General features: G+C 66.3%; 88 protein-coding genes, 1 tRNA gene and 3 pseudogenes (1 of these 92 running past the window's edge). 42 read left to right on the plus strand and 50 right to left on the minus strand.

Features of this window, described 5'->3' with window-relative positions; genetic code table 11:
* Positions 1 to 477, minus strand: the 5' portion of a protein-coding gene (locus tag FHR21_RS11895; protein WP_184098532.1) for a maleate cis-trans isomerase family protein. 291 nt of this gene lie to the left of the window's left edge; the window shows 477 of its 768 coding nt (coding positions 1–477); its start codon is at positions 475 to 477; its stop codon lies off the left edge, out of view.
* The gene (locus tag FHR21_RS11900; protein ID WP_184098534.1) at positions 474 to 1,673 is read right to left on the minus strand and encodes an FAD-dependent oxidoreductase; all 1,200 of its coding nucleotides are present in this window, start codon (positions 1,671 to 1,673) and stop codon (positions 474 to 476) included. Before FHR21_RS11900 ends, FHR21_RS11895 begins: the two co-directional genes overlap by 4 nt.
* A gap of 202 nt (positions 1,674 to 1,875) precedes the next feature.
* Between FHR21_RS11900 and FHR21_RS11905 the strand changes: the two genes are divergently transcribed.
* Entirely contained in the window at positions 1,876 to 2,652 is a 777-nt protein-coding gene (locus FHR21_RS11905; RefSeq protein WP_184098536.1) for a GntR family transcriptional regulator, read from the plus strand.
* Between the two features lie 31 nt (positions 2,653 to 2,683).
* On the opposite strand, the gene FHR21_RS11910 is transcribed toward FHR21_RS11905, so the two are convergent.
* The 9 genes from FHR21_RS11910 to FHR21_RS11950 form a co-directional block, all read right to left on the minus strand.
* The gene (locus FHR21_RS11910; protein WP_184098538.1) at positions 2,684 to 4,177 is read right to left on the minus strand and encodes an ABC transporter permease subunit; all 1,494 of its coding nucleotides are present in this window, start codon (positions 4,175 to 4,177) and stop codon (positions 2,684 to 2,686) included.
* 12 nt (positions 4,178 to 4,189) lie between these two features.
* Positions 4,190 to 5,623 carry an ABC transporter permease subunit gene (locus FHR21_RS11915; RefSeq protein ID WP_184098540.1) on the minus strand — a complete coding sequence of 478 codons (1,434 nt, stop codon included), beginning with the start codon at positions 5,621 to 5,623 and terminating at the stop codon, positions 4,190 to 4,192.
* Positions 5,624 to 5,633: 10 nt separating this feature from the next.
* Positions 5,634 to 6,335: an ABC transporter ATP-binding protein gene (locus tag FHR21_RS11920; protein ID WP_184098542.1), complete on the minus strand. Its 702-nt coding sequence runs from the start codon at positions 6,333 to 6,335 to the stop codon at positions 5,634 to 5,636.
* Positions 6,336 to 6,653: 318 nt separating this feature from the next.
* Entirely contained in the window at positions 6,654 to 9,860 is a 3,207-nt protein-coding gene (locus FHR21_RS11925) for an efflux RND transporter permease subunit (protein WP_184098710.1), read from the minus strand.
* A 2-nt stretch (positions 9,861 to 9,862) separates the two neighbouring features.
* Positions 9,863 to 10,993: an efflux RND transporter periplasmic adaptor subunit gene (locus tag FHR21_RS11930; RefSeq protein ID WP_184098544.1), complete on the minus strand. Its 1,131-nt coding sequence runs from the start codon at positions 10,991 to 10,993 to the stop codon at positions 9,863 to 9,865.
* Positions 10,994 to 10,995: 2 nt separating this feature from the next.
* Positions 10,996 to 12,258, minus strand: a complete 1,263-nt coding sequence (locus FHR21_RS11935) for a TolC family protein (RefSeq protein WP_184098546.1) — start codon at positions 12,256 to 12,258, stop codon at positions 10,996 to 10,998.
* A 60-nt stretch (positions 12,259 to 12,318) separates the two neighbouring features.
* Positions 12,319 to 12,657 carry a hypothetical protein gene (locus FHR21_RS11940; protein WP_184098548.1) on the minus strand — a complete coding sequence of 113 codons (339 nt, stop codon included), beginning with the start codon at positions 12,655 to 12,657 and terminating at the stop codon, positions 12,319 to 12,321.
* 140 nt (positions 12,658 to 12,797) lie between these two features.
* Positions 12,798 to 15,143 (minus strand): TonB-dependent receptor, encoded by a 2,346-nt coding sequence (locus tag FHR21_RS11945; RefSeq protein WP_184098550.1) that lies wholly within the window; start codon positions 15,141 to 15,143, stop codon positions 12,798 to 12,800.
* 341 nt (positions 15,144 to 15,484) lie between these two features.
* Positions 15,485 to 16,555: a nitrilase-related carbon-nitrogen hydrolase gene (locus FHR21_RS11950; RefSeq protein WP_184098552.1), complete on the minus strand. Its 1,071-nt coding sequence runs from the start codon at positions 16,553 to 16,555 to the stop codon at positions 15,485 to 15,487.
* A 109-nt stretch (positions 16,556 to 16,664) separates the two neighbouring features.
* Here FHR21_RS11950 and FHR21_RS11955 point away from each other — a divergent pair, with 109 nt between their 5' ends.
* The 3 genes from FHR21_RS11955 to FHR21_RS11965 are packed head-to-tail and all read left to right on the plus strand — an operon-like array spanning position 16,665 to position 20,384.
* On the plus strand, positions 16,665 to 17,849 hold the full coding sequence (locus FHR21_RS11955) for an aromatic ring-hydroxylating dioxygenase subunit alpha (protein WP_184098554.1): 1,185 nt from the start codon (positions 16,665 to 16,667) through the stop codon (positions 17,847 to 17,849).
* A complete protein-coding gene (locus tag FHR21_RS11960; RefSeq protein ID WP_184098556.1) occupies positions 17,846 to 18,751 on the plus strand; it encodes an SMP-30/gluconolactonase/LRE family protein in 906 nt (301 codons plus the stop codon). The genes FHR21_RS11955 and FHR21_RS11960 overlap by 4 nt, the downstream gene beginning before the upstream one ends.
* Before the next feature lie 16 nt (positions 18,752 to 18,767).
* Entirely contained in the window at positions 18,768 to 20,384 is a 1,617-nt protein-coding gene (locus FHR21_RS11965) for a peptide ABC transporter substrate-binding protein (protein ID WP_184098558.1), read from the plus strand.
* 46 nt (positions 20,385 to 20,430) lie between these two features.
* Here FHR21_RS11965 and FHR21_RS11970 read toward each other — a convergent pair whose 3' ends face one another.
* Positions 20,431 to 21,201 (minus strand): GntR family transcriptional regulator, encoded by a 771-nt coding sequence (locus tag FHR21_RS11970; RefSeq protein WP_184098560.1) that lies wholly within the window; start codon positions 21,199 to 21,201, stop codon positions 20,431 to 20,433.
* A 139-nt stretch (positions 21,202 to 21,340) separates the two neighbouring features.
* Here FHR21_RS11970 and FHR21_RS11975 point away from each other — a divergent pair, with 139 nt between their 5' ends.
* The 4 genes from FHR21_RS11975 (at position 21,341) to FHR21_RS11990 (ending at position 24,645) form a co-directional block, all read left to right on the plus strand.
* Entirely contained in the window at positions 21,341 to 21,691 is a 351-nt protein-coding gene (locus tag FHR21_RS11975) for a hypothetical protein (protein ID WP_184098562.1), read from the plus strand.
* Positions 21,692 to 21,758: 67 nt separating this feature from the next.
* Positions 21,759 to 23,201, plus strand: a complete 1,443-nt coding sequence (locus tag FHR21_RS11980) for an aldehyde dehydrogenase family protein (RefSeq protein ID WP_184098564.1) — start codon at positions 21,759 to 21,761, stop codon at positions 23,199 to 23,201.
* A gap of 14 nt (positions 23,202 to 23,215) precedes the next feature.
* Positions 23,216 to 23,929: an iron-containing redox enzyme family protein gene (locus FHR21_RS11985; protein ID WP_184098566.1), complete on the plus strand. Its 714-nt coding sequence runs from the start codon at positions 23,216 to 23,218 to the stop codon at positions 23,927 to 23,929.
* A complete protein-coding gene (locus FHR21_RS11990; protein ID WP_184098569.1) occupies positions 23,929 to 24,645 on the plus strand; it encodes an SDR family NAD(P)-dependent oxidoreductase in 717 nt (238 codons plus the stop codon). The genes FHR21_RS11985 and FHR21_RS11990 overlap by 1 nt, the downstream gene beginning before the upstream one ends.
* Positions 24,646 to 24,685: 40 nt before the next feature.
* Here the strand turns inward: FHR21_RS11990 and FHR21_RS11995 are convergent, their stop codons facing one another.
* Genes FHR21_RS11995 through FHR21_RS12010 form a run of 4 tightly spaced genes read right to left on the minus strand, consistent with a single transcriptional unit; the run spans position 24,686 to position 28,416 of the window.
* Complete coding sequence (locus FHR21_RS11995) at positions 24,686 to 25,681, minus strand: ABC transporter ATP-binding protein (protein ID WP_184098571.1); 996 nt, start codon at positions 25,679 to 25,681, stop codon at positions 24,686 to 24,688.
* On the minus strand, positions 25,678 to 26,637 hold the full coding sequence (locus FHR21_RS12000; protein ID WP_184098573.1) for an ABC transporter ATP-binding protein: 960 nt from the start codon (positions 26,635 to 26,637) through the stop codon (positions 25,678 to 25,680). The genes FHR21_RS11995 and FHR21_RS12000 overlap by 4 nt, the downstream gene beginning before the upstream one ends.
* A 4-nt stretch (positions 26,638 to 26,641) precedes the next feature.
* The gene (locus FHR21_RS12005) at positions 26,642 to 27,496 is read right to left on the minus strand and encodes an ABC transporter permease (RefSeq protein WP_184098575.1); all 855 of its coding nucleotides are present in this window, start codon (positions 27,494 to 27,496) and stop codon (positions 26,642 to 26,644) included.
* Positions 27,493 to 28,416 carry an ABC transporter permease subunit gene (locus tag FHR21_RS12010; protein ID WP_184098577.1) on the minus strand — a complete coding sequence of 308 codons (924 nt, stop codon included), beginning with the start codon at positions 28,414 to 28,416 and terminating at the stop codon, positions 27,493 to 27,495. The genes FHR21_RS12005 and FHR21_RS12010 overlap by 4 nt, the downstream gene beginning before the upstream one ends.
* A 340-nt stretch (positions 28,417 to 28,756) precedes the next feature.
* Here FHR21_RS12010 and FHR21_RS12015 point away from each other — a divergent pair, with 340 nt between their 5' ends.
* The 3 genes from FHR21_RS12015 (at position 28,757) to FHR21_RS12025 (ending at position 32,231) form a co-directional block, all read left to right on the plus strand.
* Positions 28,757 to 29,878: a class I SAM-dependent methyltransferase gene (locus FHR21_RS12015; protein ID WP_184098579.1), complete on the plus strand. Its 1,122-nt coding sequence runs from the start codon at positions 28,757 to 28,759 to the stop codon at positions 29,876 to 29,878.
* Positions 29,879 to 30,000: 122 nt separating this feature from the next.
* Positions 30,001 to 31,191, plus strand: a complete 1,191-nt coding sequence (locus FHR21_RS12020) for an acyl-CoA dehydrogenase family protein (protein WP_184098581.1) — start codon at positions 30,001 to 30,003, stop codon at positions 31,189 to 31,191.
* 11 nt (positions 31,192 to 31,202) lie between these two features.
* Positions 31,203 to 32,231 carry an acyl-CoA dehydrogenase family protein gene (locus FHR21_RS12025; RefSeq protein ID WP_184098583.1) on the plus strand — a complete coding sequence of 343 codons (1,029 nt, stop codon included), beginning with the start codon at positions 31,203 to 31,205 and terminating at the stop codon, positions 32,229 to 32,231.
* A 135-nt stretch (positions 32,232 to 32,366) separates the two neighbouring features.
* On the opposite strand, the gene FHR21_RS12030 is transcribed toward FHR21_RS12025, so the two are convergent.
* Complete coding sequence (locus tag FHR21_RS12030; RefSeq protein ID WP_184098585.1) at positions 32,367 to 33,785, minus strand: FAD-dependent oxidoreductase; 1,419 nt, start codon at positions 33,783 to 33,785, stop codon at positions 32,367 to 32,369.
* A gap of 294 nt (positions 33,786 to 34,079) precedes the next feature.
* Here FHR21_RS12030 and FHR21_RS21060 point away from each other — a divergent pair, with 294 nt between their 5' ends.
* The 5 genes from FHR21_RS21060 (at position 34,080) to FHR21_RS12055 (ending at position 37,297) form a co-directional block, all read left to right on the plus strand.
* On the plus strand, positions 34,080 to 34,859 hold the full coding sequence (locus tag FHR21_RS21060; protein WP_184098587.1) for a GntR family transcriptional regulator: 780 nt from the start codon (positions 34,080 to 34,082) through the stop codon (positions 34,857 to 34,859).
* A 115-nt stretch (positions 34,860 to 34,974) separates the two neighbouring features.
* Positions 34,975 to 36,108 (plus strand): class I SAM-dependent methyltransferase, encoded by a 1,134-nt coding sequence (locus tag FHR21_RS12040; RefSeq protein WP_221235146.1) that lies wholly within the window; start codon positions 34,975 to 34,977, stop codon positions 36,106 to 36,108.
* Entirely contained in the window at positions 36,105 to 36,464 is a 360-nt protein-coding gene (locus FHR21_RS12045) for a hypothetical protein (RefSeq protein WP_184098591.1), read from the plus strand. The genes FHR21_RS12040 and FHR21_RS12045 overlap by 4 nt, the downstream gene beginning before the upstream one ends.
* 109 nt (positions 36,465 to 36,573) lie before the next feature.
* Positions 36,574 to 37,113: a flavin reductase family protein gene (locus FHR21_RS12050; RefSeq protein WP_184098593.1), complete on the plus strand. Its 540-nt coding sequence runs from the start codon at positions 36,574 to 36,576 to the stop codon at positions 37,111 to 37,113.
* Between the two features lie 7 nt (positions 37,114 to 37,120).
* Positions 37,121 to 37,297: a hypothetical protein gene (locus FHR21_RS12055; protein WP_184098595.1), complete on the plus strand. Its 177-nt coding sequence runs from the start codon at positions 37,121 to 37,123 to the stop codon at positions 37,295 to 37,297.
* A 34-nt stretch (positions 37,298 to 37,331) separates the two neighbouring features.
* Here the strand turns inward: FHR21_RS12055 and FHR21_RS12060 are convergent, their stop codons facing one another.
* The 6 genes from FHR21_RS12060 to lgt all read right to left on the minus strand — a co-directional run bounded on the left by FHR21_RS12060 (position 37,332) and on the right by lgt (position 43,516).
* Positions 37,332 to 38,654, minus strand: a complete 1,323-nt coding sequence (locus FHR21_RS12060) for a cystathionine gamma-synthase family protein (protein WP_184098597.1) — start codon at positions 38,652 to 38,654, stop codon at positions 37,332 to 37,334.
* Positions 38,655 to 38,723: 69 nt separating this feature from the next.
* Positions 38,724 to 40,007 (minus strand): MFS transporter, encoded by a 1,284-nt coding sequence (locus FHR21_RS12065; protein WP_184098599.1) that lies wholly within the window; start codon positions 40,005 to 40,007, stop codon positions 38,724 to 38,726.
* Between the two features lie 300 nt (positions 40,008 to 40,307).
* Positions 40,308 to 41,069: a peptidoglycan editing factor PgeF gene (gene pgeF / locus FHR21_RS12070; protein WP_184098601.1), complete on the minus strand. Its 762-nt coding sequence runs from the start codon at positions 41,067 to 41,069 to the stop codon at positions 40,308 to 40,310.
* Positions 41,066 to 41,584 carry a GNAT family N-acetyltransferase gene (locus FHR21_RS12075; RefSeq protein WP_184098603.1) on the minus strand — a complete coding sequence of 173 codons (519 nt, stop codon included), beginning with the start codon at positions 41,582 to 41,584 and terminating at the stop codon, positions 41,066 to 41,068. The genes pgeF and FHR21_RS12075 overlap by 4 nt, the downstream gene beginning before the upstream one ends.
* Positions 41,581 to 42,618 (minus strand): class I SAM-dependent methyltransferase, encoded by a 1,038-nt coding sequence (locus tag FHR21_RS12080; RefSeq protein WP_184098712.1) that lies wholly within the window; start codon positions 42,616 to 42,618, stop codon positions 41,581 to 41,583. The genes FHR21_RS12075 and FHR21_RS12080 overlap by 4 nt, the downstream gene beginning before the upstream one ends.
* 25 nt (positions 42,619 to 42,643) lie before the next feature.
* On the minus strand, positions 42,644 to 43,516 hold the full coding sequence (gene lgt / locus FHR21_RS12085) for a prolipoprotein diacylglyceryl transferase (RefSeq protein WP_184098605.1): 873 nt from the start codon (positions 43,514 to 43,516) through the stop codon (positions 42,644 to 42,646).
* 74 nt (positions 43,517 to 43,590) lie between these two features.
* Between lgt and FHR21_RS12090 the strand changes: the two genes are divergently transcribed.
* The 12 genes from FHR21_RS12090 (at position 43,591) to FHR21_RS12145 (ending at position 54,922) form a co-directional block, all read left to right on the plus strand.
* Positions 43,591 to 45,297 (plus strand): class I adenylate-forming enzyme family protein, encoded by a 1,707-nt coding sequence (locus tag FHR21_RS12090; protein ID WP_184098607.1) that lies wholly within the window; start codon positions 43,591 to 43,593, stop codon positions 45,295 to 45,297.
* 146 nt (positions 45,298 to 45,443) lie between these two features.
* Positions 45,444 to 46,298, plus strand: coding sequence for a cytochrome b/b6 domain-containing protein (locus FHR21_RS12095; RefSeq protein WP_184098609.1), 855 nt, complete (start codon positions 45,444 to 45,446; stop codon positions 46,296 to 46,298).
* On the plus strand, positions 46,295 to 47,065 hold the full coding sequence (locus FHR21_RS12100) for a molybdopterin-dependent oxidoreductase (protein WP_184098611.1): 771 nt from the start codon (positions 46,295 to 46,297) through the stop codon (positions 47,063 to 47,065). The genes FHR21_RS12095 and FHR21_RS12100 overlap by 4 nt, the downstream gene beginning before the upstream one ends.
* Before the next feature lie 20 nt (positions 47,066 to 47,085).
* Positions 47,086 to 48,327, plus strand: a complete 1,242-nt coding sequence (locus FHR21_RS12105; protein WP_184098612.1) for an SAM-dependent methyltransferase — start codon at positions 47,086 to 47,088, stop codon at positions 48,325 to 48,327.
* A gap of 62 nt (positions 48,328 to 48,389) precedes the next feature.
* Complete coding sequence (locus FHR21_RS12110) at positions 48,390 to 48,683, plus strand: type II toxin-antitoxin system RelE/ParE family toxin (RefSeq protein WP_184098614.1); 294 nt, start codon at positions 48,390 to 48,392, stop codon at positions 48,681 to 48,683.
* Positions 48,683 to 48,964, plus strand: a complete 282-nt coding sequence (locus FHR21_RS12115) for an addiction module antidote protein (protein ID WP_221235147.1) — start codon at positions 48,683 to 48,685, stop codon at positions 48,962 to 48,964. Before FHR21_RS12110 ends, FHR21_RS12115 begins: the two co-directional genes overlap by 1 nt.
* A 134-nt stretch (positions 48,965 to 49,098) precedes the next feature.
* Positions 49,099 to 50,256: a pyridoxal phosphate-dependent aminotransferase gene (locus FHR21_RS12120; protein ID WP_420825285.1), complete on the plus strand. Its 1,158-nt coding sequence runs from the start codon at positions 49,099 to 49,101 to the stop codon at positions 50,254 to 50,256.
* A gap of 178 nt (positions 50,257 to 50,434) precedes the next feature.
* On the plus strand, positions 50,435 to 51,652 hold the full coding sequence (locus FHR21_RS12125) for an argininosuccinate synthase (protein ID WP_184098618.1): 1,218 nt from the start codon (positions 50,435 to 50,437) through the stop codon (positions 51,650 to 51,652).
* Positions 51,653 to 51,915: 263 nt separating this feature from the next.
* Positions 51,916 to 52,137 (plus strand): hypothetical protein, encoded by a 222-nt coding sequence (locus tag FHR21_RS12130; protein ID WP_184098621.1) that lies wholly within the window; start codon positions 51,916 to 51,918, stop codon positions 52,135 to 52,137.
* 58 nt (positions 52,138 to 52,195) lie between these two features.
* Positions 52,196 to 52,912 (plus strand): hypothetical protein, encoded by a 717-nt coding sequence (locus FHR21_RS12135; protein WP_184098622.1) that lies wholly within the window; start codon positions 52,196 to 52,198, stop codon positions 52,910 to 52,912.
* A gap of 49 nt (positions 52,913 to 52,961) precedes the next feature.
* Entirely contained in the window at positions 52,962 to 53,972 is a 1,011-nt protein-coding gene (locus tag FHR21_RS12140) for a threonine aldolase family protein (protein ID WP_184098624.1), read from the plus strand.
* Positions 53,969 to 54,922 carry a DMT family transporter gene (locus FHR21_RS12145; protein WP_184098626.1) on the plus strand — a complete coding sequence of 318 codons (954 nt, stop codon included), beginning with the start codon at positions 53,969 to 53,971 and terminating at the stop codon, positions 54,920 to 54,922. The genes FHR21_RS12140 and FHR21_RS12145 overlap by 4 nt, the downstream gene beginning before the upstream one ends.
* 19 nt (positions 54,923 to 54,941) lie before the next feature.
* Here the strand turns inward: FHR21_RS12145 and murA are convergent, their stop codons facing one another.
* Positions 54,942 to 56,225 carry a UDP-N-acetylglucosamine 1-carboxyvinyltransferase gene (gene murA / locus FHR21_RS12150; protein ID WP_184098629.1) on the minus strand — a complete coding sequence of 428 codons (1,284 nt, stop codon included), beginning with the start codon at positions 56,223 to 56,225 and terminating at the stop codon, positions 54,942 to 54,944.
* Positions 56,226 to 56,284: 59 nt separating this feature from the next.
* Here murA and FHR21_RS12155 point away from each other — a divergent pair, with 59 nt between their 5' ends.
* Entirely contained in the window at positions 56,285 to 57,262 is a 978-nt protein-coding gene (locus tag FHR21_RS12155) for a DMT family transporter (protein WP_184098631.1), read from the plus strand.
* 58 nt (positions 57,263 to 57,320) lie between these two features.
* On the opposite strand, the gene FHR21_RS12160 is transcribed toward FHR21_RS12155, so the two are convergent.
* Together FHR21_RS12160 and FHR21_RS12165 are read right to left on the minus strand one after the other, a co-directional pair.
* Complete coding sequence (locus FHR21_RS12160; protein WP_184098633.1) at positions 57,321 to 57,950, minus strand: 2-hydroxychromene-2-carboxylate isomerase; 630 nt, start codon at positions 57,948 to 57,950, stop codon at positions 57,321 to 57,323.
* The gene (locus tag FHR21_RS12165) at positions 57,944 to 58,675 is read right to left on the minus strand and encodes an SDR family oxidoreductase (RefSeq protein ID WP_184098635.1); all 732 of its coding nucleotides are present in this window, start codon (positions 58,673 to 58,675) and stop codon (positions 57,944 to 57,946) included. The genes FHR21_RS12160 and FHR21_RS12165 overlap by 7 nt, the downstream gene beginning before the upstream one ends.
* A 197-nt stretch (positions 58,676 to 58,872) precedes the next feature.
* On the opposite strand from FHR21_RS12165, the gene FHR21_RS12170 reads away from it, so the two are divergent.
* Positions 58,873 to 59,364, plus strand: a complete 492-nt coding sequence (locus FHR21_RS12170) for a winged helix-turn-helix transcriptional regulator (RefSeq protein ID WP_184098637.1) — start codon at positions 58,873 to 58,875, stop codon at positions 59,362 to 59,364.
* On the opposite strand, the gene clpS is transcribed toward FHR21_RS12170, so the two are convergent.
* From clpS to FHR21_RS12200, 6 genes are all read right to left on the minus strand, one after another.
* Positions 59,365 to 59,691: an ATP-dependent Clp protease adapter ClpS gene (gene clpS / locus FHR21_RS12175; RefSeq protein WP_184098717.1), complete on the minus strand. Its 327-nt coding sequence runs from the start codon at positions 59,689 to 59,691 to the stop codon at positions 59,365 to 59,367. It abuts the gene before it with no gap.
* A gap of 118 nt (positions 59,692 to 59,809) precedes the next feature.
* Complete coding sequence (locus FHR21_RS12180) at positions 59,810 to 60,763, minus strand: alpha/beta fold hydrolase (protein WP_184098639.1); 954 nt, start codon at positions 60,761 to 60,763, stop codon at positions 59,810 to 59,812.
* Between the two features lie 4 nt (positions 60,764 to 60,767).
* Positions 60,768 to 60,959 carry a helix-turn-helix transcriptional regulator gene (locus FHR21_RS12185; protein ID WP_184098641.1) on the minus strand — a complete coding sequence of 64 codons (192 nt, stop codon included), beginning with the start codon at positions 60,957 to 60,959 and terminating at the stop codon, positions 60,768 to 60,770.
* A complete protein-coding gene (locus FHR21_RS12190) occupies positions 60,956 to 61,549 on the minus strand; it encodes a hypothetical protein (protein ID WP_184098643.1) in 594 nt (197 codons plus the stop codon). The genes FHR21_RS12185 and FHR21_RS12190 overlap by 4 nt, the downstream gene beginning before the upstream one ends.
* Before the next feature lie 175 nt (positions 61,550 to 61,724).
* Positions 61,725 to 62,102 carry a VOC family protein gene (locus FHR21_RS12195; RefSeq protein ID WP_184098645.1) on the minus strand — a complete coding sequence of 126 codons (378 nt, stop codon included), beginning with the start codon at positions 62,100 to 62,102 and terminating at the stop codon, positions 61,725 to 61,727.
* Positions 62,103 to 62,111: 9 nt separating this feature from the next.
* Positions 62,112 to 62,546, minus strand: coding sequence for a MerC family mercury resistance protein (locus FHR21_RS12200; RefSeq protein WP_184098647.1), 435 nt, complete (start codon positions 62,544 to 62,546; stop codon positions 62,112 to 62,114).
* Positions 62,547 to 62,851: 305 nt separating this feature from the next.
* On the opposite strand from FHR21_RS12200, the gene thrS reads away from it, so the two are divergent.
* Together thrS and FHR21_RS12210 are read left to right on the plus strand one after the other, a co-directional pair.
* On the plus strand, positions 62,852 to 64,855 hold the full coding sequence (gene thrS, locus FHR21_RS12205; protein ID WP_184098649.1) for a threonine--tRNA ligase: 2,004 nt from the start codon (positions 62,852 to 62,854) through the stop codon (positions 64,853 to 64,855).
* On the plus strand, positions 64,852 to 65,613 hold the full coding sequence (locus tag FHR21_RS12210; protein WP_184098651.1) for a sulfite exporter TauE/SafE family protein: 762 nt from the start codon (positions 64,852 to 64,854) through the stop codon (positions 65,611 to 65,613). Before thrS ends, FHR21_RS12210 begins: the two co-directional genes overlap by 4 nt.
* A gap of 3 nt (positions 65,614 to 65,616) precedes the next feature.
* Here the strand turns inward: FHR21_RS12210 and FHR21_RS12215 are convergent, their stop codons facing one another.
* The 3 genes from FHR21_RS12215 to ispG form a co-directional block, all read right to left on the minus strand.
* A complete protein-coding gene (locus FHR21_RS12215) occupies positions 65,617 to 66,096 on the minus strand; it encodes a GNAT family N-acetyltransferase (protein ID WP_184098653.1) in 480 nt (159 codons plus the stop codon).
* Between the two features lie 31 nt (positions 66,097 to 66,127).
* Positions 66,128 to 66,544, minus strand: coding sequence for a DUF4345 family protein (locus FHR21_RS12220; protein WP_221235148.1), 417 nt, complete (start codon positions 66,542 to 66,544; stop codon positions 66,128 to 66,130).
* Between the two features lie 66 nt (positions 66,545 to 66,610).
* Positions 66,611 to 67,762 (minus strand): flavodoxin-dependent (E)-4-hydroxy-3-methylbut-2-enyl-diphosphate synthase, encoded by a 1,152-nt coding sequence (gene ispG, locus FHR21_RS12225; RefSeq protein WP_184098655.1) that lies wholly within the window; start codon positions 67,760 to 67,762, stop codon positions 66,611 to 66,613.
* 112 nt (positions 67,763 to 67,874) lie between these two features.
* On the opposite strand from ispG, the gene FHR21_RS12230 reads away from it, so the two are divergent.
* Together FHR21_RS12230 and FHR21_RS12235 are read left to right on the plus strand one after the other, a co-directional pair.
* The gene (locus tag FHR21_RS12230) at positions 67,875 to 68,621 is read left to right on the plus strand and encodes a TorF family putative porin (RefSeq protein WP_184098657.1); all 747 of its coding nucleotides are present in this window, start codon (positions 67,875 to 67,877) and stop codon (positions 68,619 to 68,621) included.
* A gap of 220 nt (positions 68,622 to 68,841) precedes the next feature.
* Positions 68,842 to 69,570, plus strand: coding sequence for a TorF family putative porin (locus tag FHR21_RS12235; protein WP_184098659.1), 729 nt, complete (start codon positions 68,842 to 68,844; stop codon positions 69,568 to 69,570).
* A 203-nt stretch (positions 69,571 to 69,773) separates the two neighbouring features.
* Here the strand turns inward: FHR21_RS12235 and FHR21_RS12240 are convergent, their stop codons facing one another.
* From FHR21_RS12240 to FHR21_RS12255, 4 genes are all read right to left on the minus strand, one after another.
* On the minus strand, positions 69,774 to 70,922 hold the full coding sequence (locus FHR21_RS12240; protein ID WP_184098661.1) for an alpha-hydroxy acid oxidase: 1,149 nt from the start codon (positions 70,920 to 70,922) through the stop codon (positions 69,774 to 69,776).
* A 115-nt stretch (positions 70,923 to 71,037) separates the two neighbouring features.
* Positions 71,038 to 72,267 (minus strand): NAD(P)/FAD-dependent oxidoreductase, encoded by a 1,230-nt coding sequence (locus tag FHR21_RS12245; protein ID WP_184098663.1) that lies wholly within the window; start codon positions 72,265 to 72,267, stop codon positions 71,038 to 71,040.
* Complete coding sequence (locus FHR21_RS12250) at positions 72,267 to 73,907, minus strand: amidohydrolase (protein ID WP_184098665.1); 1,641 nt, start codon at positions 73,905 to 73,907, stop codon at positions 72,267 to 72,269. Before FHR21_RS12250 ends, FHR21_RS12245 begins: the two co-directional genes overlap by 1 nt.
* A 35-nt stretch (positions 73,908 to 73,942) precedes the next feature.
* A complete protein-coding gene (locus tag FHR21_RS12255) occupies positions 73,943 to 74,821 on the minus strand; it encodes an NAD(P)-dependent oxidoreductase (RefSeq protein WP_184098667.1) in 879 nt (292 codons plus the stop codon).
* Positions 74,822 to 74,945: 124 nt separating this feature from the next.
* On the opposite strand from FHR21_RS12255, the gene FHR21_RS12260 reads away from it, so the two are divergent.
* The 3 genes from FHR21_RS12260 to FHR21_RS12270 all read left to right on the plus strand — a co-directional run bounded on the left by FHR21_RS12260 (position 74,946) and on the right by FHR21_RS12270 (position 77,258).
* Positions 74,946 to 76,193, plus strand: coding sequence for a threonine ammonia-lyase (locus FHR21_RS12260; RefSeq protein ID WP_184098669.1), 1,248 nt, complete (start codon positions 74,946 to 74,948; stop codon positions 76,191 to 76,193).
* 166 nt (positions 76,194 to 76,359) lie between these two features.
* Positions 76,360 to 76,758: an acyl-CoA thioesterase gene (locus tag FHR21_RS12265; RefSeq protein ID WP_184098671.1), complete on the plus strand. Its 399-nt coding sequence runs from the start codon at positions 76,360 to 76,362 to the stop codon at positions 76,756 to 76,758.
* A gap of 17 nt (positions 76,759 to 76,775) precedes the next feature.
* Positions 76,776 to 77,258, plus strand: coding sequence for a GNAT family N-acetyltransferase (locus FHR21_RS12270; RefSeq protein WP_246427197.1), 483 nt, complete (start codon positions 76,776 to 76,778; stop codon positions 77,256 to 77,258).
* Here the strand turns inward: FHR21_RS12270 and FHR21_RS12275 are convergent.
* The 4 genes and pseudogenes from FHR21_RS12275 to FHR21_RS12285 form a co-directional block, all read right to left on the minus strand.
* Positions 77,224 to 77,549, minus strand: a pseudogene (locus tag FHR21_RS12275) (SMR family transporter). The gene FHR21_RS12270 and the pseudogene FHR21_RS12275 sit on opposite strands and share 35 nt — an antisense overlap.
* A gap of 63 nt (positions 77,550 to 77,612) precedes the next feature.
* On the minus strand, positions 77,613 to 78,314 hold the full coding sequence (locus tag FHR21_RS20715; protein WP_476712844.1) for a class I SAM-dependent methyltransferase: 702 nt from the start codon (positions 78,312 to 78,314) through the stop codon (positions 77,613 to 77,615).
* A pseudogene (locus FHR21_RS20720) lies at positions 78,301 to 78,758 on the minus strand (RrF2 family transcriptional regulator). The gene FHR21_RS20715 and the pseudogene FHR21_RS20720 overlap by 14 nt, the downstream one beginning before the upstream one ends.
* Positions 78,759 to 78,789: 31 nt before the next feature.
* Entirely contained in the window at positions 78,790 to 79,419 is a 630-nt protein-coding gene (locus FHR21_RS12285; RefSeq protein ID WP_184098677.1) for a class I SAM-dependent methyltransferase, read from the minus strand.
* Positions 79,420 to 79,758: 339 nt separating this feature from the next.
* On the opposite strand from FHR21_RS12285, the gene FHR21_RS12290 reads away from it, so the two are divergent.
* Complete coding sequence (locus FHR21_RS12290) at positions 79,759 to 80,277, plus strand: GNAT family N-acetyltransferase (RefSeq protein WP_184098680.1); 519 nt, start codon at positions 79,759 to 79,761, stop codon at positions 80,275 to 80,277.
* A 4-nt stretch (positions 80,278 to 80,281) separates the two neighbouring features.
* Here FHR21_RS12290 and FHR21_RS12295 read toward each other — a convergent pair whose 3' ends face one another.
* The 4 genes from FHR21_RS12295 to FHR21_RS12310 all read right to left on the minus strand — a co-directional run bounded on the left by FHR21_RS12295 (position 80,282) and on the right by FHR21_RS12310 (position 82,780).
* Positions 80,282 to 81,031 (minus strand): esterase/lipase family protein, encoded by a 750-nt coding sequence (locus FHR21_RS12295; RefSeq protein ID WP_184098682.1) that lies wholly within the window; start codon positions 81,029 to 81,031, stop codon positions 80,282 to 80,284.
* Between the two features lie 110 nt (positions 81,032 to 81,141).
* Positions 81,142 to 81,561, minus strand: a complete 420-nt coding sequence (locus tag FHR21_RS12300) for an addiction module antidote protein (RefSeq protein WP_184098684.1) — start codon at positions 81,559 to 81,561, stop codon at positions 81,142 to 81,144.
* Between the two features lie 461 nt (positions 81,562 to 82,022).
* The gene (gene bfr / locus FHR21_RS12305) at positions 82,023 to 82,505 is read right to left on the minus strand and encodes a bacterioferritin (protein ID WP_184098686.1); all 483 of its coding nucleotides are present in this window, start codon (positions 82,503 to 82,505) and stop codon (positions 82,023 to 82,025) included.
* Positions 82,506 to 82,606: 101 nt separating this feature from the next.
* Positions 82,607 to 82,780, minus strand: coding sequence for a (2Fe-2S)-binding protein (locus tag FHR21_RS12310; RefSeq protein ID WP_184098688.1), 174 nt, complete (start codon positions 82,778 to 82,780; stop codon positions 82,607 to 82,609).
* 182 nt (positions 82,781 to 82,962) lie between these two features.
* Between FHR21_RS12310 and purS the strand changes: the two genes are divergently transcribed.
* Positions 82,963 to 83,193, plus strand: a complete 231-nt coding sequence (gene purS, locus FHR21_RS12315; protein WP_184098690.1) for a phosphoribosylformylglycinamidine synthase subunit PurS — start codon at positions 82,963 to 82,965, stop codon at positions 83,191 to 83,193.
* A gap of 25 nt (positions 83,194 to 83,218) precedes the next feature.
* Positions 83,219 to 83,884 carry a phosphoribosylformylglycinamidine synthase subunit PurQ gene (gene purQ / locus FHR21_RS12320; protein WP_184098692.1) on the plus strand — a complete coding sequence of 222 codons (666 nt, stop codon included), beginning with the start codon at positions 83,219 to 83,221 and terminating at the stop codon, positions 83,882 to 83,884.
* Here the strand turns inward: purQ and FHR21_RS12325 are convergent.
* A complete protein-coding gene (locus tag FHR21_RS12325) occupies positions 83,846 to 84,244 on the minus strand; it encodes a hypothetical protein (protein ID WP_184098694.1) in 399 nt (132 codons plus the stop codon). The genes purQ and FHR21_RS12325 overlap by 39 nt on opposite strands.
* 6 nt (positions 84,245 to 84,250) lie before the next feature.
* On the minus strand, positions 84,251 to 85,009 hold the full coding sequence (locus tag FHR21_RS12330) for a queuosine precursor transporter (RefSeq protein ID WP_221235149.1): 759 nt from the start codon (positions 85,007 to 85,009) through the stop codon (positions 84,251 to 84,253).
* 71 nt (positions 85,010 to 85,080) lie between these two features.
* Between FHR21_RS12330 and FHR21_RS12335 the strand changes: the two genes are divergently transcribed.
* Positions 85,081 to 85,157: transfer RNA gene (locus FHR21_RS12335), tRNA-Arg, on the plus strand.
* Here the strand turns inward: FHR21_RS12335 and FHR21_RS12340 are convergent.
* The gene (locus tag FHR21_RS12340; protein WP_338113143.1) at positions 85,116 to 86,186 is read right to left on the minus strand and encodes a recombinase family protein; all 1,071 of its coding nucleotides are present in this window, start codon (positions 86,184 to 86,186) and stop codon (positions 85,116 to 85,118) included. The two genes, FHR21_RS12335 and FHR21_RS12340, sit on opposite strands and share 42 nt — an antisense overlap.
* 109 nt (positions 86,187 to 86,295) lie before the next feature.
* Here FHR21_RS12340 and FHR21_RS20870 point away from each other — a divergent pair.
* Positions 86,296 to 86,391, plus strand: a pseudogene (locus FHR21_RS20870) (ATPase); the annotation flags it as partial.

The raw sequence follows: 86,391 nt of genomic DNA on the forward strand, positions 1-86,391 counted from the left end.
CGTCTCGATCTCGCGTACCTCGGCGACCTCGAACCCTTCGGCCTGCCAGAAGGCCAGCGCCGCCTCTGCCAGCGCGCCCCGATAGGGAGAGGCCAGCGCGATGCGCCGTGCGCCCAGGGCCCGCAAATGCCAGGCGATGGCATCCGTCGCCGTCACGATCGGATAGCCGAAGCGGGCTTCCAGCGACGTGAGCATCGCAGCCTGAAAGCCCGGAGGCATCAGGTAGGACGACCCGGTGCAGCCGAAGCCGAAAACCGTCGGACGCAGCGTGTCGTATCGCGCCAGCGCGTCGGGCAGGCTCCACAGATATTCGCGCAGCCGGTCCAGCGATTCGGGCGCGGAGCTGGCCAGCCGCGTGGTCTGGAGGAGGGCGTTCTGCGGCAGCAATATCCGCATTTCCGCTTCGACGGTGGGATTAGCCTGCGGCGTTCCGATACCGATGATTCCGGCGCGGCCATAGTCGTAGCAGGCGCTCATGCGATCGCCGCCGCCTGGCGCAGGCCGGTGATCATCGACGTACGCAGCAAATGCTCGCGCGCCTTGTCGCGGTCGCCCGCGATCCGTTGCAACTCGCGCAGCATCTCGAGCCGGCGCGCGGGTGCGCGTTCCTGCATCCGGGCACGGTTCCGGTCGGCCTGGACGAGAATCTCCTGCTCCGCGATCGGTCGCCGCCGCCGTACATATCGGTCGAGCAGGTCGAGTGAGCCGCCGTTCGCGATATCGGCCAGCGTGGCCACCAATTCGTGCGCGTCGTGAATTCCGCCGTTCATTCCCATGCCGCCGGAGGGTGAATTCAGATGAGCGGCGTCTCCCGCCAGCACGATCCGGCCGTTGCGATAGCGATCGACGATCCGCATGTGGATGCGATAGGGCCGGATTTCCTCCACCACATAGGGTTGGCCGGTCGGCACGATCTGTTGCAGCTTGCGCTCCACATTTTCCGGTTGCGTCGCTTCCTCTATGCTTTCGCCCGCGTCGGGATAAAGGCTGCAGCGCCACAGATCGGGCAGGCGCATGAGGCTGAAGGTGCCGCCTTCCTTCCAGACATAATTGACGTTCGACAGGCCTTCCAGATGCTGGTCGAACGGAAAGCGCGTGGTCGCCAATATGGTGGTCTCCGGATAGGTCTTTCCTTCAAAGGCGGTGGCGACCATCCCACGAACCGTGCTGCGACCGCCGTCCGCGCCGATCAGGAAGCTGCCTTCGACTGTCCGCGACTCCCCCGCCGCATCCTCCGCGGTGACGCGGACGCCGTCCGCGTCCTGCTCGGCGGCGATCACCTTCATCCCCATGGCCACGCGGCCGCCGCGTTCGACGATCTGCGCCATCAGGATTCGGCACAGCGTCGATTGCTTGCACTGAAGGCGATAGGGATGGCCGGTGTCGTCGGCGATGGTGCCGAGATCGAACACCACCCGTTCTCCGCCGGGATGGATGCGGATTTGCCAGGTCGGCGTGATCAGCCCCTGGGCAATCAGCGGCTGCGCCGCGCCCAGCCTGTCGAGCATGTCGAGCGAGGGCGGATGAAAGGTCGAGGCCCTGAGGTCGTCGGCGAGCCGGGTGTCGGCTTCGAGGACGAGGAAGGGGATTCCCTGCTCCTGCAGCAGGCGGGCCGCCGTCAGTCCGACCGGCCCCGCGCCCGCGATGATGACTGGTTTGATCCGCTCTGCCATTTGGTTCTCGCTGATGTGATTTGTATTAGATATATGATGATTCATCGGGCGTAAATGGCTTGCTGCCGCCCAGCCCAAATCGCTGGTTCGTTTCGCCGGAATATGCTGTAGAAGATGGCGCGCCGCGATCGGGGCGGGCCACGGGGCCGATGACGCGGTCCTCCCGCCCTTCCTCGGCAGACGCAGAATTCGGGAGTCCTGATTGTCCACCGGAAATCACGAAGGCATCGCCGTCGATCGCCAGCAGGCCATTCCGCTCTATCATCAGATATTCCTGCAACTGCGCGAAGAGATCACCAGCGGCGAGCGCGCCTTCGGGTCCCGCCTGCCGACCGAGCAGGAATTGTCCGCGCAGTTCGGCGTGTCGCGCATAACCGCGCGGCGCGCCCTCGACGAACTGGCTGCGCAAGACTTTGTGGAACGCAAGCGCCGGGTGGGAACGACCGTGGCCTTTCGCTCGCCAGCCAAGCCCTTTCAGGGGGACATCGACCAGGCGGTCGAATCGCTGCTGAATTTCGGCCGGTCGACGAAGGTGAAGCTGCTGGAAATGGAGCGGGTGCCCGCACGCGCGCCGATCGACGAGGCGTTGCGCGTCGAGGCGGGAACACCGCTGCTCCGCGTCGTCCGCGTCCGCACTTTCGATCGGCATCCGGTGGGTCATTTCGTCAGCTATATTCCGGTCGATGTCGCCGGCCACATGACGCGCGCGAACCTGAAGACCACGCCGATGCTGGCGCTGATCGAACGCGCCGGCGTCCGGATCGGCGCGGCGCACCAGACGATCTCCGCAACCCTGGCCGACGCCGCGCTGTCGGCGGTGCTTCAGGTCGACATCGGCTCTCCGATCCTGCGCGTCAGCCGCACGGTGGAGGATAGGCAGGGTCAGCCGGTGCAGCATATTCTGGCCCAGTTCCGCCCGGACAAATATCAGATTCGGCTGGATCTTCATTCGCCGGCCATCGACGCGCAACTGCTGTGACGCACCGCGCAACGACGGCCGGGAATCGACGTCAGCTATTTTCCCTCACGCCAAAGCGGCGGAGACGGAGGAAGGCATAGGCGTTCATGCCGATGCTGATGAGCAGCACGGCGAAGGCCGACAGCAGGATGCGGCCGAGGACCACATAGGGCGCTTCCTTGCCATATTCGAACTTGGGGAAGTCGTCATACATCGAGGAGTCCATGATCTCCCGCTGCAGATAGCGCGGCGTGAAAAACTGCTTCCATTCCTTCTGAAAGGCGAAAACCTTGTCCATATAGGCATTGTACCGGTCGGTGCTGTTGCCCGAAATCTCGTTCAGGGCGTTCTGCATCGCGACCGCGGGAGACAGAAGCTGGAACCAGCCGACGATCGCCTCCTGCCGTTCGAGCTGGCCGCGGAATTGCGCGAAGACCGGTTCGACGGCTTTCTCCAGGGCGTCCTGCCGGGCCAGAAAGACGGTCAGATAGGTTTCGGTTTCCTTTTCGGGCAGCATTTCGACATGGTCGGTGTAATAGGCCTTCGTCGTGTCGTCCTCCGCCTTTTCGGCGGCGATCGAGGCGTCCCGCATCGCGACCTTCAATTCCATCCGCGACGGTGCCGGATAGGCGGTGGTCGCCGTCAGGCTGATCAGCGCCGGCAGGACTACCACGATCAACAGCCATGCGCCCGACAGGATGGTCACATTGGTTTCCGACGACTTGTTCAGCGAATTGACGAAAACGCCGAGGCCGAACCAGAACAGCGAATAGATGAAGGTTGCGAGCAGGAACAGGCCGAAGCGGACCCAGGCGTCGGGATCGTCGAGCACGCCCAGCGCGGAGCCGGAGAACAGCATGGCGTACAGGCCGATGATCACGATGACCAGCATCAGCAGGGCGATGCGCGACAGCAGCTTGCCCGCCATGAAGGTTCGCAGCGACACCGGCTGAGTCATCGCCAGCGCCAGCGTTCCGCTTTCCTTTTCCCCCGACAGCATGTCGTAGGTGAGTGCGATGATGAACACGGGCAGCAGGAAAATGACGACGAAAGATATGTCGAAGGTGCCCGTCATCAGGTTGAGCGGATTTTCGATCTCGAAATTGTCGGACATGTTGAATTTGTTCTTCATGTCCACCAGCGTGTAGTTGCGCTGAAGATCCATTTGCCCGACCGCGAAGGCGGCCAGACCGGTGGGCGGCAGGATCGCCACCTCCTTCACCAGCTCGCCGCCGACCGCGCCGGCATTGGTGCCCTGCGGCGACTGACCCGGGCGCGGCGGCGCGTGGTTCACGGGAGCGAATACGCGCGGGATGCCCCGCTCGGCGGTGAAACGTTCATAGGCGACCAACTGGTCTAGGACGCGCTGCTTGGCGGCCGCCTCGTCAGCCACCGCGACCACGGCGCTCTTGTTCTGGCGCTCGACGGCCCGCGTCCCGTTGTAGATGCCGAACACCATCGCCGCGGCCAGCAGGCCCAGCATGAACAATGTGGCCGGCGATTTCAGCAACTGCCGGACTTCATGCGAAAAGATTATCTTCAACATGATCTTTTTCCCTTATTGGGCGCGGAGCCGGCGGACGGCGGCGAAGGCAAAGGCCGCCATGAGCGCGCACCAGGCGGCGAGCAGGACGAGGTTCATCCGCTGGCCTTCGAAGGATTCCGAAAGCGTCGGGGGATTGTATCGATAGGGCTTCACCTTGCCGAACACCTCCTCGCCGGCGATGTACAGGGGGTCCTTCATCGTCGTGTTTTCGATTAGTTCGTTGTTCATCTGGCGGATCATGCCGATGCGAAAATCCTGCACCGTCTGATTGAAGCGCTCCTGGTCGACGAGCCCGGTGCCCGACGTGGCCATCGAGAGCGACCGTAGCGGGATCAGCGGCGACAGCAGGCCGAACCGGTCCTGGACCGCCTGCTGACGAAAGAAGGTCTCGCGCAATTGTCCCAGGAACTTCTGGTAGATCGCATAGTCGCGATCCTCGATGATCTGCATGGAATAGGCGACCCAGTAGATGGGCAGGTCCCGGACGCTGGCGACCTTATATTGCTTCAGCAATTGGCGCCGGGCGGTTTCGATATGCCGCCCCTGCGGCAGCGCCAGCAGGCCCTTTGCGCCCTTCATGCCCTCCAGGCTGGTTTGCCGCGCCAGATGATAGAATTCGGAATAGGTGGGGGTCGGCGTCACCATCTTCGATATGTCCGCCGCCGCCTTGGGCAGGATGAACGTCGCCATCGCCCAGAAGCCGATCAGCGCGATCAGCGCCCCCTTTGCCGTGCGCGCGACGGCGGATACCCCCAGCGTGAGGAACAGGAAGGCGAGCGCATAGAGCAGATAGAAAAGGAGCAGCAGCAGGCCGCGTTGCCCGACCTGGGCATTGTCGCCGGGCAAGCCGAAGGTCAGAACGCCGACGCCGATCAGGATGGCCGGCAGCGCGACAAGGCCGACCGCCGCCGACGTGCCGAGCAATTTGCCGAGCAAGAGAGTCCGGCTGCTCACGCCGAGGCTCATGACCTGCCGCAACGTGCCGCTTTCCCTTTCGCCGGCAAAGGCCGAAAAGCCCATCAGGACGATGAGGAGCGGCAGCAGGACCTGCAGCGTCATCGCAGGCGTCAGGTCGCCGAACCGCGACACGGCGCCATTGTCCTGCGCCGGGCGGTTCTGGGCGAAATTGGTCTTGTGCGCTTCCAGCCAGACGACCGATCCCGCATAATTGCCGATGCCATTGTCGAAAAAGGCCAGCGTCCCCTGCGGCTTATAGGCATAATTGCCGAAATGGGCGGCGGTGTGCGGGTTCTTCTTGTCCTGGCTCAGCCATTGTTCATTGTCCCGCGCCTGCGAGGCTTCCTGGATCGAATGGAGCGACTGATAGCGCTGATACCCCGTGAGGAACGAGGTCATGAGCAGCAGCAGCATGATGACGATGGCCCATTTGAAGCGGCCGTCGCGGATCAGGCAGATGAATTCCTTGCGGGCGATGTCCCTTATCATGGCGCGCCCCTCAATATTTCATTTCTTCGAGGTAGATTTGCTCGACCTCGGCGTGGCTGACCTGATCGGAGTTCATCTCCCGCACCAGTTCGCCCCGCCGCATGATGCCGAGGCGGGTTCCGGTCTGCTTGGCGCGGAACAGGTCGTGCGTCACCATCAGGATGGCGACCCCGGTCGATTTCAGGTCCAGCAACAGCTCGGAAAACTCGTTGCTGCTCTTGGGATCGAGGCCCGAGGTCGGTTCGTCGAGAAGGATCGCCCGGGCCTGCTTCGCCAGCGCGATGGCGATGCCCACCTTCTGGCGCATGCCCTTCGAATAGCCGTCGATATTCTGCTCGACCGCCTCGCGTTGCAGGCCGCACTCGTCGAGCAGGCTGCGATATTTCGCCTCGTCATAGTCGTGCCCGCCGAGCTTCGAGAAATAACGCAGATTCTCGAGGCCCGTCATGTTCCGGTACAGCATGACGTTTTCGGGGATATAGGCTATGCATTTCTTGGTTTCGAGCGGCTGCTGCTGGACATCGATGCCATTGATCAGCGCCTGGCCGCCAGTCGGCTGGATGAAGCCGAGAAAGCAGTTGACCGTCGTCGTCTTGCCGGCGCCGTTTGCCCCGAGCATGCAATAGATCTCGCCGGCCCCGACCTTGAGGTCCAAGCCCTTCAAGGCGACGTTGGAGCCATATTCTTTGCGTAACTGGATAGCCTCGAGCATCATGGTTCCTTGCTATTCATATCGGATTGGACCGGCCAGAAAGGCCGCGACGTCTTCGGGAGCCGGCTCGCCGGCGCGGCCTCGATAAGGGGGGTAAGGGGGCGCAGCCATCGATCGTCCGCTGGCGGCGCCGCGGCGGCATAGCCGGAACCGTGCCGGATCATCACAATCGCCTCTCCCTGGCCGGTTCGCCGGCGCACCGCACCTGCCAACACATCATGTTATCACATTGACATAATGACATGTGTAATGGAGTTGTCAACTCCCTCTCCGCTCGCCTCGGGGTCGTCGGTGCGCGTGGCTGGGTAAGAGCTGCGATCATCGGCTTTTACCCTCTGCCTCGAGTGCCGGAGCCGTCGTTCGGCGGCCATGACGAGCATAGAGGGTAGGCAACAGGAACAACGTCAGCAGCGTCGCCGAAACGAGCCCGCCGATGACCACCGTCGCCAGCGGCCGCTGCACCTCGGCGCCCGGACCGGTGGCGATCGCCATGGGCAGGAAGCCCAGCGAGGCGACAAGCGCGGTCACAACGACCGGCCGGAGCCGCATCATCGCCCCGTCGCGTGCGGCCTGTGCGCGGTCGGCGCCCTGCGCCACGAGCCGCTGGATCGACGTCGTCATGACGAGGCCGTTCAGCACCGCAATGCCCGACAGGGCGATAAAGCCGACGGCGGCCGAGATCGAGAATGGCAGCCCCCGGACGAACAGCGACAGGACGCCTCCGACCAGGGCGAAAGGGACACCGGTGAATACGATCGCGGCATCGCGGACGCTCCCCAATGCGCCATAGAGCAACAGGAGGATCAACACGAAGCAGCCGGGCACGACCAGCATCAGCCGCTCACTCGCGGAGCGCAGATTTTCGAACTGCCCGCCCCAATCGAGATATTCGCCCGAATGCAGGCGGACCTGTGCGTCGATCGCCGTCCTGGCATCGGCGACGACGCCGGCGACGTCGCGCCCGCGTACATTGGCCTCCACGACGATGCGGCGCTTTCCGTTCTCTCGGCCGATCTGGTTGGGACCGTCGGTCACGCCGATGTCCGCGACGCTTTGCAGCGGCACGAATCCGCTGCCTGGCAGCGGCACCGGCAACTGGCCGAGGGACTGGAAATCGGCGCGGCTGTCGTCGGCGAGGCGAATGGTGACGGCGAAGCGCCGATCGCCCTCGAAGATCACGCCCGCCTCGCGCCCGCCGATCGCCGCCGACACGGTGTCCTGCACCGCCTGCGCCGTGATGCCGAACCGGGACAAGGCGTCGCGGCCCGGCCGGATGTCGAGCATCGGCAGGCCCTCGGTCTGCTCCACCCGAACGTCGACTGCGCCTGGGGTCTTGCGGAGGATGGCGGCGATCCGGTTGGCGGTATCGCTCATCGCGCCGAAATCGTCGCCGAAGACCTTGACCGCGATGTCGCCGCGAACACCGGCAATCAGTTCGTTGAAGCGCATCTGGATGGGCTGGCTGATCTCGAAGGCGCCGCCGGGCATGGCTTCCAGGACTCCTTCGACTTTCGCGACCAGCGCGGCCTTCGACAGGCGCTTGTCCGGCCATTCCGCTCTGGGCTTCATGATGATGAAGGTGTCGGAGATGTTGGGCGGCATCGGATCGGACGCCAGGTCCGCCGTTCCCGTCTTGGAAAAGACGAAGCGCACTTCCGGCAGCTTTGCGATCTCGCGCTCGATCCGCGATTGCATCGCCTGGCTCTGATCGACCGAGGTTCCCGGAACGCGCAGGATCTGCGCGGTCAGGTCGCCTTCGTCGAGTTGGGGAAGAAATTCCTGCCCCAAAGCCGTGAAGGCCAGGATCGCGGCCAGAACCGCACCAACGCCGATCCCGATCGTCAGCGAGGTGCGCGCCATCGCCCGTTCGAGGCCGGGTTCATAGCGGCGCTTGAGCCAGGACAGGAAGCGACCCTCCTTCTCCTCGACGGGCTTCGACAGCCATATCGCGGTCATGGCCGGAACGAAGGTCAGCGAGAGAATGAAGGCGCACAGCAGGGCGAGGATGACAGTCAGCGCCATGGGCGTGAAGCTCTTGCCCTCTATTCCGGTCAGGGTGAGCAGCGGCACATAGACGAGGATGATGATCGCCTGCCCGAAGACCGATGGCCGGATCATCTCGCGCGCCGCCTCGGACACCACGGTCAGGCGGTCTTCGAGCGCGAGCGGCCGGCCGAGATGCGTCTGGCGTTCGGCGAGGCGTCGCAGTGCGTTCTCGACGATGATGACGGCGCCGTCGACGATCAGGCCGAAGTCGAGCGCTCCCAGGCTCATCAGATTGGCCGAGACGCCGCCTTGCAACATGCCGAAGCTGGTCATCAGCATGGAGAGGGGGATGACCAGTGCCGCGATCAGCGCCGCCCGGAAATTACCGAGCAGCAGGAAGATCACGACGACGACGAGCAGCGCGCCCTCGGTCAGATTCTTCGCCACCGTCCGGATGGTGGAATGGACGAGCGCAGTGCGATCGAGCACGGGCTGAATCGCGACGTCGGTTGGCAGCGAGGCGTTGATTTCCTCCAGTCGCTCGGCAACGGCCGATGCGACGGTGCGGCTGTTCTCGCCGATCCGCATGATCGCGGTACCGACCACGACCTCCCGCCCGTTTTCGGAAGCGGAGCCCTGGCGCATGGCCTGGCCGAGGCGGACCTGGGCCACGGAATCGAGCCGGATCGGCGTGCCGGCGCGCGTGGTGACGACAATGGCGGCGAGCTCGTCGATGCTGCGGATGCGCGCATCGGACCGTACCGCCAGGCCTTCGCCGCCCCGATCGACGACGCCCGCGCCGATCCCGGCGTTATTCTCCTCCAGCGCGCGCGCGAGGTCGGTCAGGGTCATACCGAGCGCGGCGAGGCGCTGCATGTCGGGAACCACCTGATATTGCTTGACGTGCCCGCCGATGGCATCGACGCCCGCCAGTCCCGGGGTGTTGCGAAGCAGCGGTGCGACGATCCAGTCCTGCGCCGTCCGCAACCAGGTCGCCTTGTCGGCGGCGGTGACCAGCCGTTCGCCGTCCGGCGTGATATAGCTGCCGTCGGGCTGGATGCCGGGTTCGCCCGGCTTGTGCGTGTCCTCTTCGCGGTGCCGGAACTGGACGGTCCACATATAGACCTCGCCCAGTCCGGTCGCGATCGGTCCCATGGTGGGGACCGTGCCTTCGGGCAGGCTTTCCTCCGCGACGCGCAGTCGTTCCGCGACCTGCTGGCGCGCGAAATAGATGTCGGTCGATTCGGTGAAGACCGCCGTGACCTGCGCAAACCCGTTACGGCTCAGCGAGCGGGTATATTCGAGGCCGGGAACGCCGGCGAGCGCGGTCTCGATCGGAAAGGCGACCTGCGTTTCGACCAGCTCGGGCGACAGGGCCGGCGCGGCAATGTTGATCTGCACCTGGTTGTTGGTGATGTCGGGCACCGCGTCGATCGGCAGGCGGCCGATCGCCCAGCCTCCGATGACGGCGGCGATCATCGTCATCAGCAGGACAAGCCAGCGATGCGCGACCGACAGGGCGACGATGCGGTCGATCAGGCTCAATGTCCGTGCTCCGCTTCGCCTTTTCCGAGTTCGGCCTTGAGCGTGAAGCTGTTGGCCGCGGCGATCCGTTCATCGCCTCTCAGGCCCGAGATCACGACGACATGGTCGCCGCTTTGGGGCCCCAGAACGATGGGTGTTGCCTTGAAGCCGTGATCGGTGCGGACGAACACGGTCGGCCGCCCCTTGATCGTCTGGATCGCCCCATGCGGGACCAGAATCGAGCCCGCGTTCGCGCCCCGAAGCCGGATTGACGCCGTGACGGGCTCCCCGACGCGCCACTGCCCCGCGCGGTTGTCGATGATGGCGATGGCCGTCACCAGGCCCGTCGCCTCGTCGAGCACCGGCGATATGAAATCGACCTGCGCCGCCGATTTTCGGTCGCCGGACAGAATCTCGATCGTCGATCCCGGTGCGACCTTGCCGGCATCGGCCGGCGACAGCGAAAGCGAGACCGCGACGCTGGAGAGGTCGGCAACGCGGAACAGTTCGGCATCGGCCGCGACCGTCTGTCCCAGCGTGACGCTGCGCGCCACGACCTGGCCCGACAGCGGCGAAACGATCGCGATCCGGTTGAGCGCGCCGCCGCCGCCACCCGCCGCCGCGACCTGTTGGCGGGCCAGGCGCAAGGCGATGCGCGCTTCGGCCGCGGCCGTGCGGGCCGCGACCAGATCCTGCTCGGGCGAGACCCGTTCGTCGAACAGCCGCTGTTCGCGGCGCAGGGTCGATTCCGCGAGCGCCAGTCGCGCCTGCGCCGCTTCTACCTCGCCGTTGAGCAGCGCGGCCTCGCGGCTTTCGATGATCGCCAGCGCCTGGCCGCGCCCGATCGGCTGGCCGAGATTGCGGGTCAGCGAAACCACCCGGCCCCCGATCGCCGCGGATACGACCTGCATGCCCTGCGGATTGCCCTCGATGGTCGCCGGCACGGTCAGCGCTCCGGCGCCGCCGCGGACGACGGTGACCAGCTCGATTCCCGCGCGGTGAATCTGCTCGGCGCTGAGGTCGATCTCGCCGTCTTCGTCATCGTGCCCGGCTTCTTCCCCGGCGGGCGGAGTGGGTGCTTTTTCCTGACAGCCAGCCACCAGCAGCGCGGTGCAGAGCGGCAGCATGATAATCCTGTGGAATGACATGATCATTCTCCCAAAGCGGACGGTGCGCGCATCGTCAGCCGTTCGAGCTGCGCCTGGGCGAGGTGGTAGGAAAGCAGGGCGTCGATCGCGGCCAGCCGCGTCTCGGCCAGCGTCCGTTCGGCATCGAGCAGGTCGAGCTGGCCGAATTTGCCTTCGCGATAGCCGATGCGGGCGATGCGGGCGGTCTCCGCCGCCGCCGCGAGGGCAGGGCCCGTGGCGGTCGCCGCGGTCGTCGCCGCGTTCGCCAGGTTTGCCTGTGCGCGCGCGATGCTCCGGTCGGCTTCCATGGCCGCCAGGCGCCGCTGTGCATCCGCCCGCCGGCGTTCCGACGACGCCTGCGCGAGGGCGGCCTTGCCGCTGTTGAACAAGGGCAGGGGGATCGACAGGCCGATCAGCGCGGCGGTGTCGCCGGTCTCTTCGAGGCGGCGCGCGCCGGCGCTGACCGTCAGGTCGGGAATGCGCTGCGAACGGGCAAGGCGAACGCCCGCCTCCGCCACCGCGACATTGGCTTCCGCCTCGGCAAGCGCCAGGGTGTCCGCGCTGTCGATCGGTTCCAGCGGGCCGTAATGGCTCGCGACGCTGGCGAACCAGTCCTCATCCAGCGGCCCGGCAACGGGCGCACCGATCCGCCGAGAGAGGGAAAAACGCGAGGTCTCCACCAGCCGGCCGGTGCGCTCGACCTCCGCCTCCGCATTGATCCGCGCGAGCTCCGCCCGCTGCATTTCGATGGGCGAGGCGCGGCCGGCGCGAACCCGCACCTCGGCGGCGCGCAGCGCATCCGCGGCGATCCGCGCTTGCTCGCGAGCCGTGACCAGCCTGCGCTCGGCCGCTACCGCCTCTGCATAGCTTTGGATGACGTCGGAACGCAGGTCGGCCTGTGCAGCCGCTGCCTGGATCGCGGCGCGACGCGCCTGCGCATCGGCTACGTCGATTCGGGCCGATCGCTTGCCGCCCAGTTCGACCGGCAATTCTATCGTGGCGGTGACCTCGGCTCCGCCCAAGGCGCGATAGGGACCGCTGCCCGCGACATTCTCTGCATCGATGGCAAGGGAGGGGTTGGGGCGCAGGCCCGCTATCTGCCGGCCGGCCTCGGCGGCGCGCAGTTCTGCCGCGGCGGCGTCGAGCGACGGAGAAGCAGCGCCCGCCAGCTCCAGCGCACGGTGCAGCGTCAGCGAAGGTGCTGTCCCGGCGGACGGCGCGATATGGGCCTGTGCCGCGCAGGCGCAGCACAGGGCGGCCAGCAGGGCCGCGATCGATCGGTGCATGATGGAATACTCCTGACAAGTCGGACCAGCCCGCTTCCGGCGCGGGCGAAGGAACGCATGTCAGGCGATGGGTGGCCTCAGGTCGGAACCGGCGGCGCCGTGCATGGGCCCCGCGATCTCTCGGGGCATAATGGGGCCGTCGATCGCAAGATGGGCGCCGTGGACCGCGGCACCGGTCAATATCATCGTATGATGGCCATGGCATCCGCCATGCTGATGGGGCGCCGCCTTGCCGCTGTCGTCGGGATCCGAACTGGCGTCCGCGTCGTCATGGCCGGCGACCGATGACGCCGACACGCCGTCTTCGCAGGCCACGGTTTCTGCGCCATGCGCAACAATCCCCAGTCCCAGCGAGAGGATGAGCAGCGAAGCCGCCAGCAGGATGAAGATACGAGGCATCGTGTCTATACCGTTACCGCGCGGTCCTGCTTGCCATCATCGGCGCGTGGATTCAAATCTAATGCGATTTCTTCGTCGGGACAAGGAAGGGCGGGGCAGGCCGTCGAGAGCCATCCAGCCCTTCCTCGTTCCGGGCGGCGTCATCTGAAGGAGAAATTGGCCCGCACACCGCAGCGGCGCCCTTCGCGCGGCTGGATCTGATAGACGACCTCGCCATTGATGTTGCGCGAGTTGAAGCCGACGCTGGCGTCGCGGTCGTTCAGCATGTTGTTGCAGAAGGCGCCGAGCCTTACCCCTTCCTTCTCCAGCGAGAAATTCAGGTTGACGGTGCTGTAGGAGGGCACCCAGGCAAGGTTGACCGGCGTGTCATATTGCTTGCTGCGATAGATATAATCCATGCGCAGGGTCGCATCGAAGCCCGCGAAGGCCGGAGCGGTGAATTGCGCGCCGCCGTTGAACGAGTGCTTCGACGTGTTCTGGATACGCTTGCCGCTGGCATCGCCGCCGGGGAAGCCATAGATGTCGGCATTTTCGACATTGTAAGCCGAGAATACCGCATCGCGATATTTGGCGTCGTTCAGCGAATATCCGACATTGAGGATAAAGCCATCGGTCAGGACGGCCGAGCCTTCGAACTCGATGCCTTTCACCCTCGATTTCGCGGCATTGGCGATTGCGGTCACGGTGCGGCTGACGCTCGCCACGAACAGCGTGTTGGAAACCTGCTGGTTGGTCCAGTCCACATAATAGGCCGCGATCGAGCCCGTCAGGCGCCGGTCGAGCAGGTTGAACTTCAACCCCGCCTCATAGCTCCAGGCCTTTTCGGGCTTGTAGGTCGCCCATTCGGGCAGGATGTTCGGATTGGCCGGCGTGGCCAGCACGGACACGCCTGCATTGATGCCGCCCGACTTGGTGCCCTTTGCCGCGGACAGATACAGCGACAGATCATCACTCGGCCGATACTGAAGGATGACGCGCGGCGTGAAATATTTGAAGTTCGCCTTTTCGAGGCCGGATCCCACTCCGCCGGGCGCGGCGCTCAGGAAGCTGTTGTCGATCTGCTTGTCTTCCCAGGTGTAGCGCCCTTCGGCGGAGACGATGAACTGGTCCGTCAGATTGAGGTCGACGGACGCGAAGGCCGACAGGAATTCGGCCCGCGCAGACGTGATTTCGGCAATCGGGATGACGCCGTCCTCGATCACTGCGATCGTGTTGGCGACCGGATTCGGTCCCAGCGGCGTGTTGGTGATGATCTCGCCGCCCTGGCGGCGGGTCGAATCGACGTTGAGCCGGCTGTAATAGCCGCCGATGGCCCAGTTCAGGAACGAATTGCCGGTGGATTGCAGGCGCAGTTCCTGACTGATGGCGTCGCGCTTTTCCTTCGTGCCCGACAGCGTCTGCATCAGCAGCCGGCGCGGCGACGAGCCGGGCGCCCGCGGCGTCAGCAGAAAGATCGTGCCGTCCGGGCTGCGATCCTGGTCGGCCAGCGTGTCGAAGGTCCGATGATCGTAACCGGAGATCGACGTCAGCATCAGATTGTCCCACTCGGCCGTCACGGTCAGATTGCCGTGGACGGCTTCGCTGTCACCCGCGAAGGCGCGGGGGTCGTAGGTGAAGTCTTCGTTGGGATCAGTGTGTAGTTCGCCGCGATAGAGCGTGCCGTATCCCGACGGCGCACCGCGGGACACCGTCCGGCAGCACAGGTTGGGATCGTCGGTCGCGACGGCGTTGCGCGCGAAGGTGTTGACGTGGCTGTCCTCGTAGGAGAGCTGAAGCACCGCCTTCACCCTGTCCGACATCTGGGCGAGCAGGCCTGCCCGGGCGAACCAGGTTTCGCGCGCGGAAAGCCGCTGGCCGCTGACAGCGTCCTTGTAATAGCCGCCGCTGTTGTCATAGCCCGCGTCGACGCGCATGGCGACCTGTCCGGGAAGCAGCGCGCCGTTGACGAAGCCCGTGATCCCGCGGCGCTCGCCGTCGCCGAGCACCGCCGAACCGCCGGTCTCGAAATCCATCGTCGGCTTCTTGGTGATATAGTTGATCGCGCCGGCGAAGCTGTTGCGGCCATATTGCGCGCTCTGCGGCCCGCGCAGGATCTCGACGCGCTGTATGCCCTCCATGAAGATGGTGGAACTGCTGAAACCGTCGATATAGACGCCGTCGATGAAGGTCGCGACGTTCGTTTCCTCACCGGCGCGGCTCGACTGCGACATGCCGCGAATGACCGGACGCGCGGTACTGACGCCGCCGGGCGACGAGAAGTCGAACCCGGGGGTCTGCAGTGACAGGTCGTCCTGATTGTTGATGTTCCGCTCTGTCAGCGTCTCTCCGCTGAAGCTGGACACGGCGAGCGGCGCCTGGAGAATCGACTCCTCCTTGTTGCGCGCCGTCACGACGATATCTTCCTGCGCCCGCGACGACGAGGCGGAGGACTGGTTCGAGGGATCCTGGGCGTGGGCCGGTGCGGCCAGAAGCAGCGGCACGGACATGGCGGTCGCGATACCCGAACCCAATTTGAACCTGATCCCATTCATTTGCATAGTCCCCTCTGTCCAGTCCTGATCGGATGCGTCCGGATTCCCGTCGAATTTGCCATGGTCCGGATAGTCGGCCCAGGGCGGCCTCGGTCGAGCCGGTCCGCTATATGTTATATAGACATAATGATATAATAAAATGCCCTGTCAACCCGCATTCGACAGGGGATGTTGTCAAGGCCGGCCTTGTCCCGGCTACGGGTCGCGTTTCGCGGAAAACCGAGGCTTTGCGGTCCGCCGGACCGGCGCAACAGGCCGGTCCGGCGCTGGCAGAGGCAGGGCGATTCGGGCGCGGCCTATCCCTGCCAGAAGCTGGTCCAGCGGAATTTGTCTTTCAGATAATCATAGGCGTCCCGCTTGGTTTCGGGCACCCGGGCAAGCCACATATTGGGATCGTAGCGTTCCCGATAATCGTCATAGACGTGCCGGTAGAGCGAGAAATGGACATCGGGGATGCGGTGGGCCTTTCGATAGGATTCCATGTCGAACACCGCGCGCCGCTTGGTCTCGAACTTGTCTGCCTCCGCCAGGACGACGCCCTTGGGGCCGAAGATGGCCGACCGGCCGACCCAGTCGTTCCGCGGCGCCTGTTCGACGAAATAATTGTCCGATGGCCGGAACGTGTCGATCGAATTGTTCACGATCGTGACGAAGACATCGTTGTGATAGGCGGTCAGGCGCATGTCGTGCCATTCGCAGCCGCCGGTGGCCGTGCGCAGGATGATCTCCGCGCCCTTGAGCGTCATGCAGCGGAACAACTCCGGTTCGAACTGGACCGACGACAGGGAGATGTTGCCGATGTCGGTCCGCTCGACGGGGATGACCGCGTCCAGTCCGTACATTTCGACATAGCGGTCATAGACATCGTAGATCGTCGTGGTGAACTGCTCCACGCCGGGCCACATGCCGCGCATGTTGCGCTGCTTCCAGTGACGCGCGATCAACTCGCCCGTGGGCGCGATCAGCAACTGGGTGTTCATCGTGTGCCCGGCCCAGTCGTCGTCGAGCATCTGGCAGCCGAAGGCGATGTAGCAATTATACTGCCGGGCCTTCTTTCCCAACTCCTGAATCTCCGGACCGTCGGGGTGACGCGAGACGCGCAGATATTGCGCCAGGTCCCAGGGCGCGAAGCCGTGCAGCGGAAATTCGTGAAAGCACAGAAGATCGCAGCGACCGCCGGTCTGTTGGGCCTTGTCGATCGCGTTCAGCATATAGGCGAGATTGTCGCGGATACCCGCTTCGGGATTGTCGCCGTCGACGGCACGGACGGGCGTCTGGACGATCCCGACCGCCACCTTGGCCGAGCGCAGGGGCGCGGTTTCATAGGTGCCGTCGTGTCGAACGAACCCATCGCGACGTTGTGACATTGCTTTCTCCTCCGCTGAACATATTCTTGGCGGAGCCTATTGCATGAAGAGGAGTATTGCAATATCATTATGATGACATGATGTTTTAATTTCGAGGGCAACGCATCCTATGCTGATCAACAATTGGTATGTGGCTTCCGAGGCGTCCGAAGTCGTCATGGGCAGCCCCAGGAAGGTTCGGATGCTGGGATTCGACTTCGTCCTGTTTCGCGACGGAACCGGACGGGTGGCCTGCTTGTCGGACGTCTGCATCCACCGCGGCGCGTCGCTGAGCAAGGGGCGGTGCGAGGGTGACAGGGTGGCCTGCCCCTTTCACGGATGGGAGTTCGACGGCGAGGGGCGGTGCCAGAAGATTCCCGCCCTTGGCGACACCAAGGTACCGAAGCGGGGGCGCATCGACAGTTATCCGACGAAGGAGATTTACGGCTGGATCTGGGTTTTCCTGGGCGACCTGCCCGAGGACGAACGCCCCGAGCCGCCCACCCTGCTGCCCGAATATCACCAGACCGATGCGTGGCGCACCACGCGCATGGTGATCGAGGCGCCGGTGAACTGGACCAAGTTCGAGGAAAATTCGCTCGATACCGCGCATCTGTCCTTCGTCCACAAGGCGTTCGGCAACCGGATGGACCCGAAGGCGTCGCTGGTGCCGATCGAGCGCACAGCCTATGGCGCGCGCGTCGCCCGCGAGCGCACGCCGCCCAAGCCCGAGGCGAAAAGCGGCATATTAGGCGAACTGCTCGCCCAGCCGCGCGGCAAGACACGCGTCGAGCTGGAATTTTCGATATTGGGCCTGTGCCATCGCATCAATCCGACCTTCCGGCCGGGCATGGCGCAGGTGGTATTTTCGGCCTCGACGCCGATCGACCCGCACCACACCCGCCAGTTCGGCCTCCAGTCCCGCAACTATGCGATCGAACCCGACTATGACGCCGAGCGCCTGGAGGGTCGGCGCGTCGCGATCGGCGAGGATATCGCCGTGGTGTCCACCGTCCGCCCCGCGGTCGGGCCGACGCCCTTCTCGGAAGAATTCCTGACGCGCGCAGACGAAATGGAAACGCGGTTCCGGACGATGCTATTCCGCATGATCGAGGCCGGTTGGGAAATCGACTATGCGAAGGTCGAGGCGGAGTGGGACCGGAAAGTCTATGTCATCCCCAGCCCGGAACGCCGCAAGGACCCCAAGAACTGGGTGCATGAAGCGGTCCCCATGACGCGGCCCCGCGATCCGGATTTCGGGTGGCATGCCCTGGCGGCCGAAGTTTGCCAGCCGGTGGCGGAGTCTTCTGAATGAGCGGCGCCGCGCGCACGCCGGTCGCCGGTGCAGGGAGCATCGTGACGTTTCAGCCCGGCGACCTGCTTCTTGCGGCCAGCGATGTCGACGACCGCAACATCGACCTGCGCAACCATCGCGGGCCGGGGCGCATCCTGCACGTCGGTGCCGCGTTCGATGCGAAATCGACCCTGTGGACCGGCGTGGAAGGGCTGTTGGTCGGCCTGGCCATCGATCCGGCCGACGGCAGCGTCTGGGGTGCCGATCCGACCGCGAGAAAGCTGATCCACCTGTCCCCGGGCGGCGAGGCCCTGTCGGTTCCGGCGTTGCCCGAGCGGCCCTGGGGAACGGTCGTCTTCGATGCCGACGGGCGGATGATGCTGGGCGTGCACACGCGCCGGGGGCCGGCGCCCGACGACATCTTGGGAGCGGCGAATCTCGTCCGCCTCGAAGGCGAGGGCTGGCGCGGCTTCACGCTGCGGTCGGACGGCGGCCACGCGGGTTTCCACCAGGTGTCGTCGATCGCGCTCAAGGGCGCGGTGGCGGCGCATCTGGCCGAAGGCGGGCGCCGGATATTCCGCCACGACCTCGATGCCGACCGGCCGCTCGATCCCTTGCTCGACATGGAATCCGGGGGCGGCGAAGGCCGCGTCTTCGGGGTTTGCGCGCTGGCGGAGGGCTGGCTGGCGGCCACCGGCGACAGCGTCCTGCATCTCGAAGAGCAGGGGCGGATCGTCGCCCGCTGGTCCATGCCGTCCGAACGGGGGTGGACGCGCGTGACCCCGGCGAAGAACGGCGAGGAATTCTTCGTCAATAATTTTCTCGAAGGCGTGATCGAACGGCGGCGCGTCGCCGACGGACAAGTCGTGGCGCGCCATGACATAGGCCGGAAATGCGCGCTGTGCGGCGTCGCTGAGGTCTGAGATGAAGGGAATGCAAATGAATGGATATATTCGTCGCGGCGTGACGGCCCTGCTCGCGGCCGCGATGGTGTCGGTCGCGGCATGCGGCGGGGGCGGTACGGGGCCGTCGGGCGACGCGAATATCCTGAAGCGCGGCACGGCCAGCGAACCGCCGTCCATCGATCCCCATCTGGCGCAAGGGAACAGTTCCTCTGCGCTGATCGACGATCTGTTCATCGGCCTGACGACGACCGATGCCGAAGGGCGGATGATCGGCGGCCTCGCCGAGCGTTGGGACGTGTCCGACGACGGGCTGGTCTGGACCTTTCACCTGCGTCCGAACCTGTCCTGGTCGGATGGCAAGCCTTTGACCGCCGACGATGTCGTCTGGTCGTTCCGCAGGCTGATGGACCCCAAGACGGGCGCGCGTTACGCCGCCAATCTCTATGTGCTGAAGGGCGGACGGGCGGTCAATCAGGGCGCGCCGATGGCGCAGCTTGGCGTCAGCGCGCCCGATCCGCAGACCGTCCGGTTCGAGCTCGAGCGTCCGACCCCCTATTTTCCCCGGATTCTGACTTCCAACGCCACGGTTCCGGTGCCGCGCCACGCCATCGAGGCGAACGGGCGCAACTGGACGAAGGCGGGAACCATGGTGTCCAACGGTGCCTTCACCCTGACCGAATGGGTGCCCAACACGCGGATCGCGATCCGCAAGAATCCCCGCTTTTTCGATGCCGCCAATGTGAAGCTGGACGGCGTTACCTATTTCCCGACGGACAATACCGGCACGCTGGTCAACCGCTATCGCGCCGGCGAAGTCGACGTGATCCTGAATTTCCCGCCCGACCAGACCGATTTCCTTCGCAAGAATTTCGGCGACGAGGTTCAGGTCAGCCCGAACCAGGGGCTTTATTATTTCCTCTTCAACACCAAAAGGCCGCCGTTCGACAATGTGAAGGTGAGGGAGGCGCTGTCGATCGCGGTCGACCGCGAGGCGATAACCCGGCAGGTCCTGAAGGGCGAGGGCGAACCGGCCTGGTCGCTCGTGCCCAGCGACATCAGCGATTACAAGCGCATTCCGTCCCCCGATGCGGCGACGCCCTATGCCGACCGACTGGCCCGCGCCAGGACGCTGCTGACCGAGGCGGGCTATGGCGCCGGCAAGCCGCTGACGCTGGAGTTGCGCTATGACAGCAAGGAGGACAGCCGCCAGATCGCCGTCGCGATGAGCGAGATGTGGAAGAAGATCGGGGTGAGCGCGTCGCTGAAGGCGTCGGATTTCCGCGGTATCGTCGGCGATACGCGGGCGGGGCGGTTCGACGTGATCCGCTATCAGTGGTTCGCGCCCTATGACGACCCGTCGACCTTCCTGGCACTGGTCCGTGGCCGGTCGTCGACCAATCTGACTGGCTATGCGAATGGTCGATACGATGCCGAACTCGCTGCGGCGGACATGCAGGAAGACCCCGCCGCGCGCATGGCGCAACTGGCGAAGGCGGAGGCCGACGTGATGAAGGATTATCCCGTCATGCCGATCTATTTCACGACCGCCCGCCGTATCGTTTCAAGCCGGGTGCATGGCTGGCATCAGGCAAAGGGCGGCAACATGCAGTCGCGTTGGCTTTCGCTCGATGCCGGCAAGGCCACCAAATGATCGGGCCGCGGGCGGGGCAGGCGGGACCGGGCGACCGGCCCCCTGCCTATTTCCGCTTGCCCCTGCCCTCCGCTGGGCGCGCGGGGCCGGCTGCCAGGAACACATGGTGGACATAGGATTCGGTGCGATAATGGGCCGACAGCAGCTCGATCGGCCGCGACGCGAGATCGAGGACCTGAAGCCGGACGTGGACCAGCGGCGCGCCGACCGTGGTGCGCAATATATTGGCCAGCCGCGCATCGGCGAGCGTCGCGCCGATAAGCTGATGGGCGCCCAATATCTCGAATCCCTTGCTTTGCAGGAGCGAGGCCGCGGGACCCTCCGCCAGGTCCGCCGGGGTCAGGTCGATGCCCAGCGCGCCCGAAATGGCGAGCGTCGTATAGCCGATCGGCTCCTTGTCGCGCATGCGGACGAAGCTGGCCTGCACGACCGGCGCGCCGACGGGCAGGTCAAGGTCGCGTGCAGTGGCCTCGTCGGCGGCGACGGTGGCGATATCGACGTCTTTCAGCGTCGACCGGGCGTCGAGCTGGCGCAGGCGGCGAACCAGTTCGGAAAAATCGCCGCGGCTCGGGGATTCGTCGACGTCGCTCGCGACGAACGTGCCCTTTCCCTGCTTGCGTTCGACCAGTCCCTGCTTTTCCAGCATCTCCACCGCCGCGCGGATGGTGATTCGCGAAACGCCGAAAAGGTCGCACAATTGCGGTTCGGAAGGCAGTTGTCCGCCGGGCGCATAGGCGCCCTGATGAATCCAGTCCTTCAGGACGGAGTAGACCTGGACATAGCGGGGAAGGTGCAGATTTTCGTCGATCTGGTTCACCGATATCCCCTGTCAAGCTTTGCCGAAAGTGCCGCCGGAACGGCTGTCCCGTTCATGGCGCTCAACGCGAAACAAAGCAATCGCGAACGATCAATATCCGACTGCACCAGAATAGATGCAACGACAGGAGAGTTCCCCCATGGAGAAGCTGGCTGCTGTAAAATGCTCGGTCGCGGCAGAGGCCGGACCCAGATCCGACTTCCTCTGGCCGTCCGATACGGACACCGTGCTGTCGATCGTCATGGCGCTCGCCGGAGAGGTCGCCACGCTTTATGAGCGCGTCGACACGATCGAGCGCGTTGTCGAACAGGAGCTGGGGCTTTCGCGCGAGAAACTCGACGCCTTCGTCGCGTCGTCCGCGGCGCAGGCCGAGCGCGGCCAGTGGCACGACGCGTTCGTCGCCCGCCTGATGCGCCGTCTGACCCAGGAGGTTGCGATCCTGCAAGCGAAGGACGGTCCGCCCATTCCCCGAAAAAGCGCGGGCGATTGACCCGATCCGCAAAGGGGGCTTGCTTTCAGTCGTAATATCCTCATAATGTTATGACAAAGGAAGCAAGATGAAGATCAAGAACCCCCGAACCGGCGTTGAGGATTTCGAATTCGACGCGGCGTCCGCGGCCGATGTGACGGCGGAGGCGGCGCGGCTGCGCAACGGCCAGCCCGGTTGGGCCGCGCTGGACCCCGCGCGGCGCGCAGACCTCCTGTCCCGCTGGGCCGACGCCATCGAGGCGGACGCCTATGCGATCGGCGAGGCGCTGGCGGTCGACACCGGTCGCCGCTTTCTGGCGCATCGCGAGGTCGCCGGCGCGGTGTCCAACATCCGGCGCTGGGCGCGCATGGCGCCCGAAAAGCTGGCGACGGCGGCGATGCAGCCGTCGCAGCTCGTCGACGGCCTGCGCTATGGCAACCAACTCGTTCCCTATGCACTGTGCGGCTTCATCTCGCCGTGGAACTTCCCCGTCACCCTGTCGCTGATCGACGCCGTTCCGGCGCTCGCCGCGGGATCGGCGGCCCTGATCAAGCCGTCGGAAGTCACCCCCCGTTTCGTCGGCCCGCTGGCGAAGACGCTGGGCGCGGTTCCCGAATTGCAGTCGGTCGTGGGTTTTGTGCTGGGCGGCGGCGAGACCGGGCAGGCGCTCGTCGAGGAGGTCGATCTGGTCTGCTTCACCGGATCGGTGGCGACGGGCCGCCGGGTGGCGGAACAGGCCGCGCGGCGCTTCATCCCGGCCTCGCTCGAACTGGGGGGTAAGGACCCGGTCATCGTCACCGCCGATGCCGATCTGGAGCGGGCGACCGACGCGGTGCTTCGCGGGTCGATCCTCAACAGCGGACAGGTGTGCCTGTCGATCGAGCGCATCTATGTGCATGAGGCGGCGCACGACGATTTCCTGGGCCTGCTGGTCCGCAAGGCGAGCGCGGCGAAGCTGAACAACGAGTCGATCGATGGCGGCCACGTCGGCCCGCTGATCTTCGACCGGCAGGCCGACATCATCGAGGCGCATATCGCCGATGCGGTCGCAAAGGGTGCCAAGGTGGAAACCGGCGGCACGCTGCTGCGCCAGGGCGGCGTCTGGTGCCCGCCCACCGTGCTGTCGGGGGTGACCCACGACATGGCGGTCATGCGCGAGGAAACCTTCGGCCCGATCCTGCCGGTCATGGCCTGGTCGACGACGGAGGAAGCGATCGCGCTGGCCAACGACACGAGCTTCGGCCTGTCGGGCTCGGTCATCGCCGGCACGGAGGAGGAAGGACTTGCCATCGCGTCGCGCATCAACGCCGGCGGCATTTCCATCAACGACTGCGGCCTGACGTTCATGACCTATGAGCCGGAGAAGAACAGCTTCGGATTTTCGGGAATGGGCGGATCGCGCATGGGGCCGGCCTCGATCAACCGCTTTCTGCGGCGCAAGGCCCTGATCCTGCAAACCAACGCGCCGGCGCCGATCGACGCCTTCGCCGAAGGGCAAATCGCTGTTCCGGCAGGAACACCCACAAACTGAAGTCAGGAAGAGAGATGATGATGCTTGCAGAACAGGATTTCTATGCCGCCCTCGAGGCGGGCCGTAAGCCGAAAGGGTCCGGACAGCACCCCTTTTCCATCCTATGGGCCAATGGCGGCCTGTCGCGCGAACAGCTCGGCCAATGGGCGATCCAGCATTATTATTATATCTCGGTCATCCCGCAGCAGTTCGCGGCCCTCTATGCGCGGATGCCCGACGCCACCGGCCGCCATCTGCTGATCGAGAATCTGGTCGGCGAAGAAATGCCCGAGGAGCCCGAAAAGTCGCACCCCAACCTGCTGCTGAAGTTCGCCAAGGCGTGCGGGCTGGATGCGGACGCGGTCGAAGCCGCCGAAGAACATGGTCAGATTCTGCCCGGCACCCGCGCCATGCGCGCATGGATCTGGGAATTGTCGACATTACGGTCGATGCACGAAGCCTGTTCGGGCATCATGGTCGCGCTGGAAGGCCAGTTGCCGACGCTCTATCCTACCTATATCGCCGCGATGGAGAAGATGGGTTTCAGCGAAGACGATCTGGAATTCTTCCATGTCCATGTCGAGAATGATGTCGAGCATGCCGAGGTCGGTCTGAAGCTCTGCCATCGCTTCGCCGACACGGAAGGCAAGCAGCGGATGGCGATCGAAGCCGTGAAGGGATCGGCGGCGCTGCGGTATCAGATGCTGTCGGAAATCTACGACGCCCTTCAGGTCAAGCAAGCGGCCTGATGAGCCGGCCGCTGCTCGACGCCACCGGGCGGGTGCTGCTCGTCACGGGCGCGTCGGGCGGCATCGGCACCGCCGTTGCCGACCTCTATCGCGAAGCGGGCGGCCGCGTCGCAGGGCTCGACCTTCATCCATCGGAGGAGGTGCGGGCCTGCGACGTGACCGACGAGGCGTCGGTCGCCGAGGCCGTCGCGGCGGTCCTGGATCGCCACGGCCGCATCGACGATGTCGTCCACGCCGCCGGCATCGTCGGCGCGGGGCGACTGGCGGATCTGCAACTGGCGGACTGGCACCGCGTGCTCGACGCCAATCTGACCTCTGCCTTCCTGCTGGCGCGCGTCTGCGCGGCGCCGCTGGCCGCGTCGCGGGGCCGGATGGTCCTGCTGTCGTCGACCAACGGTCGCAACGGCGGATCGCATCTTTCGGGGGCGGCCTATGCCGTCGCGAAGGCCGGCCTCGTCAATCTGGTCCGCTATCTGGCCAAGGAATGGGCTGAAGCGGGCGTGCGCGTGAATTGCATTGCGCCCGGTCCGGTCGACACGCCGATGCTGGCGCGCCTCGACCCGGTGCAACGACAGGCGCTGGCGGACGGTATGCTGACCGGGCACCTGCCCACGGCCGGCGATATCGCCGCGTCGATCGCCTTCCTGCTTGGGGACCATGGCGCCGTCTATACGGGCACCACGCTCAATCCTTCCGGGGGCTTTTTTCTCGCCTGAAACGGATCGCCGGCAGGTCGACGACAGCAAAAGCGCGGAATCAGCCGACCTCTTCCAACCTTATTCCGCTATAGTGGCAGGCCACGCGCCGCGCATCGTCGGCTTCGGTGACGGCCGGGACATCCAGAATGCAATTGGGTTTCGCGACGGGGCAACGTGTGCGAAAGACGCAGCCCGACGGCGGGTCCAGCGGCGAGGGGACGTCGTCCTTCAGCAGCAAGTGTCGGCGCGTCTGCTCGATGTCGGGATCGGGAACGGGCACAGCGGACAGCAGCGCCTGCGTATAGGGATGATATTGGCGCCCGAACAGCGCGGGGGCCGGCGCATCCTCCATCAGGCACCCCAGATACATGACCATCACATGCGTCGCGATCTGCCGGACGATGGCAAGGTCGTGGCTGATGAAGAGGATCGAGATGCCCGTCTCGCGTTGAAGATCGATCAGCAGGTTGACGATCTGCGCCTTGACCGACACGTCGAGAGCGGACACCGCTTCGTCGCATATCAGCAGGTCCGGTTCGGCTATCATCGCGCGCGCGATGGCGATGCGCTGCGCCTGTCCGCCGGAAAATTCGGATGGGTAGCGATCGGCCATGTCCGCCGTCAGCCCCAGCTTTTCGAGCCAGTCGATGGCGAGCGGGCGCCGTCTTGCCGGCGCGATGTCGGGCCGCAGCGTTTCCAGCGGTTCCGCGATGATGTCGCCCACCGTCATGCGCGGGTTCAGGCTGCCGAGCGGATTCTGGAAAACCGGCTGGACCGACCGCCGAAATTCGCGCAGCCCGGCCGCGTCGAGCTCGCCGACATCGCGGCCGCGCCACAGCACGCGCCCCTGTGCCGGCTTGACGAAGCCCAATATGGCGCGGGCGAGCGTCGACTTGCCGCAGCCCGATTCCCCGACGATGCCCAGGCATTCGCCGCCGTCCATCGTCAGCGAAACGTCGGACACGGCGCGCAGCGTGCGTCCTTTCGCGAACATGCCGGCCCCGATCTGGAAGCGGACATGAAGCCCTTCGACGGACAGCAGGGGCGCGGTCATAACGGCACTTTCAAGCAGGCGGCCGACAGCGTGCCCTGGCGGCGGACGTGGGGCCGGGTGGTCGCGCACGCATCGTCCGCATGCGCGCAGCGGGGCGCGAAGGCGCAGCCGGAAAAGCTCTGGCTGATCGGCGGCGGCGTTCCCGGTATCGTCGGCAGCGGTCCGTCCATCGGGCGGTCTATGCGGGGCGTGCAGGCGAGCAGGCCGCGCGTATAGGGATGGGCGGGCGCGGCGAACAGGTCGGCGGCGGGGCCATGTTCGACGATGCGGCCGCTGTACATGACGGCTACCTCGTCGCAGACGCCGGCCACCACGCCCAGATCGTGGGTGATCAGGATGATGGCGGTCTGGGCATGCTGCTTCAGCTTGGCGAACTGCTGGATGATCGTGGCCTGGACCGTCACGTCGAGCGCCGTCGTCGGCTCGTCGGCGATCAGCAGCAAGGGCTTGCAGAGCAGCGCCATCGCGATCATCACCCGCTGCCGCATCCCGCCGGACAGTTCGTGCGGATATTGCCGCAGCCGCCGTTCGGGTTCGGATATGCGCACGACGTCGAGCATCGACCGGGCATTGTCGAGCGCGTCCTTCCGTTTCAGCCCGCGGTGGACCTGCAGCATCTCGGCAAGCTGGTCGCCGATCCGCATGTGCGGGGTGAGCCCGGTGATCGAATCCTGAAACACCAGCGAGATGCGGTCGCCGCGCAGCCGGTCGAGCGTGCGACGGGGCATGCCGATCAGTTCCTGACCCTCGAACAGCGCCGATCCGCTGACGACGCCATTCTCCGGCAGCAGGCCGAGAAGGCCGAGCATCGTCTGGCTCTTGCCCGAGCCCGATTCGCCGACGATGCCGAGGCAGCGGCCCGGTTCGACCTGAAAGCTGACGCCCTTGACGGCCTGCAACTCGCCGCGCGGAGTGCGAAAGGTGACCCTGAGGTCGTCGACATCGAGCAGGGCCATGATCCTAGCGCCCCCGCGGATCGAGCGCATCGCGCAGGCCGTCGCCGACCGCATTGAAGGACAGCATGGTGATCGCCAGCAGGACGGCGGGGAAAACCAGCATCCAGCTCGCCGAATCGAGCATGGTGGCGCCCTGGTTGATCAGCAGGCCCCAGCTCGTCAGCGGCTCCTGAACGCCGAGGCCGAGGAAGGAGAGCGAGCTTTCCACGATGATGTTCACGGGGATCAGCAGCGTGGAATAGACGACGACCGGACCGATGATGTTGGGTACGACATAGCGCGTCAGGATACGGGGAGTGGGAAGGGCGATGGCGCGCGCGCCGTCCATGAATTCGAGGTTGCGGATCGCGATCGTCTGCCCCCGCACGATGCGGGACATGGTCAGCCATTCGACCGCGCCGATCGCGGCGAAGATCAGGAAGATATTATTCCCGAGCACCGTCACCAGCACGATGATGAGGAACAGCAGCGGAACCGCATAGAGAATGTCGACGAAGCGCATCATCAGCATATCGACGGCGCCGCCGAACCAGCCCGCGGTGGTGCCCCAGGCAACGCCGATGAACAGCGCGATCACCGTGGCGATCAGGCCGATCGCCAGCGAGATGCGCGCGCCATAGAAGACGCGCACGAACAGGTCGCGGCCGTTCGCATCGGTGCCGAACCAGTGGAAATCGGCGAAGCTTGGCGGTCGCAGCGCCCGTTCGAGCGATGCGTCTTCCAGCCCGTAGGGCCAGGCCATCGGGACGATCACCGCCAGCAGGACGATCACCGTCAGCAGCACGAGGCCGACCATCGCGGCGCGATTGGCCGCGAAGCGGGCGAGGGCCTGGCGGCGTGCCGAATGGGATGGGCTCATTTGACCCTCGCGCGGGGGTCGAGCCAGCCATAGGCGATGTCGACCAGCAGGTTGAGAAGGATGAGGACGGTTGCGTAGAGAATGACGATTCCCATCACGAGGCCATAGTCGCGATTGATCGCGCCCTGCACGAAGAAGCGGCCGATGCCGGGCAGCGAGAAGATCTGCTCCACGATGACCGACCCGGTGACGACGTTGGCGGCGACCGGCCCCAGATAGCTCATGACGGGCAGGAAGGCGGAGCGCATGACATGGCGCCACAGGACGCGCCGTTCGGGCATGCCTTTGGCTCGCGCGGTGCGCACATAGTCGGCCGACAGGGTTTCGAGCATCGAACTGCGCGTGATGCGGGCGATCGCGGCGATCTGGGGCAGGGCGAGGGCGACGACGGGAAGCAGCCAGTAACGCAGCGACCCGTCGCCCCAGCCCGCCACGGGCAAGAGCTGCAGGGTGATGCCGAACAACAGGGTCAGGATGGGCGCGACCACGAAATTGGGGACCGCGATACCCACCGACGCCAGCATCATGATCGCCCCGTCGAGGACGCCGTTGCGGTTGCGCGCGGCGATAACGCCGGCGAGCAGCCCGATAATGGTGGCCAGCAGCATCGCGGTCAGGCCGAGCTTCAGCGTCACCGGCAGACCGTCGGCGATCAACTCGCCCACCGAACGGTCGGGATAGGTGGTGGACGGCCCGAAATCGAAGTGCGTGAGCCCGTCCAGGAACCGCAGATACTGGGTGCCGATCGGCTGATCGAGTCCATAGCTCGCCTCCAGATTGGCACGAACCAGTGGATCGAGATCGACTTCCGCATCGAACGGCCCGCCCGGCGCCGCGCGCATCAGGAAGAAGGAGGCGGTGACGATGATGAGCAGCGTCGGGATGCCGATCGACAGACGCTTGAGGATATAGCCGCCCACCGCCTTTACTCCGCAGCGGTAAGGTGCGGAGGTCGGCCCGCGCAGGGCACATCGCGGCGATGCGTGACGATGCTCATCGCAGGGGGCGTCCTGAAGGGGTCGAGCGGGCGGATGGGGCGTCCGGAACCGGCATATTGGGGGTCACGCGACATTTCCCTTTCCATCGCGACAAGCTTGTGTCACAAACATAATGACATGACAACATGATAATCAAGACTGCTTCGGAGGAAAGGGGAAATGCCCCTCGAAGCGGGCCGGACGGCCGGCGATGCCGGCTTTTCGCGCTCGCGTCCGGGCCTGTCGCATCGGATATGCAGCTTTACGTGAGTGAGAGGAAGCCATGATCGACCAATCCCGTCATGAAATGCTGGCGAAGCCGCTGCCGGACGAAGAGGCGCGGCAGCGGTTCGTCCTGTCGCTGAAGCGCCATATCGGCGGTCCGATGCGCGAAGCCACGCCGGTCGTCTGGGCGCGCGAGGCGGAGCCCGCCTTCTCCGCGCGGGTGCGGCGTGCGCCGGCGACGCGCGAGGAAGCCGAGGCGGCACTCGACGCGACGCGATTCCATCGTTTCGCCAAGGCGCTGAACCGCACCGGCCAGGAAATGATGTGGCAGGCGATCGGCGAGACGATCTATCGCGAGGAAAGCCGGATACGCGCGGCGGCGGCCCGCCTGTCGTCGCAGAAGGGGGCCGGGGGCACGCTGGAACTCGACTCCGATCTGGCCGTCGACCCCATCTACAGGCATTGCTTCATCCACCTTCAGCCCGAGGGCTATCTGCCGCCCGACCCCGATGGCGACAGCGTCGTCGCGGGTGCCTTCTACGAAAGCGGGGGCCGGCTCTATTCGATGGGGCGCGGCATTACGGCAGGCGATTCAAAGGCGTTGGCGGCGATTGCCTGGCTCCGTGCCTACCGTCCCGGCTGGGAACCCCGCAACATCCTGGACATGGGGTGCGCGGCGGGCGGCGCGTCGACCGTATATCCCGCGCATTTCCCGAATGCCGAGGTGCACGCGGTCGATCTCGGCGCGTCGATGCTGCGCTATGCCCATGCGCGCGCCGAATCGATCGGGGTGCCGGTGCATTTCCACCAGCGGGATGCCGGCAGGGCCGGCTTCGCCGACGGAAGTTTCGATCTGATCGTCAGCCACAATCTGTTTCACGAAATCTCCGATGCGAAGCGCCGCGAGGTCGCCGCCGAGACGCTTCGCCTGCTCGCGCCGGGGGGGCTTGCGATCCACCAGGACGTCGACCTGCTGTTCCGGGGCAAGGCGCTGTGGGAGGAGGCGGAGTGCGCCTATGATTTCTATCACAACAACGAGCCCTTCTGGCTGACCTATGTCGCATGCGATTTCGCGTCCGAGTTGCGCGATGCCGGATTCGACGCCGCTTCGGTGAGCGAGCATAAGGTACCGAAAACCGCGGGTCCCGGCTTCTGGCACGCCTTCGTCGCCGAGAAATAGCCGCCGGGTCGGCGGTCGTCCTCGATCCTGTGTAGACGATTGGTTGAATTTTGCCCTTAACATCGTAATGTCATCATGATAATATGACATTTCATGTATCGAGGGCGAAAGGATCCATATTGATGCAGGCTTCCTTGCTGAAGGAAAGCGAAACCGCGCCGACGCTCGAGTCGCTGATCGCCGCTGTCGATCGGCTGGGTCCGACGCTGCGCGCGCGGGCGGCGGAAGCGGAAGGGCAGCGCCAGCTTCCCGCAGAGACGATCCGCGACCTGTTCGATGCCGGAGTCCTGCGCTTCTTCATTCCCCGGCGCTTCGGCGGCCACGAGCTGGAATGGGGCGGCCATCTCGCGCTCGGGCGCCGTCTCGCGCATCATTGCGCCTCGACCGCCTGGATCAGTTGCGTTGTCGGTTCCCATGCCACCTATGTCGGGCGCATGGACCCGCGCGCCCAGCAGGACGTATGGGGCAGCGACTCCGACATTCTGGTCGCGACCGGATCGGTGTCGCGCAACGTGTCGGTGGAGGCGGTGGAGGGCGGCTTTCGCATCAGCGGCCGCTGGAGCTTCTGCAGCGGCATCGACCACGCCGGCTGGGCGCTGCTTCGCGCCTCGCCGACGGGAGACCAGCGGCAGACCTATTTCCTGTTCCCCCGGTCCGATTTCCGCATCGACGACGACTGGTTCGTCAGCGGCATGAGCGGCACCGGATCGAAGAGCGCGATTGTCGACAATGCTTTCGTCCCCACTTATCGCACGCTGCCGCTCGGGACACTGATGGCGCCCGAACCGCCGGGCGGGGCAGTCAATCCGGGTTATATCTACAAATATAATTTCCGTCCCTTTTCGGGCGCGAATCTGCTGGGTCCGATCATCGGCGGCGCCGAGGCGGTGGTGGCGGCCTATCGCGACCTGCTGGAGGCGGGAACGCCGGGTCAGTCGAAGGACGATGTGCAGACGCAATTGCGCCTCGCCGAATCGGAGGCGGAGGTCGGCGCGGCCCTGTGCCTGATGGATTCGCTGGTGGCGCGGTTGCAGGATTACGGCCGCAACAATATCGACGTGCCCCATCCGGAACGGATCGGCTTCGTCCGCGACCGAACCTTCGCCGCCCGGCTCTGTTTCAACGCGGCCGAGCGGCTGGTGACCTCGCTGGATCAGTCGGTCGTGCTCTCCGAGCATCCCATCCAGCGCTGCTTCCGCGACCTCGGCGGGATGATCCAGCAGATCGGCGTCAACTGGGACCGCAACATGACCGACGTGATCAAGGCGAGCTTCGGCCGCCAGACCAACATCCCCTTCCTCAACACCCAGTAACGGGAACCCCCATGGTGGACCTTATTCAAGACAAGGCAGCGCTGTCGCTGCGCATCGACGGCATCGCAGAGGCACTGACACAGTCGGCCGGCGACGATGTGGAGTCGACGGCTTCGACACTGTCGCTGGTGCGCGATGCCGGCCTTTTCGAGCTGGACGATCCCCTCCTGGCGCTCGAGGCCACCCGCGCCGTGGGCCGCTTTTGCGCCTCGACGGCCTGGATGCTCGCCGAACATGGCGAAGCGCGGCGGCTGCTCGGCGGCTTCCCGGCGTCCGTGCGCGACGCTGTGGGGCGCGGGCTGATCGTCATCGCGCGCGGCGGCGAGGGCGCGAGCCTGTCGGGCGACGCGATCCGCGGCGTCTGGCCGTCGGTCGGCGGCCTTGTCCATGCCGACTGGCTGTTGCTGACGGGCGTTGCCGATGCATCGGGCCAGGACGGCGTTGCGCTGGTTCCTGCCGGGCCGGTTCGGGCCACCCCCTACGCCTATCTGGGCGGGCTGCGCGGCGTGGGCTGGCAGAGAGTCGAAATCGACGCCCTGTCCGTCGCGCCGGGATGCTGGGCGCCGGCCTTTGTCTTCGCGGACCGGGGGCTGGGCGGCAACCGCCTGATCGGCAGCCTGATCGGCTGTGCAGAGGGCGGGTATCGGGACTATGTCCGGATGACGCGATCGCGCATCACCGGCATCGGTGGCGCCTCGGTCGCCGGCTTCACGCAGGTGCAGGCTCGCCTCGCCGAGAGCGACGCCGAACTGGGCTGCGCGACCCGGCTGTTCGAGGCGCTGGTGGCTGGTCTCGATGGGGATGACGATGCGCATGCGCGCCGCGACCGCGCCTATATGGCGCATCTGGCGCTGGACGCCGTCACGCGGCTCGTGCGGCAGATGGGAGCGATGGGGCTTTCGGAGAGCAACCCGGTGCAGCGCCGCTATCGTGACCTGCGGACGCTGGCAGCCGACGCCGCCTTCGCCTGGGACGACCATATGGCGGGCTATGGCCGCGCGCTGCTCGGCATCGGAGAGACGGTCGACGCTGCGGCTTAGAGTCTGTCAGACACTGGAGCAGGATCGTCTTTGACGGAAAAGCGTGTGTCCTCGCGAAGGCGGAGGCGCACGGATGATTCATAGCGCTTCAATCAAAGATGTTCGTGCTCCAGGACCGGCCGGTTTCGCGAAGGATCAAGCGAGATGCTCTCCTAGCCAGCGGCCGAACGCGAGCGCCGGGGACAGCGCCATTCCTCCGACGCCGCCTTTCCCGGACAGGTTGCTGCCCAGAACCTCGCCCACCGCGTAAAGCCCGGTTATGGGCTTTTCGTCGCTGTCGAGCACATGGAACGCGGTATCGACCTTCAGCCCCGCGAAACCGCGCACGGTATAGCTGGCGATCGGCAGGGCATAGAAGGGCGGCTGCGCGATGGGCAGGGGCATGTGGCGGCGGCCCAGCCGGTCCCGACCGGTTTCGGCCGCACGGTTATAGTCGGCGACGGTCTCTTCCAGCTTCGCGGCGGCGATGCCGCAAGCGTCGGCGAGGGCGGCGATACTGTCCGCCGTGACGATGCTGCCGTCCGGATCATAGAAGCGCGCGGCCTTTTCCCGGTCGAAATAGGTGAAGATGGTCGGGGCCACCTCGCGAATCGCCTGATCGTAGATGACGAATCCGCAGGATTTCGGCTGTTCCATCATCAACGCGGAACGCGTGTCGGCGCTGTCGTTGTCCTCGGCGAAGAAGCGCTCGCCGTTCAGGTTGACGATGATTTCCCATGGCTGCCGGTCCTGCGGGACCAGCCCGCCCGGCGCGCGATAGCGCGGCGCGTCGGGTGCGCCGAGCGTATGATCGAGCACGCCGCCGAAATTCGGCAGGAATTTCTCGTCATGCACGATGCTGCCCCCGGCGCCGAGACCGAGTTCCAGCCCGCGTCCGGTGGCGTGATGATAGGAACCGGGCCACAGCGTTGCGCCCCGGTGGAGCCGGGCGAAGAGGTCCGGATTGGCACCATAGCCGCCCGTCGCAAGGACGATATTGCGGCCGCGAAACGACTCTCCGCCCGCCTTCAGGCCGCAGACGATGCCGTCCTCGATGATCAGGCCGTCGACATCGCTGCCCAGTTTCAACGTCACCCGGCCCGCGCGGACATGCTCGTCGAGCATCGGCTTCAGCACCTCGAGGATCGAAAGGCCTTCCTTCTTCCCCCAATAGGTGCGCGCGATGCTGTAGGCCTCATGCCCGTGGATGACGCGGGGCATATCGTCTTCCATCTCGAACCCGTGATCCATCAGCCAGTCGATCAACGGCCCCTGCAGGCGCACGGCGAGTTCGAGCATGGCGGAATCCGACGTTCCCTTGCTGATCCGCATGGCATCGTCATAATGGTCCTGCGCGGTATCGACGATGCCCCTCTGAGCCTGAAGCTTCGTTCCTGCTCCGCTGAGCTGTCCGCGGTTGATGAGAAGCGCGCCACCCACCTGGCCGGCCTTCTCCAGAAGGCAGACCGACCGGCCGCGCCGGGCCGCGAAAATGGCGATGGTCAGGCCGGCCGGGCCGGCCCCGGCGATGACGATATCGTACGTCGCTTGCGGAGTGGAATGGGCAGTCGTCATATTGTTCGGAATCCGTCACCAGAGAAGTCAGGTCGGTTTTGGATATCATAATGTCATAATGACATTATATCAAGCTGCGAGAATTTCGTTTTTGTACGATGCCGATGTACGGAATATCGCGCCCTTCGCCGCGTCCTGCGGGCGAAAAGGCAGCTATGTCGATATGCCGTCATACCATTAAGCGGTACTTGCTTATCCCCGGCCGCTTCAGCATAGTCCGGCAAAGGTCGTGTCGGCATGATGGTGTCGTCCGCACGGTAGCCCCCTTCTTCTTCAATTCGGATCGCGACGAAAATGACCGTAAATTCCTCCGAAGTCGTCCGCGACTCCATCAAGGCGCTGCGATATCATCAGGTCTATTCCATTCTGCGGGGGTGGATATTCGACGGTACCTATCCGGCGGGAGCGAAGCTGCCCCCGGAAGGCGAATTGTGCGAGCGGCTGGGCGTATCGCGCATAACGTCGCGCAAGGCGCTGGACCTGCTGGTGAGCGAGGGGCTGGTCCGGCGCGTGCAGGGCAAGGGGACCTTCGTCGCATCCGAATTGAACGGCGCGCCGACGGTCGGCGATATGGAACAGTTGATCCACCGCGTCGCGCGCGCCTCGTCCCGATCGAAGGTCGTCGACGTGAAGATCCGCGAAGTGATCGGCGATCCGGACATCTGTCGCGACCTCGATATCGACGAGGGAGGCAAGGTCCGCGAGATCGGCTTCGTGCGGACGCTCGACGGCAAGCCGACCGGCTATCGGCAATCCTATCTTCCACTGGATGTGGCGCCCGGCATCACGCCGGATGAGATTCGGCGCAAGCCCATGCTGCAGGTGTTCGAAGACCATGGCGTAAGGATTTCGGCGGCGGACACGCTGGTCGGCGCCTGCCTCGCGGACACGCAAAAGGCCATGATCCTCGATACCACGGTCGGCGTGCCGCTGGTCCGTATCCGCCTGATCCTTCTCGACGAGGACAAGCGGCCGATCGAGCGCAGCACCCGATATTATCTTGCCGATTATTACGAGCATCACCTGTATCTGACCCGGTCGGCCGGACTGAACGCCAGCAATCTGAGCATCTGAACCGCGTGCCGTGGTGCCGGCACCGCCGGCCTCCATCTCGTCTTGTATAATATCATAATGACATGATGACTTAATGGTGGTAAATGGAACGTCGAGTCCATGAGGAGAGACCGCCTTGTCCGAACCACGCCCGCTTCCCCATGCCATGTCCGCTCTGCCCGATGCGGCGGAACAGGCCCGACTCGATTTCGCGGTGGCCTTCAAGCATCTGCTGGGACATCCGATCAAATCCGCCTTGCCGCATATCTATCGCGAGCGTGCGGAGCCCGCCTGGGCCGCGCAACATGGCCGCGCGCCGGAGAATTGGCAGGAAGTCGGAGAGGCTCTGTCGGACACGTCCGCCTATCGCTGGTGGAGCGCTCTCGCCCGCGCCCAGCAGGAATATTATGTCGATGTGACCTCCACCGTATGCGAGCGCCAACTGCCCGAGCTGATCGAGCGCTATCGCGCGATCTCCCGGGCGGCGACGTGTGGCACGCTGACCCTCGATCCCGACCTCGCGATTCCGCCCTATCAGTCCGAAGTCGACATTCACTGCGTTCCGGGGTCCTATTTCCTCGAACGCACCGAGGACGACGTGTGGGCGGGCGCGCGCTCGGATCTCGGCAGCTTCGTCTTCATGATGGGGGGCAACGGCCCCCTGTGCGACGACAAGGGCCAGACGGGCGCCGCTTTCCTGAAAGCCCGCTTCCCGGATTTCAAGGCGACACGCGTGCTCGACATGGGCTGTACCGTCGGCATGTCGACGCTTCCCTATGTCGATGCCTATCCCGAGGCCGAGGTCCATGCGATCGACCTGTCCGCGCCGTCGCTGCGTTTTGCCCACGCTCGCGCCGAATCGCTGGGCAAGGCGGTGCATTTCCGCCAGGCCAATGCCGAGCATGCGCCTTATGGCGACGGGAGTTTCGACCTGGTGGTCAGCCATATCCTGCTGCACGAGCTTTCCTGCGGCGCGCTCGACCGCGTGCTCGCCGAATGTCACCGGCTGCTGCGCCCCGGCGGTATCATGCTGCATGTCGAGGTTCCGATCCGCCGCAAGGACCCGCTCGACCAGTTTCTGTGGAACTGGGACACGACGAACAACAACGAACCCTTCTGGTCGACGCTGGCGGAACTCGACCTTGTCGAACCGGCGGTGCGCGCGGGCTTTCCCCGGGAATCGATCTTCGAGGCCGAAATGCCCTCGCTGTCCCGCAAGGGAGGCATCTGGCTCGGCTATGGCGCGCGGAAAGCGGGAGACGCACAATGACCAGGGTTATCAGCGCGCCGCTGCCCAAAGCCGCCAAGGGCGAGCGCCCCTTCTCGCTGAAGGATGCCGATCACGAGCGGTTGCTGAACATGATCGTCGCCCTGACCGCGGAGATCAGCGTGCTGCAGGACCAGCAGGACATGCTGACCCGCATCCTGGTTGCGCGCGGCGTCGCCACCGACGAGGAAATAGCCTATTTTCAGCCCGATACCGCCGCCTCCGCGGCGCGGGCGACGAAGCGCCGCGGACTGATCGAACGCGTCATGCGGATCATCATCGCCGACGCCGAGCGTGCGGTGCGCGACGAGAAGCCCTATGAGGACCTGCTGGCCATGGTGTCGTCGCCGACGTCCTAGCGATTGGGCCTTTGGAAGCGTGGCAAGCCATCATCCGAGCGCTCTAATACATAATGTTGTTATGTTGACATGATGAATAGTCCCGCTATCCTGTAGCCATTGTCGCAGGATGAAGGGATGCGATTTGCAGGACGCGATGGACAGGATGAGCGTGCCGACGCGGGTCGACGAGGCGCTGATGCGCCGCGTATGCGGCAATTATGCCACCGGCGTCGCGATCGTCAGCACGATGTCGGCGACCGACCAGCCCGTCGCGCTGACGGTCAATTCCTTTTCATCGGTGTCGCTCGATCCGCCCCTGATCCTGTGGAGCCTGCGCTCGACGTCCCCCAGCCGTCGCCATTTCGAGGAAGGCAAGGCCTTTGCCATCTCCATCCTGGGGGAGGGGCAGAATGAACTGGCGATGCGTTTCGCGCGTGCCGTTCCGGACAAGTTCGACGGCGTCACGCGCCGCCCCGGCCTGTTGGGCGCCCCCCTGATCGAAGGCAGCATCGCCCATCTGGAATGTCTGCGCTACCATCATCTCGAAGCCGGCGATCACATCATTTTCATCTGGCATGTCGTCGAAGCGCGTCAGGCTCCGGATCGCGCCCCGCTCACCTATTACGAAGGCCGCTTTCATCGCATCGCTCCGCTTCCCGGCGCTTAATGCCAAGGTGCGGCAATATCGGCGCGAGGAACTGGAGCGCCGGGCGCTTGTCGGCATCGCCGACCGGCTGGCGGACAAGATCGAGGGCGGGCTTTATCAGCCATCCATGAAGGCCCGCGTGGCCGAGCCCGGATGTGCCCGGGTCTGCGGGAATGACAAGGTTATGAGACGCAGAATATCGTGAACCGGTCGAAAGCGATCAGCGTCCCGCCCTCGTATCAAACCGCCGCCAGCGCCTGGTCGAAATCGGCGATCAGGTCGTCGGCATTCTCGATGCCGATCGACACGCGGACCAGATTGTCGGTGATGCCGAGCGCCTTCTTGCGCTCGTCAGGGACCGACAGATGGGTCATCGCGGCGGGGTGGCTGGCGAGCGTCTCGGTGCCGCCGAGGCTGACCGCGAGCTTCGCGATCTTCAGCGCGTCGAGAAAGCGGAAGCTCTCCGCCTCGCCGCCCTTGATGAACAGCGAAAAGGTCGATCCGGCGCCGGTGCAGTGGCGCTCGAAGATATCCTTCTGCGCCCCTTCCTTCAGAAAGCCGAGATAGCCGAGCCCCTCGACCTTCGGATGCTGCTTCAGGAAGGCGCAGACCTTGGCGGCATTCTCGCCCGCGCGGCTCATGCGCAGCTCGACCGTCTCGAGGCTGCGCAGCAGCATCCAGGCGGTATTGGGGTCGCAGATGGTGCCGATGGTGTTGCGCATCATGCGGATCGGACCGAGCCAATGCTTCGCGCCGAGCACGCCGCCGGCGACGAGATCGCTGTGGCCGCCGGCATATTTGGTCAGGCTGTAGAGCACGATGTCGGCGCCGTGCTGGAGCGGCGCGGACCACAGCGGGCCGAGGAAGGTGTTGTCGATGGCGATCGGCGGGCGGACGTCCTCGGCGAAGGCGGCGTCGACCGCGGCGCGCATCGCCTGCACGTCGACGAGCGCGTTGGTGGGGTTCGCGGGGCTTTCGAGATAGACCATCGCGACCTTGCCGCCCTGCTTCGCCGCCAGTTCCTTCGCGCGGGCTAGGATCGCGTCCATGTCGGCGCGCGAGGCTTCGGCGGGAAAATCGACATAGGCGGCGCCGAAGCGCGACAGGATGCGCGCGATCAGCGTCTCGGTCGCGGCATAGAGCGGCCCCGAATGGACGATGACGTCGTTCATGTTGACGTGCGCAAGGAGCAGCGTCGCGATCGCCGACATGCCGGAGGAGAAGACGAGCGCGTCCTCCGCCTTTTCCCAGACGCCCAGCCGCGCCTCGAGGATTTCCTGGTTCGGGCCGTTGAAGCGCGAATAGACGAGACCCTCGGCCCCGCCGGGGCGCTTGCCGGTGATGCCCTCGAAATGGCGCTTGCCCGCGGCGGCGCTTTCGAAGGCGAAGGTCGAGGTCAGGAACACCGGCGGCTTCAGCGAGCCCTCGGACAGCATCGGGTCATAGCCATATCCCATCATCAGCGTCGAGGGCGACAGCGGATGGCCGCCGATCTCGGTGACGTCGGCCTTGGGCTTGCGGCGGGCGGGGGCACCGGTGAGGGCGTCGTTGTCGATGGGCATGGGGGGACTCCTGCGGGTCGATGGTTTCCGTTGCAACTAGCGCGCTTTTCGTTGCCGGTCACCCCGCCATCAATCCTCGAGGATCAGGCTCCGTTCCCGGGTTTCGGGCAGCAGCAGCGTCGCGACGCCTGCCATCCCGATGACCAGCGCGACATAGACATAGAAAAGATGCTCGACCCCCTGACCCTTGAGCCACAGCGCGACCATCTCGACCGTGCCGCCGAAGATCGCATTGCCGATCGCATAGGGCAGCGCGACCCCCAGCCCGCGGATATGGGCGGGAAACAGCTCCGCCTTCACCAGCGCATTGTTCGCGGTATAGCCGCTCTGCAGCGTGATCGGGACCAGGATCACCAAGGTCGCCACGACGGGCGAGGTGACGCGTTCCAGCGTCAGGAAGGTCGGCACCGCGGCGATGGCGCCGCCGATGCCGAACAGCAGCAGCATCGGCTTGCGCCCGAAGCGGTCGGCGAGCGCGCCGAAGATCGGCTGCATCGCCGCGAACCACAGCAGCGCGACCGCGATGATGTTGGTCGCGGTCGCCTTGTCGAAGCCGACGCTGTTGAACAGATATTTCTGCATATAGCTGATGTAGGTATAGGCGCCGATCCCGCCGCCGGCCGACAGCAGGCCGACGAGGATGCTCTCGCGCCGATGCTCGCGCCACAGCAGCTTCGCGGTCGAGAGCGGGCGGGTGGCCGCCTGATTCTCGAACGACGGCGTCTCGGCGAGGCCGCGGCGGAGCAGATAGACGCCGAGCGCGAGCAGCGCGCCGATCACGAAGGGAATGCGCCAGCCCCAGGCGGTGAGCTGTGCCTCGGTCAGCACGGCCTGCAGCAGGATCGCGACGAAGATCGCGCAAAGCTGGCCGCCGATCAGGGTCAGATATTGAAAGCTGGCCCAGAAGCCGCGATGCGCGCGCGGCGCCATTTCGGACAGATAGGTCGCGCTCGCGCCATATTCGCCGCCGAGCGACAGGCCCTGAAAGATGCGCGCGGCGACCAGGATCGCGGGACCGGCGAGCCCCGCCTGCGCATAGGTCGGCGCCACGGCGATCAACAGCGAACCGCCGAACATCAGCGCGACCGACAGCGTCAGCCCCGCCTTGCGCCCGCGCGTGTCGGCAAAGCGCCCCATCGCCCAGGCGCCGATCGGCCGCATCACGAAGCCGACGGCAAAGATGGTCGCGGCGCTCAGAAGCTGCGCGGTCGGATCGGCCTCGGGGAAAAAGACCGGCGCGAAATAGATGGCGAAGGCGGCATAGGCGAACCAGTCGTACCATTCGACCAGATTGCCCGCAGATCCGCCGATGATCGACAGCAGCCGTTTGCGCGGTATCGCCAGCGCCTTCATCCGCTTCTCCCCTTTCACCCTCTTTTTTGTCATTCCCGCGAAAGCGGGAATCCAGTTCCGACGCCGGTTCGCTGGATTCTCGCTTTGAATGGCGAGGATTGGGGCCGGATGCAATCGGCCGCCCGTTCGGGTGGTGCCTCAGTTTGGATTTGGAAGGGGCCATCCCCTGCCTCGTCACCCCGGACTTGATCCGGGGTCCCGCTCAGCGATGCCCGAAAAGCGGGACCCCGGATCAAGTCCGGGGTGACGAAGAAAGGAGAACCACGCTCCTGCTTTCAAACTGTGCCACCATCCCCGGTCCTAGCCCAACCCGATCACCGACACTTGCCGGCCATAACCATTCTCGCCCCGCAGGCAGGCGCGGCGGTAGCTGTAATAGTCCCCCGCCTCGGCGCAGGTGTCCTGCCCGCCGATGGCGATGCGCGTGACCCCCGCCGCGGCGAGGCGCGCAGCGACATAGGCGGCGATGTCGAACATCGCGTGGCCGGGGCGCCCGGCGGCGAAGAAGCGTTCGTTGGCGGGATCGTCGGCGACGAAGCGCTCCACGAAACCCGCGTCGACCTCATAGGAGGCGCGGCCGATGCACGGGCCGATCGCGGCGGCGATCGCGCCGCGCCGCGCGCCGAGACCTTCCATCGCATCCAGCGTCGCGTCGGTGATGCCCGCGATCGCGCCCTTCCACCCGGCATGGGCGGCGGCGACAACGCCCGCCTCACGGTCGGCGAAGAGGACGGGAACGCAGTCAGCGGTCAGGATGCCGAGCAGGATGCCGGGGGTGCGCGTCGCCAGCGCGTCGGCCTCGGGCCGCGCCGCGAGGTCGGTCGCCGCGTCCACCGTGACGCAGCGCCTGCCGTGCACCTGATACACGCCGGCGAGCGCCGCGCCGGGCAGCACCGCGTCGGCGGCGCGGCGGCGGTTCTCGGCGATCAGCGCCGGATCGTCGCCCGAGCCGAGGCCGCAGTTGAGCGACGCGAGTTCGCCCGCCGACACGCCGCCGCGGCGCCCGAAGAATCCGTGCGGCACGCCGTCCAGCGGCGCCGCGGTGGTGAAGGGCGGGGTCACAGGTCGAGCCTCCAGATGCGGTCCTCGTCGATATGGTCGCCGACGCGAAAGGCGTTGCGGCCGACGTCGACGAAGCCATAGCGGCGATAAAAGGCCTGCGCGCGGGGGTTTTCGGTGAACACCGACAGATAGAGGATCGACGCCCGCTCGCGCGCCCAGGCAATGCCCCATTCGATCAGCGCCGCGGCGACCCCGGTGCCCTTTGCCGCCGCGCCGACATAGAGCTGGTGCAGCTCGGTCGCGTCGTCGGACGGCTGGCCGGGGGGCAGGGCGAAATCGATCGGGCCGAGCTTGACGAAGCCCAGGATCGCGCCGCCCGCACCGCGGACCAGCGCGACCGTCCAATCGGGATCGGCGATCTGCGCCGCGATCCGCTCCGGCGGGTTCCAGCCGGCGAGGAAGGCCGCGAGGTCGGCGGGGTCATAGATATGCCCGAAGGTGTCGACGAACGACGCTTCGGCAAAGGCCGACAGCGCCTCGGCATCGGCGGCGGTGGCCGGTTCGACGGTGGTCATGCGGAGTCTCCCGGTTCGGCGAAGCCCTCGGGGCGCGGCCAGCCCGAAGCGTGGATCGCCATGACCTTGAACAGGTCGCCCATCGCCGCGGGCTCGACCAGCCGGTCGCGCTGCCCCGTCAGTTCGTCGGCGCGGTCCGGCGCGGCGGCGGCGAGCGCGGTCAGCCGCGCGTCGATGCCCAGTCGCCGCAGCCAGTCGCCCTGGCCGACCGGCCCCGCGACGAGCGCCCCGGCGTTGCGCGCGGCAAAGGCGAGCGCGGCGAAATCGACATGCGCGGTCAGATCGGCCTCACCCGGCTGCGCGAAGGGATCGGCGAAGCGATGCGCCTTCACCGCCTGCAGCGTGTCGCCTGCGGCGGGGCCGCTATAGCCATAGTCGATCGCGAGCAGCGCGCCCCCGTGACGCGACAGGCGAAAAGCGCAGCCCTGCATGATCGCGGCCGCGGCGGGTGCGGTCTCGACGATGGTGCCGACGGGCTGATGACGGAGCGCGGGCGGAACCGCCTCGGCGGCGGGGGTGTCGCCCGCCGCGGCGGCCAGCGTGTCCTGATCGCGCACCACGACGCGCTCGCGCCAGCCCTTCGCCGTCCGCACATATTGGTGGATCGGCAGCGCGTCGAAAAATTCATTGGCGACGATGATCGGCGCGACGTCGGCGGGCAGGTCGGCAATGTCGGCATGATGGACGGCGGCGGGGATCCGCGCCGCCTGCGCCGCGCGCAGCGCCGGGCTGGTCTCGATCAGGTGGATGCCCTGCGGCATGGCGCCGAAGCGCGCCATCGCGCGCAGCGCATCGAGCGCCAGCGTGCCGCGCCCGGGGCCGAGCTCGATATAGCGAAAGGCGGGCTTGCCCGCGCGCAGCCACAGATCGGCGATCCAGACGCCGACCATCTCGCCGAACATCTGGCTGATCTCGGGCGCGGTGGTGAAATCGCCGGCGGCGCCCAGCGGATCGCGCGTCGCATAATAATGCGCGTTGGCGGCCGCCATATAATCGGCGACCGTCATCGCCCGCGCGCTCGCGATCTGCAACATCAGTTCGGCAGGCGTCGGCGGGCCGTCAGGCAACGCTGTCTTTCCCAGCGATCGGCTCGACGCGTTGGCGGCGGCCCTTGGCGGTCATGACCAGCCACACTCCCGCGATCAGCATCGGGACGGTCAGCGTCTGCCCCATGGTCAGCCCCCACGACAGCGTGCCGAGCTGGACGTCGGGTTCGCGCACGAACTCAAGGCTGAAGCGGCTGAGGCCATAGAGGATCGCGGCGAGGCCGAAGAGGAAACCCGGCTTGTATCGCGCGTCGGTGCGCCAGAAGAAAAAGGCGAGGATCGCGAACATGAGAATGCCCTCCAGCCCCGCCTCGTAGAGCTGGCTCGGGTGGCGCGGCAGGTCGCCGGCGCGCGGGAAGATGATCGCCCAGGGCACGGTCGTCGGCCGGCCCCACAGCTCGCCGTTCACGAAATTGGCGAGGCGGCCGAAGAAGAGGCCGAAGGGCACGACGCAGGCGATATAGTCGCAGAAGCGCAGGAAATTCAGCTTTTCCTTGCGCGTCACGTACCAGATGGCGAGCAGCACGCCGACGACTCCGCCGTGCAGCGACATGCCGCCGTCCCAGAGCTTGAAGATCTCGATCGGATGGCGGAGGTAATTGCCGAGATTGTAGAAGAGGACATAGCCGATGCGCCCGCCGACGATGATGCCGAGCATCGCATAGAAGACCATGTCGTCGGCGTGGCGGCGCGCCATCGGGGCGCCGGGCTGCGCGATCAGCTTCAGCAGATACCAGTAACCGACGAAGATTCCCGCCAGATAGGCGAGCGCATACCAGCGGATGGGCAGGCCGAAGACGCTGAACGCGATTTCGCTATGGTCGCCCATCAGGTCTTGAAAGTTCAGATATTGCGTCGCATCGGCTAAGGTTGCAAAAAGAAACATATTGTCTCGGCCCTTCCCCAGGAGAGGCCTTCCCCATAGGGGGTAAGGCAAGCGAGACCAAGAGGAGAGATAGGATGCCATCCGCGCTCGATTTGCGCCTGGACGCCGCTTACAAGCTGATCACCGGACCCGGAGGGCCGATCGAGGTCGGGACCATCGAACAGGATGGCCGTACACTGCCCTATATCTCCAATGCGCCGACCAACCTGACCGACTATATCGCCTTCTTCAGCGCCCAGCACGGCGACGCGACCTTTCTGGTCGAGGGTAATGAGCGGCTGAGCTTCGCGCAGACCTGGGCCGCGGCGCGCAAGGTGGCGGCGGGGCTGATCGAGGGATATGGCGTCGAGCGCGGCGACCGGGTCGCCATCGCGATGCGCAACGCCAACGCCTGGTGTGTCACCTATCTCGGCGTCCTGATGGCGGGCGGCTGCGCGACCCTGCTCAACGGCTGGTGGCAGGGCGCCGAACTCGCGGCGGGAATCGCCGACAGCGAGGCGAAGCTGGTCCTCGCCGACCCGCAGCGCGCCGAACGGCTCGCCTGCACCGAACATGGCGCACAGGTCGTCACGCTCGACATCACGCGTCCGATCGACGAGGCGATCGCGCCGATCACCGATGCGGGGGGCAGCGACGCGACGGTGCTGCCGTCTCTGACCGGCGACGACCTCGCGACCATCCTCTTCACCTCGGGCTCGACCGGCCAGTCGAAGGGGGCCTGGTCGCGCCACCGCGCGGTGGTGCAGGCGATCTTCAACTATGTCACCCAGACCGCGAGCATCGTCCATCTGCTGACCGAGGACGGGCAGATGTCGGACATCCAGCCCGCGACGCTGATCTGCACGCCGCTGTTCCACGTCACCGCGGAAATCCCGGTGTTTCTCCAGAGCTTCGCGCTCGGGCGCAAGCTGGTCCTGATGCCGAAATGGAACGCCGAAGAGGCGATGCGGCTGATCCAGGACGAGCAGGTCAATTATTTCGTCGGCGTGCCGCTGATGAGCTATGAGATTCTCGTCCATCCGAACCGGTCGAAATATGATCTGTCGACGTGCAAGAGCTACGCCGGCGGCGGCTCGCCGCGCCCGCCCGAACATGTGAAGCGCCTCGCGACCGAAATGGGCGAGGGCAAGCCGCTGCTCGGCTATGGCCTCACCGAAACCAACGCGGTCGGCTGCGGCATCATCAACGAGAACTACCTCGCCAAGCCGATGTCGACGGGTCCCGCGTCGAAGCCGCTCGTCGACCTCGCGATTCTCGACGACCGCGGCGAACCGCTGCCGCAGGGGCAGGTGGGCGAGGTGTGCATCCGCTCGATCTGCAATTTCGAGGGCTATTGGAACAATCCCGAAGCGACGAAGGCCGCCTTCTTCGCCAACGGCTATTTCCGCACCGGCGACCTCGGCTATCTCGACGAGGACGAATATCTGTTCATCGTCGACCGCAAGAAGGACATCATCATCCGCGGCGGTGAGAATATCAGTTGCCCCGAGGTCGAGGCGGCGATCTACGCCCATCCCGACGTCCAGGAATGCGCGGTGTTCGGCCTGCCCGACGAGCGGCTGGGCGAAGTCGTCGGCGCGGCGGTGTGGCTGACGCCGGACAGCAAGACCGACGCGACCTTGCTCGCCACTTTCCTGAGCGAACATCTCGCGCCCTTCAAGGTGCCGGCGAAGATCTGGCTGGCCGACGCGCCGCTCCCCAAGCTGGGCAGCGAAAAGATCGACAAGGTCAGCCTGCGCAGCCGCTATCGCGACGAATATGCGGCGGAGCTTGCGGCCTGAGGCAATTTTATGATCCGTTCGTGCTGAGCCTGTCGAAGCCCCGTCCTTTTTGAACGACGCAAGAAGGAAGAACAGCCCTTCGACAGGCTCAGGGCGAACGGATTTTACGGCGGATAGGGAGCGAACGGATCATGGCAGCGCGAGACATGCCGAACGCTTCTGCCTCATCCGACCAGCCCGTCAATCGGATTCAGCCGACCCGCATCTATCGCCACCGGCTGCCGACGCGGCTCTGGCACTGGGTCAATGCCGTCACCCTGCTTGTTCTCCTGATGAGCGGGCTGATGATCTTCAATGCCCACCCGCGCCTCTATTGGGGACAGGCGGGCGCGAACCACGATCCGGCCTGGCTCGAGATCGGGGCGACGCGCGAGACCGGATTCCTGCGTGTCGGGTCGCTGCGGGTCGAGACGACCGGGGTGCTCGGGCGCTGGACCGACCGCCGCGGCGTCCAGCAGACATGGGCCTTTCCCGGCTGGGCGACGATCCCGACCCGCTACAGCCTCGCCGACGGGCGGCGCTGGCATTTGACCTTCGCGTGGCTGCTCGCGATCGCGCTGACGCTCTACATGCTCTGGACGGTGCTCGGCGGGCATCTGGCGAAGGACCTGCACGTCCGGCGCGGCGAATGGGCGCCGCGGCACATCTGGCAGGACATCCGGGATCATGCCCGGCTGCGCTTCCCGGCGGGGGAGGCGGCGGCGCGCTACAATATCCTCCAGAAATTGAGCTATATCGGCGTGATCTTCCTTCTGCTGCCGCTGATGATCGCGACCGGGCTCGCCATGTCGCCGGGCTTCAACGCGACCGCGCCATGGCTCGTCGACCTGCTGGGCGGGCGGCAGTCGGCGCGTTCGATCCATTTCATCGCGGCGTGGCTCCTTGTCCTCTTCTTCCTCGTCCATATCGTCATGGTGCTGCTCGCGGGGCCGGTGAACGAACTGCGCGCGATGGTGACCGGCTGGTTCCGCCTGCCGCCCGGAAAGGAGGGCGACGCATGAGCGACCTCATCCTGCCGCGCCGCCGGCTGATCGCGCGCGCCGGGGGGCTGGCCCTGTCACTGCCCCTGCTGTCGGCCTGCGACGCGATCAACGAGGCGCCGCCGATGCGAAAAATCCTGTCGCTCGGCGAAAAGATGCACTTTGCGAGCCAGCGCGCGCTGACCGACCGCGACGCGCTGGCGCGCGAGTTCACCCGCGCCGACATTTCGCCCGTCTTCCGCCCCAACGGGACGCGCCTGCCCGCCGGCAAGGCCTATGCCGCGCACGCCGCGCGCGGCTTCGCCGACTGGCGCGTCGCGGTGACGGGGCTGGTCGCGCGGCCGCTGTCGCTGTCGCTGGCCGATATCCGCGCGATGCCGCAGCGCAGCCAGATCACCCGCCACGATTGCGTCGAGGGGTGGAGCGCGATCGGCGAATGGACCGGGGTGCCGCTTCGCCATGTGCTCGCTGCGGCGGGGCTGAAGGACGGCGCGCGCTACATCGTCTTCCGCTGCGCCGATCGCATCGGCGACGCCGACTATTATGAAAGCTGCGACCTCGTCGATGCCCTTCACCCGCAGACCGTCCTCGCCTGGTCGCTCAACCGCCGGCTGCTGCCGATCGCCAACGGCGCGCCGCTACGCCTGCGGATCGAGCGGCAACTGGGGTACAAGCACGCCAAATATCTGACCGGAATCGAGGCGGTGGCAAGCCTCGACGGCATCGGTGCGGGGAAGGGGGGTTACTGGGAGGATCGCGTGGACTATGAATGGTATGCGGGAATATAAAAAATGAGGAGGTCGCCCCCATGTCCATTCTCCATCCCTTTCTGTCGCGCGTCGTCCGCCGGGGCCGGCTGACCATCTTCGCCCCCGACGGCAGCGAGGAAGATTTCGGCACCCCGGCACCCGGTTTTCCCGAGGTCGTTGTCCGCTTCGTCAGCGGCAAGGCGATGCGTCGGGTCATCCTCGACCCGCGGCTCGGCGCGGCCGAGGCCTTCATGGACGGCGACCTGCGAATCGAGCGCGGCGACATCATGGAACTGATCCAGCTTTTCCGCATGAACACGCTATGGGATCGCGGCAGCAAGCTGAAGGATCGCAGCATCGCCGGCGAGGCGGCGGACTGGATCAGGACGCGTATCGATTCGATCAACCGTCGTGGCCGCTCGCGCGCGAACGTCGCGCATCACTACGACATCGGCAACGACCTCTACCGCCTCTTCCTCGACAGCGACCTGCAATATAGCTGCGCCTACTGGCCGCGCGAGGACATGACGCTGGAGGAGGCGCAGGCGGCGAAGAAGGCGCATATCGCGGCCAAGCTCGCGCTCGCGCCGGGCCAGCGGGTGCTCGACATCGGCTGCGGCTGGGGCGGCATGGCGATCACGCTGGCAAAACTCGCCGACGTCACCGTCCACGGCATCACCCTGTCCGAGGAACAGTTCGCGCTGGCGCAGGCGCGCGCGGCGCAGGCCGGACTCGCCGACCGCGTGACCTTCGAACTCATCGACTATCGCGACCTTGCGCTGCGCGACGCGGGGCGCTTCGACCGCATCGTGTCGGTCGGCATGTTCGAGCATGTCGGCGCGCATAATTACGACACCTTCTTCCGCGCCTGCGCGAACCTGATGACCGCCGACGGGGTGATGCTGCTCCACACGATCGGCCGCTTCGGCAAACCGGGGTCGACCGACGCCTTCACCCGCAAATATATCTTCCCCGGCGGCTATATCCCGGCGCTCAGCGAAACGGTGGCGGCGAGTGAGAAGAGCCGGCTGATCGTGACCGATGTCGAGACGCTGCGGCTCCATTATGCGCGGACGCTGCGCCAATGGTACGCCCGCACGGTCGCGCACCGCGACGAGATCACCCGGATGATGGACGAGCGCTTCTTCCGCATGTGGACCTTCTACCTCGCCGGCGCGACCGCGGCGTTCGAGAGCGGCGGCATGGGCAATTACCAGATCCAGTTCGTCCGAAGCCGCCACGCGCTGCCGTTGACGCGGGACTATATGGCGGCGGCGGAGCGGGATTATGGCGGGTGGTAGTCATCGCACCGCCAATGTGATCTATAGTTGACAATCTCCAATTCGTAATCTATGGATCACATATGATCGAGATTCGGCGCACCGACATATTCGATCAATGGATGGCCGGACTTCGCGATGTTGCGGCGCGTGCCCGAATCCTGAAACGGATCGGCCGTCTGGGTGCGGGCAACATGGGCGATGCCAAGCCGGTTGGCGGCGGCGTGAGCGAACTGCGCTTCACCTTTGGCCGGGGCTACCGGGTCTATTTCACAAGGCGAGGCGATCGGATTCTGCTCTTGCTCTGTGGCGGGGACAAAAGTTCACAGGGGAAGGACATTGCCCGTGCGAAGGCTCTGGCGAAGGAGGTCGAATGATGGCGATTGAAACGAAACCTTGGGATGCCGCCGATTATCTCAACACCCCGGAGGATATCGCTGCCTATCTCGATGCCTATCTGGAGGATGGCACCAGCGAGGAAATCCGCGAGGCGCTGAAGACCATCGCCCGCTCGCACGGGATGACGCTGCTCGCCAAGGAAACCGGCCTGACGCGCGAGGCGCTCTACAAGGCGCTGGGCGACAAGGGGAATCCGACGCTGGACACGCTGGTCAGGGTGACGAGAGCGCTGGGGCTTCGCCTTTCGCTGGCGGCATAGGGAAGGGGCCGCTTACCGATAGCTCCCTCTGCTCTCGCCGGCCCCGCAATCCCGATTCCCTTTCTAGCCGCCCCGTCCTAAGGCCGGGCCGGGGGTTCACCCCTTCGTTTCTGTCGCCATCGTGGGATCGCACCATGACCAACTCGCCCCTGTCGCAGGGCATCGCACCGTTCCGGGCCATCGAGATCAGTCACCTCGCGCGCAAATTGCGCGCCGAAGGCCGCTCGGTGATCCATATGGAGTTTGGCCAGCCTTCCGATGGGGCGCCGGCGGGGGCGGTCGCGGTGGCGCGCGCCGCGCTGGGCGAACCCGACATGGGCTATTGGGAAAGCGTGCCGCTGCGCCAACGCATCGCGCGCCATTATGACGATCAATACGGTGTCGATCTCGATCCGCAGCGAATCCTGCTGACCTGCGGTGCCTCGCCCGCGCTCGTCCTCGCGCTGCTGACCGGTTTCGCGGCGGGCAGCCGGGTGATGACCGCGCGGCCCGGCTATGTCGCCTATCGCAATTCGCTGCGCGCCGTGCATATGGTCCCGGTGGAGGTCGAATGCGGCGCGAACGACCGCTTCCAGATCCACGCGCGCCATATCCGCGCGGCCGATCCTGCGCCCGACGGCCTGATCGTCGCCAGCCCCGCCAATCCCACCGGCACGATCATCCCGCCCGCCGAGCTGGCCGACCTCGCCGCCGCCTGCCGCGAGCGCGGCGTCCGCATCATCTCCGACGAAATCTATCACCGGCTCAGCTATGGCGCCGAAACGCACAGCATGCTGCAATATGACCCCGATGCCTTCGTCATCAACAGCTTCTCCAAATATTACGGCATGCCCGGCTGGCGGCTCGGCTGGATCGTCTGCCCGCCCGGTCTGGTCGCCGAAGCGCGCGCGCGGATCGGCAATCTGTTCCTGTCGCCGCCCGCGCTCAGCCAGCAGGCGGCGCTGGCGGCCTTCGACTGCGAGGACGAACTCGACGCGCGCGTCGCCATGTATCGCCGCAACCGCGAACTGCTGATCGATTGCCTCGCCCGCATCGGCATCACCGACATCGCGCCGTCGGACGGCGCTTTCTATATCTATGCCTCGATCGCCCATCTGACCGACGACAGCCTGGCCCTGTGCAAGCGGCTGCTCGAGGACACCGGCGTCGCCACCGCGCCGGGGCTCGATTTCGACCCCGAACGCGGCGCGCGCTTCATCCGCTTCAGCTATGCCGTGAGCACGGACCTGGCGCGCGAGGCCTGCGCGCGGCTGGAAGCGTGGTTCGCGGCCAATTACCCCATGGATGCGTGATATCGGTGGCAGGCCCCGAATAAGGGGCCGTCCTGCAACACCGCATTGGGTCGGTCTTCATCGCATATCGCGTCTTCTCTTCCCGCGCTCGCCGCTGCTTTTGCGCGATCAGGCCGTTGCGCCGCGCGGGCTGGCCTGCTAGCCGCGCCCGCGTCGTCTCCCGCCAGAAGGTGCCCCCATGTCCGAGTCCATCAAGCGCGTCGTCCTTGCCTATTCGGGAGGGCTCGACACCAGCGTCATCCTGAAATGGCTGCAGGCGACCTACGGCTGCGAGGTGGTGACCTTCACCGCCGACCTCGGGCAGGGCGAGGAGCTGGAGCCCGCGCGCGCCAAGGCCGAGCTGATGGGGATCGCACCGAATCATATCTATATCGACGACCTGCGCGAGGAATTCGTCCGCGATTTCGTCTTTCCGATGATGCGCGCCAATGCCCGCTACGAGGGCGATTACCTGCTCGGCACCTCGATCGCGCGGCCGCTGATCTCGAAGCGGCTGGTCGAGATTGCGAAGGAAACCGGCGCCGACGCGGTCGCGCACGGTGCGACCGGCAAGGGCAACGACCAGGTGCGTTTCGAGCTGTCCTGCTATGCGCTCAATCCCGACATCAAGGTCATCGCGCCGTGGCGCGAATGGGACCTGACCAGCCGCACCGCGCTGATCGACTTCGCCGAGAAGAACCAGATTCCGGTGCCCAAGGACAAGCGCGGTGAAAGCCCGTTCAGCACCGACGCCAACCTCCTCCACACCTCGTCGGAGGGCAAGGTGCTCGAGGATCCGTGGGAAGAAACCCCCGACTATGTCTATTCGCGCACGGTGAACCCCGAGGATGCGCCCGACGCCCCCGAATATATCACCATCGATTTCGAGCGCGGTGACGGCGTCGCGCTGAACGGGCAGACGATGTCGCCCGCGACGCTGCTCGCGGCGCTCAACGACCTCGGCCGCAAGCATGGGATCGGCCGCCTCGACCTCGTCGAGAATCGCTTCGTCGGCATGAAGTCGCGCGGCATGTACGAGACACCGGGCGGCGAAATCTATGCTCGCGCGCACCGCGGGATCGAAAGCATCACCCTCGACCGCGGCGCCGCGCACCTCAAGGATGAGCTGATGCCGAAATATGCCGAGCTCATCTACAACGGCTTCTGGTTCGCGCCGGAGCGCGAGATGCTGCAGGCGGCGATCGACCACAGCCAGGCAAAGGTCAGCGGCACGGTGCGTTTGAAGCTCTACAAGGGCAGCGCCCATGTCGTCGGCCGCAAGTCGCCGCACAGCCTGTACAGCGAACGCCACGTGACCTTCGAGGATGACGCCGGCGCCTATGACCAGAAGGATGCGGCGGGCTTCATCAAGCTCAATGCTCTGCGCCTGAAGCTGCTCGCGCGGCGCGATCGCTGAGCGCGGCGACTCGGGACCGGGCACGGCTCCTCCGTTAACCTTTCGGGGGCGAAAGAGGCTCGGGCGCTCGCCCGACCGAGCCTCGACTCGCCGCGTTCCTGCAACCTCGATAGGACAAGTCGTTGAAAATCAGCGTTCCCTTGCCGTGCGTGCGCGGCGGGCTGTCGTGACAGTGTAACGTAATTTTGCTACCAAAATGGTTCTAACGCGGTAATATATCACCAGAACAGGGTGGGGTTGCCGTCAACCGAAGATGGGTGGCTATGCAGACATCATCCCCTCCGGCCTCAGAGGCCTATGAATGGCAGCCGTGCTTCCTTCTGTTTCCCCGCATCGGCAAGCTGATGGATCGTCACGGGCTGCGCACGCGGGTGATCCTGCCCGGCGGCTATTATGCGCGCCGCTCGCGGACCTTCGGAACCTGGATCTATCGCAAGGCCCGTGCGCAAAATCCACCGCGCCTCGACGGGAAACGAGTGGCGTAGGGTGCCCATGAGCGTCTAGACCGGCCTTCCCGCTTCCCGGCGGAAGGGCGAGTCGGTCATGCGCAATCTGGATTTCTCCTCGTGGCAGAGCATCGGCGCGACGCTGATCGGGCTGGCGCTCGTCACGTTGATCGGCGTCGGCATCCGGCTGATCGTCATGATGACGATCCAGCAGCGCCGCGAGCGGATGAATCGCCAGATCAACGAGCGGCTGCGCCTATTGATCGCGGCCTACAAGGCGCTCGGCGGCTCCTTCACCGGCAATCTGGCGGTCGATCCGCGCCACCTGCGCGACCTGCGCCGCGCCGCTGTCGAGGCGGACCCCGGCTCGCCCGGAGACAATGAATCCGACCGCCCGCGCCGCATTCGCGACGCCGTCGAGGCGGCGCTGTCCGATATCATCCTGCTCGGCACCGAAGAGCATGTCCGGCTCGCGACCCGCGCCGCGCAGGAACTGGTCGAGGGGCGGCCGGTGCATATGCACGGACTGGTGGTCGCGCTGCGCGACTTCATCCGCCGGGCGCTCGACCTCGCGCCGATCCCGTCCGACATCGTCATTCCGGCGCAGGGCCCGACCCGGCCGGCGAGCAGCGGCGGCAAGGGCGGCGGGCGCGGCAGCGAAGGCGGCGGCGGTGGCCGCGGTGGCGGGGGAGGCGGCGGAATGGGCGGCGGCATGGGGATGGCGGGCGGCCTGGGCGTCGCCGGTGGCGCGAGCCTCGCCCGTGGTCATGCGCCCGAGGGCGACGACGGCCCGGCGGGCAGCGGATCGACATGAAGGATCGGCACCGCTTCCATCCGATCGAAACAGCTTCTAAGGGCGGCTCATGACCGCGACCCGTTTCTTTTCCGATAATGCCGCCACCGTGCATCCCGCCGTGATGGAAGCGATGGTCGCCGCAAATCGTGTCGACACCGCCTATGACGGCGACGCGCTCAGCCGCTCGCTCGACGCCGCCTTTTCGGGCCTGTTCGAGACGGATTGCGAAGCGGTGTGGATTCCGACCGGCACCGCCGCGAACAGCATCATCCTCGCCCATTTCGCGCGGCCGTGGCAGGGCATCCTGTGTCACGAGGAAGCGCATATCGAGGTCGACGAATGCGGCGCGCCGACCTTCTATTCGGGCGGCGCCAAGCTGATGACGCTGCCGGGCGGCGGCGCGAAGATCGATGCCGAGGCGCTGACGGCCCGCCTCGCCGGCATCCGCAAGGATGTGCATCAGGTGCAGCCGGCGGCGATCAGCATCACCAACGCAACCGAATATGGCCTGTCGTGGCGTGCGGACGAGATTGGCGCGATCGGTGAAATCGCCCGGGCCGAAGGGTTGAAGCTGCACATGGACGGCGCACGCTTCGCGAATGCCGTCGCCTTCCTCGGCTGCGCGCCCGCCGATGTGACCTGGCGCGCCGGGGTCGATGCGCTGTCCTTCGGTTTCACCAAGAATGGCGCGATGATGGCCGAGGCGATTCTCTTCTTCGGCGGCAGCGGCGGTGCCGGCGTGCGCGAGCTCAGGAAGCGTGGCGGCCATCTGCTCAGCAAGGGGCGCTTCGTCGCGGCGCAGATCCGCGCGATGCTGGCGGACGATCTCTGGCTCGCCAACGCCCGCGCCGCCAACGCCGGCGCCGCGGCGCTGGCGTTGGCGTGCGGCGACCGGCTGCTCCATCCGGTGGAGGCGAACGAGCTGTTCGTGCGGCTCGCTGCCGAGGAGGCGGCGCGGCTGCGCGGGGCGGGATTCGATTTCTACGACTGGGGCGAGGGCGCGGCGCGGCTGGTCGTGAGCTGGGATCAGGACGCGGACGCCGTCGCGCCGCTCGCCGCCGCGATCGCCGCGCTATGACCGACGCCCAGCCGACGCTGCTCAGCCCGCGCGTCCTGTTTCCCTTTGCGCTGGTGACGATGATCTGGGGGTCGACCTGGATTGTCATCACCGGGCAGTTGGGCGTCGTGCCGCCGAGCTGGTCGGTGACCTATCGCTTCACGGCGGCGGCGGCGGCGATGTTCGTCTTTGCCGTGCTGCGGCGCGAAAAGCTGGTGCCCGATGCGCGCGCGCTGGGCTTTGCGGCGCTGCTCGGCATCGCGCAATTCACCTTCAACTTCAATTTCGTCTATCGCGCCGAACAGCATATCACGTCGGGACTGGTCGCGGTGCTGTTCGCGCTGCTGATCGTTCCCAACACGCTGTTCGGGCGCGCCTTTCTGAAGACCCCGCTCGAGCGGCGCTTTCTGGCAGGGGCGGGGATCGCGATCGTCGGCGTCGCGATGATGATCGTCCACGAATATCGCGCGGCGGCGCTCGGCCCGGCGGCAGTCGTCACCGGAACCGCCTTCACGCTGGCCGGCGTGCTGAGCGCCTCGATCGCCAACGTCATGCAGGGAACGCGCTTCGCCCGCGCGCAGTCGATGACGGTGATGATCGCCTGGGCGATGCTGTTCGGCGCGCTTGCCGACGGCGCCTATGCCTGGATCACCACCGGGCCGCCGGTGATCGAGACGCGCTTCGTCTATCTGGCCGGCGTCCTCTATCTCGGCGTGATCGCGAGCGCGGTGACCTTCCCGCTCTATTTCGGCGTCATCCGCGCCGTCGGTCCGGGGCAGGCGGCGTGGTCGAGCGTGCTGATCCCGATCATCGCGATGGGCTTTTCGACCGTGTTCGAGGCCTATCGCTGGGCGCCGCTGTCGATCATCGGCGGCGCGGTCACGCTCGTCGGGCTGGTGATCGCGGTCGCGAAGCGGCCGGAACGGCCTTCGCTCAGCGGCAATATGGTGTCGGTGCCGGTCGAGGATTAGGACGGACTGGCGATCCGGCCTAGCCCGCGCTGATCCGCTCGATATCGGCGCCGACCGCCTGCAATTTCTCCTCGAGCCGTTCATAGCCGCGGTCGAGGTGATAGACGCGGTTGACCTGCGTCTCGCCGCGCGCCGCGAGACCGGCGATGATGAGACTCATCGAGGCGCGCAGGTCGGTTGCCATCACCGGCGCGCCGACGAGGGCGTCGACCCCGCGCACCACTGCGCTTCGCCCGCGCACGTCGATGTCGCAGCCCATGCGCGCGAGTTCGGGAACGTGCATGTAGCGATTCTCGAAGATGGTCTCGGTAAACAGCGATGCGCCGGTGCCGAGGGTCGCCATCGCCATGAACTGCGCCTGCATGTCGGTCGCGAAGCCGGGGTAGGGCGATGTCGACAGCGTGACCGGCTGGGCGCGGCCCGACATGGCGACGCGGATGCCGCCTTTGACCTCTTCGACCGTCGCGCCCGCTTCGCGCAGCGCGGCGAGCGTCGCCTCCATCTCGGCCGCCTTTGCGCCGACCAACTCGACGTCGCCTTCGGTGATCACCGCGGCGCAGGCATAGCTGCCCGCCTCGATGCGGTCGGCCATCACGCGATAGGTCGCGCCGTGCAGCCGGTCGACGCCCTCGATGGTCAGCGTTTCGCTGCCGATGCCGTCGATCTGTGCCCCCATCGCGACCAGGCAGTTGCACAGGTCGACGATCTCGGGCTCGCGCGCCGCATTTTCGAGCACGCAGGTCCCCTTGGCGAGTACCGCCGCCATCACGGCATTTTCGGTCGCGCCGACCGACACGACGGGAAAGGTGAACTTGCCGCCGGCGAGCCGCCCGCCCGGCGCGCTGGCTTTCACATAACCCGAAGCGAGCTCGATCTCGGCGCCGAAGGCTTCGAGCGCCTTCAGGTGCAGGTCGATCGGCCGGTTGCCGATCGCGCAGCCGCCGGGCAAGCTGACCGTCGCCTCGCCCGCGCGCGCCAGCAGCGGGCCGAGGACGAGGATCGACGCGCGCATCTTGCGCACGATGTCATAGGGCGCGACGGTCGAGGTCAGGGTGGTCGCGCGCGCCGTCATCACCCGGCCGAAATCCTCCGGCCGCGAGCCTTCGATCGTCGTCGAACAGCCGAGCTGGTTGAGCAGATGCCCGAAGCCGTCGACGTCGGCGAGCCGCGGCAGGTTGCGCAAGGTCAGCGGCTCGTCGGTGAGCAGCGCGCAGGGGAGCAGGGTGAGCGCCGCATTCTTGGCGCCCGAGATGGGGATACGGCCCTTCAATCGCTGGCCGCCGCGAACGACGATCTGATCCATTGAGCGTCTTTAGCGGATGCGAGCTTGCACGCAAGCGGGCAGGCGGACAGAGAGAGGCGATGAGCGAGCGACGGGATGGAATGACGGGGCGGCAAGCGGTGGGCGGAATCGGGGCGCTATGGTCGCGGCCCTATCTGCTGCTGACCATGACCGCGCTGTTCTGGGCCGGCAATTCGATCGTCGGTCGCGCGGCGCGCGATCTGGTGCCGCCCGTGGCGCTGGCCTTCTGGCGCTGGGCGATCGCGCTGGCGCTGCTGCTGCCGCTCGCCTGGCCGCATTTGCGGCGCGACTGGCGGGTGCTGCGAAGCCATTGGCCGATCCTGCTGCTGCTCGGCGCGCTGGGCATCGGCGCGTTCGGCACCATGCTCTATACCGGGCTGACGACGACGACCGCGCTCAATTCGATGCTGCTGCAATCGGCGCAGCCCGCGCTGATCCTGATGATCGGTGCGCTGATGATGAAGGACCGGACGGGGCTGCGCCAGATCGTCGGCGTGGTGATTTCGCTGGCGGGGGTGCTGACCGTCGTGTCGCGCGGGGACCCCGGCGTCCTGCTGGGGCTGGAGCTCAACCGGGGCGACGCGGTGATCGCGGCAGCGGTGTTGCTGTGGGCCTTCTATTCGGTGCTGCTCCGCCGCAGGCCGGCGGTGCATTCGCTCAGCTTCCTCGCCGTGTCGATCGTCGCGGGGCTGGCGGTGGTCGCGCCCGTCTATGCGGTCGAACTCGCGCGCGGCCGCCACATCGCCATGGCGAACGAAAGCCTGCTGGCGATCGCCTATGTCGCGATCTTTCCGTCGTTCATTGCCTATCTTTTCTTCAATCGCGGCGTCGAACTGATCGGATCGGCGGCGACGGGGCAATATATGAACGTCATGCCGCTGATGGGCGCCGGGCTCGCCATGCTGTTCCTCGGCGAAAAACTCTATCGCTTCCATGTCGTCGGGCTGGCGCTCGTCGTCGCGGGCATCGTCATCGCGGGGCGGAGCGTGCAGGCGCCGGTCACGGGGGCGCCCGCGGTCGTACCGCGCGAGCGTTGAGAACCTTGAATTTGCCCTTCTTCTCGCTCGACCCGAACGGAAGCGAGACGGTGCCGATTTAGCGCGCCCTGCTCTCGCTCAGCGCCGCCTCGACCTGATCGAGGCGGTCCTTGCCGAAGAACATCTCGCTTCCGACGAAGAGGGTCGGAATGCCGAAGGCGCCGCGCGCGACCGCGGCTTCGGTATTGGCGGCGAGCTTCGCCTTGATTTCGGGCTCCTGCGTCCGCGCGAGCAGCGCGGGGCCGTCGAAGCCGTTTGCCGAGAGGAAGGCCGCGGCCACCTCCACATCGTCCATTTCCAGCCCCTCCTCCCACATCGCGCGGTTCACCGCGTCGATATAATCGTCGAGATTCCCCTCGTCCTCGGCGACGATGGCGCCGCGCATGACGAGCAATGTGTTGACCGGGAAATGCGGGTTGAGCCTGAATCGGGTCAGGCCGTGCCTGTCGATGAAGCGCCGCATCTCAAGATTTTCATAGGCGAGCTTGGCGGGGATGTCGGCATATTGCAGCATCGGCGCCCTGTTGCCCGTCGCCTTGAAGATGCCGCCGAGCAGGCAAGGCGTGACGACCAGGTCGGCGCCGGTGCGGTCGAGCAGCTCGGGCAGCACCTTGAGCGTCAGATAGGCGTTGGGGCTGCCGAAATCGAAGATGAGTTCGAGGGTTTTTCGAGGGGTTTGGATCACCATTTCTCTCCCCATGGCCGCAGGTCGAGTTCGTGCGTCCAGGCGCTTTTCGGCTGGCGGTGGAGCATCACATAATTGGCGGCGATGGCGTCGGGGTTCAGGATCAGCTCCTCCGCCTTCGCGCGGTCGAAATCGGGATGGCGGCCCTTGATGAACTCGGTGTCGATCGCGCCGTCGATGACGACATGCGCGACGTGAATGCCCTGCGGCCCCAGTTCGCGCGCCATCGACTGGGCGAGCATCCGAAGCGCCGCCTTGGCCCCCGAAAAGGCCGCGAAGCCCGATCCGCCGCGCAGGCTCGCCGTCGCGCCGGTGAAGATTATCGTGCCGCGCCCGCGTGGGGCCATGCGCTTCGCCGCCTCGCGCCCCATCAGGAAACCGGCGAGGCACGCCATTTCCCAGACCTTGGTGTAGACGCGCACGCTCGTCTCGCCGATCGGGAAATTGACGTTCGCGCCGATGTTGAACACCGCGACCTCGACCGGGCCGACCTCTGCCTCGACCTGGTCGAACAGTGCGATCATCGCCGCTTCGTCGCGGGCATCGGCGGGAAAGGCGCGCGCCTGGTGTCCCGCATCGCGGATCGTCGCTGCGAGCGCCTCCAGCGCGTCGGCGTGCCGTTCGCGCCGGGTGACGCAGGCGGTCAGCCCTTCCGCTGCGAAAGCGCGCGCGATGGCGCCGCCCGTGGCGTCGCCGGCGCCGATGATGATGGCTGCGGGGTTGGGCATCGCGACTCTCCTGTTGGCGATGCATAGTAGATATGATAATCATAGTTACAAGATATTTCTTTTCCCGGTGATGGAGGCTAATTCGACGCTCATGGAAAAGGGTTCGTCATTGCGAGCGCAGCGAGGCCATCCGGGGCGTGACAAGCCGCCCCGGATGGCCTCGCTGCGCTCGCAATGACGGGGAGCGAAGGTCGCTCATGCCGAGACGCGCGGATCTGTCGGATACTTTCTGCCCCGTCGGCCGCGCCGCCGAACTGCTCGGCGACCGCGCGGTGCTGCTGATCCTGCGCGAGCTGTTCTTCGGGCGGGGACGCTTCGAGGCGATCGCGGCGAGTAGCGGCCTTGGCCCGCAGCTTATCTCGGCGCGGCTCAAGCGGCTGGTGGCCGAGGGCGTGGTCGAGCGCCAGGCCTATCGGGAGAGGCCGCCGCGTTACGAGTATCGGTTGACCGCGAAGGGCAGGGATCTGTTCGACGTCCTCTACGCGATGCGGGGTTGGGCCGAACGCTGGGCCTATCGCGAGGGCGAGACCGGCGGTGGCCCGGCGATGCGCTATATTCACCGCACCTGTGGCGCCGACGTCGGCACCGCGACCGTCTGCCCCGGCTGCGGCGAGGTGCTGCGCTATGGCGCGCTGAAGGGAGAACCGTCGCCGGCGCTCAGGGCCGAGCAGGCGGCGAAGGCGGGCTGATCAGGCTTTTTCCAGCGTGCATTGCAGCGGGTGCTGGTTCTGCCGTGCGGCGTCCATCACCTGGTTCACCTTGGTCTCCGCGACCTCGTAGCTGAACACGCCGCACACGCCGACGCCCTGCTGGTGGACGTGGAGCATCACCTGCGTCGCCTGCTCGATGTCCATGTTGAAGAAGCGTTGCAGCACCATCACGACGAATTCCATCGGGGTGTAATCGTCGTTGAGCAACAGCACCTTGTACATCGACGGCTTCTTGGGCTTCGCGCGCGTGCGCGTCGCGATGCCGACGCCGGGGGTGCCGGGCGTGTCCTCATCCTTGTCCGCCATGGCGCGGATCGGGTCGGAAGGCGGAACGGAAATCATCATCCCCGGAATATCGCACGCGGCAACGGAATCGCAAGAGGGCGGGATGGTTAATCCCGCCTCTCGTCAAGGGTACGTCTGTTCACTCGGCCAGAAACGCATCGAGCGCCTTGGCGAACGCCTCGGGCTGATCGAGCATGATGAAGTGGCGGCTGCCCGGTACCATTTGCGCCTTGAAGGTCGCGACGTCCGCATATTGCGGCTCGAACGCCGCCTTGGCGGCTTCGGCCGGCATCGCGCTGTCGTCCTGCGCATAGAGCAGGGTCACCGGTGCCGTGATCTGCCCCAGTTCGCCGCGCAGGTCGGTGGTCATGTCGTCGTAGAAAAGCTGCGCGCTGACCCGCGGGTCGGACTCGCGCATCCAGCCCGCGATCGCGGTGCGGCCCGCGGGCGTGTTCGACATGGCGCCGGCCATGCTTGCCGCGCCGGGATCGGCGACCGGACCCGCCGGCTTCGGCTTGCCATATTGCGCGCGCATCGCGGCGGCCATCGCCTCGGCCTGCGGCTTCATCATCTCGGCCGTCGCGCCGGGGGCGAAGATGGTGCCGATGAAGGGCACGGCGTCGACGACCATCAGCCTGCCGACCTCCTGCGGCGCGCGCGCCGCGATCATCAGCCCGGTCAGCCCGCCGAGCGAATGGCCGACGACCGCGGGGGCGGGGCGACCCGCGTCGGTGATGCAATCGTCGATATAGTCGGCGACCTCCTGCATCATCGGTTCGAGCACCGGCCCCTCGGCGTTGATCCCCGCGTCGTCGTCGCCGAAGCCGCGCACCTGCACCAGATGCAGGCGATAGCGGCCCTTCAGCCGTTCGGCGGTCGCGTCCCACACCGCGCGCGGCGACGACAGGCCAGGGATCAGCACCACGTCGGGGCCTTTGCCTTCGACTTTTATCGTGACGCGCTTGCCCTCGATCAGCGGGGCGGCGCAGGCGGCGTCGGGCTCGGCCGCCCGCGCATCGGCGGCCACGACCAGCGCGGTGGCGACCCCAATGGCGATCGCGACGGCGGCGCCAAGCGAAATCTTCTTCTTCATCGCATCAATCCTTCAGGAAAATATCTTCGATCCGCAGCTCGAACAGGTCGGCGATGCGGAAGGCGAGGGGGAGCGACGGGTCGTATTTCCCCGTCTCGATCGCGTTGACCGACTGGCGCGACACTTCGAGCCGCTCGGCGAGATCGCCCTGGCTCCAGTCGCGCTCGGCGCGCAGGACCTTGAGGCGGTTCTTCATGCGCCGCGCATCCGCTGCCAGATTTGCGCGACGCCGAGCCCGATCGCCCAGACCGGCACGACCATCCAGCTTTCGACGTGCGGCACGACCTTGAAGCTTTCCAGAAAGCCCCACACGGTCCCCACGATCAGCAGGAAGCCGAGGCCGAACAGCGCATTGATGGCATAGCGCAGCTTCAGATATTCGTCGGTCTCCTCGACCAGATAGCGATAGAGCGCCCAGACGAAATAGATGATCGGCAGCGCCGGCAGTACCGCGATCAGCCACAGCAGCGGCCCTTCGGGTTTCAGCCAGTCGTTGACCGAAACGGCAAAGAACAGCGCCGCGACATAGGAGAAGGACCAGATCAGCCCGCGGCGGTTGTAGCGTTTGAGCGCGGGCGAGGTGCAGCCGGCGAGGTTGCCGCTGCGCTCGGTCGAGCGGATCAGCGGGATCAGCAACAGCATCGGCGGCAGCATGACGATCATCGTCCAGATGCCGTCGAGTCCGGCGAACCGCGCGCCGAACCCCGTCCCGAACATCGCGACGACGAACGCCAGCGCCCAGAGCAGCGGTGCGTGATTGGCGACGGGCGCGTTGTCGTCCGCCATCTCAGGCGCTCCGCGGACGCGGCAAGGAGGGATGAATGGCAGTCATTGGTCAAGCTCCCTTGTTAATCAGTCAAGGGACATTGACACCATCAGGTCATAAAGTCAAGCAACATTGACAAATTGATTGGCTTGCTTGTCGATAAGCGCTCGCAAGTGCGCGGAAATCCGGGGAAATCTATCCGATCAGGCGACTCGGCCAGCCGACCCGCACCAGCGTGTCGCCGGGGTCCGAAACCGCGAATTCGTACATGCCCCACGGCTTGTGAGTCGGCCCCTTGACCGGACCGATGATCGCGTCGCGGACCGCTTTGGCTATCTCGGCGACCTTTTCGGTGTAGAGATAGAGGCCGAACGGATTCTGCCCCGGCACCAGCCACTCCTGCGGCGATTCATTGGTCAGGTGAAGCTGCCAGCCCGCGCCGTCGTCGAGCAGACGATAGCTGCCGTGATCGCTCACGACCTTGAGCCCCAGCCGTTCATAGAAGGCTGTGCTCGCGTCGAGGTCGCGGCAGGGCAGGATCGCCGCGATGCTGTGGCGGGGCGCGTCGGACATGGCCCGAGTTTAACCGTGCGTTTCCGCCTCGCCAATCGGGTTTTTTGCACCGTGCCGCAGCCGCCAGTTGGCGAGATGCGCCGCCGCGAGGGCGATCGCGCCGGCCGAGGTGAACCAGCGGTCGGCGGCTTCGGGGTCTAACGCGCCGAGCCAGCCCTCATGGCCGGCGAGGCCGAGCACGAGGAGGCACAGTCCGCCCGCCGCGAGCAGCGCTGGCCCCGCGCGCCGGTGCCGCCGCCAGCCGCCCGACATGGCGGCGAACGCCGCGGGCGCCGCGAGCAGCAGGATCGCCGCGTGAAACGCATCGGGCAGCGCCAGCCACGCGCTGAGTGCCGGGGCGAGCAGCAGAACCAGCGGCAGCACAAGGCAATGGATCAGGCAGGCGAAGGACAGGCCGACGCCCATCACGTCGAACAGCCGCGCGCGGGAAGAGGGGAGGCACATGGGAGAGGGCTTTCGCAAAGAGGGCTGCGCGCCCAGATAATGATACATTGTATCATTGCAAGCGGTGATTGCGAATCCGCCCCTTGCCGCTCCCCGCGCATACTGGCAAAGGAGCGCAGTTTCACGAGCGGCGATCCTGGAACGACGGGTGTTAATCCTAAACCGTTCGCCCTGAGCTTGTCGAAGGGCCGTTCTTTCTTTCAAGGTCGAAAGGAAGGACGGTGCTTCGACAAGCTCAGCACGAACGGTTTGGCGGTGACGTCGATTTCAAGGTGCGCCGCTCTACCTGAAAGGCCTGTTTCCCGATGTCCGAGATGATCCGCGTCACCCTTCCCGATGGCTCTGCCCGAGAAGTCGCGCGCGGCACTACCCCGGCGCAGATTGCGGCGGATATCGGTCCCGGCCTCGCCAAGGCGGCGCTCGCCGCGAAGGTCGACGGCGAGGTGCGCGACATCCTGCGCCCGCTCGACGCCGACACGAACCTCGCGCTCATCACCAGCCGTGACGAGGCCGACGCGCTCGAACTCGTCCGCCACGACTATGCGCATATCCTCGCCGAAGCGGTGCAGGCGCTGTGGCCGGGAACGCAGATCACCTTCGGTCCCGCGACCGAGGACGGTTTCTATTATGACGTGAAGGCGCCCGAGAGCCGCGATCCCTTCTCGATGGACGACCTGCCCGCGATCGAGGAGAAGATGCGCGAGATCATCCGCGCCGACAAGCCGCTCCGCCGCGAGGTGTGGAGCCGCGACGCGCTGATCGCCAAATGGGAAAAGGACGGCGAGGTCTTCAAGGCCGAATGGGCGAAGGAACTGCCCGAGGGCGAGGACCTCACCGTCTATTGGTCGGGTGACGACTGGCTCGACATGTGCCGCGGCCCGCACCTCGCGAGCACGGGCAAGGTCGATCCCCAGGCGTTCAAGCTGATGCGCGTCGCGGGCGCCTATTGGCGCGGCGACCAGAAGAACGCACAGCTCACGCGCATCTACGGCACCGGCTGGCTCAACAAGAAGCAGCTCGACGCGCATCTCCACAAACTGGAGGAGGCTGCGAAGCGCGACCATCGCAGGCTCGGGCGCGAGATGGACCTGTTCCACCTGCAGGAAGAGGCGCACGGCAGCGTCTTCTGGCACCCGCACGGCTATATCGTCTGGCGCGAGCTCGAAGCCTATATGCGCCGCGCGATCGACGGCGCGGGCTACAAGGAGGTCAAGACCCCGCAGGTGATGGACGCGCGCCAGTGGGAGCAGTCGGGTCACTGGGGCAAATATCGCGAGAATATGTTCGTCATCCCCGACGAGATTCCGAACACCGAGGACGAAGGCCCGCTCGTCTCCGACGCCGCCGAATGGATGGCGCTCAAGCCGATGAACTGCCCCGCGCACGTCCTGATCTTCCGTCAGGGGATCAAGTCGTACCGCGACCTGCCGCTGCGCATCTACGAGAATGGCTGCTGTCATCGCAATGAACCCCACGGCGCCCTCCACGGCCTGATGCGCGTGCGCCAGTTCACGCAGGACGACGCGCACATCTTCTGCCGCGAGGATCAGATCATCGACGAGGTGCAGGATTTCTGCGCGCTCGCCGACCGCATCTACAAGGATTTCGGCTTTTCCTACGCGATCAAGCTGGCGCTGCGCCCCGACCAGCGCTTCGGCAGCGATGCGGTGTGGGACATGGCCGAGGCCGAACTGCGCGACGCGGTCGTCCGCGCGGGGCTGGCGACCGACGATTATGGCTGGGAGGAGTTGTCGGGCGAAGGCGCCTTCTATGCGCCCAAGCTCGAATGGCATCTGACCGACGCGATCGGGCGGACGTGGCAGGTCGGCACGATCCAGTCGGACCGCGTCCTGCCCGAGCGCCTCGACGCGAGCTATATTGCCGAGGACGGCGAGCGCCACCGCCCGATCATGCTGCACCGCGCGATCTTCGGCAGCTACGAACGCTTCATCGGCATCCTGATCGAACATTATGCCGGCCGCTTTCCGACCTGGCTCGCGCCGGTGCAGGCGGTGGTCGCGACGATCGTGTCCGACGCCGACGATTATGCGATCGACGCCGCGGCGCAGCTTCAGGCGGCCGGCATTCGGGTAGAGAGCGACCTGCGCAACGAGAAGATCAACTATAAGGTGCGCGAGCACAGCCTCGCCAAGGTCCCCTACCTGCTCGTCGTCGGCAAGCGCGAGGCGGAGGAAGGCACGGTCGCGGTCCGCACCCTCGGCCAGGACGGCCAGCGCATCATGCCGCTTGCCGAGGCGATCGCGATGCTGACAGCCGAGGCGACGCCGCCGGACCTGCGGGCGGCTTGACCGCCCTGCACCCGATCCTCGGCTTCGCGCCGCTGACGCTGGCGGGCGCGGCGGCGATGACATTCGGCGCCGCTTATGTGCGCGGGCTGACCGGCTTCGGCATGGCGATCATCCTCGTGCCGCTGCTCGGGCTGATCATTCCGCCCGCGCAGGCGGTGGTGCTCGGCATCCTGCTGCAACTGCTGATCGGGCCGGTGGGGCTCGGGCTGATCCACGCCGACGCCGACCGCGCGACGGCACTGCCCATCGGGCTGATCGCGATGGCGACGACGCCGATCGGCATGGCGGTGCTGGGCGTGACGCGGCCCGACGTCGCGCGGCTGCTCATTACTGCGGTCGCGGTGGGCGCCTTCGTCGCGGTGCTGCTGCCCAAGCAGCCGGAAGGGCATCGGCCGGGCCGCGGCGCGGTGATCGGCACCGGAGTCGCATCGGGCCTGTTGACCGGTTTCGCGGCGATGCCGGGGCCGCCGGTCGTGCCCTTCTATCTGCGCCGCCGGCTCGAGCCCCGCGTCGCGCGCGCCTCGATGCTGCTGATCTTCTTCCTGACCGCGATCGCCGGGACGGCCGCGGCGCTGTGGGTCGGCATCGCGACGAAGCGGCTCGCGCTGCTCGCGTTGCTGCTCTTCGCGCCGATGTGGCTCGGCAACCGCTTCGGCGGCCGCCATTTCGGCCGCGTGCCGCCGCATGTGTGGCAGGCGATGGTCGCGGTCGTGCTGGGCGTCGCGGCGATCTCGGCGGTGGTGCGACTGCTGAACTGAACGTCAGCCGCCAGCGAGGTGCGCCAGCGCGGCGCCGTCGACGCGCATCACCGTCCATTCGTCCATCATGCGTGCGCCGAGTCCCTTGTAGAATCCGATCGACGGCGCGTTCCAGTCGAGCACCGACCATTCGAGCCGCGCGCAGTCGCGTGCCGCGCACAGCTTCGCGAGATGGGCGAGCAGCGCCTTGCCGAGCCCCGACCCGCGCGCCTCGGGGCGGACGAACAGATCCTCCAGATAGAGGCCGGGCTTGCCCTCGAAGGTCGAGAAATTGTGGAAGAACAGCGCGAAACCCTGCGGCATCCCATCGATCTCGCCGATGATCACCTCGGCATAGGGGCGCGGCCCGAACAGCTTGTCGCCGAGCGTGGCTTCGTCGAAGCGGACTGCGTGCGCGAGCTTTTCATAATCGGCGAGGTCGCGGATGAACTGCGCGATCAGCGGCAGGTCGGCGGGGGCGGCGGAGCGGATGGAGAGCGTCATGGACGCCCTGTGTCGATGGGAGGTGCGGCTGTCAAATCCGCTTTCGCGCGAACAAGATCGCGAGTGCGGCGATGACGAGCGCCGGCTGGCCGATCACCGCGGGCGCATCGGCCCAGAAGGTCGCGGGGCCGCAAATGCCCGCCGCGACCTCATAGATGTGGAGCAGGCCGTGCAGGGTCAGCCACAGCCCGCCGACGACTGCGGCGCGCCAGTGACGGATCGGGTTCGCGGCGGCATAGAGCAGGATCAGCCCCGATCCCAGATAGGCAAGCCCGATGTCGCGGATGAAATGCGCGTTGGGCGGCCCGGTCGTGACGACGGTCGGCACGAAGACATACCAGTCGAGCGGCTTCGCCAGCATGAAGGCCCCATTGGCGATGCAGGTGACCGCGGCTATCAGCAGCAGGAACTGGGCGAGGCGGTCGAGGGTGGCGAATCTCGCGGGCATGGCGCAGGCTCCTCCAGCCATGAAAGGAGAGGATGCTACGCCGTGCTGACAATGTTGTGAATGGCCTTACGCCGCCTTGCCGTGCAGCCTGTCCATGCTCACCGCGCTCCCCGCCTCGATCTCGGCCGCCTTGGCCTCGACCAGCGCGACGATGTGCGCGATCATGTCGGCGTCCTCGACATGGTGGTCGGTGACGCCCGACAGATAGACCATATGCTTGCCGTTGCCGCCGCCGGTGATGCCGATGTCGGTTTCGCGCGCCTCGCCGGGGCCGTTGACGACGCAGCCGAGGACCGAGAGCGACATCGGGGTCTTGATATGCTGGAGCGCATCCTCGAGCCGCTGCACGGTGCGGATGACGTCGAAACCCTGCCGCGCGCAGCTCGGGCACGACACGACGCGGACGCCGCGGGTCCTGAGGCCGAGCGATTTCAATATCTCGTAGCCGACGCGCACCTCTTCCTCGGGCTCGGCCGACAGGCTGACGCGGATCGTGTCGCCGATCCCGGCCCACAGCAGATTGCCGATGCCGAGCGCCGACTTGACCGTGCCGCCGATCAGCCCCCCCGCCTCGGTGATCCCCAGGTGCAGCGGGCAGTCGACCGCCTCGGCGAGCTGCATGTAGGAGGCGACCGCGAGGAAGACGTCGCTCGCCTTCACCGCGACCTTATATTCGTGGAAATCATGATCCTGCAGCAGCTTGATATGGTCGAGCGCGCTTTCGACCAGCGCCTCGGGGCAGGGCTCGCCATATTTTTCGAGCAGATGCTTCTCGAGCGACCCCGCGTTGACCCCGATGCGGATCGCGCAGCCGTTCGCCTTCGCCGCGCGCACGACCTCGCCGACGCGCTCCGACGATCCGATGTTGCCGGGGTTGATGCGCAGGCAGGCGGCGCTGGCGTCGGCAGCTTCGAGGGCGCGCTTGTAGTGGAAATGGATGTCGGCGACGATCGGAATGCGCGCCGCGCGCACGATCTGACCCAGCGCCGCGGTCGAGTCGGTGTCGGGGCAGGACACGCGGATCAGGTCGGCGCCCGCCTCCTCGCAGCGGCGAATCTGGTCGATCGTCGCCACCGCGTCGCTGGTCGGCGTGTTGGTCATCGTCTGCACCGTGATCGGCGCGCCGCCGCCGACGGGGACGCTGCCCACCATGATCTGGCGGGATTCGCGCCGCGCAATGTCGCGCCAGGGGCGCAGGCCGGGATTGTGATCGCTCATGATGCGTGCCAAATGGTGGAGAAAGCCGCTCTTTAGACGTCCGGCCGCCGCTTGGCAAAGGGCAAGCGGATGGCGGACGCTGCTCCTGCTATTTCAAGATGGAGACTCTCCGATGACGATCCCGGCCAAGGCGTGTTTCGGCGCGCTGCTCGCCCTGTCCGTCCTGCCCGCGGCCGCGCAGGCGCAGGCCATCCCCAGCGGGCCGCTGACGGTGTCGGGCGGGGTCAGTGTCGTCTCCGACTATCGCTTTCGCGGCCTGTCGCGCTCAGACGGCAAGGTCGAGGTTCAGTCGACGATCAGCGTCGATCACGACAGCGGCCTCTATGCGGGCGTGTGGGGATCGGGCCTGCCCGATACGCCGCGCTATGGCCAGTATGAGCTCGACCTGTTCGCCGGCTATGCGACCGAGGTCGCGCCCGGCACATCGCTCGACGTCGGCGCTACCTATTATGTCTATCCCGGCCATCGCGACGGGGCGGGGGCGAGCGATTATGTCGAGCTGTCGGGGCGGCTGTCGCACGACCTGGGGCCGCTGTCGGCGACCGCGACGCTCGCCTACGCGCCCGACCAGAAGGCGCTCGGCCGCGACGACAATCTTTATCTGAACCTTGGGCTTTCCTCGGGCATTCCGAACACGCCGGTGACGCTGTCGGCGAACCTCGGCTACACCGACGGTGCGCTCGGCGCGCTCGCGGGGGACCGCAACTATCTCGACTGGTCGCTGGGCGCGAGCGTCGTGAACGGCCCGGTGACGCTCTCGGCGCGCTATGTCGATACCGATATCCGCAAGACGGGGGTGAAGGCGCTGGACCGGCTCTATGACCCGACACTCGTCTTCAGCATCGGCCTGTCTTTCTGATAGAGCGCGAAATAATCAGTCTCTTGAGATGAATATTTCATAATGAAATTGTTGCAATTTTGCAACATGGCCCATTTTTTAGGCAGAAACGCGATTTTCTGATTGTGCGCCGCAGCAGTTTCGCCAAAAGAAAGACCGTCTGAAAGGACTGGTCCGCGACAGAGGCCGGCCGTCAGGCAGCAGGCAGGGACGATCCACATCCAGCAAGGATCTGTCCATCATGAAGACTCTTTCCCGCGCGTGCCTCGGCATGCTTCTCGCCGCCGCGGCGCTTCCCACGGCGGCCCATGCCCAGAACGAAGACAGCGACGGCATCACCGTTTCGGGCAGCGCCACCGTCGTCAGCGACTATCGCTTTCGCGGTTTCAGCCAGTCGAACGAGGAAGCCGCGATCCAGGGCGGCATCACCGTCAGCCACGACAGCGGCCTCTATCTCGGCACCTGGGGTTCGAGCATCGGCTTCGCCAATGGGACGGAGATCGACGTCTTCGGCGGCTATGCCAGGGAAATCGCTCCCGGCCTGACGGCCGACGTCGGTGCGACGCTCTACCTCTATCCGGGCACGGCCAACAGCTCGGTGATCGAACCCTATTTCGCGGTGTCGGGCGACCTCGGCCCGGCGTCGGTCAAGACCGGCATCGCCTGGGCGCCGGGCGGACAGGACTCCCTGGGCGACGCCAGCGGGGTCTATCTCTACACCGATGCCGGCATCGCCGTTCCCAACACGCCCTTCACACTGAAGGGCCATGTCGGCTTCGCGAAGAGCGGCAGCTTCCTCGGCGGCGCCGACGGTGACGTCGTCGATTATTCGGTGGGCGTCGAGGCGAGCTGGAAGATGCTGACCCTCGGTGTTTCCTACGTCAACACCGATGCGCCCAAATTCGGCGGCTACAAGGAAAGCGTCGGCGCCGACGGCGCGGTGCTCTTCACGCTCGGCGCCGCATTCTGACGGAGGACCGGGGCGGCCTTGGAGGGAGGCCGCCCCCTTCCTGTTGGCGATTGGCTGGTCTCGGGTGAAACCCTGCTCTATCCTGCTGCGTCATGCTGAACTTGTTTCAGCATCCATGGCCTGTTCTCTCGGCCAGCGCTGCGCATCATTCGAGTGCAGGCCATGGACCCTGAAACCAGTTCAGGGTGACGAGATAGAGGGAATTATCGCCAGCGCAGATTGTCGCGCCCCAGATCGGCGAGGCTCTTCGCGCCCATCAGCTTCATCCCGCGTTCGATCTCGGCGCGCAGCAGGCGGACCGCGCGATCGACCCCCGCTTCGCCTGCTGCGGCGAGCGCGTAGAGATAGAGGCGCCCACCCGAACAGGCCTTGACGCCGACCGACAGCGCTTTCAGCACATGGGTGCCGCGGGTGATGCCGCCGTCGCAGATGACCTCCACTCTGTCGCCGACCGCGTCGACGATGTCGGCCAGCGCGTCGAAGGGCGACAGGCTGCCGTCGAGCTGGCGCCCACCATGGTTCGACACCATGATCGCGGTGGCGCCGATATCGGCGGCGCGCTTCGCATCCTCGACCGCGACGATCCCTTTCAGGCAGAAGGGGCCGTCCCATTGCTTGCGGATCGCCTCGGCGCGTTTCCAGTCGAGGCTTTGATCGAGCATCGTCGTGAAATAATCGGCGACCGACTTCGGCACGCTCGACCCCTCCGACACATGGGTCGCCAGATTGGGCAGGCTGAACTTTTCGCGCAGCACATAGTTGAGCCCCCAGCCGGGCTTGATCGCATAGCTCAGCATGTTGCGCGGCGTGAAGCGCGGCGGCGAGGTGAAACCCGATCGCAGGCAACGCTCGCGATTGCCGCCGACGATCGTGTCGACGGTCAGCGCGACCGCATCGAATTTCGCGTCGCGCGCCGCGTCGAGCATCGCGCGGTTCAGCCCCTCGTCGTGATGGACATAGAGCTGGAACAGCTTGGGCGCATCGGTCAGCGCCCCCGCCTCGGCGAGACTGACCGTCGCGAGGCTGGAGATGCCGGCGACGGTTCCGGCCTTCGCCGCCGCGCGCAGCACCGCGCGCTCGCCCTGCCAGTGGAACAATCGCTGGAGCGCGGTGGGCGACAGGAACAGCGGCATCGCCACCTCGCGCCCGAACAGCGTCGTGCGCATGTCGACGCTTTCCATTCCGGCCAAGACGCGCGGGATCAGGTCGCAACTGTCGAAGGCGTCGCGGTTGCGTCGCCGCGTGACCTCGTCGTCGGCGGCGCCGTCGATATAGTCGAACACCGGCCACGGCAGCCGCCGCTTCGCCAGCGCGCGGAAATCGTCGATATTGTGGCAGTCGGTGAGTTTCATTCCTCTAATCCCGTTCGTGTCGAGCGAAGTCGAGACACCCATCGTGATAGCGCCAGACCGATGGGCATCTCGACTTCGCTCGATGCGAACGGTGAAAAGGTGGAATAGACCATCGTCACGCCGCCCCGTCCACCAGCCGCCCCAGCGCCCAGCGCGGCTCGACCGCGCGCGCCGCATCCTCGACATGCGCCGCGACCCGCGCGCCGATCGCCGGGGCGAGGGCGAAGGCGCGCCCGGCGGCGCCACCGACCAGCCAGACGCGCGGATGCTTGGGCAGGCGGTCGAGCAGCAGGTCGCCGGTCGCGGTGCGGCAGTCGTGCGCCGCGGCGCTCGCGACCACCGGCGCCTCGGCGAGCCGCGGCAGGCGGCCGGCCAGCCATTGCCGGACCTCGGCCAGCGCGCGCTCATCGGCGCGGCGGTCGAAGCTGTCGGGATCGACGCTCGCGTCGGGCACGCTTTTCCACACCCGCACCCCGACCCCCTCGATGTCGGGCAGCAGGTTGAAGCCATAGGCACGGTCGACCAGTGCCGGCATCGCGGGCGGGCGGAACTGGGTGTCGCCCTGCCCGGGGCCGAAGTGGAAGATCTGGTGCCGCACCGCCGACAGCCGCTGCGGGGTCAATATCTGCGGGAACAGCTCGGTCAGCCACGCGCCGCTCGCATAGACCAGGCTGCGCGCGGTGCCACCGTCGGGAAGCATGTAGAGGTCGCGCCGCTTGTCGCGCAGCGGCGCGGGCATCACGACATCCTCGGGCGCGATCTGCGCGTCGAGGATGGCTTCCAGCACCCCGCGCCGCCCGGCGAGCATCGCGCCGCCCTTTTCGGCGACCAGCGCCGCCGCCTCGGGACGCCACGCGATCTGCGTGTAGCGCGGGCGGAGCTGCTCGCCGGTCAGCCGTTCGGCGCTGCGCGCCTCGATCGCGGCGAGCGCAGTTACCGCCTCACAGGGCGTGAGGATCGGCAGGCTGGCGCTGTCCGACAGCCGCTGCCACGCCTCTCGGCTCTCTTCGACCAGCCCAGCGTAGAGCGCGTCGCCGCCCTGCACCGGGTCGAGCATCATCGACGGCAGGTTGGACGCCGCGCGCCCGTTCCCCGCGCCATAGGCGTCGAACAGCCGGACGCTGAGGCCGCGGCGCACCAGATGCCACGCGGTCCAGGCGCCGAGCGCGCCCGCGCCCACGACCGCAACGTCGACCTGTTTCTCGGGCGGCCTCGCGCCCTTGCGCCGGCGCGAGCGCCGTGGTTCGGGCGGCTCCCTGCGCTTCGGCTCCTTCTTCGCCGCCGCCCCGAGCGCGAGTGCCGCCGGGGTGGCGGCCAGCGCGGCGAGCAGGCGCCGCCGATTCATCAGTCGCCCTTTTTCTTGTAATAGCGATAGCCGCCGACCCAGGTTTCGAGCGGAGTCATCTGGCGGATCTCGCTGGGGCTCGCGAGCAGAGGGTCGGCGCCCAGGATCAGGAAATCGGCGCGCATCCCGGGCATCAGCGTGCCGATGCGATCCTCGGCGAAGCCGGCATAGGCGGCGCTGCGGGTGAAACCATCGAGCGCGGTCTCGCGGCTCACCGCCTCCTCGGGGTGCCAGCCGCCGAAGGGCTGGCCCGCGGCATCGGTGCGCGAGATGGCGGCGGCGATGCCGGGAAAGGGATTCGCGCTCTCGACCGGCACGTCGGACCCGAAGGCCAGGCGGACGCCCGCCTTCTCCATGCTGCGCCACGCATAGGCGCCTGCCAGCCGCTCCGGCCCCAGCCGCGCCTCGGCCATCAGCCGGTCCGATGGCTGGTGGATCGGCTGCATCGAGGCGATGACGCCGAGTTGCATGAAGCGCGGAATGTCGGCGGGATCGACGATCTGCGCATGTTCGATGCGCCAGCGCCGCTCGCCAGGCAGGTCGGCGTTGAGGTCAGCGATCGCGTCGAGCGCCTCGGCATTGGCGGCGTCGCCGATCGCGTGGACCGCGACCTGGAACTTGTCCATCGACGCGCGCACCATCTTGTTGCGAAGCTGCGCGGGGGTCAGCAGCGGCAAGCCTTTCTGCCCCGGCGCGTCGGCATAGGGTGCCTTCAGCCACGCCCCGCGCGAGCCGAGCGCGCCGTCGAGATAGAGCTTCACCCCGACCATGCGCAGCTTGTCGCCATACAGCCAGGGCGTCGGCCCCGGCCCGCCGATCAGCGCCATATTGTCGATGTCGTGGCCATAGCTGATGATGCGGATCGCCAGCGCATGTTTGTCACCGGCGCGGCGAAAGCTCTGCCAGTCCTCGATCGTCGTGCCCATATCGGCGATCGTCGTGATCCCCTGTTCCAGCAGTTTCTGCTGCGCGAGCAGGAAGGCGCGGTCGCGGTCGCGCGCCAGCGGTTTGGGCACCGCCGCTGCAATGAGGTTGGCTGCGGCATCGACGAAGACGCCGCTCGGCTGGCCGTTCGCCGTCTCGATCCGCCCGCCCTCGGGCGCCTTGGTTTCGGCGGTCACGCGTGCGGTGCGCATCGCGGCGCTGTTCGCCCAGCCGGCATGGCCGTCGACGCGCTCGAGCCACACCGGACGGTCGGCGACCACCGAGTCGATATCGGCGGCGGTCGGAAAGCGGCCGAGTCCCCATTTTTCCTGGTTCCAGCCGCGCCCGATGATCCACGGCGTCTCGGGATTGTCGGCGGCATATTTTTTGATCGCGGCCTGCGCTTCGGCGAGCGAGGTCGTGTCGCTGAGGTCGAGTGTCATCAGCGAAAAGCCGAGCCCCATGACATGGCCGTGCGCGTCGATCAGCCCGGGGATCAGCGTTTTGCCCTTGGCGTCCTGCTTGAAATCGGGACGCTCGGGCCGCTTGTCCTTGCGGTCGAGCAGCGCCTTGACCTTGCCCTCGGTATCGATGACCAGCCCGGTGAAGCGGACGAGCTTGCCGTCCTTGTCGAGCGTGATGCCGTTGACATTGTCGATCAGCGTATCGGCGTGCGCCGGCGCCACGAACAGCAGGGCGAGGGCGGCAACGACCAAACCCCTCCCCTTCAGGGGAGAGAATGTCGCCCCCCTCACTTCGGAAGCCTTTCGACCAGCACGCTGGTATCGCGCCGTCCGTGCCCCATCGCCTGCAAATCGGCATAGAATTGATCGACCAGCGCCGCGACCGGCAGCACCGCGCCGTTGGCGCGCGATTCCTCGAGCGCGAGGCCCAGGTCCTTGCGCATCCAGTCGACCGCGAAGCCGAAGTCGAACTCGCCCTTCGCCATCGTGCCCCAGCGGTTGACCATCTGCCAGCTCGCCGCGGCGCCGCCCGATACCGCCTCGAACACCTTGTCGGTGTCGAGCCCCGATACCTGCGCAAAGCGCAGCGCTTCCGACACGCCCTGGATGACGCCGGCGATCGCGATCTGGTTGACCATCTTGGTCGTCTGGCCCGCGCCGGGGCCGCCGATATGGACGATGCGGCCGGCATAGGCGCGCATCACCGGCTCGGCGGCGGCAAAGGCGGCCGCGCTGCCGCCGCACATGATCGACAGCGTTCCCGCCTGCGCCCCCGATTCGCCGCCCGACACCGGCGCGTCGAGGCTGAGCAGCCCCAGCCCCTCGGCCTCGACCGAAAGCTGGCGGGCGATGCGTGCGGACACGGTGGTGTGGTCGACGAACAGCGCCCCCGCCTTCATCGCCTTGAACGCCCCGTCGCGTCCCAGCGTCACCTGCGCCAGATCGTCGTCGTTGCCGACGCAGGACAGGACGACATCGGCGTCCTTCGCCGCCTCGCCGGGCGTCGCCGCGGCCTTTCCGCCATATTGCTCCGCCCAGGCGTCGGCCTTGGCCCGGGTGCGGTTATAGACGGTGACGACGTGCCCGGTCTTGACGAGATGCCCCGCCATCGGTCCGCCCATGACGCCGGTGCCGATGAAGGCGATGCGCAATTTCTGTTCGCTCATGGCGTGGGGTCATAACGGCGGTTTGTTCATGGCGCTAGGTCGCGCGCATAATGCGCTTCCCCTTCAGCAGAAGGGGGCAAGTAATTCTTTCCCTCGGCCCGGCTTGCCGTTAGGGCCAGCCCCCATGGCAGACCTCGAAACGCTCACCGCCGCCGACTTTCCGGCGATCACCCTCGACGATGTGCGTGCGGCGGCGGAGCGAATTAACGGCGCGGTCGTGCGTACGCCCACCCTCAAGTCGCAGACCCTCTCCGAAATGGTCGGCGCTGAGGTGTGGTTGAAGTTCGAAAATCTGCAATTCACCGCGGCCTACAAGGAACGCGGCGCGCTCAACGCGCTCCTCCTCCTCGACGACGAAGCGAAATCGCGCGGCGTGATCGCCGCGTCGGCGGGCAATCATGCGCAGGGCCTCGCCTATCACGGCAAGCGGCTCGGCGTTCCGGTGACGATCGTGATGCCGAAGACGACGCCGCAGGTGAAGGTATCGCAGACCGCGAGCCACGGGGCAGAGATCGTGCTGTTCGGCGAGAAATTCGACGATGCCTCGGCGCATGCGCGGCAACTCGAAAAGGAACGCGGGCTGACCTTCGTCCACCCCTTCGACCATCCGCATATCGCGGCGGGGCAGGGGACGGTGGCGCTCGAGATGATCGAGGATGTGCCCGAACTCGACACCCTGATCGTGCCGATCGGCGGCGGCGGCCTGCTTACCGGCATGGGCACCGCGGCGCGGGGGATCAAGAACGACATGCGCCTCGTCGGCGTGCAGGCAGAACTCTACCCGTCGATGTATGCCGAACTCAACGGCGTCGACATGGCGTGTGAGGGCGATACGCTAGCGGAGGGCATCGCGGTCAAGGAGCCGGGCCTCTATACGCGGCGGATCGTCGCCCAGCTCAACGACGATATCGTGCTCGTCGCGGAACGGCACCTCGAACGCGCGGTCAGCCTGCTGCTCCAGATCGAGAAGACGGTGGTCGAGGGCGCGGGCGCCGCGGGGCTCGCGGCGATGCTCGCCCATCCGGACGCCTTCGCGGGACGCAAGGTCGGCCTCGTCCTCACCGGCGGCAACATCGACACGCGGCTGCTCGCCAACGTCCTGCTGCGCGACCTCGCCCGCTCGGGCCGCATCGCGCGGCTGCGCATCCGTCTCCAGGACCGGCCCGGGGCGCTGTTCAAGGTGATGAAGCTGTTCGACGAGAAACAGGTCAACATCATCGAAATCTATCACCAGCGCATCTTCACGACGCTGCCCGCCAAGGGTCTGATCACCGACATCGAGTGCGAAGCGCGCGACCGCGAGCATCTCGACAGCCTCGTCGATTCGCTGCGCGCCGCGGGCTATATGGTGACGACGGTCGAGCTGGCGTAGTTTGTTAAGCCCTCCCCGTCAGGTGAGGGCAGCGAAACTTGGCAGTCTTGAGCTTGTCGAAGGGCTGCCTGATTGCAGCGGGTGGGGTCCATCGGCCTTGCGCGAGGCTGATGGACCCCACCCCAACCCCTCCCCTGAAGGGGAGGGGCTTGCTATGGTCGTAACCATGAAATCCTTCACCCTCTCCCTCACCGCCACCCCCGACACCATCGACGAGCTCGGCCACGTCAACAACGCCGTCTGGGTCCAGTGGATTCAGCAGGTCGCGACCGCGCATTGGGACGCCGCGGCGCCGCAGAGCCACAAGGACGCCTATATCTGGGTCGTGGTGCGGCACGAGATCGATTATCTGCGCGCTCTCGGCCCCGGCGAGACGGTGACTGCGCGCACCTGGGTCGCCGACAAGCCGCAGGGGGCGAAGTTCGACCGCCATATGGAATTCACCGGGCCGGACGGGCGCGTCCATGTCCGCGCGCGCACGATCTGGGCGCTGCTCGACAAGGCGAGCGGCCGCCCGCTGCGAGTGACGGCACAGGTGGTGGCGCCCTTCCTCGACCAGCCATGACGAGCGGCTGGCGACCGATGCGCGTGGCGGACTTGCCCGCCGTCGCGGCGATCTCCGACGCTGTCCACGGCGCCTTCACCGAAGCGCAGCCGGTCTATGCCGAGCGGCTCGCGCTCTGGCCCGAGGGGTGCCATATCCTGGAAACCGGAGAGGGCGTTGCGGGCTATCTGATCGCGCATCCATGGCGGCTCGGCGCGCCGCCCGCGCTCGGCGCGATGCTGGGCGCGCTGCCGGCGCCGGCCGACGTCTATTATCTCCACGATATCGCGCTGCTGCCCGCCGCGCGCGGGACGGGCGCCGGCGCGGCGGCGCTCGGCCTCCTGCTCGAATCCGCCGCGGCGGCACGGCTCCCGCTCATCGAACTCGTCGCAGTGAATGGCGCCGACACCTATTGGCGCGCGCAGGGCTTCGACACGGTCGCGCCCGGCCCCTATGGCCCGGGATCGTGGCTGATGCGGCGCCCCGTCAATGCGCCACGCTCTTCGAAAACAGCGTCATGACCAGCACGCCCGCGACGATCAGCCCCGTGCCCGCGAGCGCGGGCGCGTCGAGCTTCTGTGAAACAGCCACGCCACCGCGGCGATCAGCACGATGCCGACCCCCGACCAGATCGCATAGGCGACGCCGGTCGGTACGTCGCGCAGGGTCAGCGACAGGAAATAGAAGGCGATTCCATAGCCGACGAGGGTGATGAGCGACGGGCCGAGCCGGGTGAAGCCGTCCGATTCCTTCATGAAGGAGGTCGCGACGACCTCGGACAGGATGGCGATGAAGAGATAGGCATAGGGCATGGAAACGGGCTCCTTCGACCGGCACCGATATGGCTCCGGCCCGCCCGCGTCCAGCCCGGGCCGTCAGGCGTAGCCGACCCAGCCGCGCCAGGTGAAGGCGGCATAAAAGGATTCGACTCCGGTGAAGCCCGCCGTGCGCAGCACCGCTTCGTCTTCTTCGGGGCTCAGCATCGCGACATGGGTGGCCACGGCCTGACGGCCCTTCGCCACCTGCTCGGGGTCGCCGCCCGAGGTGATGGCATAGGCGGCGTAGCGGTCGAGCCAGCGGTCGCGCGCACCGGCCTCTTGCGGGAAGCTGCCGTGTGCGGCGACGAAGGCCGCACCGGGCTTCAGCCGGCGGCGGATTTCCGCCACGGTGCGGATGCGCTCCGCGCGGTCGAGGAAGTGCAGGGTCAAAAGACAGGTCGCGCCGTCGAACGGCCCGATGGGGGCGTCGTCGATCGTGCCTTCGATCAGCTCGGCGCGAGCCGCGTCGGGACCCATGATCTTCGCGGCGAGATCGAGCATCGGCGCGGCGGGATCGACCCCGGTAAAGCGCCAGCCCGGATGCGCGTCCGCCATGGCCTTCAATTCGCTGCCGCCGCCGGCGCCGAGCACCAGAATATGCCCGTCGGCGGGCGCGCGCTCGGCGAGCAGCAGCCCGGTCATGCGGTGCAGCCCGTCGAGCCCGGGCACGAAGCGCCGCGGCCCTTCGCTATAGCGGGCGACCGCCGCCGGGTCCTTGAAGCTGTCGAGGAAATGTTGGACGCCTTCAGCCATGGGCATGATCCTTTGTCGAGGGGAGCGCGCCGCCATGCGGGCGTGGAAATCGGCGGCGAGCGCGGCGAGCGTCACCGCTTCGAACCGGTCGAGCAGCAGCGCCTCCGCCTCGCGGAAGCTGGTGTCGAGCGCGGCGTTGACCGCCTGCTCGACAAGGCAGCCGGGCGCGTCGGTGCGGTTGCCCATCGCCATCAGGTGTGGGCGGCCGATCGCGTCATAGACGTCGCGCATCGTGATGGCGGACAGGTCGCGTGCGATCGTCCAGCCGCCGCCATGCCCCTTTTCGGAGCGCACGAAGCCCGCCTCGCGCAGCCCGGCAAGGATGCGGCGGACCACGACCGGGTTGGTCTGCATCGCCTTCGCAAGGCTCGCGGAGGTCAGCGGCCCGCCCGCCTCCGCCATGTGGAGCAGGACGTGGAGCACGCCCGACAATCGGCTGTCGCGTTTCATGTAACTTCATATATTGCATGATAGCGGCAAATCAAGCCACGTTGCGGTGAAAACGGAAAACGCCGCTCGGCTTTGGGGCCATGCCGGTTTCGGCGACGTCGTAGCGCGCGACTTCGCGAAGGCGCGCCAGCGGCAGTGGACGCCGCCACGGATCGCCGACGAGCGCTTCGATGCCCCGATCGAGGCAGCGGTCGAGAAAAGCGGTGACCGCCTCGGCGAGATCGTCGGAATAGAAGAGATCGCCGATCAGGATCATGTCGACGTCGGGAAGGACGAGGCTCGCCGCATCGCCGGCGCGAATGTCGAGAGATACGGCATTGGCGGCCGCGTTGAGCGCCAGCGCTGCGAGCGCATGGGGGTCGGCATCGATCGCGATCGCGTCCCGGGCCCCGGCCTTCATTGCGGCGATCGCGACCAGCCCCGACCCGGCGCCGAGATCGAGCACCCGCCGCCCCGCGACGCGTTCGGGATGGTCGAGGACATAGCGCGCGAGCGCGAGCCCGCCCGCCCAATAATGGGCCCAATAAGGGGCTTCGTCCCCGGCGAGGCGCCCGACTCCGCTCGCTGGCACCGCCTTGTGCAGGTGGATTTCGGGAAGCCCGGGGACAGGCAGTACCGGCAGATGCGCGCGGATGAAGGCAGCGGCGTCGGGCGGGGTCATGCGCGGACATTAGAGCGGGAGGACGGCATGGGAAATCGTCATTGCGAGCGGAGCGCAGCACTCTCCAGTTCTCGTTCGTTTTTGGGGATCGCTTCGCTCCGCTCTCAGTGACGAAATCCGGTCGAGCCCGGTTCCGCGTTGATCGCCGCCGCCAAAGCTGATAGGCGCAGCCGCGATGACCAACGACCGATCCCTTCGATTCAAGGCGTATTGGCGCTCCTTTACCTAAGGAGCGGCATGGCATCACCCTATGACCATCGCCGCCGTGTCGGAAGGCGCATGGTCATCATCGAACATCCTCCATCCGTTACGGCGCGCGCTTTTTGAAGAAGACGCGACATGACCGATACTTTGCTTGCCCTGTCGACCGAGAATTGCCGCATCGCGCCGCTGACCGCCGACGACGCGCGTGCGCTCGCGGCGATCACCGACGAAACGGTGACGTCGCAGATTCATTTCCTGCCCACGCCCTTCACCGAAAGCGACGCCCGCGCGCTGATCGCGGGGTCGGGCGGCGGCGACGTCTTCCATGCCGTGCGCGACGTCCGCGGCGCAGACCTCAACGGCGTGATCGGTGTGCATCGCCGTGTGGGGCAGGATTATGAGGTCGGATACTGGTTCGCGGCCCGCGCGCGCGGGCGCGGTATCGCGACCGAAGCGGTGCGCGCGGTCGTCGAGGCGCTCGCCGCGTCGCGGCCCGGTTGCGCGATCGTCGCCGAATGCCGCCCCGACAATGTGCGGTCGCGCGCTTTGCTGCGGCGGGTCGGCTTCGTGTCGACGGGGCTCGCGGGGCGGCGGCCGGGGCGGATGCTGCTGATGTGGCGCGCGGCGCCGCTCGACCGGATCGACGTCTGCTGAGCGGTCAGCCGGGCGCGCCGACCTCGTCGGTCAGCGCCTGGACGATCGCGGCGACCGAGGTGGGGGCATAGGCGAAGCCCATATGGCCGCAGTCGACCTCGACCTGCCGGTCGCTTTCGTGCGGCAGGCCGCGCGCGCTCGCCACCGCGACGACGCCGTCGTGCGCCGACCACAGCGCGAAGGTCGGCATTTCGGGGCGCGGCGCGGGGTGGAAGTCGATCGGGGGATTGTCGACCGGATGGCGCGCGATCAGGTGATAGAGGCGCCACGCGCGATTGGCGCGCCGGCTGCCCGAAAAGGGCGAGCCCAGCGTGACGACGCGCGCGACCTTGCCCGGATGATGCTTGGCATATTCGCGGGCATAGATGCCGCCCAGGCTCCACCCGACCAGCGCCGGCGCGCGACCGGTGCGGTCGATGATCCACTGGACGCGGCCGTCGATGCGCTCGATGATGTCCGCCGTCGCGCCGCGGTTGAAGCCGAGGCCCCAGGCGTAGCAGCGGAACCCCGCGCGCCGCAGGTCGGCGCGCAGCGCCTTGGTCGCCCAGTCGCCCGACAGGAAGCCGGGCAGCACCATCACCGGTGGATGCTCGCTGTCCGGATTGGGCTCGGGTGGCAGCGGCCGGATTCGCCCGCCGAGCGCGCGCAGCAACGACCCGCCTTCGCGCCACAACAGCGCGAGCCGCGGCGGCGCATCGGGATCGGGCACGCGCGCCGGCCATTCGGCGCGGCGGGAGAGGAAGGCACGGATCATCGCGGGGGGTACATCCCATATTCGTCATTCCCGCGAAAGCAGGAATGACGAAATGGGGCTGTCCGCTTCCCGCCCCAAAACCGACGCGCCCGATTGGCCCCGTCAGACGTCTAAACCCGCCCCGGCGCCCGCGCGCGCAGGAAATTGTCGAGCGCGACGAACAGCATCTCGCGTGCGTCGCCGCCCAGCATCTCGGCCGTCAGCCAGTCGAAGTTCGCGCGGTTGCCGGCGCCGGCCGCGCCGACCATCGCCGCGAGCAGTGCCTCGTCGTGGCTCACGCGCGGGCAGCAGGGCGGGGCGACCGCGAAGGCTTCGGGCCAGACATGGCCGATCGCCTCGACGACCAGCCGGTAGCGCCGCGCCGCGAGGATATTCCCCCAGCGCCGTTCGAGCTCGGGCATCGGGTCGCGCCCGTTCCGGCGGCACAGGACGCAATAGCGCAGCGCCAGCACCGCCTGCGCGGCATCGGTCGGCAGGTCGCGGAGCAGCGGCTGCTCGGTTAACTGGCGGATCAGCGTGCGGCTTTCCAAAATCGCTCTCTCCCGCGAGGGTCGGTCCTTTTGCAATCCCGCGCCGGTTCCCGAAAAAGATGCCGGTCGCCGCTGGATCGCAGCGACCGGCAGGAGGGGACTGCCCAACCTTGCTATTGAGAATTATTCTCAAATACAAGCAAAAAAGAAGGGCACCCAAAGGTGCCCGCTTTAATCCCTTATTTTCAATAATATCCTTCCACGTGACGGGACGGAAGGAGGCAGGATCCCCGCTCCAGGGGGCCACGAAATTCCCCCGTCCTTCCCGCGAATTCGGGAATCCCGTCTTTCCGCATATCCGTCATCAGGCGGGCTTAGGATTCGAAAACCCTTCGCGTTCCTCGCGGCTTCGCGTGAAATAGTCTGGATCGCGCGAAGACGCGAAAAAGGGAACAAACGGGATTCCCGCTTTCGCGGGAATGACGAGGTTGGGGAAGGGACGCGGCCCGACCGGCCCGCGCCTAACCGTCGCTCACCGGCTTCGACTGGAGCTGGACATAATTTTCCATGCCCATGCGCTCGATCAGCTCGAACTGTTTTTCGAGTTCATCGACATGATGTTCCTCGCTTTCGAGGATGTCGGCGAACAGATCGCGGCTCACATAGTCGCGCACCTTTTCGGAATGTTCGATCGCGTCCTTGAGCAGCGGGATCGCCTCTTCCTCGAGCGCGAGGTCGGATTTCAATATCTCCTCGACCGTTTCGCCGACGCGCAGCCGGCCGAGCAACTGGAAGTTGGGGAGGCCGCCCAGAAAGAGGATGCGGTCTGCCAGCTTGTCGGCATGCTTCATCTCGTCGATCGATTCCTCACGCTCGAAATGCGCGAGCCGCGCGACGCCCCAATTGTCGAGCATGCGGTAATGCAGCCAATATTGATTGATCGCGGTCAGCTCGTTCTTGAGTGCCTCGTTGAGGAAATCGATGACCTTTTCGTCGCCCTTCATGATCTTGTCCTGTCTTGTCTCGGGTGGGGAATGTCGGGCGGCATCATAGCCGCCCCGACCCGGTCAGGCCAAGGGTGAAAAGCCCGGAAATCCGGGAAAAATCAGGCGGTCTCTGCGACGTCGCTGATGATATTGCGAGCGAATGACAGGCACTGGCCGCACTTGGGTTTGCGACCCAGTTGCGCATAGGCGGCTTTGGCGCACCGCAACTGGCTGCTCCGCGCGACATCGCGAAGCTGGCTTTCCCTTATTGCGTTGCAGACGCAGACGACCATATGCGAATCCCTCTCAACAACTCCCATCTAAGGAGAGTGCGAGAGATTCGCAACAAGAAAGTTGCGACTGGTTCGCAATCCGAAAAAGGCGATTTTCCTCCCACCCGCCCCCTTGCCGCGCGGGTGATTCGCGGGCATAGGCGCGCCATCCTTTTCCGTCCCCATCAGACAAAGGCCGACCCATGAAAGTCCAGGTCCATGTGACGCTCAAACCGGGGGTGCTCGACCCGCAGGGCAAGGCGATCCACCATGCGCTGGAGGGATTGGGCTTTGCGGGCGTCGCCGACGTGCGCGCCGGCCGCTTTTTCGAGCTTGAGGTCGCCGACGACGTGACCGATGCCGATCTCGACGCGATGTGCGCCAAGCTGCTCGCCAACACCGTGATCGAGAATTACCGCATCACCCGCGTCTGAACCACCCGCCCAAAGGAGCTTAACCATGAAGACCGCGGTCATCGTCTTTCCCGGCTCCAACTGCGACCGCGACATGGCGGTCGCGCTCGAAACCGTGACCGGCCGCGCCCCGGCGATGGTCTGGCACCGCGACAGCGATCTGCCCGACGGCACCGATTTCATCGCGCTGCCCGGGGGCTTTTCCTATGGCGACTATCTGCGCTCGGGCGCGATGGCGGCGCGCTCGCCGATCCTGCGCGCGGTCGCCGATGCCGCGGCGCGCGGCGTGCCGGTGCTCGGCGTGTGCAACGGCTTCCAGGTGCTGGCCGAAGCACAGCTCCTGCCCGGCGCCCTGATGCGCAACGCCGGGCTCAATTTCGTCTGCCGCACCGCGGCGCTGACGGTCGAGAACAGCCAGTCGCTGTTTACCGCCGCTTATGATGCGGGCGAGACGATCCACGTGCCCGTCGCGCATCACGACGGCAATTATTTCGCCGACCCCGAAACGCTCGACCGGATCGAGGGCGAGGGCCGCGTCGCCTTCCGCTACGCCGAGCCGGTTAACGGGTCGGCGCGCCGGATCGCTGGCGTCCTGAACGATGCCGGCAACGTGCTGGGCATGATGCCGCATCCCGAACGCGCGATCGACCGCGCGCACGGCGGCACCGATGGGCTACGCCTGTTCGAGGCGGCGCTCGGCGTCCTCGCCTGACGCCGATTCCCGAACGGCGGCGCTTGCTCCGCGTTCCTTCGGCTGCAGCCAGCGGCCGACCGCGAGCAACACGGTCGGCCAGAACAGCGTATTCCAGATATCGTGCCAGTGCGCGGAGTCGGGCTGGACGGCCGCCTTGCTGATCTCGGCGGTCATGTCGAGCCACTCGCCGCCGCATGCCATGGCAAAGACCGCGCACCAGGCGATCAGCCAGCCGCCGTCCCAGCGCCAGATCAGCCGCACCGTCAGGAACAGTGCAAGGCCGAAATAAATATGCAGCGCATCCTTGTCGAGACCGCTCGCGGTGACGAGCCACATCTTGTTTTCCTCGAACAGCGAGGCGAGCTGGATCAGGGTCATGAAAGGTCAAACCTTGGCGGCGAAGGGGTTGAAGTCGGTGCCTTCGTCGAAAATATCGACGCCTTCGCGGCGTTTAAGCAGGCCGACCACCGCATAGGTGACGGGGGTCAGCGCCGCCTCCCACGCGGTCTTGATCGCCCATTGCGAAAGCACGACCTGCACCAACTGCTCGGGCGGCCATCCGGCAAGTCCATAGAAGGCCAGTGGGTAGAAAATCAGGCTGTCCAGCCCCTGGCCCACGATCGTCGAGCCGATCGTCCGCATCCACAGAAACCGCCCGCCAGTCGCGAGCTTCATCCGTGCGAGGACGTAGCTGTTGGCGAATTCGCCGACCCAGAAGGCGGTCATCGAGGCGATGACGATGCGCCAGCTGTTGCCGAACACGAACTCATAGCTCGCCTGGCCCGGCCAGCCGTCGGCGGGGGGCAGCGCCACGACCACCGCCGCCATGAAGGCCATGAAGGCGAGCGCCGCGAACCCGGTCCAGATCACCCGCCGCGCGCGGGCATAGCCATAGACCTCGGTCAGCACGTCGCCGATGATGTAGCTGATCGGAAAGAACAGCACCCCGGCGCCGAACGCCCACTGGCTGCCATCGGGCATCGGGATATAGCTGGGCTTCGACGCGCCGATGATATTGCTGAGCAGCAGGATGGCGACGAAGGCCGCCATCACGAGGTCGTAATAGCGAAAATGCCGCACGCGCCCCGCCGCGGTGGGCGCAGGGTCGCGGCCGGTTTCGGCGGGCGGGACGGAGTCGGTCATGGATTGGCTGCTTAGCGGGCTTTGCGGCCGGCGCAAACCGCGCTATTCGCCCACCCGCACAGCCGTGCCGCGCGCCCGTAGCTCAGCTGGATAGAGCACCCGCCTTCTAAGCGGGTGGTCGCAGGTTCGAATCCTGCCGGGCGCACCACTTCGGAACAAAGCTGGGCACTGCGCCCGGCTTTGTTTCGGCGGCTCCCGCGACCAGCGCTTGGAGCAGATTGCTCTTGGAGCCGAGAATCCGAACCTCTCCGACATCGACTTCGACCCGCTGCGCAAGCGCGCGGAGATGGTCGCGGCGATAGCCGCCTTTCTCATCTCGCATCCGCTTACGCGCGGCGGTGGCGAATTTCGCCAGCATGTCGGGCGCGACCGCCTTCCGGCCCTCTGCGCTGAGCAAGGCCGTCACGCGCGCGGCGTCGGCCTTTGCCTGATCGCGCGTCGCCTTGAGGGTCGCGATGCGATCCTTGAGGTCCGGGTCGTCCACGTCGGCAATCCCGTTCTCGATAGCGTCGTAAAGCCGCTTCAATCTCAGTTCGGCCTCAGTGGCTCGCTTGTTGAGTTCGGCGACATGGGCGCGCTTGCGCGTCGTTTGTTCCTGCCGCCGATCCAGAACGGCAGACAGAATGGTCTCCAGCCGGTCGGGCCGGAGAAGTTCGTCCTCCAGATTCCTTGCGACGAGATCGTCCAGCTTCGCCATCGGCACCGTCATGCCAGTGCAGGCAGTCGGGCCTTGCCGCGCCTTGGTCGAACAGGCGTAATAGCGATAGCGGCCACCCTTGCCGGTGCGAATGGTCATGGCACCGCCGCACTTCGCACAGTGGATCAGCCCTGTAAGGAGCGTAGGGCCGCTCACGACGCGAGGCGGCACCTTCTTGGGGTTGCGGGCCTGCAAGTGCGCCTGCACCGCGTCAAACGTCTCCTGATCGATGATCGGCGGCACTTCGACCACGACGGCCTCGGACTTCGGCTTGAGCTTCCTGTCCTTGCCCCGGCGGTTGAACTCGTGGCGCCCGGTGTAGGTCGTGCGGGTGAGTATCTGGTGGACGGCACCGAGACCCCAGCGCCCGCCATCGCGGGTGCGAATCGACCTCTCGTTGAGCCAAGCCGCGATGGCCTTGACCCCCATCGATCCCGAACCGCCGTCGCCTTCCAGAGCAAGCCGGAAGATGGTCCGCACCGTTTCGGCATGGAAGGGGTCGATCTCTAACCGCTTCTTGATTTTGGCACCGCGCTGTTCGGCTGCGACGGCGCGGTAGCCGATCGGCGGCAGCGACCCGTTCCAGAAGCTGGTGACACGCCTCGAAGAGGAGACCCGGATCGGCAAAGGCGGGACCCTGGCGGCGCAGCTGTCGCGGCTCGACCTGATCGTGCTCGACGAGCTC

Origin of the sequence: Sphingopyxis panaciterrulae (assembly GCF_014199295.1) — a bacterium.
Taxonomy (GTDB): Bacteria; Pseudomonadota; Alphaproteobacteria; order Sphingomonadales; family Sphingomonadaceae; genus Sphingopyxis; species Sphingopyxis panaciterrulae.

Coding starts and splice junctions, on each gene's coding strand:
- FHR21_RS12090 (WP_184098607.1), top strand. CDS start 43,591: ATGCCATCCGCGCTCGATTTGCGCCTGGACGCCGCTTACAAGCTGATC.
- FHR21_RS12025 (WP_184098583.1), top strand. CDS start 31,203: ATGGTGGACCTTATTCAAGACAAGGCAGCGCTGTCGCTGCGCATCGAC.
- FHR21_RS11915 (WP_184098540.1), bottom strand. CDS start 5,623: ATGATAAGGGACATCGCCCGCAAGGAATTCATCTGCCTGATCCGCGAC.
- FHR21_RS11995 (WP_184098571.1), bottom strand. CDS start 25,681: ATGACCGCGCCCCTGCTGTCCGTCGAAGGGCTTCATGTCCGCTTCCAG.
- FHR21_RS12110 (WP_184098614.1), top strand. CDS start 48,390: ATGATCGAGATTCGGCGCACCGACATATTCGATCAATGGATGGCCGGA.
- FHR21_RS11975 (WP_184098562.1), top strand. CDS start 21,341: ATGGAGAAGCTGGCTGCTGTAAAATGCTCGGTCGCGGCAGAGGCCGGA.
- FHR21_RS21060 (WP_184098587.1), top strand. CDS start 34,080: ATGACCGTAAATTCCTCCGAAGTCGTCCGCGACTCCATCAAGGCGCTG.
- FHR21_RS12325 (WP_184098694.1), bottom strand. CDS start 84,244: ATGACCCTGATCCAGCTCGCCTCGCTGTTCGAGGAAAACAAGATGTGG.
- FHR21_RS12140 (WP_184098624.1), top strand. CDS start 52,962: ATGACCGCGACCCGTTTCTTTTCCGATAATGCCGCCACCGTGCATCCC.
- purQ (WP_184098692.1), top strand. CDS start 83,219: ATGAAGACCGCGGTCATCGTCTTTCCCGGCTCCAACTGCGACCGCGAC.
- FHR21_RS12065 (WP_184098599.1), bottom strand. CDS start 40,007: ATGAAGGCGCTGGCGATACCGCGCAAACGGCTGCTGTCGATCATCGGC.
- FHR21_RS12160 (WP_184098633.1), bottom strand. CDS start 57,950: ATGGTGATCCAAACCCCTCGAAAAACCCTCGAACTCATCTTCGATTTC.
- murA (WP_184098629.1), bottom strand. CDS start 56,225: ATGGATCAGATCGTCGTTCGCGGCGGCCAGCGATTGAAGGGCCGTATC.
- FHR21_RS12000 (WP_184098573.1), bottom strand. CDS start 26,637: ATGGCCCTGCTCGATGTCGACGACCTCAGGGTCACCTTTCGCACTCCG.
- FHR21_RS12050 (WP_184098593.1), top strand. CDS start 36,574: ATGAAGGGATGCGATTTGCAGGACGCGATGGACAGGATGAGCGTGCCG.
- FHR21_RS12165 (WP_184098635.1), bottom strand. CDS start 58,675: ATGCCCAACCCCGCAGCCATCATCATCGGCGCCGGCGACGCCACGGGC.
- FHR21_RS12200 (WP_184098647.1), bottom strand. CDS start 62,546: ATGTGCCTCCCCTCTTCCCGCGCGCGGCTGTTCGACGTGATGGGCGTC.
- FHR21_RS11950 (WP_184098552.1), bottom strand. CDS start 16,555: ATGTCACAACGTCGCGATGGGTTCGTTCGACACGACGGCACCTATGAA.
- FHR21_RS12130 (WP_184098621.1), top strand. CDS start 51,916: ATGCAGACATCATCCCCTCCGGCCTCAGAGGCCTATGAATGGCAGCCG.
- FHR21_RS11980 (WP_184098564.1), top strand. CDS start 21,759: ATGAAGATCAAGAACCCCCGAACCGGCGTTGAGGATTTCGAATTCGAC.
- FHR21_RS12135 (WP_184098622.1), top strand. CDS start 52,196: ATGCGCAATCTGGATTTCTCCTCGTGGCAGAGCATCGGCGCGACGCTG.
- FHR21_RS12235 (WP_184098659.1), top strand. CDS start 68,842: ATGAAGACTCTTTCCCGCGCGTGCCTCGGCATGCTTCTCGCCGCCGCG.
- FHR21_RS12290 (WP_184098680.1), top strand. CDS start 79,759: ATGACCGATACTTTGCTTGCCCTGTCGACCGAGAATTGCCGCATCGCG.
- FHR21_RS12220 (WP_221235148.1), bottom strand. CDS start 66,544: ATGCCCGCGAGATTCGCCACCCTCGACCGCCTCGCCCAGTTCCTGCTG.
- FHR21_RS11960 (WP_184098556.1), top strand. CDS start 17,846: ATGAGCGGCGCCGCGCGCACGCCGGTCGCCGGTGCAGGGAGCATCGTG.
- FHR21_RS12240 (WP_184098661.1), bottom strand. CDS start 70,922: ATGAAACTCACCGACTGCCACAATATCGACGATTTCCGCGCGCTGGCG.
- FHR21_RS12145 (WP_184098626.1), top strand. CDS start 53,969: ATGACCGACGCCCAGCCGACGCTGCTCAGCCCGCGCGTCCTGTTTCCC.
- FHR21_RS12170 (WP_184098637.1), top strand. CDS start 58,873: ATGCCGAGACGCGCGGATCTGTCGGATACTTTCTGCCCCGTCGGCCGC.
- FHR21_RS12285 (WP_184098677.1), bottom strand. CDS start 79,419: ATGACCCCGCCCGACGCCGCTGCCTTCATCCGCGCGCATCTGCCGGTA.
- FHR21_RS11940 (WP_184098548.1), bottom strand. CDS start 12,657: ATGCCTCGTATCTTCATCCTGCTGGCGGCTTCGCTGCTCATCCTCTCG.
- FHR21_RS12120 (WP_420825285.1), top strand. CDS start 49,099: ATGACCAACTCGCCCCTGTCGCAGGGCATCGCACCGTTCCGGGCCATC.
- FHR21_RS12180 (WP_184098639.1), bottom strand. CDS start 60,763: ATGAAGAAGAAGATTTCGCTTGGCGCCGCCGTCGCGATCGCCATTGGG.
- FHR21_RS12185 (WP_184098641.1), bottom strand. CDS start 60,959: ATGAAGAACCGCCTCAAGGTCCTGCGCGCCGAGCGCGACTGGAGCCAG.
- FHR21_RS20715 (WP_476712844.1), bottom strand. CDS start 78,314: ATGCCCATGGCTGAAGGCGTCCAACATTTCCTCGACAGCTTCAAGGAC.
- FHR21_RS12245 (WP_184098663.1), bottom strand. CDS start 72,267: ATGAATCGGCGGCGCCTGCTCGCCGCGCTGGCCGCCACCCCGGCGGCA.
- FHR21_RS12105 (WP_184098612.1), top strand. CDS start 47,086: ATGTCCATTCTCCATCCCTTTCTGTCGCGCGTCGTCCGCCGGGGCCGG.
- FHR21_RS12060 (WP_184098597.1), bottom strand. CDS start 38,654: ATGCCCATCGACAACGACGCCCTCACCGGTGCCCCCGCCCGCCGCAAG.
- FHR21_RS11965 (WP_184098558.1), top strand. CDS start 18,768: ATGAATGGATATATTCGTCGCGGCGTGACGGCCCTGCTCGCGGCCGCG.
- FHR21_RS12100 (WP_184098611.1), top strand. CDS start 46,295: ATGAGCGACCTCATCCTGCCGCGCCGCCGGCTGATCGCGCGCGCCGGG.
- lgt (WP_184098605.1), bottom strand. CDS start 43,516: ATGTTTCTTTTTGCAACCTTAGCCGATGCGACGCAATATCTGAACTTT.
- FHR21_RS12155 (WP_184098631.1), top strand. CDS start 56,285: ATGAGCGAGCGACGGGATGGAATGACGGGGCGGCAAGCGGTGGGCGGA.
- FHR21_RS11990 (WP_184098569.1), top strand. CDS start 23,929: ATGAGCCGGCCGCTGCTCGACGCCACCGGGCGGGTGCTGCTCGTCACG.
- FHR21_RS12080 (WP_184098712.1), bottom strand. CDS start 42,618: ATGTTGCAGATCGCGAGCGCGCGGGCGATGACGGTCGCCGATTATATG.
- FHR21_RS12265 (WP_184098671.1), top strand. CDS start 76,360: ATGAAATCCTTCACCCTCTCCCTCACCGCCACCCCCGACACCATCGAC.
- bfr (WP_184098686.1), bottom strand. CDS start 82,505: ATGAAGGGCGACGAAAAGGTCATCGATTTCCTCAACGAGGCACTCAAG.
- FHR21_RS11945 (WP_184098550.1), bottom strand. CDS start 15,143: ATGTCCGTGCCGCTGCTTCTGGCCGCACCGGCCCACGCCCAGGATCCC.
- FHR21_RS12215 (WP_184098653.1), bottom strand. CDS start 66,096: ATGACGCTCTCCATCCGCTCCGCCGCCCCCGCCGACCTGCCGCTGATC.
- FHR21_RS12330 (WP_221235149.1), bottom strand. CDS start 85,009: ATGACCGACTCCGTCCCGCCCGCCGAAACCGGCCGCGACCCTGCGCCC.
- FHR21_RS12260 (WP_184098669.1), top strand. CDS start 74,946: ATGGCAGACCTCGAAACGCTCACCGCCGCCGACTTTCCGGCGATCACC.
- FHR21_RS12095 (WP_184098609.1), top strand. CDS start 45,444: ATGCCGAACGCTTCTGCCTCATCCGACCAGCCCGTCAATCGGATTCAG.
- FHR21_RS12125 (WP_184098618.1), top strand. CDS start 50,435: ATGTCCGAGTCCATCAAGCGCGTCGTCCTTGCCTATTCGGGAGGGCTC.
- FHR21_RS11955 (WP_184098554.1), top strand. CDS start 16,665: ATGCTGATCAACAATTGGTATGTGGCTTCCGAGGCGTCCGAAGTCGTC.
- FHR21_RS12015 (WP_184098579.1), top strand. CDS start 28,757: ATGATCGACCAATCCCGTCATGAAATGCTGGCGAAGCCGCTGCCGGAC.
- FHR21_RS12005 (WP_184098575.1), bottom strand. CDS start 27,496: ATGAGCCCATCCCATTCGGCACGCCGCCAGGCCCTCGCCCGCTTCGCG.
- FHR21_RS12045 (WP_184098591.1), top strand. CDS start 36,105: ATGACCAGGGTTATCAGCGCGCCGCTGCCCAAAGCCGCCAAGGGCGAG.
- FHR21_RS11920 (WP_184098542.1), bottom strand. CDS start 6,335: ATGCTCGAGGCTATCCAGTTACGCAAAGAATATGGCTCCAACGTCGCC.
- ispG (WP_184098655.1), bottom strand. CDS start 67,762: ATGAGCGATCACAATCCCGGCCTGCGCCCCTGGCGCGACATTGCGCGG.
- FHR21_RS11910 (WP_184098538.1), bottom strand. CDS start 4,177: ATGTTGAAGATAATCTTTTCGCATGAAGTCCGGCAGTTGCTGAAATCG.
- FHR21_RS11900 (WP_184098534.1), bottom strand. CDS start 1,673: ATGGCAGAGCGGATCAAACCAGTCATCATCGCGGGCGCGGGGCCGGTC.
- FHR21_RS11930 (WP_184098544.1), bottom strand. CDS start 10,993: ATGTCATTCCACAGGATTATCATGCTGCCGCTCTGCACCGCGCTGCTG.
- FHR21_RS12020 (WP_184098581.1), top strand. CDS start 30,001: ATGCAGGCTTCCTTGCTGAAGGAAAGCGAAACCGCGCCGACGCTCGAG.
- FHR21_RS12295 (WP_184098682.1), bottom strand. CDS start 81,031: ATGATCCGTGCCTTCCTCTCCCGCCGCGCCGAATGGCCGGCGCGCGTG.
- FHR21_RS12230 (WP_184098657.1), top strand. CDS start 67,875: ATGACGATCCCGGCCAAGGCGTGTTTCGGCGCGCTGCTCGCCCTGTCC.
- FHR21_RS12270 (WP_246427197.1), top strand. CDS start 76,776: ATGCGCGTGGCGGACTTGCCCGCCGTCGCGGCGATCTCCGACGCTGTC.
- FHR21_RS12075 (WP_184098603.1), bottom strand. CDS start 41,584: ATGACCACCGTCGAACCGGCCACCGCCGCCGATGCCGAGGCGCTGTCG.
- FHR21_RS12190 (WP_184098643.1), bottom strand. CDS start 61,549: ATGGCGGACGACAACGCGCCCGTCGCCAATCACGCACCGCTGCTCTGG.
- FHR21_RS12195 (WP_184098645.1), bottom strand. CDS start 62,102: ATGTCCGACGCGCCCCGCCACAGCATCGCGGCGATCCTGCCCTGCCGC.
- FHR21_RS12115 (WP_221235147.1), top strand. CDS start 48,683: ATGGCGATTGAAACGAAACCTTGGGATGCCGCCGATTATCTCAACACC.
- FHR21_RS12310 (WP_184098688.1), bottom strand. CDS start 82,780: ATGGTCGTCTGCGTCTGCAACGCAATAAGGGAAAGCCAGCTTCGCGAT.
- FHR21_RS11935 (WP_184098546.1), bottom strand. CDS start 12,258: ATGCACCGATCGATCGCGGCCCTGCTGGCCGCCCTGTGCTGCGCCTGC.
- purS (WP_184098690.1), top strand. CDS start 82,963: ATGAAAGTCCAGGTCCATGTGACGCTCAAACCGGGGGTGCTCGACCCG.
- clpS (WP_184098717.1), bottom strand. CDS start 59,691: ATGGCGGACAAGGATGAGGACACGCCCGGCACCCCCGGCGTCGGCATC.
- thrS (WP_184098649.1), top strand. CDS start 62,852: ATGTCCGAGATGATCCGCGTCACCCTTCCCGATGGCTCTGCCCGAGAA.
- FHR21_RS12255 (WP_184098667.1), bottom strand. CDS start 74,821: ATGAGCGAACAGAAATTGCGCATCGCCTTCATCGGCACCGGCGTCATG.
- FHR21_RS11985 (WP_184098566.1), top strand. CDS start 23,216: ATGATGATGCTTGCAGAACAGGATTTCTATGCCGCCCTCGAGGCGGGC.
- FHR21_RS12030 (WP_184098585.1), bottom strand. CDS start 33,785: ATGACGACTGCCCATTCCACTCCGCAAGCGACGTACGATATCGTCATC.